105 protein-coding genes and 2 pseudogenes (2 of these 107 cut by a window edge) are annotated in these 112,825 nt (G+C 65.9%); 53 read left to right on the top strand and 54 right to left on the bottom strand.

Annotated elements, in window-relative coordinates:
* Together MAAFP003_RS13685 and MAAFP003_RS13680 are read right to left on the bottom strand one after the other, a co-directional pair.
* Nucleotides 1–782, bottom strand: the 5' portion of a protein-coding gene (locus MAAFP003_RS13685) for a PPE family protein (RefSeq protein WP_096287706.1). The gene continues 454 nt to the left of window position 1, outside the view; only the first 782 of its 1,236 coding nucleotides appear in the window; its start codon is at nt 780–782; its stop codon lies off the left edge, out of view.
* Nucleotides 783–1,274: 492 nt separating this feature from the next.
* Nucleotides 1,275–1,469 carry a ferredoxin gene (locus MAAFP003_RS13680; protein ID WP_096287704.1) on the bottom strand — a complete coding sequence of 65 codons (195 nt, stop codon included), beginning with the start codon at nt 1,467–1,469 and terminating at the stop codon, nt 1,275–1,277.
* Nucleotides 1,470–1,734: 265 nt separating this feature from the next.
* On the opposite strand from MAAFP003_RS13680, the gene MAAFP003_RS13675 reads away from it, so the two are divergent.
* The gene (locus MAAFP003_RS13675) at nt 1,735–2,910 is read left to right on the top strand and encodes a cytochrome P450 (RefSeq protein ID WP_096287702.1); all 1,176 of its coding nucleotides are present in this window, start codon (nt 1,735–1,737) and stop codon (nt 2,908–2,910) included.
* A gap of 42 nt (nt 2,911–2,952) precedes the next feature.
* On the opposite strand, the gene eccCa is transcribed toward MAAFP003_RS13675, so the two are convergent.
* Both eccCa and eccB read right to left on the bottom strand, forming a co-directional pair.
* Nucleotides 2,953–7,125 (bottom strand): type VII secretion protein EccCa, encoded by a 4,173-nt coding sequence (eccCa, locus tag MAAFP003_RS13670; protein WP_096287700.1) that lies wholly within the window; start codon nt 7,123–7,125, stop codon nt 2,953–2,955.
* Nucleotides 7,122–8,642 (bottom strand): type VII secretion protein EccB, encoded by a 1,521-nt coding sequence (gene eccB, locus MAAFP003_RS13665; RefSeq protein WP_096287698.1) that lies wholly within the window; start codon nt 8,640–8,642, stop codon nt 7,122–7,124. Before eccB ends, eccCa begins: the two co-directional genes overlap by 4 nt.
* A 353-nt stretch (nt 8,643–8,995) precedes the next feature.
* Between eccB and malQ the strand changes: the two genes are divergently transcribed.
* From malQ to MAAFP003_RS29615, 3 genes are read left to right on the top strand one after another with little or no spacing between them, the layout of a single operon-like run.
* The gene (gene malQ, locus MAAFP003_RS13660) at nt 8,996–11,137 is read left to right on the top strand and encodes a 4-alpha-glucanotransferase (protein WP_096291138.1); all 2,142 of its coding nucleotides are present in this window, start codon (nt 8,996–8,998) and stop codon (nt 11,135–11,137) included.
* A gap of 26 nt (nt 11,138–11,163) precedes the next feature.
* Entirely contained in the window at nt 11,164–11,634 is a 471-nt protein-coding gene (locus tag MAAFP003_RS13655) for a nuclear transport factor 2 family protein (RefSeq protein WP_096287696.1), read from the top strand.
* On the top strand, nt 11,631–11,975 hold the full coding sequence (locus tag MAAFP003_RS29615) for a LapA family protein (RefSeq protein ID WP_243394029.1): 345 nt from the start codon (nt 11,631–11,633) through the stop codon (nt 11,973–11,975). Before MAAFP003_RS13655 ends, MAAFP003_RS29615 begins: the two co-directional genes overlap by 4 nt.
* Before the next feature lie 9 nt (nt 11,976–11,984).
* Here the strand turns inward: MAAFP003_RS29615 and MAAFP003_RS13645 are convergent, their stop codons facing one another.
* Entirely contained in the window at nt 11,985–12,413 is a 429-nt protein-coding gene (locus MAAFP003_RS13645) for a type II toxin-antitoxin system Rv0910 family toxin (RefSeq protein WP_096287694.1), read from the bottom strand.
* A 125-nt stretch (nt 12,414–12,538) separates the two neighbouring features.
* On the bottom strand, nt 12,539–13,096 hold the full coding sequence (locus tag MAAFP003_RS13640; RefSeq protein WP_090602139.1) for a hypothetical protein: 558 nt from the start codon (nt 13,094–13,096) through the stop codon (nt 12,539–12,541).
* 178 nt (nt 13,097–13,274) lie between these two features.
* On the opposite strand from MAAFP003_RS13640, the gene MAAFP003_RS13635 reads away from it, so the two are divergent.
* Nucleotides 13,275–15,071: a DUF4407 domain-containing protein gene (locus tag MAAFP003_RS13635; protein ID WP_096287692.1), complete on the top strand. Its 1,797-nt coding sequence runs from the start codon at nt 13,275–13,277 to the stop codon at nt 15,069–15,071.
* Nucleotides 15,072–15,078: 7 nt separating this feature from the next.
* Here the strand turns inward: MAAFP003_RS13635 and MAAFP003_RS13630 are convergent, their stop codons facing one another.
* Nucleotides 15,079–16,293: a cytochrome P450 gene (locus MAAFP003_RS13630; protein WP_207768531.1), complete on the bottom strand. Its 1,215-nt coding sequence runs from the start codon at nt 16,291–16,293 to the stop codon at nt 15,079–15,081.
* A 192-nt stretch (nt 16,294–16,485) separates the two neighbouring features.
* Here MAAFP003_RS13630 and MAAFP003_RS13625 point away from each other — a divergent pair, with 192 nt between their 5' ends.
* A complete protein-coding gene (locus tag MAAFP003_RS13625; RefSeq protein ID WP_096287690.1) occupies nt 16,486–17,034 on the top strand; it encodes a TetR/AcrR family transcriptional regulator in 549 nt (182 codons plus the stop codon).
* Between the two features lie 6 nt (nt 17,035–17,040).
* Here MAAFP003_RS13625 and MAAFP003_RS13620 read toward each other — a convergent pair whose 3' ends face one another.
* Complete coding sequence (locus MAAFP003_RS13620) at nt 17,041–17,856, bottom strand: DAPG hydrolase family protein (RefSeq protein ID WP_096287688.1); 816 nt, start codon at nt 17,854–17,856, stop codon at nt 17,041–17,043.
* Entirely contained in the window at nt 17,856–19,196 is a 1,341-nt protein-coding gene (locus tag MAAFP003_RS13615) for an FAD-binding oxidoreductase (protein WP_096287686.1), read from the bottom strand. The genes MAAFP003_RS13620 and MAAFP003_RS13615 overlap by 1 nt, the downstream gene beginning before the upstream one ends.
* A gap of 66 nt (nt 19,197–19,262) precedes the next feature.
* On the opposite strand from MAAFP003_RS13615, the gene MAAFP003_RS13610 reads away from it, so the two are divergent.
* Nucleotides 19,263–20,009, top strand: coding sequence for an IclR family transcriptional regulator (locus tag MAAFP003_RS13610; RefSeq protein WP_096287684.1), 747 nt, complete (start codon nt 19,263–19,265; stop codon nt 20,007–20,009).
* A 146-nt stretch (nt 20,010–20,155) separates the two neighbouring features.
* Here the strand turns inward: MAAFP003_RS13610 and MAAFP003_RS13605 are convergent, their stop codons facing one another.
* The 3 genes from MAAFP003_RS13605 to MAAFP003_RS13595 form a co-directional block, all read right to left on the bottom strand.
* Nucleotides 20,156–20,452, bottom strand: a complete 297-nt coding sequence (locus MAAFP003_RS13605) for an ANTAR domain-containing protein (RefSeq protein WP_423790896.1) — start codon at nt 20,450–20,452, stop codon at nt 20,156–20,158.
* A gap of 213 nt (nt 20,453–20,665) precedes the next feature.
* Nucleotides 20,666–22,030 (bottom strand): wax ester/triacylglycerol synthase domain-containing protein, encoded by a 1,365-nt coding sequence (locus MAAFP003_RS13600; RefSeq protein WP_096287682.1) that lies wholly within the window; start codon nt 22,028–22,030, stop codon nt 20,666–20,668.
* A 129-nt stretch (nt 22,031–22,159) separates the two neighbouring features.
* Nucleotides 22,160–23,380, bottom strand: a complete 1,221-nt coding sequence (locus tag MAAFP003_RS13595) for a CaiB/BaiF CoA transferase family protein (protein WP_096287680.1) — start codon at nt 23,378–23,380, stop codon at nt 22,160–22,162.
* Between the two features lie 194 nt (nt 23,381–23,574).
* Here MAAFP003_RS13595 and MAAFP003_RS13590 point away from each other — a divergent pair, with 194 nt between their 5' ends.
* From MAAFP003_RS13590 to MAAFP003_RS13555, 8 genes are read left to right on the top strand one after another with little or no spacing between them, the layout of a single operon-like run.
* On the top strand, nt 23,575–24,438 hold the full coding sequence (locus tag MAAFP003_RS13590) for a mycofactocin-coupled SDR family oxidoreductase (protein WP_096287678.1): 864 nt from the start codon (nt 23,575–23,577) through the stop codon (nt 24,436–24,438).
* Between the two features lie 43 nt (nt 24,439–24,481).
* The gene (locus MAAFP003_RS13585) at nt 24,482–25,465 is read left to right on the top strand and encodes a thiamine pyrophosphate-dependent dehydrogenase E1 component subunit alpha (RefSeq protein ID WP_096287676.1); all 984 of its coding nucleotides are present in this window, start codon (nt 24,482–24,484) and stop codon (nt 25,463–25,465) included.
* A 4-nt stretch (nt 25,466–25,469) separates the two neighbouring features.
* Nucleotides 25,470–26,468: an alpha-ketoacid dehydrogenase subunit beta gene (locus tag MAAFP003_RS13580; protein ID WP_096287674.1), complete on the top strand. Its 999-nt coding sequence runs from the start codon at nt 25,470–25,472 to the stop codon at nt 26,466–26,468.
* The gene (locus tag MAAFP003_RS13575) at nt 26,461–26,697 is read left to right on the top strand and encodes a biotin/lipoyl-containing protein (protein ID WP_096291134.1); all 237 of its coding nucleotides are present in this window, start codon (nt 26,461–26,463) and stop codon (nt 26,695–26,697) included. The genes MAAFP003_RS13580 and MAAFP003_RS13575 overlap by 8 nt, the downstream gene beginning before the upstream one ends.
* Nucleotides 26,698–26,713: 16 nt before the next feature.
* Nucleotides 26,714–27,586: an enoyl-CoA hydratase-related protein gene (locus tag MAAFP003_RS13570; protein WP_096287672.1), complete on the top strand. Its 873-nt coding sequence runs from the start codon at nt 26,714–26,716 to the stop codon at nt 27,584–27,586.
* Between the two features lie 8 nt (nt 27,587–27,594).
* Nucleotides 27,595–29,127: an acyl-CoA synthetase gene (locus tag MAAFP003_RS13565; RefSeq protein WP_096287670.1), complete on the top strand. Its 1,533-nt coding sequence runs from the start codon at nt 27,595–27,597 to the stop codon at nt 29,125–29,127.
* 22 nt (nt 29,128–29,149) lie between these two features.
* Entirely contained in the window at nt 29,150–30,511 is a 1,362-nt protein-coding gene (locus tag MAAFP003_RS13560; protein WP_096287668.1) for an aromatic ring-hydroxylating oxygenase subunit alpha, read from the top strand.
* The gene (locus MAAFP003_RS13555) at nt 30,508–32,208 is read left to right on the top strand and encodes an FAD-binding protein (RefSeq protein WP_096287666.1); all 1,701 of its coding nucleotides are present in this window, start codon (nt 30,508–30,510) and stop codon (nt 32,206–32,208) included. Before MAAFP003_RS13560 ends, MAAFP003_RS13555 begins: the two co-directional genes overlap by 4 nt.
* Here MAAFP003_RS13555 and MAAFP003_RS13550 read toward each other — a convergent pair.
* Nucleotides 32,205–33,044, bottom strand: coding sequence for an enoyl-CoA hydratase-related protein (locus tag MAAFP003_RS13550; protein ID WP_096287664.1), 840 nt, complete (start codon nt 33,042–33,044; stop codon nt 32,205–32,207). The genes MAAFP003_RS13555 and MAAFP003_RS13550 overlap by 4 nt on opposite strands.
* A gap of 126 nt (nt 33,045–33,170) precedes the next feature.
* Between MAAFP003_RS13550 and MAAFP003_RS13545 the strand changes: the two genes are divergently transcribed.
* The 4 genes from MAAFP003_RS13545 (at nt 33,171) to MAAFP003_RS13525 (ending at nt 36,765) form a co-directional block, all read left to right on the top strand.
* On the top strand, nt 33,171–34,028 hold the full coding sequence (locus tag MAAFP003_RS13545; protein ID WP_096287662.1) for an SH3-like domain-containing protein: 858 nt from the start codon (nt 33,171–33,173) through the stop codon (nt 34,026–34,028).
* Complete coding sequence (gene scnC, locus MAAFP003_RS13540) at nt 34,025–34,723, top strand: thiocyanate hydrolase subunit gamma (RefSeq protein WP_096287660.1); 699 nt, start codon at nt 34,025–34,027, stop codon at nt 34,721–34,723. The genes MAAFP003_RS13545 and scnC overlap by 4 nt, the downstream gene beginning before the upstream one ends.
* An 89-nt stretch (nt 34,724–34,812) precedes the next feature.
* A complete protein-coding gene (locus MAAFP003_RS13535; protein ID WP_096291133.1) occupies nt 34,813–35,094 on the top strand; it encodes a thiocyanate hydrolase in 282 nt (93 codons plus the stop codon).
* A gap of 300 nt (nt 35,095–35,394) precedes the next feature.
* On the top strand, nt 35,395–36,765 hold the full coding sequence (locus MAAFP003_RS13525) for a DEAD/DEAH box helicase (protein WP_096287658.1): 1,371 nt from the start codon (nt 35,395–35,397) through the stop codon (nt 36,763–36,765).
* 10 nt (nt 36,766–36,775) lie between these two features.
* Here the strand turns inward: MAAFP003_RS13525 and MAAFP003_RS13520 are convergent, their stop codons facing one another.
* Complete coding sequence (locus MAAFP003_RS13520) at nt 36,776–37,321, bottom strand: class I SAM-dependent methyltransferase (protein ID WP_096291132.1); 546 nt, start codon at nt 37,319–37,321, stop codon at nt 36,776–36,778.
* A 200-nt stretch (nt 37,322–37,521) separates the two neighbouring features.
* Between MAAFP003_RS13520 and MAAFP003_RS13515 the strand changes: the two genes are divergently transcribed.
* A complete protein-coding gene (locus MAAFP003_RS13515; RefSeq protein WP_096291131.1) occupies nt 37,522–38,121 on the top strand; it encodes a TetR/AcrR family transcriptional regulator in 600 nt (199 codons plus the stop codon).
* Here the strand turns inward: MAAFP003_RS13515 and MAAFP003_RS13510 are convergent.
* Complete coding sequence (locus tag MAAFP003_RS13510) at nt 38,110–39,918, bottom strand: N-acyl-D-amino-acid deacylase family protein (RefSeq protein ID WP_096287656.1); 1,809 nt, start codon at nt 39,916–39,918, stop codon at nt 38,110–38,112. The two genes, MAAFP003_RS13515 and MAAFP003_RS13510, sit on opposite strands and share 12 nt — an antisense overlap.
* Before the next feature lie 157 nt (nt 39,919–40,075).
* Here MAAFP003_RS13510 and MAAFP003_RS13505 point away from each other — a divergent pair, with 157 nt between their 5' ends.
* From MAAFP003_RS13505 to MAAFP003_RS13495, 3 genes and pseudogenes are all read left to right on the top strand, one after another.
* Complete coding sequence (locus MAAFP003_RS13505; RefSeq protein WP_096287654.1) at nt 40,076–40,744, top strand: TetR/AcrR family transcriptional regulator; 669 nt, start codon at nt 40,076–40,078, stop codon at nt 40,742–40,744.
* A gap of 31 nt (nt 40,745–40,775) precedes the next feature.
* Complete coding sequence (locus tag MAAFP003_RS13500) at nt 40,776–41,246, top strand: hypothetical protein (protein ID WP_096287653.1); 471 nt, start codon at nt 40,776–40,778, stop codon at nt 41,244–41,246.
* Nucleotides 41,247–41,350: 104 nt separating this feature from the next.
* A pseudogene (locus MAAFP003_RS13495) lies at nt 41,351–42,019 on the top strand (cutinase family protein); the annotation flags it as partial.
* 179 nt (nt 42,020–42,198) lie between these two features.
* Here the strand turns inward: MAAFP003_RS13495 and MAAFP003_RS13490 are convergent.
* From MAAFP003_RS13490 to MAAFP003_RS13480, 3 genes are all read right to left on the bottom strand, one after another.
* The gene (locus MAAFP003_RS13490; RefSeq protein ID WP_096287651.1) at nt 42,199–42,576 is read right to left on the bottom strand and encodes a DUF5073 family protein; all 378 of its coding nucleotides are present in this window, start codon (nt 42,574–42,576) and stop codon (nt 42,199–42,201) included.
* Nucleotides 42,576–43,361: a heavy metal-binding domain-containing protein gene (locus MAAFP003_RS13485; protein WP_096287649.1), complete on the bottom strand. Its 786-nt coding sequence runs from the start codon at nt 43,359–43,361 to the stop codon at nt 42,576–42,578. The genes MAAFP003_RS13490 and MAAFP003_RS13485 overlap by 1 nt, the downstream gene beginning before the upstream one ends.
* Before the next feature lie 136 nt (nt 43,362–43,497).
* Nucleotides 43,498–44,892, bottom strand: a complete 1,395-nt coding sequence (locus MAAFP003_RS13480; protein WP_096287647.1) for a WS/DGAT/MGAT family O-acyltransferase — start codon at nt 44,890–44,892, stop codon at nt 43,498–43,500.
* A 324-nt stretch (nt 44,893–45,216) separates the two neighbouring features.
* Between MAAFP003_RS13480 and MAAFP003_RS13475 the strand changes: the two are divergent.
* Nucleotides 45,217–45,510 (top strand): annotated as a pseudogene (locus MAAFP003_RS13475) (ATP-binding cassette domain-containing protein); the annotation flags it as partial.
* Nucleotides 45,511–45,648: 138 nt separating this feature from the next.
* On the opposite strand, the gene MAAFP003_RS13470 reads toward MAAFP003_RS13475, so the two are convergent.
* Entirely contained in the window at nt 45,649–46,539 is an 891-nt protein-coding gene (locus MAAFP003_RS13470) for an SDR family NAD(P)-dependent oxidoreductase (RefSeq protein ID WP_096287645.1), read from the bottom strand.
* A 476-nt stretch (nt 46,540–47,015) separates the two neighbouring features.
* Between MAAFP003_RS13470 and MAAFP003_RS13465 the strand changes: the two genes are divergently transcribed.
* The 12 genes from MAAFP003_RS13465 (at nt 47,016) to MAAFP003_RS13410 (ending at nt 61,413) form a co-directional block, all read left to right on the top strand.
* Nucleotides 47,016–47,825, top strand: coding sequence for a SigB/SigF/SigG family RNA polymerase sigma factor (locus MAAFP003_RS13465; protein WP_096287643.1), 810 nt, complete (start codon nt 47,016–47,018; stop codon nt 47,823–47,825).
* Nucleotides 47,826–47,931: 106 nt separating this feature from the next.
* Nucleotides 47,932–48,555 (top strand): hypothetical protein, encoded by a 624-nt coding sequence (locus tag MAAFP003_RS13460; RefSeq protein ID WP_096287641.1) that lies wholly within the window; start codon nt 47,932–47,934, stop codon nt 48,553–48,555.
* 44 nt (nt 48,556–48,599) lie between these two features.
* Nucleotides 48,600–49,490 carry a DUF4344 domain-containing metallopeptidase gene (locus tag MAAFP003_RS13455; protein ID WP_096287639.1) on the top strand — a complete coding sequence of 297 codons (891 nt, stop codon included), beginning with the start codon at nt 48,600–48,602 and terminating at the stop codon, nt 49,488–49,490.
* 90 nt (nt 49,491–49,580) lie between these two features.
* Nucleotides 49,581–50,258, top strand: a complete 678-nt coding sequence (locus MAAFP003_RS13450; protein ID WP_096287637.1) for a TetR/AcrR family transcriptional regulator — start codon at nt 49,581–49,583, stop codon at nt 50,256–50,258.
* 25 nt (nt 50,259–50,283) lie between these two features.
* On the top strand, nt 50,284–51,513 hold the full coding sequence (locus MAAFP003_RS13445) for a cytochrome P450 (protein ID WP_096287636.1): 1,230 nt from the start codon (nt 50,284–50,286) through the stop codon (nt 51,511–51,513).
* Nucleotides 51,507–52,454 (top strand): SDR family oxidoreductase, encoded by a 948-nt coding sequence (locus tag MAAFP003_RS13440; RefSeq protein WP_096287634.1) that lies wholly within the window; start codon nt 51,507–51,509, stop codon nt 52,452–52,454. The genes MAAFP003_RS13445 and MAAFP003_RS13440 overlap by 7 nt, the downstream gene beginning before the upstream one ends.
* Before the next feature lie 34 nt (nt 52,455–52,488).
* Nucleotides 52,489–56,004: a carboxylic acid reductase gene (gene car, locus MAAFP003_RS13435; protein WP_096287632.1), complete on the top strand. Its 3,516-nt coding sequence runs from the start codon at nt 52,489–52,491 to the stop codon at nt 56,002–56,004.
* 19 nt (nt 56,005–56,023) lie between these two features.
* A complete protein-coding gene (locus tag MAAFP003_RS13430; RefSeq protein WP_165796403.1) occupies nt 56,024–57,196 on the top strand; it encodes an amidohydrolase family protein in 1,173 nt (390 codons plus the stop codon).
* Nucleotides 57,193–58,428, top strand: coding sequence for a M24 family metallopeptidase (locus tag MAAFP003_RS13425; protein WP_096287630.1), 1,236 nt, complete (start codon nt 57,193–57,195; stop codon nt 58,426–58,428). The genes MAAFP003_RS13430 and MAAFP003_RS13425 overlap by 4 nt, the downstream gene beginning before the upstream one ends.
* Entirely contained in the window at nt 58,418–59,530 is a 1,113-nt protein-coding gene (locus tag MAAFP003_RS13420) for a M24 family metallopeptidase (RefSeq protein WP_096287628.1), read from the top strand. The genes MAAFP003_RS13425 and MAAFP003_RS13420 overlap by 11 nt, the downstream gene beginning before the upstream one ends.
* A 270-nt stretch (nt 59,531–59,800) precedes the next feature.
* Nucleotides 59,801–61,162: an HNH endonuclease signature motif containing protein gene (locus MAAFP003_RS13415; RefSeq protein ID WP_243394025.1), complete on the top strand. Its 1,362-nt coding sequence runs from the start codon at nt 59,801–59,803 to the stop codon at nt 61,160–61,162.
* A gap of 56 nt (nt 61,163–61,218) precedes the next feature.
* On the top strand, nt 61,219–61,413 hold the full coding sequence (locus MAAFP003_RS13410) for a hypothetical protein (protein WP_096287626.1): 195 nt from the start codon (nt 61,219–61,221) through the stop codon (nt 61,411–61,413).
* A gap of 27 nt (nt 61,414–61,440) precedes the next feature.
* Here the strand turns inward: MAAFP003_RS13410 and MAAFP003_RS13405 are convergent, their stop codons facing one another.
* The 7 genes from MAAFP003_RS13405 to MAAFP003_RS13375 all read right to left on the bottom strand — a co-directional run bounded on the left by MAAFP003_RS13405 (nt 61,441) and on the right by MAAFP003_RS13375 (nt 69,868).
* Nucleotides 61,441–62,700 carry a hypothetical protein gene (locus MAAFP003_RS13405; RefSeq protein WP_096287624.1) on the bottom strand — a complete coding sequence of 420 codons (1,260 nt, stop codon included), beginning with the start codon at nt 62,698–62,700 and terminating at the stop codon, nt 61,441–61,443.
* Nucleotides 62,701–62,704: 4 nt separating this feature from the next.
* Nucleotides 62,705–63,469: an SDR family NAD(P)-dependent oxidoreductase gene (locus MAAFP003_RS13400; RefSeq protein WP_096287622.1), complete on the bottom strand. Its 765-nt coding sequence runs from the start codon at nt 63,467–63,469 to the stop codon at nt 62,705–62,707.
* On the bottom strand, nt 63,466–65,808 hold the full coding sequence (locus tag MAAFP003_RS13395) for a CaiB/BaiF CoA transferase family protein (RefSeq protein ID WP_096287620.1): 2,343 nt from the start codon (nt 65,806–65,808) through the stop codon (nt 63,466–63,468). Before MAAFP003_RS13395 ends, MAAFP003_RS13400 begins: the two co-directional genes overlap by 4 nt.
* A gap of 19 nt (nt 65,809–65,827) precedes the next feature.
* Nucleotides 65,828–66,796 (bottom strand): enoyl-CoA hydratase/isomerase family protein, encoded by a 969-nt coding sequence (locus tag MAAFP003_RS13390; RefSeq protein ID WP_096287618.1) that lies wholly within the window; start codon nt 66,794–66,796, stop codon nt 65,828–65,830.
* 38 nt (nt 66,797–66,834) lie between these two features.
* Nucleotides 66,835–67,671, bottom strand: a complete 837-nt coding sequence (locus tag MAAFP003_RS13385; protein WP_096287616.1) for a mycofactocin-coupled SDR family oxidoreductase — start codon at nt 67,669–67,671, stop codon at nt 66,835–66,837.
* The gene (locus MAAFP003_RS13380) at nt 67,671–68,873 is read right to left on the bottom strand and encodes a cytochrome P450 (protein WP_096287614.1); all 1,203 of its coding nucleotides are present in this window, start codon (nt 68,871–68,873) and stop codon (nt 67,671–67,673) included. The genes MAAFP003_RS13385 and MAAFP003_RS13380 overlap by 1 nt, the downstream gene beginning before the upstream one ends.
* A gap of 287 nt (nt 68,874–69,160) precedes the next feature.
* On the bottom strand, nt 69,161–69,868 hold the full coding sequence (locus MAAFP003_RS13375) for a TetR/AcrR family transcriptional regulator (protein WP_096291127.1): 708 nt from the start codon (nt 69,866–69,868) through the stop codon (nt 69,161–69,163).
* Nucleotides 69,869–70,048: 180 nt separating this feature from the next.
* Here MAAFP003_RS13375 and MAAFP003_RS13370 point away from each other — a divergent pair, with 180 nt between their 5' ends.
* Both MAAFP003_RS13370 and MAAFP003_RS13365 read left to right on the top strand, forming a co-directional pair.
* Nucleotides 70,049–70,615: a SecDF P1 head subdomain-containing protein gene (locus MAAFP003_RS13370; RefSeq protein WP_096287612.1), complete on the top strand. Its 567-nt coding sequence runs from the start codon at nt 70,049–70,051 to the stop codon at nt 70,613–70,615.
* On the top strand, nt 70,612–71,436 hold the full coding sequence (locus MAAFP003_RS13365) for a sugar phosphate isomerase/epimerase family protein (protein ID WP_096287610.1): 825 nt from the start codon (nt 70,612–70,614) through the stop codon (nt 71,434–71,436). The genes MAAFP003_RS13370 and MAAFP003_RS13365 overlap by 4 nt, the downstream gene beginning before the upstream one ends.
* Nucleotides 71,437–71,439: 3 nt before the next feature.
* On the opposite strand, the gene MAAFP003_RS13360 is transcribed toward MAAFP003_RS13365, so the two are convergent.
* The 3 genes from MAAFP003_RS13360 to MAAFP003_RS13350 are packed head-to-tail and all read right to left on the bottom strand — an operon-like array spanning nt 71,440 to nt 75,302.
* Complete coding sequence (locus MAAFP003_RS13360; protein ID WP_096287608.1) at nt 71,440–72,429, bottom strand: Gfo/Idh/MocA family protein; 990 nt, start codon at nt 72,427–72,429, stop codon at nt 71,440–71,442.
* A gap of 10 nt (nt 72,430–72,439) precedes the next feature.
* Nucleotides 72,440–73,651: an FAD-dependent oxidoreductase gene (locus MAAFP003_RS13355; RefSeq protein WP_096291126.1), complete on the bottom strand. Its 1,212-nt coding sequence runs from the start codon at nt 73,649–73,651 to the stop codon at nt 72,440–72,442.
* A 37-nt stretch (nt 73,652–73,688) separates the two neighbouring features.
* Entirely contained in the window at nt 73,689–75,302 is a 1,614-nt protein-coding gene (locus tag MAAFP003_RS13350; RefSeq protein WP_096291125.1) for an arylsulfatase, read from the bottom strand.
* Between the two features lie 93 nt (nt 75,303–75,395).
* Here MAAFP003_RS13350 and MAAFP003_RS13345 point away from each other — a divergent pair, with 93 nt between their 5' ends.
* Nucleotides 75,396–76,415, top strand: a complete 1,020-nt coding sequence (locus MAAFP003_RS13345; RefSeq protein WP_096287606.1) for a nitronate monooxygenase — start codon at nt 75,396–75,398, stop codon at nt 76,413–76,415.
* Nucleotides 76,416–76,434: 19 nt separating this feature from the next.
* Here the strand turns inward: MAAFP003_RS13345 and MAAFP003_RS13340 are convergent, their stop codons facing one another.
* Nucleotides 76,435–76,659, bottom strand: coding sequence for a hypothetical protein (locus tag MAAFP003_RS13340; protein ID WP_096291124.1), 225 nt, complete (start codon nt 76,657–76,659; stop codon nt 76,435–76,437).
* Nucleotides 76,660–76,830: 171 nt separating this feature from the next.
* Nucleotides 76,831–77,649 (bottom strand): class I SAM-dependent methyltransferase, encoded by an 819-nt coding sequence (locus tag MAAFP003_RS13335; RefSeq protein ID WP_096287604.1) that lies wholly within the window; start codon nt 77,647–77,649, stop codon nt 76,831–76,833.
* A gap of 212 nt (nt 77,650–77,861) precedes the next feature.
* Between MAAFP003_RS13335 and MAAFP003_RS13330 the strand changes: the two genes are divergently transcribed.
* On the top strand, nt 77,862–78,212 hold the full coding sequence (locus MAAFP003_RS13330; protein ID WP_133160859.1) for a hypothetical protein: 351 nt from the start codon (nt 77,862–77,864) through the stop codon (nt 78,210–78,212).
* Between the two features lie 4 nt (nt 78,213–78,216).
* On the opposite strand, the gene MAAFP003_RS13325 is transcribed toward MAAFP003_RS13330, so the two are convergent.
* Genes MAAFP003_RS13325 through MAAFP003_RS28955 form a run of 4 tightly spaced genes read right to left on the bottom strand, consistent with a single transcriptional unit; the run spans nt 78,217 to nt 82,274 of the window.
* Nucleotides 78,217–79,485, bottom strand: a complete 1,269-nt coding sequence (locus tag MAAFP003_RS13325; RefSeq protein ID WP_096287600.1) for an amidohydrolase family protein — start codon at nt 79,483–79,485, stop codon at nt 78,217–78,219.
* A gap of 45 nt (nt 79,486–79,530) precedes the next feature.
* Nucleotides 79,531–80,304: a class II aldolase/adducin family protein gene (locus tag MAAFP003_RS13320; RefSeq protein ID WP_096287598.1), complete on the bottom strand. Its 774-nt coding sequence runs from the start codon at nt 80,302–80,304 to the stop codon at nt 79,531–79,533.
* Nucleotides 80,291–81,913 (bottom strand): class I adenylate-forming enzyme family protein, encoded by a 1,623-nt coding sequence (locus MAAFP003_RS13315; protein WP_096287596.1) that lies wholly within the window; start codon nt 81,911–81,913, stop codon nt 80,291–80,293. The genes MAAFP003_RS13320 and MAAFP003_RS13315 overlap by 14 nt, the downstream gene beginning before the upstream one ends.
* Nucleotides 81,914–81,962: 49 nt before the next feature.
* Nucleotides 81,963–82,274 carry a hypothetical protein gene (locus tag MAAFP003_RS28955; protein WP_133160858.1) on the bottom strand — a complete coding sequence of 104 codons (312 nt, stop codon included), beginning with the start codon at nt 82,272–82,274 and terminating at the stop codon, nt 81,963–81,965.
* A 382-nt stretch (nt 82,275–82,656) separates the two neighbouring features.
* Here MAAFP003_RS28955 and MAAFP003_RS13310 point away from each other — a divergent pair, with 382 nt between their 5' ends.
* Entirely contained in the window at nt 82,657–83,166 is a 510-nt protein-coding gene (locus MAAFP003_RS13310) for a hypothetical protein (RefSeq protein WP_243394021.1), read from the top strand.
* Here the strand turns inward: MAAFP003_RS13310 and MAAFP003_RS13305 are convergent.
* Nucleotides 83,163–83,903 (bottom strand): SDR family oxidoreductase, encoded by a 741-nt coding sequence (locus MAAFP003_RS13305; protein ID WP_096291122.1) that lies wholly within the window; start codon nt 83,901–83,903, stop codon nt 83,163–83,165. The genes MAAFP003_RS13310 and MAAFP003_RS13305 overlap by 4 nt on opposite strands.
* A gap of 97 nt (nt 83,904–84,000) precedes the next feature.
* Here MAAFP003_RS13305 and MAAFP003_RS13300 point away from each other — a divergent pair, with 97 nt between their 5' ends.
* Nucleotides 84,001–84,846, top strand: coding sequence for a DMT family transporter (locus MAAFP003_RS13300; protein WP_096287594.1), 846 nt, complete (start codon nt 84,001–84,003; stop codon nt 84,844–84,846).
* 1 nt (nt 84,847) lies between these two features.
* Here the strand turns inward: MAAFP003_RS13300 and fadD1 are convergent, their stop codons facing one another.
* From fadD1 to MAAFP003_RS13255, 9 genes are read right to left on the bottom strand one after another with little or no spacing between them, the layout of a single operon-like run.
* A complete protein-coding gene (gene fadD1 / locus MAAFP003_RS13295) occupies nt 84,848–86,452 on the bottom strand; it encodes a fatty-acid--CoA ligase FadD1 (RefSeq protein ID WP_096287592.1) in 1,605 nt (534 codons plus the stop codon).
* A 4-nt stretch (nt 86,453–86,456) separates the two neighbouring features.
* Entirely contained in the window at nt 86,457–88,064 is a 1,608-nt protein-coding gene (locus MAAFP003_RS13290; RefSeq protein WP_096287590.1) for a flavin-containing monooxygenase, read from the bottom strand.
* Nucleotides 88,061–89,017 carry an alpha/beta hydrolase gene (locus MAAFP003_RS13285; RefSeq protein WP_096287588.1) on the bottom strand — a complete coding sequence of 319 codons (957 nt, stop codon included), beginning with the start codon at nt 89,015–89,017 and terminating at the stop codon, nt 88,061–88,063. The genes MAAFP003_RS13290 and MAAFP003_RS13285 overlap by 4 nt, the downstream gene beginning before the upstream one ends.
* Nucleotides 89,018–89,037: 20 nt before the next feature.
* Nucleotides 89,038–89,448 (bottom strand): Zn-ribbon domain-containing OB-fold protein, encoded by a 411-nt coding sequence (locus tag MAAFP003_RS13280; RefSeq protein WP_096287586.1) that lies wholly within the window; start codon nt 89,446–89,448, stop codon nt 89,038–89,040.
* A 4-nt stretch (nt 89,449–89,452) separates the two neighbouring features.
* Nucleotides 89,453–90,655: a thiolase family protein gene (locus tag MAAFP003_RS13275; protein ID WP_096287584.1), complete on the bottom strand. Its 1,203-nt coding sequence runs from the start codon at nt 90,653–90,655 to the stop codon at nt 89,453–89,455.
* Entirely contained in the window at nt 90,652–91,092 is a 441-nt protein-coding gene (locus tag MAAFP003_RS13270; protein ID WP_096287582.1) for a hotdog family protein, read from the bottom strand. Before MAAFP003_RS13270 ends, MAAFP003_RS13275 begins: the two co-directional genes overlap by 4 nt.
* 7 nt (nt 91,093–91,099) lie before the next feature.
* Nucleotides 91,100–91,600, bottom strand: coding sequence for a MaoC family dehydratase (locus tag MAAFP003_RS13265; RefSeq protein ID WP_096287580.1), 501 nt, complete (start codon nt 91,598–91,600; stop codon nt 91,100–91,102).
* Nucleotides 91,593–92,714: an acyl-CoA dehydrogenase family protein gene (locus MAAFP003_RS13260; protein ID WP_096287578.1), complete on the bottom strand. Its 1,122-nt coding sequence runs from the start codon at nt 92,712–92,714 to the stop codon at nt 91,593–91,595. Before MAAFP003_RS13260 ends, MAAFP003_RS13265 begins: the two co-directional genes overlap by 8 nt.
* Nucleotides 92,715–92,717: 3 nt before the next feature.
* Entirely contained in the window at nt 92,718–93,896 is a 1,179-nt protein-coding gene (locus tag MAAFP003_RS13255; RefSeq protein WP_096287576.1) for an acyl-CoA dehydrogenase family protein, read from the bottom strand.
* Between the two features lie 312 nt (nt 93,897–94,208).
* Here MAAFP003_RS13255 and MAAFP003_RS29160 point away from each other — a divergent pair, with 312 nt between their 5' ends.
* Nucleotides 94,209–94,373 (top strand): hypothetical protein, encoded by a 165-nt coding sequence (locus MAAFP003_RS29160; RefSeq protein ID WP_165796402.1) that lies wholly within the window; start codon nt 94,209–94,211, stop codon nt 94,371–94,373.
* A gap of 31 nt (nt 94,374–94,404) precedes the next feature.
* On the opposite strand, the gene MAAFP003_RS13250 is transcribed toward MAAFP003_RS29160, so the two are convergent.
* Nucleotides 94,405–97,113, bottom strand: a complete 2,709-nt coding sequence (locus MAAFP003_RS13250; protein ID WP_165796401.1) for an FHA domain-containing protein — start codon at nt 97,111–97,113, stop codon at nt 94,405–94,407.
* A gap of 130 nt (nt 97,114–97,243) precedes the next feature.
* Here MAAFP003_RS13250 and MAAFP003_RS13245 point away from each other — a divergent pair, with 130 nt between their 5' ends.
* Nucleotides 97,244–97,432, top strand: coding sequence for a hypothetical protein (locus MAAFP003_RS13245; RefSeq protein WP_096287574.1), 189 nt, complete (start codon nt 97,244–97,246; stop codon nt 97,430–97,432).
* A 34-nt stretch (nt 97,433–97,466) separates the two neighbouring features.
* Here MAAFP003_RS13245 and MAAFP003_RS13240 read toward each other — a convergent pair whose 3' ends face one another.
* Nucleotides 97,467–98,477, bottom strand: a complete 1,011-nt coding sequence (locus MAAFP003_RS13240; RefSeq protein ID WP_096287572.1) for an alpha/beta hydrolase — start codon at nt 98,475–98,477, stop codon at nt 97,467–97,469.
* 186 nt (nt 98,478–98,663) lie between these two features.
* Between MAAFP003_RS13240 and MAAFP003_RS13235 the strand changes: the two genes are divergently transcribed.
* The gene (locus MAAFP003_RS13235; RefSeq protein ID WP_096291120.1) at nt 98,664–99,509 is read left to right on the top strand and encodes an SDR family NAD(P)-dependent oxidoreductase; all 846 of its coding nucleotides are present in this window, start codon (nt 98,664–98,666) and stop codon (nt 99,507–99,509) included.
* 4 nt (nt 99,510–99,513) lie between these two features.
* Here the strand turns inward: MAAFP003_RS13235 and MAAFP003_RS13230 are convergent, their stop codons facing one another.
* From MAAFP003_RS13230 to MAAFP003_RS13220, 3 genes are all read right to left on the bottom strand, one after another.
* Complete coding sequence (locus MAAFP003_RS13230) at nt 99,514–100,020, bottom strand: isoprenylcysteine carboxyl methyltransferase family protein (protein WP_096287570.1); 507 nt, start codon at nt 100,018–100,020, stop codon at nt 99,514–99,516.
* A 109-nt stretch (nt 100,021–100,129) separates the two neighbouring features.
* Nucleotides 100,130–102,388 (bottom strand): molybdopterin-dependent oxidoreductase, encoded by a 2,259-nt coding sequence (locus MAAFP003_RS13225; protein ID WP_096287568.1) that lies wholly within the window; start codon nt 102,386–102,388, stop codon nt 100,130–100,132.
* 50 nt (nt 102,389–102,438) lie between these two features.
* Nucleotides 102,439–102,864 (bottom strand): PPOX class F420-dependent oxidoreductase, encoded by a 426-nt coding sequence (locus MAAFP003_RS13220; protein ID WP_096287566.1) that lies wholly within the window; start codon nt 102,862–102,864, stop codon nt 102,439–102,441.
* A 184-nt stretch (nt 102,865–103,048) separates the two neighbouring features.
* On the opposite strand from MAAFP003_RS13220, the gene MAAFP003_RS13215 reads away from it, so the two are divergent.
* The 3 genes from MAAFP003_RS13215 (at nt 103,049) to MAAFP003_RS13205 (ending at nt 104,789) form a co-directional block, all read left to right on the top strand.
* Nucleotides 103,049–103,231 (top strand): hypothetical protein, encoded by a 183-nt coding sequence (locus tag MAAFP003_RS13215; RefSeq protein ID WP_096287564.1) that lies wholly within the window; start codon nt 103,049–103,051, stop codon nt 103,229–103,231.
* Between the two features lie 54 nt (nt 103,232–103,285).
* A complete protein-coding gene (locus MAAFP003_RS13210) occupies nt 103,286–103,726 on the top strand; it encodes a nuclear transport factor 2 family protein (RefSeq protein ID WP_096287562.1) in 441 nt (146 codons plus the stop codon).
* 202 nt (nt 103,727–103,928) lie between these two features.
* Nucleotides 103,929–104,789 carry an alpha/beta fold hydrolase gene (locus MAAFP003_RS13205; RefSeq protein ID WP_096291119.1) on the top strand — a complete coding sequence of 287 codons (861 nt, stop codon included), beginning with the start codon at nt 103,929–103,931 and terminating at the stop codon, nt 104,787–104,789.
* Here MAAFP003_RS13205 and MAAFP003_RS13200 read toward each other — a convergent pair.
* The 3 genes from MAAFP003_RS13200 to MAAFP003_RS13190 are packed head-to-tail and all read right to left on the bottom strand — an operon-like array spanning nt 104,786 to nt 106,927.
* A complete protein-coding gene (locus tag MAAFP003_RS13200; RefSeq protein WP_096287560.1) occupies nt 104,786–105,271 on the bottom strand; it encodes a nuclear transport factor 2 family protein in 486 nt (161 codons plus the stop codon). The two genes, MAAFP003_RS13205 and MAAFP003_RS13200, sit on opposite strands and share 4 nt — an antisense overlap.
* Nucleotides 105,272–105,281: 10 nt before the next feature.
* The gene (locus tag MAAFP003_RS13195) at nt 105,282–106,127 is read right to left on the bottom strand and encodes a mycofactocin-coupled SDR family oxidoreductase (RefSeq protein WP_096287558.1); all 846 of its coding nucleotides are present in this window, start codon (nt 106,125–106,127) and stop codon (nt 105,282–105,284) included.
* On the bottom strand, nt 106,124–106,927 hold the full coding sequence (locus tag MAAFP003_RS13190; RefSeq protein ID WP_096287556.1) for a mycofactocin-coupled SDR family oxidoreductase: 804 nt from the start codon (nt 106,925–106,927) through the stop codon (nt 106,124–106,126). Before MAAFP003_RS13190 ends, MAAFP003_RS13195 begins: the two co-directional genes overlap by 4 nt.
* 250 nt (nt 106,928–107,177) lie before the next feature.
* On the opposite strand from MAAFP003_RS13190, the gene MAAFP003_RS13185 reads away from it, so the two are divergent.
* From MAAFP003_RS13185 to MAAFP003_RS13165, 5 genes are all read left to right on the top strand, one after another.
* A complete protein-coding gene (locus tag MAAFP003_RS13185; RefSeq protein WP_096287552.1) occupies nt 107,178–108,359 on the top strand; it encodes an acyl-CoA dehydrogenase family protein in 1,182 nt (393 codons plus the stop codon).
* A gap of 32 nt (nt 108,360–108,391) precedes the next feature.
* Complete coding sequence (bphC, locus tag MAAFP003_RS13180; protein ID WP_096287550.1) at nt 108,392–109,300, top strand: biphenyl-2,3-diol 1,2-dioxygenase; 909 nt, start codon at nt 108,392–108,394, stop codon at nt 109,298–109,300.
* The gene (locus MAAFP003_RS13175; protein WP_096287548.1) at nt 109,297–110,763 is read left to right on the top strand and encodes an FAD-dependent oxidoreductase; all 1,467 of its coding nucleotides are present in this window, start codon (nt 109,297–109,299) and stop codon (nt 110,761–110,763) included. Before bphC ends, MAAFP003_RS13175 begins: the two co-directional genes overlap by 4 nt.
* 173 nt (nt 110,764–110,936) lie before the next feature.
* Nucleotides 110,937–111,782, top strand: a complete 846-nt coding sequence (locus MAAFP003_RS13170; RefSeq protein ID WP_096287546.1) for an IclR family transcriptional regulator — start codon at nt 110,937–110,939, stop codon at nt 111,780–111,782.
* Nucleotides 111,779–112,609 (top strand): SDR family NAD(P)-dependent oxidoreductase, encoded by an 831-nt coding sequence (locus tag MAAFP003_RS13165; RefSeq protein ID WP_096287544.1) that lies wholly within the window; start codon nt 111,779–111,781, stop codon nt 112,607–112,609. Before MAAFP003_RS13170 ends, MAAFP003_RS13165 begins: the two co-directional genes overlap by 4 nt.
* On the opposite strand, the gene MAAFP003_RS13160 is transcribed toward MAAFP003_RS13165, so the two are convergent.
* Nucleotides 112,524–112,825, bottom strand: the 3' portion of a protein-coding gene (locus MAAFP003_RS13160) for a ferredoxin (RefSeq protein ID WP_096287542.1). It continues 46 nt past the right edge of the window; only the last 302 of its 348 coding nucleotides appear in the window; its start codon lies off the right edge, out of view; the stop codon is at nt 112,524–112,526. The two genes, MAAFP003_RS13165 and MAAFP003_RS13160, sit on opposite strands and share 86 nt — an antisense overlap.

Genomic DNA, 112,825 nt, shown 5'->3' with positions numbered 1-112,825 from the left:
CCTGGGGTCCAGCCATTGGGATTGTCCGGCGTCGGGATCGTGAACCACCCCTGCCACCAGGGCGGATCCTGCGCGGCGGCGAGCTGCTGGGGCGCCGCGGCCGGGGCGTTTACCGAGGCTTGCTGCAGCATCTGCGGCACCGTGCTGTTGGAGGCCATTTGCGTGCCGGCGTTGGTCACGGTCTGACCCGACTGGCTCGCCGGCTCGGAAGCGGCCTTTGCCACTGCTTGCGCCTGGTTGTTCGTCCCGTCCGGGGTGGTGGTCTGCGGCGACGACGTGATCGGAGGCACCTCCGCCTCGATCGCCGATGCGGCCGCGTAGCTGTACATGGTGACGGCGTCCTGCGCCCACATCTCCATGTACTGGGCCTCGGTGACCGCGATCGCCGGGGTGTTCTGGCCGAAGAAGTTGGTCGCGATCAGGGTCGCCAACAACACGCGGTTGGCCGCGATCACCGGCGGTGGCACCGTCGCCATGAACGCCGCCTCGAACGCGGCGGCCGCCCCCCGGGCTTGCATCGCGGTCTGCTCCGTATCGGCCGCCATCGAGCTGAGCCAGGTCATATACGGCAGGACCGCGGCGAGCATCCGCTGCGACACGGGCCCCATCCACGGTCCGCTGGTCAGCTCGGAAATCACCGAGTTGTATCCGCTGGCCGCTATGGCCAGCTCGGCCGACAGCGCGTCCCAGCCTGCGGCAGCGGCCATCATTGGCCCCGATCCCGGGCCCACATACATGCGACCGGAATTGATTTCGGGCGGTAACGCTCCGAAGTCCAACACCGTGTCCTCCTCAATTGGCCGGGATTGCGGTGGCAATCTCGGCTATCGCGTAAGAACCTGTACTAACCATTAGCGGCTGCCTCGGCACCTGCTATCCCCGGACCGCCGACCCGTTGAAAGCCAGACGTGTCCGCGGGTTGGCAAACCCGTTGAGCCGGCAATCCGGTAGGTTTAGGTGCATCCGCCCGCCATCGCCGACACGGTGTTCTACCACCATGTTTCCCGGACAGTTGGTCAGCAGCGTCATGCCCATCCTGCCTCGATTACCCCCCACTACCAGCAACCAAGCGACAGCTCGCTTGGGCTGAACTGCCGCTCGTGAAAGACACTAATGGCTTATACCCTGGCCACCGACTTGCGATGCCAACTATTCACACCAGGCCAACCATTGTTCACTCCCGGCCAACTGGCGTTCATTTGCGGCGGTTGGCTGTTCACCCGGGGTTCGCCTGCCTGTTTAGGACCGGACGCCGCCGGCGCCGTTGGTCCTCGTCACTCCTCGTCGAGGATGAGCGCCATCTCCGGGCAGGAGGCCACCCCGTCGCGGGTCAGCTCCGCTTCCTCGGGTGGCACCTCGTGTTCTTCGAGGATCGAATAGCCCGACTCGTCGATGGGGAACAGATCGGGATCGACGGCGTAGCACTGGGCGTGGCCCACGCATTTCGACTTCTCGAGACGAACCCTCACCAGGTCCCCTCTCCCGCCGCGTCCACGGATCGCGCCAGATCGGATTTGACGAATCGATAGGTAAATCGACCGCTTTCGAATTCTAGAAGATGCTGACACGCTCGAGGTCGGCCAGTTCCGCGGCCCACCAGCCGGATTGGAGCATGTGCGACACACGTGCGATATTGATGTGCCGCCGAAAACGGCGACGGCGTCGTTCCAGGCGCGGCCTGGCCGAGCCGGGCACCAGGAACGAAATAGCTGACAACAAGCGGAGATAGAGCGCATGAGCATCTCTGGCGATTACGAGCCAGGCGACTTCTACCTACCGCGGCTCGAATACGCCAAATTGCCCATGGCCCTCGACCGTGGTGTCGGATGGAAGGTGCTCCGGGACGCGGGCCCGGTCGTCTTCATGAACGGCTTCTACTACATAACCCGGCGCGACGACGTACTGGCCGCGCTGCGAAATCCCAAGGTCTTCTCGTCGCGGCTCGCGCTGCAGCCTCCCGGCTACCCGTTGCCGGTGGTGCCGTTGGCATTCGACCCGCCCGAGCACACCCGATACCGCAAAATCCTGCAGCCGTACTTCAGCCCGCACGCCCTGAGCAAGTCACGGCCGGTGCTCGAGCGGCACGCCGCCGAGATGATCGCGGAGTTCGCCGGCCGCGGCAACTGCGAGGTGATGGCGGATTTCGCGAACCTGTATCCGTTCCAAGTGTTCCTTGACCTCTATGGTCTCCCGCTGGAAGACCGCGACCTGCTGATCGGCTGGAAAGACGCCCTGATCGCGGACAACCCCTACCTGAGCCAGGAGGACCTCAACAAGGGCCACCTGCTGCTGAACTATCTGACCGACGTGATCGCCCAACGCCGGCAGAACCCGGGCACCGACATGCTGTCCCAGGTCATGACGGGCGACGGCGACTTCACCGATCTCGAACTGCTGGGAATGAGCCATCTGTTGATCCTGGCCGGCTTGGACACGGTGACTGCGGCGATCGGATACGCCATCTACGAACTGGCGCGCAGACCGCAGCTACGCGACATGCTTCGCGACAACCCAAGGCAGACAAGGGTTTTCATTGAAGAGATCGTCAGGCTCGAGCCGTCGGCGCCGGTCGCTCCCCGAGTCACCACGGAGTTCGTCGAAATCGGCGGCATGACGCTTCCCCCCGGCACTTCGGTGCGGTTGTGCATGGCGGCGATCAATCGCGATGGCACCGACTCGGTTTCGACCGACGACATCGTGATGGACGGAAAGGTGCACCGGCACTGGGGATTCGGCGGTGGACCGCACCGCTGCCTGGGCTCTCATCTGGCGCGCATCGAGCTGACCGTGATCGTCGCCGAGTGGCTCAAACAGATCCCCGACTTCGACGTGCCCCCGGACTACACGCCCGAAATCAGGTTTCCGTCAAAGACATTCGCGCTCAAAGCATTGCCGCTGAGTTGGGACTGACCGCGGTCGACCCGCGGCAATCCCAACTCAGCGGCTGCTGCCCTACTTGTTGACCTCGGTTGCCGCCACCTGGACGAACACACCGGTGTCCTCGGCCATCAGCAGGCCTCGACCACGGGGCAGCGGGCCGCCCTTCATCTTGCCGCGGATGAAGCCTTCGTCCGGGTCGGCGTCCATCACCAACAGCGGCGTGTTCGCCTGGTGCAGAGCCCGCAGAATCGGGTCGCTGCCCGCCGACGACCAACCACCGAACGTCCGGGTGACCAGGACATGCAGGCCGACGTCGGCGGCCCGGGTCACCCACGGAGCGATCTGGTGCAGCGGCGAATCGAAGCCCGGCGGCAGCTGCTGGACGTCGTCGACGATCAGGAAGATCTCCGGACCGCTCCACCACGACCGCGACAACAACTCCTGGGCGGATAGCCCCGGCGGAGGCTGGCGAGCGGCCAGGACCGCGGCCAGCTCGCCCACCAGCGCCTGCACACCGTCGAGGTTGTAGGCGAACTTCTCCACATACTCGGTGCCCAGGACCGTCAGCAGCTGACGACGCGGGTCGACCAGCCAGACCTGCGCCGAGGGCTTGCCCTCCGGGGGCGTCGGTGCGGTGCTCGAGCCCGGGGCATACAGCCGGCCGATCTCGGACATGATCGTGGCCAGCGTCGTGGTACGCCCACATTCGCGTCGGCCCGTCACCATCAAGTGCGCGTTCTCGTTGAAGTTCAGGTAGACCGGCGCCAGGTCCAATTCGGAGATGGCCCAAGCGATTCCGCCGACGCCAACACCCTGGCGGTGGTCGCGGGCAGCCAGCTCCCGCACCTGCTCCACGCCGAACCGCGCCGGCAGACGGCGCACCGGCGGCGCCTGGCCGCTCGCGAGCCTGCTGACGGCCGCGACGACGCTGTCGGACTCGAAGATCTTGTCGGGGGTGTTGGCCAGCGCGGGCCGGGCCACCAACGTGTGCAGGCCCGCTTGCGGGTCGCTGTCGAGTCGGACGTAGTTGACGGCGACCATGCCGCGCCCGGGCTTGACCGGGACGTCCTTGGCGAAGCGGGACCGCACCAGCTTGGCGTCTTCGACCGCGGCCAGGCGCAGCTCGACGCGGGACCCGAACCCGCTACGCACCGGCGGCCGCAGCTCGGATTCGCGATCGGCGGTGACCACAACGTGCACGCCGAACGAGGGGCCCTGGTTGATGATCTGGTTCACCTGCTCGATCAGGACCTCGTTCTCCTCGGCCAGCGCCCGGTAGTTGTCGATCACCAGGTAGACGTCGCCGAAGCCGTCGTTGGGCACCGGCCCGGCCTCGCCACCGAACTTGCGGCGCCGGAACACGTCCATCGACGCGATCCCGTACTCGAGGAAGCTGCGCTTGCGTTCGCGCACCAGGGCCAACAGTTCGGCCACCGTCCGGCGCACACCGTAAGGGTCGGTCGGGCCGGCCACCTCACCCACGTGCGGCAGGCGCGCGACCGTGGTCAGCGCGGTACTGCTGTAGGCCAGGCAGTAGAACTGGATCTGCTCGGGGGTGTGGGTCAGCGCGGCCGAGCAGATCAGCGTCTGCAGGGCCGTGGTCTTGCCCGCACCACCGGCGCCCAGGATCAGCACGTTGGCGCCCGGCCCGGAGGTGTCCACCGTCCACGGCGGCTGGTCGTGCTTGAACGGCCGGTCGATGATCCCGATCGGGAACACCAGGTCCTTCGACGAGCCGTAGTCCTGGTCCCAGGGGTGGCCGAGGAACCGGTTGACCAATTCGTCGATCGCGACGGGCTGGGTCAGCGGCGGCTGCCACAACCGGTAAGGCTCGAAGTCGATCTTGCGGAGCTGGTTGATGATCTCCGTGCCGACCTTCGGCGTCCTGATGCCTTCGTTGTCGTCGTCTTCGCTCTCGGCGCCGTCGACCTCGAGCACCTCGCCGTTGCCCAGAATCGGCGACGGCTCGATGTCCGGCCCGGCCTCGGTGACCTCGAGCGGGGTGAACGAGTTGGTAAACAGCTGCGGGCGAATGTAATCGATACTGTGCACCAGCACCGGCGCGTCGTCGCCGTCGATGGTGATCCCGCGGGAGTAGTAGTCACGCCACAGGAACTCCGCCTGGAACCGGACGATGTCCTCGAGGCTGCGACGGAAGTAACCCAGACCGGCTTGCGCGGGCAGGTTTACGGCGTTGGGCACACCAGCGGCCTGCGCCGCACCGGCGGTACGCGCTTTCAGCACCAACCGGTAACCCATGTTCTCCATGAGCTTTTCGGCGCGGCTCTCGATCGTCTGCGAAGCCATCATCAGGTGGATCCAGTAGGCGCGTCCCTGCCGGCCGATCGAGTCGAGGACGTCGACCGCGGTCGGCATGATGCGGAACCACTCGTAGAACTCGTCGATAACCACCACGAGCATCGGCAGCGGCGGCATGTCCTGACCGCGGGCGCGCATCCTGGACCGCACCGAGTTGTATTCCTTGGCGTCGTCGACCCCGGCGTTGTCGCACACCGCCTTGCGGCGGGCGATCTCACCCCACAGCGCGTCGAGGAAGCGCTCCATCAGCGCCTGGTCTTCCTCGAGGTCGGTGATGATCCGCGAAACATGCGGCACCCCGGCGAACGGCTTAACCGCCGATCCACCCTTGAGGTCGGCCAAGACGAACTGCAGCTCCTCGGGCGGGTGGGCGAGCATCAGCGACTCGATCACGGTGCGCACCAGTGTCGACTTACCGGAACCCGTCGTTCCGGACATGACGCCGTGGGGGCCGTCGCCGCCTTCGTCCAGTGATTTCATGTCCAGGAACAGCAGCTCGCCGTTGTCGGAGCGGTTACCGAACGGCACCCGCAACCGCGAGCGGCCCATCGTGTCGGTGCGGGCACCCCACAACGCGTCGAAGTCGATGTCACCGGGATCGTCAACCCCGTAGTAGGCGAGGATGTCCCGCGCGCCGATGTGCGCTACCCGTTGGCCGATCTCCTCGTAGGCCTCCGCGAGGCGCCAGTGCGCCAGCTTCTGACTGAACTCCTCAGCCTCAGCGGAGCTGATCTGGTCGGTCAGGGCGAAGAACCACGGCTTGTCGTCGATCACCATCCAGGTGTCGCGGTCCCGGGGCAGCGCCTCGATCACGCCCTTGTCGTCGAACCGCAGCGTCCGCTCCGGAACCGACGTCCACATCGAAGAACCGGTCAGGTCGAAGAAGGTGACGCCGTCGACACCTTCGGCGCTGATCACGTATTCCCATTGCGGGTCAACGACATCGGCGATGATCACCGTGTGCGGCGTCGGCGTCTGGGCCGACGAGCTGGCGTGGCGAGGCGTGAACGATCCACGGCCGGCGAACAATTCGGCTTGCTCGGCGGCGAACTCGCGCACCGAGCTGTAGACCATCCGGGCGTTACCCGCCGCGTCCTGGCGCCGCGAATCGCCGAAGTGCGGCAGCCACTTGACCCAATCCCATTCGTCCAGGTCCGAACTGACCACGACCATTTGCACGTGGTCGGGGCCATGGGAGAACGCCAGCTGACAGACGATCGCACGCATCAATCCCAATACCTGCGGGCGCTCACCGATCAGCGCGTACCACGGTTCCACGAGCAGCGAAACCATCTTGGGCAGGTTGTATACGACGCTTTGATAGCGACCGAATTCCTGAAGTGCCTTACCGGTAACGGGCTCCAGCTCGATATCGGTCGGCATGTTCTGGGGCTCACCCCAGGTCACCTCGGGGCGCGTCATACCCACGCCGACGCGGACCACACCGAAGTTGAGGTCCTTGCCGTCAGGCTTGCGCTCCCACATCCGCGGGGATCCCACCGCCGCCGACAGCGTGTCGGGAGCCGGGTGGAACCAGCGGTAGTTGGCGTCCATGCTGTCGGCCGACTCGTGCGCGGTCTCACGCAGCATGTCCAGCATCAGCATGAACTGGGCGCGCATCGAGTCGAGCTTCGGGCGGCTCATCTGCTGCTGGCCGCCGAACCGGCCGCCGAACATCATCATCGCCACACCGCCGATCATGAAGATCGGGAAAATCGCGCCGGCGCCACCGAATACGCGAGAGCCGCTGCTGAACACCATGGCGACCATGCCGATCATCAGGCCGATCACCAGAACGCCGACCACAACCAACCACACCGGCTTGCCCTCGGGCGGCGGAATGCTCAGCGGTGTCGGCAGGACGATGTTTTCCGGCTTGATGACCGGAGGCTTCTCCGGCGTCGGCCGGGCGAATCCACGCTTCACTTCGGTACCACCAACTCTGCAGGGGACATATCCATCGGGAGGGTGTCGTGCTCCACCAGCGCATCAGCCCGCGACAGCGTCGGGCCCTGCGGAAGGAGCCGGAGCGCGACCCACGGCGCCAGGCTCGGGTTGGTTTGCAAACCCAACGCCTCGCGCACTTCGCGGGTGTCGTCGACACCGAATCGGGCGCCGGCATCCGTCACCCACCATAGCGATTCGGTGGTTTTAGCACCCGGATCGTTGCCGGTCACGGCGACGAAGTTGGCGAAGTTAGGACCGAAGTAGACCTGGTCGGCGGTGCGGCCGGTGGTGTCCGACTTCACCAGCGAGACAATCTTTTTCGTCTCGGACTGCGACACCGGGATGGTGGGTCCGGAGATGACCTGGATGCGGGCCCGGTTCTCTCCGCTGGTCTTCTCCCACCACCAGCAGGTCGCCGGGTTCTCCCGCAAATCCGTGACATTCAGCGGGTTGTCCGGGTACGACGACAGGTCAAGCTTGTTGACCACCGGCATCTTGGCCAACGCCGCCGGCTCCACGGTCACCGGCTTGCTGTTGTTGGCACCGCCGGCGTTCTGCATGATCTGCGCGACCAACGGCGGCAGCGTCTGCACACCTTCGGGCAAGACCAGCGAATACTGTTGGGGCCCACTGATTTGCGGCGTGACGAGGATCGTTCCCACCGGGCCGGGGGCGTTGGGGAAGGTCGCCGCACTGCCCGCGTTCTGCACCTCGGGCACCGTCAACTCGGGGCCCACCGGCAACGCGTCGAACAAGGCGCGGCTCATCGGCTTTGCCATGCTGATCTGTTCCGGGGTCAAGCCGAGCGGCAACAGCACGGAGCGGTTGGCCGCGTCGATCCGCGATCGGCGTCCTTCCCGGATTACCCAGGTGTCGCCGTTGTAGCTCAGCACCACGGCGTCCGAGCCGTTCAATACGTGGCGGCGGTTACTGAGATCGGGCGTGCCGTCGATCACCGTCACGGTCACACCCGAGGGCGCACCGACGCCGGTCGAACCGGCGACGGTGTCGCAGATCAGCCACGACGACAGGGACGGGGTCTTGGGGCCGAAGGTCGACGGCGCACCGGGGATGCCCACCATCGGGCCACGCGGGACGTTGGCGATCTGGCTGGAGCGCACGAGGTGCGGGTTGTCGGGGCGTCCGGTGATCAACCTGGCCGAGGCCAGGTTCAGTGCCGGGTACAGCTTGTCGCCGACCCGGACGTAAAGCGCACCGGAGTCGCGGTCGGCGATGATCGGCGAATCCCCCACCTGACCGGCCGGGCTGATGAAGGAGTACAACAGCGCGCCCAGGCAGATCACCACCGCTGCGGAGACCGACGCCACGATGGCCAAGGTCTGGCGCCGTCCCGGCTCGACCTCCATCCGGACCCGCCAGCGGGTCAGTGCCATCGAGGTGCGCCGAGCAAGGAACTGATAGCCGGTCACCTGGGTGCGCGTCGATAGCCCGAGGCCGTACCCCGAGCCGCGCTGCCCGCGACTCTCTTCCGCCACTAATTCACCATCCGGTCTGTTAGAACGCCTGGACAACGTCCAGCACGCGAATCACATCGATAACCGTAAGCCACCCGCAATGACCTCGCCATGTAGCGCAATGTGGCGTTCACTTCAAAGCCTCGTCACGTCCATCAATCCGGCCGGCGTCAATCGGCATCGCCAACTCGCTCAGCGCCGGCAAACGCCGCTGAGCTGGCAGTTTCCCTGTTCCCCACTGGATCCCCCGGCCGGACTGCTCGTCTCTCCATTGGGATCGTAGCCGCGGACGGCCAACCCGTCCTGTCGAGCAAGCGCTGTCATTCGCCCGGCTCGCATCGTGCCGGGCGGCGTTTGGCAGCAAGATGAGCGGCATGACTGAGCTGGCACCTTCGTTGGTCGAACTGGCCGGGAGATTCGGCATTTCCACGTGGTACGAGGACTGGGCGGGCCGCCAGGCTCAGATATCGGAGCACACGCTGATCGCCGTGCTCGCGGCTCTCGGCGTCGAGGCCGGCACCGAGCAGGATCGCAACGCGGCCCTGGCCAACCAGCTGCGCACCTATTGGTCGCGTCAACTGCCGGCGACCATCGTCGCCCGCACCGGCGCCCCGACGCGGTTCTGGGTGCACGTGACCCATGGCGATCCCGCCGAAGTCTTGTTGCGGCTCGAGGACGGGACCGTGCACGGCGGCGTGCAGCAGGTCGACAACTTCACGCCGCCGTTCAATCTGGACGGGCGATGGGTCGGCGAAGCGAGCTTTGTGCTGCCGACGGATCTGCCACTGGGCTACCACCGTTTGCATCTGCGATCCAGAGGTATCGAAACCAGCGCCGCGCTGATCGTGACGCCCGACTGGCTCGGCCTACCGGAGCAACTCGGCGCGCGTCGGGCCTGGGGCCTGGCCGCCCAGCTCTACAGCGTGCGGTCCGAACAGTCGTGGGGCGTCGGCGACCTCACCGACCTGACCGACCTGGCCGTCTGGTCGGCGTCGCGGCACGGGGCCGACTACCTGTTGGTCAACCCGCTGCACGCGGCCACCCCGACGATCCCGATGGAGCCTTCTCCGTATCTTCCGACGTCACGCCGCTTCTTCAACCCGCTTTATATTCGCGTCGAGTCCATCCCCGAATTCGCCGACCTGGCCAAGCGTGGCCGGTTGCGTCGGCTTCGCGACGAGGTCCAACAGCACGCCGCCCGGCTCGATTCCATTGACCGTGACAAGGCATGGAAGGCCAAGCGGGAGGCGCTGAAGCTGATTTACCGGATACCGCGGTCCGCGGGACGGGAGCTGGCCTATGCCGCCTTCTGCGAGCGTGAAGGCGGCGCGCTCAACGACTTCGCCGTCTGGTGCGCGCTGGCCGAAAAATACGGCGGCGACTGGCATTGCTGGCCGGAATTCCTGCAGCATCCGACCGCGATCGGCGTCGCCCGGTTCGCCGAAAAACATGCGGAGGCGGTCGATTTCCACCGCTGGCTGCAATGGCAGATCGACGAACAACTCGCCGCGGCACAGTCGCAGGCGGTGCGGGCCGGCATGTCGTTGGGCATCATGCACGACCTGGCGGTCGGCGTGCACCCGAACGGGGCCGACGCCTGGGCTCTGCAAGATGTGCTGGCGCTGGGGGTGACAGCGGGCGCGCCGCCCGACGAATTCAATCAGCTCGGCCAGGATTGGTCGCAGCCGCCATGGCGCCCCGACCGACTGGAAGAGCAGGAGTACCGGCCGTTCCGCGCGCTGATCCAGGCGGTGTTGCGGCATGCCGGCGGTGTCCGGATCGACCACATCATCGGGTTGTTCCGGCTGTGGTGGATCCCCGAGGGCGCACCGCCGAATGAAGGCACCTATGTGCGCTACGACCACGAGGCGATGGTCGGCATCGTCGCATTGGAGGCGCACCGCGCCGGTGCCCTGGTGGTCGGCGAGGACCTCGGCACCGTCGAGCCGTGGGTCCGCGACTACCTCTTACTCCGGGGACTGCTGGGCACCTCGATTCTCTGGTTCGAGCTGGACCGCGACGGGACCGGCGGTCCGCTGCCGGCCGAACGCTGGCGCGAGTACTGCCTGTCGTCGGTCACCACCCACGATCTGCCGCCGACCGCCGGTTACCTGGTCGGCGACCATGTCCGGCTGCGCGAGTCGCTGGGATTGCTGACCCGACCCGTGGCCGAGGAATTGGAGTCCGATCGCGCGGAGTTGGCGGCCTGGATGGCCGAGCTGCGCCGGGTGGGGCTGCTCGGCGAGCACGATGACGAGCCCGAGCAGATCGTGCTGGCCCTCTACCGCTACCTGGGCCGGACGCCGTCTCGGTTGTTGGGCGTGGCGCTGACCGACGCGGTCGGTGATCGCCGCACCCAGAATCAGCCCGGTACCACCGATGAGTACCCAAACTGGCGGGTTCCGCTGACGGGCCCCGACGGTAAGCCGGTGATGCTCGAGGACGTATTCACCAGTCGCCGGGTCGCTACGCTGGTCGATGCGGTGCGCACCGCGCTGGCACCGCCGACCATCTGACCGCGCGCCTGTTAGCTTCGGGTGCCATGACGCTCTCCGCGAACGATCGATCCGCACTCAGCGATGTGGTACACCGCTATGCGGCCGGGGTTGACGATCGTCAATTCGATTCCGTGGCAGCACTTTTCGCGATAGACGCCGAGCTGATGGTGCCTGGGCCGCCGGCCACGTTGACGCCGCTTCATGCGCATCGGGGCCGGCCGGCCATTAGGCAGGCCGTTGCCGCGGTGGCCGCGGTGGCCCGTACCGAACACGCGATCGTCGGCGAGGTGTACGACGACGGGCCGCGTCCTGGCACTGCGCGCGGCCGGATCGCGTGCGTCGCCCATCATTGGACTCGGCGCGGCGATGAGGTATTCGACGCGGCTTGGCATTTGCGCTACGACGACGAGTACGAGTCGACGGACTCGGGGTGGCGGATCACGCGCCGACTGCTGACCGTCAATGCGATCGAGACGCGGCCGGTGCGTCGATTGCTGTCGTGGGATCCGGAATGAACGCGCTCACCGGCGGTCCGGGCGCCGAAGCCGTTTGGCCACGCGGGGTTTCGGGTAGCCGCGTCTGCATGGACCACAACAGCCACAGCTCGATTGACGAGGTTCGCTCTGGACCGCCGCAGCAATCCGTGCGGACGCCGGGCATGCTCGTTGTCGGGGCCGCGGTAATCGCACTGGTGGTATCCGTCACCGGATTTGCGTTGGGCGAGATCGGCATTGGTCTCTCGGCGGCCATTGCCGGACTGATGGCATTGGGCGTCGGGCTGGATTGGCTTGCCATGGACGGCAGGCGAATCCGCCAGGCGGAACGGGAATGGCTCGGAAGCCACCCCGCGCGGTGACGCCCGCGGCTACTGCAGCGCGGCCAGGTTTTCTACCGACGTGCGCACATCGGTGCGCAGCACGCGCGCCACAACCTTGCCGACCGGCCCGCTGAGCACCCCGCCGCCGATGTCGGCGTTCAAGTGAAAGACGGACCCCGGTTGAGTGTCGGTGACGTCCATCGCCACGGTGATCCGAATCCCACCCCGACCGCGGCCTTGCAGCTCAATCGATTTGGGTTCGTCGTAGCGGGTCACCGTCCAGTGCACGACGTTGCGGAATCCTTTGACCTTGATGCACGACGAGACTTTGGTGCCCTGCTCGATCGTCGACGGCATTTCACCGCGCCAGCCACCGAAGATGGTCATCCATTCCTCGAATCGACCCAGATCGGACGCCAGTTTCCAAGCGGCACTGGGGTCCAGATCCGACGTCGTCGAAACATCTACTTGCGCCAAAGTTTGTCGCTCCTCTTGAACCGTCCCGAGCGTTCAGTCGAGGTTCTACATACCCGCGCCGAGGGAACCGCAAAACGCGCGTTGCGTCACCGTCTCGGCCGGCCGGCAATTTGCCGGCGCATGCACTACGGCCAGGCCTCGTTCAACTTCTCTTCGACGTCGATGACCTGCGCGGCCTGCGAGTGGGGCGCATCGATCTCGTCGGCGACGTATTGGGCGATGAATCGGCGAATCTCACCGTCCACACCGGCCAGGATGCGCAGTATCTCGCCGCGGAACGACTTCGACGACACATTGACGGTGATATCGGAGGGTCGCGGCTTCGCGACGTCGACGATCAGGATCAGCGGCTCGGCCGCGCGTGCGGTCGCGCGCAACGCGATGTCACCGGAGACCTGAAAACGCTGCTTGTCGAGCCGCAGATCCAGCAGCAGATCAATCGAGAGCGGAATGTGAACGACGAAGGTGATGCTGTCCCCCAAGCGTCGCGTGACCCGCGGGTCTTGGATCTTGACGTTGGCGCTGACCTTGGCAATCCCGCCGGGTCCCTGGGCAATCGGCTCCATCGCGAATTCGTTGCCGGCGATGTCGGCGAATGCGGCGGCGACACGCTCGGGCGTGACGGCGACCTCGAAGAATCTGCGTCCGAATTCTTCGTAGGTGACGTAGTCGTGGTTTTGCATAGGCTTATACCGTCTCACGGCATTTGCCGGAAACTTCGCAGATCTGTCCGCGTCGCAGGAATTTCACCCTTCTCCGCCCCCACGGGATCGCGTTGTGAACAACGCCACACGTCGGCGCTTCGATTCGGTGTGTCGGCCGACGGCCTGGGACGCTTGACGACGGAGGTGTTGGAGTCTGATGGGCGCCCACGAATCAATTGAGCCGCGCTCAGCCGTCTCCCGGGTCGAGGGGGTACTCGCCTGGCTTGGTGGCGGTCACTGGCGCGAGTTGAGTGAACGCCACGAGCGGTCCACCCACGCCGTCGCCGGCGCAGTGGTGCTGCTCGGAGCTGCGCTGGCCTGGCTGGTCGCGGCCTTGGCGGTCAAGGCGTCGGCACGCTGGCCGCTGATTGCTGTCGTCGCGCTGACCCCGATGTTCGGCCTGCTGGTCGGGGCTGTGACGCGCGGCATCGCCAGCGGCCCGCACCGAGGCTGGCCCGGCATCGCCGGCCGGGTGGTCGTTGCGGTGACGGTCGGCGTTGTCGTCGGCGAACTCGCCGCGCTCGTGGTGTTTTCCCGTTCGATCGACCACCATCTCGAGGACCGGGCGCTGCGTAGCGCCGACTCGGCGCCGGCTGTCGCGCAGGCGTCGGCAGCGCTGCAACGCGCCCGTGCGGCGCGCAACGGGCTCGACGACGCGGTCACCCAGGCCCGCAACGGCCAGGACAACGCCCTGGTCGTCGCGCGCTGCGAATACCACCCGAGTCCGGCGTGCCCACAGACCCACATCACCGGCGATCCCGGTGCCGGGCCCGAAACCCGAACGGCCAACCAGATTCTCGCCGATGCGCAGCGTGAGCTGGACAACGCGTTGGCGGCCCGCGAGACCCAGGCGCCCGCATTGGACGCGACGATTTCCCGCGAGGAGCAGGCCGTCAACGACGCCCGCGACCGGGTGCTTGCCGATGCCGGCCCGGGCGGCGTTGGCGTGCGCTGGATCGCGATGAACGAGCTCACCTTCGCGAGCGCCGGGGCGATGGTGTTGCGCTTGGCGACCATCGCGTTTTTCGTGTTGGTCTATTTGCTTCCCCTGATTCTGCGGGTGTGGCGCGCCGAGACCACTCACGATCGCCGCGTGACCGCCCGGGCGGAGCGTGAGCGCGCCGAACTCGACGCGGATACCGCGATCGCGATCAAGCGCGCCGAAGTCCGCCGCGAAGCCGAAATCCTATGGGCCGAGCATCAACTCACTCAGGCTCGGCTGGCCATCGAAGCACAGACCGAGATCGACCGGGAGCAGCAGCGCCGTCGAGTCACCGAAGCCATCGAGGGCCCGCGCCCCGCGCCGCCGGTGCGGACCTTCGAACCGGTGCAGGAAGACATTTACCTGCCGATCGCCGCCGAGGCGGAAGCCGCCAGTCGCGCTACCGCCGAATTGCCCGCCGGCACAGCGGATTCCCATGTCGATCTGACGCCGGCGGTGAAAAATCTGCCGGCGGAGGTCGAACCGGCCGGCGCGGTTGAAGTGCCGGACGAGCCCACCACTTCGGCCATCCCGTCGATCCCCAGGGCCGCGGCGCGCTGGATTCGTCCGCTGGTGCCGCCCTTCGTCGCGCGGGCGATCGACACCACCACGGCACCGCTGCGCACCGCGCGCCACGTGTTCGAAGAGGTCGAGGAGATCACGTTCGCGCTCAGGCGCACTCGCAAAGTCACGTTCGACGCCGAAAGCTCTGGCCCAGGCGAGCCGCGCTCGTCGACGGCCGATACGCAACGTCCCGAGCGGATCGCCTCCGCGCGCGAGCACCACGAGACTGACGACCACCCGGCCCCGCGCGTGAATCAGCACCGTGCACCGGGACTGCGCGTCAAGGGCGCCGACGGGCTACCGCTGGCGCCCGCGGACAGCGATCGCACTCCGGAGTTGTCGCAGCGTGAGGGCCCGCGCCAGCTTCGCCCGCCCGAAGGGCCACGCCAACTTCCGCCCGGGAAATAGCCGCGAATCAGCCGACGGCCAGCTCGAGGCGTTCGAGACGACGCACGAGAAGACTGGGCAGCCACTGTCCAACGTCGGCTTGTGCGATCGTCGAGGTCCGATCCAGCAGCAGGCGCAATACGATCGTGGCTTCCAGGCGTGCCAGCGCGGCCCCGACGCAGAAGTGTGCGCCTTTGCCAAAACTGATGTGCCCCTTGGTTTCGGCGCGATCCAGCAGGAACTCCCCGGGCCTGTCGAAGTGGGCCGGGTCGCGGTTGGCCGCACCCCACAGCAGCAACAGGTGCGCGTCTGCGGGCAGCTCGACACCGGCCAGCACGGTGTCGTTTCGCACATGTCGGTAGTGGCCCCGAAACGGCGGCTCGTAGCGCAGTGTCTCCTCGATGAATGCCGGGAGCAGCGCCGGGTTTTCGCGCACCTGTTGCTGGATGTCGGGGCGGTTCGCCAGAATCCAGGCCGCGCTGCCCAGCAGCGACGCGGTCGACTCTCCCCCGGCGGCGAACAAGATCACCATCATCACCTGGGCGGCGAAGGTTTCGAGCTCGCCCGAGGCACAGGCAACGGCAAGCTCGCCCAGCAGGTTGTCCTGGGGATCCGCTGCGGCGAGATCGAACTGCTGGCTGATATAGCCGCCGAGTTCCAAGACCGCGATCCCCGCGGCGGCCAGTTGTTCCTCGCTGACCAGACCTTCCACTGTCTGGGTGGCCGCGTAGCCCCACTTCATCAGCTGCGCGGCATCGGTCGTGGGGACCCCGATCAGCTCTGCCACCACCATCATCGGCAGGCGGTTGGCGACGGCGTCCATCCATTCGATGCGCCCGTCGCGACAGCCCTCGTTCCATAACCGGTCCGCGGTATCGGTCGCGAATTGCTCGATTGCGCGAACTCGCCGGGCCGCCAACTGGCGCACCAGCAGCTTGCGGTGCACGGCGTGGGCGGGATCGTCCGCGGTGGCCAGCACGTGGGTCGCGCCGCCGAGCGGCTCCATCTCGAACGCCTTGATGCCGCCGTCGGGGGTGTAGGTCAACGTCGCGGTCAGGTTCGCCGAAAAGTCCTCGGGCCGGCTGATGGCGTCTTCAACGGCATCCCAGCTGCACACGGCGTAGAACTCGGAATCACCGATCCGGTGCACCGGCCCCGCGCTGCGCATGCGCTCGTACAGCGGGTAGGGATCCTGCAGAGATTCGGCACCGAGGAACGTGTCGGCCTGGGCTATGACTGTCACAGATTCAGCCTGCGAACACCGATATCACCACGTCAACGGTCATGCGAAAAGTTGAAAGCCGCCACGCGGCGCTCCCCGATCGGGCTGTCTCAGCGGTGAACCCGAACCTGCGACTATGGTGAGATAAAGGACTCCATTCGTCTCAGCATGAGATGAAAACGTTTTAAGTTCTCGCGACGAAGGTGGTAATCGATGGCGCGAGACGACTGGCTGGTCGGGGGCGACCGCCGCAAGATCGCGACCGAGCGCATCTATGCCGCCGCCACCGAGATGATCATGCGCGAGGGGCCGGACGGCTTTGACATCGACGCGCTGGCCAAGCGTGTCCATTGTTCGCGGGCCACCATCTACCGTTACGCCGGCGGCAAGGCCGAAATCCGCGATGCGGCCATCACCCGCGCCGCGTCGCGCATCGTCGAGACCGTGCGGCAGACCGTCGAGTCCATGAGTGGTCCGGAGCGGGTCGTCACCGCCATTACCGTGGCGCTCAAGCTGATCCGCGCCGATCCGCTGTATCAGCTGATGATCAGTCCGCTGCGAGCCGGCGATATGGCCTGGCTTACCGGATCACCGCTATTGGCCGGGTTCGCCACCGAGCTGACCGGCCTCACCCACGGCGATGCGCAGGGCGCCCAATGGGTAGTCCGCGTGGTGCTGTCGTTGATGTACTGGCCGGTCGGCGACGACGAGGCCGAGCGCCAGCTGGTCGAGCGTTTCGTCGCGCCCGCCTACGCCGGCTGAACGCGGTTACTCGTCGCCGAACGCCCCATGGAGCTCGGGCAGGAATCCGGCCAGGTGGTTCATCTCCTGCGCGCAATGCACGAGCAGATTCCGGGCGTTGGCTTCCGGGTTGCCCAGTATACGAGATGCGATGGGGCGCAGAGCCATTGAGGCAACCCCGGGAGCGTTGCGCACCGCGATATGCGGTCCGCCCATCCAGAACCGGGACCGCATTTCGGATCCGGTCGGCGTGGACCGGACGTGATGGATGAACCATCCGACATCCACCGGAGCGTCACTGGCGCCCAGCCGGGCGCAGATCGCCACCGCATCCTCGCTGTCGGGCGGACAGTCCATCTCCGCGGGAGCAACGAATTGGATTGCGCCATTGAGCATCGTCGAGCCGATGTACTCGCTGATCAACGACCAGCGGCCGATGTAGCGCTGGGCGCCTCGACGGGCGTCCGCATCGTCCGAGCCGTCCTTCCAGGCCGCGGACAGGTGCGCCCGTGGATGCCACAGCTTGTACCGGCGGGTGTCACTGCCATGCCAGCCGAACCACCAGGACCACATCGCCGGCGTGACACCGGGCATATCGGTGCGTACCGACACCTGATAGCTGCCGTCGTCCAGGACGCCGTAGCCGTTCTCGGTCTGCTGGTAGCCCTCCTCGGCGACGCCCGCGGCGTCTTCGAACGCCGGCATTGCCATCCCCCCTTGCGGACCGTGTTCCAGCGCCTCGACGACATGTGTTGGCAGCGAGGCCATTTCGGGATTGAAGAATTTACCGAACGGTGTGTTCGCGTCCTCGTTGCGGTAGCCGAGGTAAAGATCGCCGGCCATCAGAGTCGTCCCATCCACGCATTGAACAGACCATCCGGGTCGTAGGCCGCTCGTATCTTGTCGAGGCGGGCCATCGCTTCGTCACTGGCGAATCGGGCCGGACGCTGGCCGAGGTTCTCGTCGGCAAGCTGAATGCCCGTGGCCAGATGCGACATCGCGGCCATGTTGGAGCGCGCCCAGTCGCCGTACTTCGCGTCGTCGGACTCGTTCTTCCAAGCCCCGTACAGGGCGAGGTAAACCTCGTCTTCGATGCTGTAGGCCATGTCGGGGCGGGCCGGCGACGGCCCCCAGTTCAGCCACAGGAAGTGCGACGGGTGGTCGGGAATCGTGTCGATGATGTTGTGAATGCCCGGCAGCAGATCCTCGGCGGAGGCCGACGTCCACATGTTGTCGGCGGCGTAGCGGTGGTCGGACAGGTAGTTGCTCATCACGGCGGTGTACCAGGTGGGCATGTCGGTGGCCAGGTAAGGAATTGCGACCAGCGCCTTATCCACAACCGGCACCGTACCGAAGATGGCCAGGGCCTCCTGGGCTTGTTTCTCGGTGTCGGCGAATGCCGGCGACGCGAAGGTGATGGCCGGCGTTTCGATGTTCATGTTGGGGACGCTTCTGCTTGCCACGATTTGCATTTCGACGCGGCGGTCCACCTCGGCGCTGACGTTGCGCGCCCACGTGTATATCTCGTCGGCGAGCTCGATGGGATAGACGTAGACGCTGGTGCCGCAGGCGCCGGGGCGTGGGTACAGCTTCAGGTAGAAGGAGGTGACCACGCCGAAGAAGCCCGGGCCGGCGCCGCGCGCGGCCCAGTACAGATCGGCGTGATTGTCTGCGTCGCAATGGATTTGCTCGCCCTCGGCAGTGATCACATCCAGGCCGATGACGTTCTCACACGCCAGGCCCCAGACCCGGCTGTTCCAGCCGTATCCGCCCTGCAGTAGGTAACCGCCGACGCACACACCCTTGCAGTGTCCGGCGGGAAAGAACAGATTCTGCGCTTCCAGCTCGGCCATCAGGATGCTGCCGCCCTTGCCGGGGCCGACCACGGCGACGCCCTTTTCGGCATCGATACTCGCGTGATTGATCCGGTTGACGTCGACCAGCACGGCGCCGTCGCGCAAGTGATTGGCCGCCCAGCTGTGGCCGCCCGAGCGGATGTTCACCTTGAGGCCGTTGGCCTTGGCATAGCGCAGGGCGCTGACGATGTCGTCGGTGTCGACCGCCGCAACGATCAGCTCCGGGTAGCGCGCGGGGACTCGTTGGTTCCATACCGTGCCGCGGCGAGCATCTTCGTATCCGGCGTCGCTGCGAAAAAAGTGCCGCCCTGCGGGTAGCGAACTCATCTGGAGCTCCTTAGATCCATATTGCGGGTCTTGGTAGTCCGCACTGCGGAACACTATAGTGGAAGTGTGGCACCCACGGAACCCGCTTCGCCCACGAATCGCGACGAAGGCATCCAGGTGCTGCGCCGGGCCGCCGCGGCGTTGGACGAGATCGCCGCCGAGCCGGGACGGCTGCGGCTGGTCGACCTCGGTGAGCGGCTCGGACTGGCCAAATCGACGGCGCGGCGCCTTCTGGTCGGTCTGGTGGAAGTCGGGTTGGCCGGGGTGGATTCACAAGGCCACTTCTCGCTGGGCGAGCGATTGCTGGGGTTCGGCAGCGCCGCGGGACCGCACGTCTCGGCGATCTTCCGGCCGACCATCGAACGGGTAGCGCGGGCGACCGACGGTGAAACCGTCGATTTGTCCTTGTTGCGTGGCCAGCGGATGTGGTTCGTCGACCAGATCGAATCCTCACACCGGCTCCGCGCGGTCTCTGCCGTCGGTGTCCGATTCCCGCTGGAAGTGACCGCCAATGGCAAGGCGGCGCTCGCGGCGCTGGACGACACCGAGGCGGAGGCGATGATCTCCAGGTTCAGTGCCGGCGTGGCCGAGCGGCTTCGCCGCGAGCTCACCGAGATCCGGCGTAGCGGGATCGCATTCGACCGGGGCGAGCACACCCCGGGAATTTCGGCGGCCTCCATCGCGCGACGGACGTTGGGCGACAACGTCGTCGCCATCTCGGTGCCGGCTCCCACCGAGCGCTTCCTGGAAAAGGAGCAGCGCATCATCGCAGCATTGCGCACCGCGGCCGACTCACCGGCCTGGAGTCGTTGACGAGGCGTGAAGGGGCGGTGAAGACTCGCCGACGGACCGCCGCTAGTGCCCGATCGTCGGCGTCAGTCCCGTGAATTCTTGACGTGGGTTGGCACGGCCGTGGTACCCCCCAGGGACCCCGGCCGCGCCAAGATCGTGATCACGTCTCAGCAGCTCAGTGCAGCTGCTCCGCTGAACAGTTGACCCCACTCGTGGCGCGCAGCCGACTGCGCCTCGATGAAGCTCGATGTCTTTTCGCCCTCGCCGGCCAGGTGCACGAGCGCCCATGCCATCGCGAATACCGGAACCTTGTGACGCAGTGCCGCAGTGTGCAATTCGTCGAACGCCGTCTCCGAACGGCACCGGCGAAGGCCGATGATGATCCCCCGCGCGGTGTCGAGAATGCGGCCGGAGTTCGGTCCGCACGAGGAAGGTGCGGGAACCCAGTTCGCCATGCTCTTCATACCTCCTGTCGCCCTTAACGAAAATCCGCTACTCGGCATAGCGAACAAGAATCCGTGCCAGAACGCATGACTCGCGATCGGGATTCTCAAAGGCGCACTGTGCCATGATTTGTCGAATGGCACCGTTATGCCATACCGCCGCCGATACTGATATGTGGTCGTGATCGTGTCGGTATGCGCCGGTAGTCACGTCGGCGGCATCTCAGTTCCGAATTAGGTTGCGAGCGAGGTCAACTCGTCAAACCCCGCGACGATGGCGTCGTAGAAGACATCATAGTCGGGTATCGCGACGGTATCGACGTTGATGCCGATCGCGCAGGTGTCGACGTAGGTCAGCAACGTAACATTGACCGACGCTCCGATCGTCGGACCGAATGCGTATTGGGCGCGTACCGCCGCCCCGCCCAGGTAGACCCGCACCGGCACTCCCGGCACGTCGCTGGCCACGAAGTCGACGTGACGCAGTACCGAACCGATGTACCAGCGCGGCATCAGGTTCAGCGCGCCGGCGATCAACTGCGTATAGGGCAGCGATCTCTCATCGCGCACCGCGCCGGTGCGCTGGTGTATCGCCTTGATTCGTGCGGCCGGGTCGGCCTCGCTCACCGGCACGTCAAAGCGCATCAGCGTGATCCGGTTTCCTCCCATCTCGTCGGCGGCTGTGCGCAGACTGATCGGCATGGAAAGGTGCAGATCGCCGATCTCGACCCCGTGTTTCTCGTGGTATTGCCGCAACCCACCGGCTACGCCGGCGACGAACGCGTCGTTCAGCGCGCCCCCGCATCGGTGCGCTGCTTCCCGAAGGAGCGACTTCGGCACCTCATGGACACCGAGTCGCCGGATCAGGCCACGCTCGGTGATCAGCGGTGACCCGGTCCGGGCTATCGGCCGCACCGTCCGGTAGACCGATGCCGTGGTCGCCGCCGCGGATCGGACCGTCGAGATTGGCCGCCGAACACTGTCGATCAGCAACCGTGGAGCCGTCTTGACGACACCGATCAACGCCTTGCCCATCAGGTCGGCGTCGTATCGCCAGGAGTCGCGGTAGTCCCCCAGCAACGACGGGTCGTATCCCTGCGGCTCGGGCGGCAGGGACTCGTGCGGATAGATCTCTTCGGACAGGTTGAACAGGTTCATCGCGATCTGGACGCCCCCGACTCCATCGGTGAGCGCATGGTGGAACTTGCAGATCATCGCCGCGCCACCGTCTTTGAGGCCATCGATCAGCGTTACCTCCCAGAGCGCCCGCGCCCGGTCGAAGTCCTGCATCTCGGCCAATCGGGCCACCTCGAGTACGTCCTCGATCCCACCGGCCCCCGGGCAGGAGGTTCGGCGAATGTGGTAGCCGAGGTCGAAGTCCCGCACGTACTCCCACCGCGGTGGGGCCGGCGGTGGTGACGCCACCACCCGCTGCCGAAACATCGGTAGTTTCCTGCTGATCAGGTCGAGTCGGTCACGCACCTCATCCCAGTCCGGGGATCGGTCCAGCAACACGATGCTGACCACAGTTGACCGCAGCCGTGGATCGGCTTCCATTGCCCACGTGAAGGCATCGCTGTTGCGCATGAAGGTGGCCATGATGTACCTCGGGCACAAACCTACGACTCGTAGCCGCCGTCGTCATCAGTTTGTTGGCAGACAATGACTTTGGTCCCTCGGATAGGAGCCGTTTGTCAACTGTCGGGCCGGTGGCGTGGTCCGCCGGTATCAGAGGATCGAGTTGAGATCCTTCGCTTTTGCGATGTCGTCCCACTCGACGCCGAGCTCGAGCAGAATCTCCTCGGTGTGCTGACCATGTTCTGGAGCCCGCGCCGGAAGTGGGGGCGTTTCGTTGAATTGGACCGGCGCAGCGACGATTCGATATTCCTCGCCGTAATCGTCGACGTTTGTCACCACGTAACCGTTGGGTTCCACTTGCGGGTCGTTGAGTGTCTCCCTCGGTGTGGCAAGTGCGCCCCACACGCCCGGTTCGCTTGCGAGCACCTGCTGCCAGTGCGCGAGGTCCTGGCCGGCGAAAGTCTTCGCGACGATCTCGGTCGCCGCGGCCGCGTTCGCGATCAGATTGCTCGACGGCACGAAGCGCTCGTCGGTGGCCAACTCCGCAAGTCCGATGCGCTCACAGAAGCCGGCCCAGAATTTGTCGGGTTGCAGGAAGACCAGCTGGATCCATCTGCCGTCCTTGGTCTGGTAGCGGTTCACCAGCGGATTGATGGCCAATCCCGGTGGGGCCCCGGGAATTCCGTCGATATCAAAGAAATCGGCGGCACAGATTGACGGCGCGATGGACCACATCGCCTGGGCCAGGAGGGAGGAGTCGACGATTGTCGGCTCGCCGGTGCGTTCCCGGTGGAACAGCGCCGCGCACACGCCACCGGCCAGCGTGGCCCCGCCTTGCAGGTCCCCGAAGCCGGGGCCCTGAACCGCCGGCGTATCGATCCCGAACGGGGTCAGGGTATAGGCGACCCCGCCGCGCGCCAGGTAGGTGGCCGCATCGAAGCCGCCGCGATCGCGGTCCGGGCCGCGGACCCCGAGGCCGGTGCCCCGCGCGATGATGATCTTCGGGTTGAACGCGCGAATGTCGTCGACCGTAAGCCGCGCGCGCTCCAGTGCGCCGGGCAGCCAATTCGTCAGGAATACATCCGCAGTGGCCAACAGACGGCCGAACAATTCGCGGCCCGTCTCGGATTTGATGTCGATGCCGATGCTGCGCTTGCCGCGGTTGCCCAACTCGAGGATGAAGTCGGCATCCGGGCGGGCCGCTTGGCGGGTGAAGCCGCCGACGACCAGCGCGCGGCCGGGATCGCCGAACGCCACGCCCTCGACCTTGATGACGTCCGCGCCCCAGTCGGCCAGCGCCGCTCCGGCCGAGGGGACATATGTCCAGGACGCCAACTCGACGACTCGCACCCCTTGCAGAACGCCTGACATCGCCAACCCCCTCGTCTCCGTCTGTTCTTGCTATTTTAGATATTCTAGTTACTCTAAGGGATATTGATAGCCCGGCCACTGCCACGTGCAGGTTTACGTGGAGAAGATGCGATGGAGCCGATCGTTGGTAACGAGCCGCCACGCGGGCCCCAACTCGGGTCGTTGGAAGTAGCCACCGGGACAAAGGATCAGCGATGGGCAGGGTAACGGGCAAGGTCGCCGTGATCAGCGGCGCCGCGCGGGGTCAGGGACGATCGCATGCGCGGATGCTGGCCGCCGAAGGTGCCGACATCATCGCGGTCGATCTGTGCGAGGACATCGACACGAACGAGTACCCGTTGGCCCGGCCGGAGGATCTGGACGAGACAGCACGGCTGGTCGAAAAGGAGGGACAGCGCGCGTTCACCGCGATCGCCGACGTCCGCGACCGGGTGGCCTTGTCCGCTGCGATCGATGAGGGTGTCGCCGAACTCGGGCACCTCGACATCGTGGTCGCCAACGCGGGTATCTGCCCGCTCACCGCGGGTCTGCCCCCGAAGGCGTTCGCCGACGCCGTGGACGTGGATCTGGTCGGCGTGCTCAATCTCGTACACGCGAGCCTCAAACACTTACAGGCCGGCGCGTCGATCATCGTGATCGGTTCCAACGCGGCATTCATGTCGTCGATGAACACCACCGGCATCGACGGCGGTCCCGGCGGTGCTGGCTATGCTTTCGCGAAACTGGCTGCGGCGCACTATGTTAACGACTTCGCACGGGCGCTGGCACCGTTCTCCATCCGGATGAACGCGGTACATCCGACCAACGTCAACACCGACATGTTGCACAGCCCGCCGATGTATCGCGCCTTTCGGCCCGACTTGAAAGAGCCGACGCGCGAGGACGCCGAACCGATTTTCCCGTTCGTCCAGGCGATGCCTATCCCCTATGTCGAACCCGAGGACATCAGCGAGGCGGTGCTGTTCCTCGCCTCCGACGCCGCGCGCTATATCACCGGACAGCAGTTGCGCGTCGACGGCGGCGGCTTCCTCAAGGTCAAGCCATGGTCGGGCGCATGACGGTGCTCGCACCAATCAGACTGCACCACAACGGAACAACGCGATGACCGCTACCGAATCCCGCGACGTCAACCGCCTCTACGCCTTGATGGTGCTGATGAAGGCGGCCGACGACCGGCTGTCCAAGGGCATCGGCACCGGCGAGTTCATGTGCGTGTACTGGCCGTCGCGTGGCCAGGAGGCGATCGCCGCCGCGATGGGTATCGCGCTGCGGCCCGACGACCAGCTGGTGACCACCTACCGCGGGCTGCACGATCTGATCGGCAAAGGTGTCCCGCTCGAGGAGATCTACGGCGAGATGATGGGACGCACGGTCGGTGCCGGTCGCGGCAAGGGCGGAACCATGCACATCGCCAAACCCGAGGTGGGAGTGATGCTTTCGACCGGTATCGTCGGTGCGGGACCGCCGGTGGCCGTGGGGCTGGCGATGGCCGCCAAACGCAAGGGGCTCGATCGCGTCACCGTGGTCAGCTTTGGCGACGGCGCCACCAATACGGGGTCCTTTCACGAGGCAGCCAACATGGCCGCGCTCTGGGATCTGCCGATGGTGTTCGTCTGCCAGAACAACCAGTACGCCGAAATGACGCCGACGCACGACACGATGAAGCTCGAGCGGGTCGCCGACCGGGCCGCCGGATACGGAATGCCGGGCGTTCGGGTCGACGGCAACGACCCGCTCGCGGTGCGCGCCGCGCTGGACGAGGCACTGCGGCGGGCGCGCGGCGGCGAGGGCCCCACCTTCATCGAGTGCGTGACATTCCGCTTCCGGGGCCACTATTTCGGCGATCGAATGCCCTACATCCCGAAGGAACAACTGGAAGCGGCGATGGCCGCCGATCCGGTGCCGCGCTTCCGGAGGCATCTCGCCGACGCCGGCATCGCCGACGAGCAGGAGCTCGCGCGCATTGACAACGAAGCGCTGGCCGCAGTGGAAGCCGCCCTGCAGACGGTGATGAGTGCGGAGTCCCCCACGGCCGACGAACTCGACCGCGACGTGTACGCAACTGCGATCAAGTTCCCGGTGTAAAGACATGGATGAAAAAGAGATGACGATGCGCGAGGCGCTGAACCTCGCGCTGGATCAGGCGCTGCAGGCCGACGACCGAGTGTTCCTGCTGGGTGAGGACATTGCGGATCCCGGTGCGTCCGGACCGACGGCGGGGTTGTCGACGAAATACGGGAACGACCGGGTGTTGGACACGCCGATCTCGGAGGCCGCGATCGTCGGTGCGGCGATCGGCGCCGCGATCGACGGACTGTTGCCGGTGGCCGAAATCATGATCATGGACTTCATCGGCATCGCCGCCGACCAGCTGATCAACAACGCCGCCAAGCTGCGGTTCATGACCGCCGGCCGCACCACGGCGCCGATCACCATTCGCACCCAGGTCTATGCGGGGCTGGCCACCGGCGCCACGCATTCGCAGAGTCTGGAGGCGTGGTTCATGCACATCCCGGGGATGAAGGTGATCGTGCCGTCCACCCCGCGAGACGGTAAAGGCCTGCTGGCCTCGGCGATCTTCGACCCCGACCCGTGCCTGTTCGTCGAGACGATCCGGCTGCAGGGCAAAAAGGGGCCGGTTCCCGTTGATCCCGGGTTCTCGATTCCCCTGGGCCAGGCCGACATCAAGCGGCCGGGCACCGATGTGAGTCTGATCGGCTACGGCCGCAGTGTGCACGAGTGCCTCGCGGCAGCGACTACCCTCGCCGACCACGACGTCAGCGCCGAGGTCGTCGACCTGCGCACCCTGGTGCCGCTCGACGTCGACACCATCGTCGAGTCCGTGCGGCGTACCCGCAGGGCCGTAATCGTCCACGACGCAGTGCAATTCGCCGGCCCCGGGGCAGAGATCGCCGCGATCCTGCAATCGGAGTTGTTCGGCGAGCTCGCCGCACCCGTGGAGCGGGTAGGCGCGCGGTTCGTGCCCAACCCGGCCGCCGCCGCGCTCGAGGCGCAGGTGTACCCGTCGGCGACCGGAATCGTCGAAGCGGCCCAGCGCACGGTTGCGAAGGCGAATGCGCATGGCTGACTTCGTTATTCGCATCCCCCGGGTATCGGTTGCGGTGTCCGAAGCCGAACTCACCGGGCTGCTGGTCGGCGCCGGCGAGCACGTCGAGGCGGGCACACCGATCTACGTGATCGCCACCGAGAAGGTGGAGCAGGAAATCGAAGCGGGAGCATCCGGCACCGTCCAGTGGACGGGCCAGGTCGGGACCATCTACGACATCGGCGCCGAAATCGGCGTCATCTCGTCATAACGGAAGGGCAAAGCATATGGACCTCAACGAGACTCGCGAACGCATCATCTACCAGAAGAATGGACCGATCGCGAAGATCATCCTCAACTGGCCAGAGAAGGCCAATGCGCAGGACCAGAAGCTGGCCGAAGAGGTCGACGCCGCACTACTGGACGCCGACCGCGACTACGACATCAAGGTCCTGGTGCTCAAGGCCAACGGCAAGGGTTTCTGCTCCGGGCATGCGATCGGCAACAATGCCGTCGACTACCCGTCGTTCGTGGAGAACGCGATGGTGACGGGCCACCCGTGGAAGGCGCAGTCGGATCTGTTCGTCAAGCCGACCCTGAACCTGTGGGAGTTCTCCAAGCCCACCATCGCGCAGGTCCACGGCTACTGCGTGGGCGGCGGGACGCACATGGGCCTGACCACCGACATCGTCATCGCCTCCGACGACGCCTACTTCTCTTACCCGCCGCTGCAGGGGTTCGGCATGCCGTCGGGTGAATGTTCGATCGAGCCTTGGGTGTTCATGAACTGGCGCCGTGCGGCCTACTACCTGTTCACCGCTGAGGTGATCGACGCGCGCAAGGCGCTGGAGGTCGGCCTGGTCAACGAAGTGGTCAAGCGCGAGGATCTCGACGATCGGGTGGACGCGATCGCCCGCCACATCGCCCAGGCGCCGCTGACGACGTTGATGCTCACCAAGGCCAATCTGAAGCGGGCCTGGGAGCTGATGGGCATGCGGGTGCACTGGCAGAGCTCCAACGATCTCGTCGCACTCGCCTCGATCAGCAAGGACGTACAGCAGCTGATCCAGACCGTCTTCAAGGACAAGGTGCTGCCGTCCGAACACGCGCGGCGTCAGGCCGCGGCCGCCGCACAGACCGACGGCGCCGCGGCGACGTAGGCCCGCTGGTGAACATCGCCGACCACGCGATCGCGCACGCACAGTCGCCGGCTTTGATTGCCGACGGCGGCGTGATCTCGTTCGGCGAGCTCTACGAGCGCAGCCGACGGGTCGCCGCGGCGCTACACGATGCGGGGTTGCGGCGCGGCGACGGTGTGGCCCTGGTGTTGCCGAATCGACCGGAGTTCTTCGAAATCACCTGGGGGTGCCAGCTTTCCGGGCTCTACTACACCGCCGTCAACACCCATTTCACGCCCGACGAGGTTGCCTACGTGATCGGCGACTCGGATGCCAAGGCGGTGTTCGTCGACGCGTCGATGCCCGAAATCGCGTCCCACGTAGGCGATGTCAACCCAACGGTCGGCGTCCACATCGGCGTCGGCGGCGAGCTGCCCGGTTGGACCCGATACGAGGACGCGCTGGCGGCGGCGGGTGCCGGCCCACCGTTGTCGGACGGATCCGAGATGCTCTACTCGTCGGGAACCACGGGCCGGCCCAAGGCGGTCCGCCGGCCGCTGCCGGTTGACGGCAACGGCTCCTGGGCGCAGTCGGTGCTCGAGCTGGCACTGATCCACAAGTACGGCATGGACCAATCGAGTGTGTACCTGTCCCCGGCGCCGCTGTATCACGCCGCCGGCGTGAACTACACGATGGCGGCCAGCCGGGTGGGTGCGGCGTCGATCATCATGAAAAAGTTCGACCCCGAGGCGGTCTTGCGACTGATCGAGACACACCGGGTGACGCACGCCCAGTTCGTTCCGACGATGTTCGTCCGGATGCTCAAACTGCCCGAGGCGGTGCGGCGCGGCTACGACGTCTCCAGCCTGCGCTGCGTCATCCATGCCGCCTCCCCCTGCCCGGTGGACGTCAAGCACCAGATGATGGATTGGCTTGGGCCGATCATTCACGAATACTACGGCGGCACAGAAGGATTCGCGGGTACCGTGATCGGCCCCGAGGAGTGGCTTGCCCATCCCGGCTCGGTCGGGATCCCGATGGCCCCGGGGCATGTGGTCGGCGACGACGGTCAAGAGCTTCCCATCGGCCAGGCTGGAGAGCTTTACTTCGAAGGTGGACCCGAATTCGAGTACTTCAAGGATCCCGTCAAGACCGTGTCGGTGTACAACGACCGCGGCTGGCGCTCCTTGGGGGACATGGGATACGTCGACGAGGACGGGTACATGTACTTGACCGATCGGTCGACGTTCACGATTGTCTCCGGCGGGGTGAACATCTACCCGCAGGAGGCGGAGAACCTTCTGGTGATGCATCCCAAGCTGGTTGATGCCGCAGTCTTCGGCGTTCCCAACGACGAGTTCGGCGAAGAGGTCAAGGCCGTCGTGCAGCCCGTTGCCGACGTGGACGCCGGGCCTGACCTGGAGGCAGAGCTGATCGCGTATTGCCGGGCCCACCTGGCCGGCTACAAGTGCCCGCGCACAGTCGAATTCGACCCGGAATTGCCTCGCGATCCGAACGGAAAGCTCTACAAAAGGCGCATTCGCGAGCGTTACTGGCAGGGGCGGGCATCACGAATCGTGTGACGCTGACACAAGGGATGACGAGATGGCTGTAGAAGCAGGTTCGAGACGCGCGAACTGGACGGCGTTACCGGTGCCATGGGCGGTGGCGGCCGTCGATCGAATTCCCAAGCAGCGCTACTACGACGCGGATTTCTACGCGCTGGAGGCCGAGATGTTGTGGCCCCGAGTGTGGCAGATGGCCTGCCGGCTCGAGGAGATACCCAAGCCCGGCGACTACGTCGAGTACGAGATTCTCGACGAGTCGATCATCGTGGTCCGGGTCGACGGCGAGACGGTGCGGGCTTATCACAACGCCTGCCGCCATCGCGGGGTAAAGCTGGTGGAAGGCAACGGGAATCGGCGTACCTTCGTGTGTCCGTTTCACGGCTGGTGCTGGGGCTTAGACGGCCGCAACACCTTCGTACTGCGGCCCGAGGCGTTCGCCGCGAACAACATGCGCCGAGATGACCTCGCACTCGTGCCGGTCCGCTGTGAGCTCTGGGGTGGTTGCGCGTGGATCAACCTCGACAACGGTGCGCCGGCGTTGCGGGAGTGCATCGAACCGTTCGCGTCGATCTATGACGCATGGCAGGTGGAAACGCTGCGCACCGAGTGGTGGCAATCCTGCCGACTTCCGGTGAACTGGAAATTGGCGACGGCGGCATTCATGGAGGGTTACCACGTTCCGCAGACGCACCCGCAACTGCTGCCGTCGAGCATGCCCACCACCACCGCGAAGCCCGGCCTGGCACAGACCAACCTGTATTTCATGCGGACGCTCGGCGAAGGCATGGCGGGCATGACGCATGAGAACGACGTCCGGATCGCCGAGGGCTTGCAGAACATCGACCTGCCGGTTGATCCCGCCGAGGCCATGGTCACCTGGCGCAGGACACTCAACGACGCCATCGTCGGCTGGCATCGGGCGCGGGGCTGCGATATGCCCGATCTCAACGAGTTGGAGCGGCGCGGCATCACCGAGGCAATCAATTTCGCTTTCCCCCACTACTTTTTGCTGCCGCAATACAGCAGCGCCTCGTCGTACCGGATCAGGCCGTTGGGGCCCGAGGAGACCCTGTTCGAGATCTGGTCGCTGACGCGGATCCCGCCGGACCAGGTCACCGGCAAGCCCACCCCACCGGAACCCATGGCACCCGACGACCCGCGCTGGCCGCCGATTCCCGCCCAGGACTTCTCCAACTTGCCGCGCCAGCAAAAAGGATTGCATTCCAAGGGCTTTGAGTTCATGCGGCTGTCCGACCAGATCGAAGGGTTGATCTCGAACTTCGAGCGGGTAATCGACGGGTTCCTCGCCGGCCTACCCCACGACGCGCTGGTTCCCGCGATCCAGAAGACCAACACCACGATCGACGTCCCAATCGCCGATCTCGGGTTCAGCTCATGACCACGCAGTGGGACCGCTCGGTGGACCTGCTGATCGCGGGCAGCGGCGGGGGCGGCATGGTGGCGGGCCTGGCGGCGCTGGACAGCGGACTGGAACCCCTGATCGTCGAAAAGCAGGCTCTGGTTGGCGGATCGACCGGGCTTTCCGGCGGGATTGTCTGGCTGCCCAACAATCCGTTGATGCGTGCCGACGGCATCGCCGATTCGCACGAAGACGGCCTGGCCTATCTGGCCGACGTGGTCGGCGATATCGGTCCGGCTTCCTCGCCGGCGCGCCGGGAGATGTTCCTGACCGCGGGCTACGAGATGATCAATTTTCTCAGCCGCAAAGGCGTTCGGTTGATCCGCTGTGCCGGCTGGAGCGACTACTACCCGAATCACAAGGGCGGCAACGAGTCCGGCCGCGCCGTCGAGGGAATCCCGTTCGACGCCGCCGAACTCGGCAGCTGGTACGACAAGGTTCAGCCGCCGCTGGCCAAGAGTTACGGGTACGTGGTACTCACCAACGAGCTTCGTTCGGTTCAGTACTTCAACCGTGCGCCCCGCGCATTCGCGGTCGCCACCAAGGTGTTCCTGCGCACCGCCGCGGCGCGTGCAAGGCGCGCACAGATCCTCACCAACGGCGCCTCGCTGATCGCGCAGATGCTCAAGGTGCTGATCGACCTGGGCGGTAATCAACCGCCACTGTGGACGGGCACCGCGATGGAAGACCTGATCGTCGAGGACGGCCGGGTCGTCGGCGCTCGCGTCAACCGGGACGGCGTCGCGCTGAACATCGAGGCGCGCAAGGGAGTTCTGCTGGCCGCCGGCGGCTTCGGCCACAACAAGGAGATGCGCCGCCGGTACAGCGGCGACCAACCCAATGAAGGCCAGTGGTCGATCGCCAACGCCGGTGACACCGGCGAAGTGCTGGAAACGGCAATGCGGCTCGGCGCCAAGACCGATCTGCTGGACGAAGCATGGTGGCTTCCTTCGGTTTTCATCGCAAACGGAGGAGCAGTCGCCGCATCTCTGGGCTCGGGACGGCAGCGTCCCGGCGCCATCTACGTCGATTCGACCGGCCGTCGGTTCTGCAACGAATCGAACTCCTACGTCGAAGTGGGCAAGGCGATGTACGCCAACAAGGCGGTCCCCTGCTGGATGATCTTCGACGACGGATACGTGCGTCGTTATGTCACCAGCTCCAATCCGCTGAAACGCAACCAGCACCTGCCGCCCGAGCTGATCGAGAAAGGCGCCGTCAAACGCGGCGCCACGATCGCCGACCTGGCCCGCCAGATCGACCTGCCGGCCGATGAGTTGTCGCGCACCATCGAACGGTTCAACCGTTTCTCCGCCAAGGGATTGGATCCCGACTTCGGACGTGGGCAGTCCGCCTACAACGACTGTCTCGGTGATCCGGGATATCGACCGAACGCCGCGATCGGGCCGCTCGACCGTGCGCCGTTTTACGCGACGCGTGTTCTGCCATCCGATGTCGGAACATGTGGCGGTGTGATCACCAACGAGCACGCCCAAGTGCTGGATCAGCAGGACCAGGTGATCGACGGCCTGTACGCGACGGGCAACACCACCGCGACGGTAATGGGCCGCACGTATCCGGGTGCGGGCGCGAGCATTGCCAGCTCGATGGTGTTCGGTTACGTCGCGGCACGGCATGCGGCCGGGCGCAAAATCGCCGGCGAGCAAAGCCGCTAGGAATTCTTGTCGTCGCGGTCGACGAAATCGCGTGGCTTCATGCCTGATTGCATCAGTTCGGCTCGGCGTGCCTGGACGTCGGTCGCGGCGCCGACCATGTTGGTCAGGATGTGGCTGACCTGAAGGTGCACCCGCATGCCCATCAGTTCCCATGCGCGCTTGACGTTGTTCTTCACCGCCATCAGTGTGGTCAAAGGGATTTGGGCGATTTTGCGCGCCATCTCCTCGACCGTGTCCTCGAGGTCGTCGCGCGGCACCACCCTGTTCAGCAGCCCCCACTCGAGAGCCTGCTGGGCGGACAGCGTCGGCGCCAGCAACAGCCAGTCCATGGTGCGATGCCAGTTCATCAGCAACCACGGCTCAATCATGGTGTGGCCGCCGGGTTCTCCGAGGCTTTGGGCAAGCGGCATCTGGAAATACGCGTCATCGGACGCCACGCAGAAGTCGGTCAGCAGCCCGAGGTAGATTCCGCCGCCCATGCAATAGCCGTGAATCTGCGAGATCGTCGGCTTCGGGAATTCCCACAAATACAGCGTGGGCCACAGAAATAGATCGGCGGTCCCTTTGTACAGGTCCTCGAAGGTGTTTCCGAAATCGGGATAGGGGTTTTCGTCCGGCCCCCAGCGGGCGACGTGGCCGCCGCAGAACCCCTTGCCGTTGGCTTTGAGGATGACGACCTTGATCTCGCTGTCGCGGTCCGCCTCGTGCAGGCAATTGTCGACTTCGGTGACGAGCACGGCATCCTTGGTATTGGCCTTGTCGACCCGATTCAGAATGATCCGCGCGATCGGCGGCTCGCGTTCGTAGATGATCGCTTCGAGGACGCGACGCTCCATCGGTTCGACATTACCCTGCGCGCAATTGGTTTTGCGGTTGCGTGATCTTGACGAGTGGAGTGAGCTGTATTGGGTGCGCACCGGGCTGTGCACAGGCCTAGATCGCGACGCATGAATGGAGCCGATATGGCGACTCCTTATGACCGCGCGGAGCGCCTGGATCTAGTCGCCAGGCTCAAGTCCTCTTACCCGGAACTCCCCGACGCACCCACCCCCGATCTGATCGATCACGATCGTTTCGCCGCGTACGTCAAGACACCGCACGACGTCGGCGGCGAGCCGGATGCCCCGATCGAATACGAGAACAAGCAGTACGAGATCTGGGAAGAGAACACCTACATCATGTGCGAGGTTCTCGGCTGGCGCGGTATCTGGTTGTCGGAGGAGCGGCGGCGGATGGGCAATGTCGACCTGGGCCGCGCGATCTATCTTGGTCTCCCTTATTACGTGCGCTGGCTGCTCGCCGTCGTGCGCGTGCTGGTCGAGAAACACCACATCGGGCTCAGCGAATTAGCCGAGCGCATGATCGAGGTGAAGGCCCGATACGAAGGGGGTCTGCAGGGCAAGGCATTGGAGGCCAAGCCCAAATTCGAGGGCGATCCCGCCAAGGTCGAACGCAACGAACACCACCTTCGCGCCGTCGGCACTGGCGACCCGCAGATATTCGCCGGTCAGGCCGGCGAGCCGAAGTTTCGGGTCGGAGACCGGATCGTGGTGAAGGAGCTGCCCATTCTGCTCTATACCCGAACCCAGGAGTATGTGCGGGGCGCGACGGGTGAAATCGCCGCCGTCACCTATGAAAGCCCCGCCGCCGAAGACGAGACCTGGGCCGGCCCCGATCAAAAACCCGAGTGGTTCTACATCGTTCGGTTCAACCTCGCCGAACTTTGGCATGCCTACACCGGTCCCAGCAACGACACCCTGCAAACCGAGATCCCCGAGCGATGGCTCGAAGCGGCCGGATCCGAGAGGGCATCGGCATGACCGATCACGATCACGATCGCACCGCCGCGCCGATGGTGGACGAGATCACCGACTTCGAGGTCCTTGAGATCGCCCTTCGCGAATTGTGTATCGAGAAAGGGATTTTCACCGCGGCCGAACACCGGCTGATGACCGAGTACGCCGAACAGATCGGTCCCACGCCCGCCGCGCGCCTGGTGGCTAGGGCGTGGCTTCAGCCAGCGTTCAAAGACTTGGTCGTTGCCGACCCGCTCGCAGCCAGCAAGGAAGTCGGCGTCGACTGGCTGCAACCGACGGGGTTCGGAACGCCCAGCGATTTCACGGCGTTTCACGTTCTTGTAGACACGCCCGTGCTGCACCACGTGATCGTGTGCACGCTGTGTTCGTGTTATCCCCGTCCGATCCTGGGCAATTCGCCCGAGTGGTACCGCACACCCAACTTCCGGCGGCGCATCGTGCGCTGGCCGCGCCAGGTACTCGCGGAGTTCGGGCTCTATCTTTCCGAGGACGTCGAGATCCGGGTGGAGGATTCCAATCAGAAACATCGTTTCATGGTGATGCCCGTACGCCCCGAAGGAACCGACGGCTGGACCGAGGACCAGCTGGTCGAGATCCTTACTCGCGATTGTCTGATCGGCGTCGCGCTGCCCAAGGCGGGGGTGACGACGAACGCGATCACCGCGACACGGCCCGCCACCCATCCGGTCAGCGACTGATCACCGCGGGTGGCCAGGTGAACAGTTCCGACCCGTCCACGATCGCGCCGTTGGCGAAAATTGTTGAACGCAACCAGATATGGGCCCGAATGGCCGCGAAGTACGGCGTCGAAAATCCGGTGCCGCCCTGGAAGACCAGCCTGGACGGCATCTGCGACGCACTTGACCAAAGTGCTTGTGGCTCAGAGGTACTCAACTTCGTCGAACGCCGCAACGAAGAGGACGCGCTGTCGGCGACGATCTACGCCGACCTGCCCTACCCGGAAAACCGGCTGGTCGCCCTGGCGCACTCGCTGGTGGCCCGCGGCGTCATCGGTGAAGTCGAGCTGGCCGAGCGACTGGCGGCAGTCCGGGCCCGGCTGGAAGCCTGACCACACGTGCAGCGACGAACATCACAACCCTCCAGCGTCGTCTTTTTCGTCGCGTGCGCTAGGCTGTGAACAACGTTGGTCTCATCTACCTCGAATACCGACGACGTCGTGGAACGCTTCCTCATCCTCCGGTGCCAGCTCAAAGTCTGAGCCCAACACCGCATCCAGATGACGTGCATCCGCACTAGCTTGTCTCGCGGCGATCGATTTTGCCGACCGGCAATCTCGCCACCATAGTGCTGATGGCCGCACGATGTACTCGTCGCCGGCTCGGCACCGATGCCTGAAAGGCACCGAAAAGTGACTACCGACAAAACATTTGCCGATCTCGGCGTGCCACGACCGATCGTCGGCGCACTCGCCAAGCGCGGCATCGAACATCCATTTCCGATTCAGGTCGAAACCCTTCCGGACACGCTGGCCGGCAGGGACGTGCTGGGCCGCGGGAAGACCGGCAGCGGCAAGACCCTTGCCTTCTCGATCCCGTTGGTCAGCCGACTCTCCGACGGAAACCGGCGCCCCTCGCGGCCATCGGGTTTGGTGCTCGCGCCGACCCGTGAGCTGGCGAGCCAGATCACCGCGACGCTGGAACCGCTGGCAACCGCATGCGGTCTGCGCGTCACGACGATCTTCGGCGGCGTTTCGCAATCTCGTCAGGTGAGCGCGCTGAGGGCCGGCGCCGACATCGTGGTGGCCTGCCCGGGCCGGCTCGAGGATCTGATGAAGCAACGGCTGATCAGCCTCGAGGCGGTCGAGATCACTGTGATCGACGAAGCCGATCACATGGCCGATCTCGGCTTCCTGCCCGGCGTCACCCGAATTCTGGCCGCGACGCCCAACGGCGGCCAGCGGATGCTGTTTTCGGCGACCCTGGACAACGGCGTGGACAAGCTCGTCAAGCGGTTCCTCCGCGATGAGGTGTCACACGCCGTCGACAGTGCCGACTCGCCGGTATCCGCGATGACCCATCACGTGTTCCACGTCGCCAACGCCGAAGCCAAGAAGGAAGTCGTGCACCGGCTCGCGTCCGGCACCGGGCGCCGGATTCTGTTCATGCGCACCAAGCATCAGGCCCGCAAGCTCGCCAAGCAGCTCACCGAATCGGGAGTTCCGTCAGTCGACCTGCACGGCAACCTGTCTCAGCCCGCCCGCGAGCGCAACCTGGCGATGTTCGCCTCCGGTGGCGCCCGGGTGCTGGTAGCAACCGATATCGCCGCCCGCGGCGTGCACGTCGACGAGGTCGAACTCGTCGTGCACATCGACCCGCCCGCCGAGCACAAGTCCTATCTGCACAGGTCCGGGCGCACGGCACGGGCCGGCAGCGCCGGTGACGTCGTCACCGTGGTGTTGCCCGAGCAGCGACATGACACGCAGACATTGATGCGCAAGGCCGGTATCAAAGTCGCCCCTCAGCAGGTGACCGCGACATCGGAGGCGGTGCAAGCGCTCGTCGGCGAGGTCGCGCCCTACCAGGCGCCGGCGCCCGCCGCTGCGCCATCGCGCCCGCCCCGGCAGCACCGACCGAACGAGGGCGGCCACCGCCGCCGTCAGGGTGGCACTCGATCCGCGAAAGCCAATACCGCGCGCACCGACTCGGGGGCGCCGCACCGCACCGCGACACCGACCCGGCGGGTCGAACATCGCCGGCGATCCAGCCGCGCGCAGGGGTGATTCGCGGGGCTCAAGCCCGGGCCAGCAGCCAGGCTAGGCCCTGGCTCTCGCCTGCGGCGATGACGCCCAGTGCGCCGAAGGCCGACGCTAGCTCGCCCGGAGCCGCGCGAAACGGTCCCGGTTCGGCCCCGACTTCGCTGAGCGCCGCCGTGGCCAGCAGGCCGCCCGGCGCCAGGCGATCGATGAGCGCCTGGTCGAGGCGCCGGTCGCGGAATCTGTGGCAGACGATGACGTCGACGGGTGGGCCGTCCGGCAGCCCGTCGTCGAGGTCCACAACATCGAAACGGCAGCGTGCGTCAACTCCGCTGTGCCGGGCCAGTTCCCGGGCTTGGCCAATGCCGACCGCGGAGACGTCGAACCCGACGACCTGCAGGCCCCGCTGCGCCAGCCAGACGCTGGCGAGCCCCCGGCCGCAGGCGACGTCGAGCGCCCGCCCGGTTGTCGGGAAAATATCCGCATAGGTGGCGAAGGCAGCAGGAGGCCCGACCGCCGCGCCGGACGCCGGTTCCTTACTCGTGTACCGCTCGTCCCAACGGCGCTGGTCCTCCCGGGTCACAGCCGTCACCTTACGACTCCTACGGCACGCGAACCGCAGAGTCGAAAGTTCTGGACAACTGTCTGCGTTTGACGCTACGGGTCGGCGCTCGCGTATCCACCGATCGAGGCGAAACAGACGCCGTCGACGCAGTACCGGGACGTTTAACCGTCCTGGGACGCGGTGGTGGGCCGGGGGTGGCCGTTTTCTACAGTGGACGGGTGTCTAGAGAAGTGGCGCCTGCCGCCCGGTCGGCGGACGGTGCCGCAGGTGCGCGCCGCTCGGATCGCCGGCCAGGACAGACGATCCGCAAGGTCCTCGACGCCGGCCTGGCCGAACTGCGCGAATCGTCGTACGCCAACCTGACGATGCGGGCCGTCGCGGCGCGGGCCGGGGTGTCGCCGGCCAGCGCCTACACCTACTTCCCGTCGAAAAGCGCTCTGGTGGCGGCCGTCTATCTGCGCTTTCTGCGTGCGCTGCCGCTGCATACCGACGTCAACAACACCACCAAGACCAGGGTGAGCGCGACACTGCGGGACATGGCGGTGGCCGTGGCCGACGAGCCCGAGCTGAGTGCCGCCTGCGGAACGGCCTTGATGGCCGACGATCCGGCCGTTGCGCCGCTGCGCGAACAGATCGGCGAAGAAGTGTCCAAGCGGATCGCCGCCGCGCTGGGCCCGGGCTGGCCGCGCGCCGTGAAAACCACCCTCCAGATGACGTTCGCCGGCGCGCTGATGACGGCGCGATTCGTCAGCTACGAGGAGATCGCCGGGCAACTCGACGAGGCGGTCAACCTCATCCTGGGAGCCTCAGTTGCCTGATGAGCCTGCCGCACAAGTGGATTGACTGTTCAGGCCCACCGGTGTCAGCGTCCGGGCCGGCTCGCCGGCCCGCAGGAACTGGCCGAACCGCTGCTTGCCCAGCACCGGCGAGGCCTGTCCCGCGTTGAACACGGATTGCCCGGACACGAACACGTGCGTGACGGTGTCGTCGTTGCGGTTCACCATGCGCGACAGCCCGCCGTAGGACTCGACCGGTTGCTCGGCATACGCATCCAGCGATTCGTCGAGCTTGTCCGGGTCGATCACCACGATGTCCGCCCGGTCGCCTTCACGCAAGGTGCCCGCGTCGATCCCGTACCAGGCTCCGAGCTCGCCGGTGAGCCGGTGCACTGCCCGCTCGACCGACAGGAACGGTGTGCCGCGCTTCGCGGCGTCGTTCACCTGGCGCAACAGCCGCAGGCCGGAGTTGTAGAACGCCATGTTGCGCAGGTGCGCGCCCGCGTCCGAGAACCCCATCTGGACGCATGCGCTTTGCGCCAGCTTCCTGAGCAATTCGGGCCGGTGGTTGGAAATCGTGGTACGCCAGCGCAGCGCCTCGCCGTGCTCGAGCACCAGATCGAGGAACGCGTCGACCGGGTGCAGGCCGCCGCGATCCAGCCCAACCTGCCCGAAAGACTTGCCCACCACCGATTCGTTGGGGCACGCCACGATGTCGGCGTCGAAGAAGTCACGGTGCCACACGCGCGGTCCGTATTTCTGGTCGTAGTCCTTGCGGAACTGGCGCCGGTAGTCCTCGTCGCGGATCAGCTCGTTGCGGGCAAGCTCGTCCTGCAGATGCAGCGCGGCGGCGCCGGAGCCGAATTCTTCGAAGATCACCAGCGAAATCCCGTCGGCATACACTTCGAACGGCACCGGCAGATGTTGCCACCGAAAGTCACCGCCGAGTCGATTAACGACCCGCGCCGCGGCTTCCATCAGGTAGATGACCGGTGGCAAGGCCTTCACGTCGGCGGCCGACAGCAGACTGGTTTTGAGGCGACGGCGGCCCACCCCGAGCGAGGTCGCCAGCTGGGAGAAGATCGACAGCGGATTCTTGATGTCGGGACCGGACTGCAGGATCTTGTTGCGCCGCCGCAGAATAGCGTTGAGCCGACGCAGTTCGCGTGGCGTGGCGTAGGTCGACGGCAGGGTGCGCGACCTGCACACCTCACCGTCGAGCTTGTCGAAGAGCAATTGCTGAGAGGACATCCCGACGAAACCCTCGTCGAGCGCCTCGGTCAGCATCGACTCCATCCGCGCCAGTTCGCCCGCCGACGGCCGGATGTCCTTGCGGGTCGCCCGGTCGAGCCCCATCGTCGCGGCCCGCATATCGGAATGGCCGATGAACGCGGCCACGTTGGGGCCCAGGTTCAGCTCCTCGAGGGCGGCTACATACTCCTTCGGGCTGCGCCACGACCGGGCCTTGTCGAGCTGCTCGATGACGTAGCGGCGCGGAATCGCCTCGACGCGGCCGAAGATGTCGCCCGCGTCGACGTTGTCCAGGTACACCGTGGACAGCGAGCAGGAGCCCAGCAGCACGGTGGTGACACCGTGTCTCAGTGACTCGGAAAGCGCTGGTTCACAGAGTGTTTCGATGTCGTAGTGGGTATGGATGTCGATGATCCCGGGGATCACCCACTGTCCCGTTGCGTCGATGACATCGGCGCCGGTCGTGTCCAGCGCCTCGCCGGTGATGGTGGCGACGCGGCCGTCGCGCACCCCGATGTTGCGAACAGCCGACGGCGCGCCGGTTCCGTCGAACCAGCGTCCATTCATGATCACGGTGTCGTACTGCATGTTTCAGGCCTCCCGATTAGGAGTGAGCATACACACCGCCGATAGTGTCTTGTCATTGGTTGGCGGGTCGGCTGAGCGCGTCAGCAACGATCGTCTAGCTGCGACGATATGATCTAGCGGTGATGAGCACCGACAACATGTTTGCCGCTCGCTAGCTATGCGCAGTCACGGTTGGGCCGGGAACACGCCCGCCTCCGATGAGGAAGCGATCGAGCGAATCCTGGACGCGGCGGACAAGATCATCGACGAGCGCGGCTCGGCGATGCGGATCGCCGATGTCGCCCGAGCTCTGGGTGTGACCCGGCAAACCGTGTACCGGTACTTCCCCGGGACTCAGGCATTGCTGGTGGCGAGCGCGATGCGATCGGCAGACGGCTTCCTCGATCATCTGGCGGCTCACCTCAAAGGCATCACCGATCCCGTCCTGGCGGTGACAGAGAGTTTTGCGTTCTGCGTCGAGCAGCTGGCTTCCGACAATCAGCTGGAGTTGGTGCTGAACCGGCGCCACCGCGGAGGTCAGGCGATTTCCATCGTGTCGGATACCGCGCTGGCCTTCGGGCGATCGATGCTGCACCGCTTCGATATCGATTGGGAGCAGCACGGTTTCGACGACGCGGGCCTGGACGAGTTGAACGAGTTCACCCTTCGGCTGCTGCACTCGTTCCTCGCAGACCCCGGCCGGCCCGCCCGCAGCGGCGCGGATCTTCGGCGCTACCTGGTCCGCTGGATCGGACCGGCGATCGCCTACCCGCAAATCGCCCAGGCGATGGACCCGCTGCGGACTCCTGAGCCGCGCGCGCGGCGGCGGCCATCGGCGGCGTCCTGATCCGGGATCAGCCACTCAAAGAGGAGTGACCATGGTCGGACTTGGACAGCTCGCGTTGGACAGCGCACCGGCTTTCGGCGGTGTCTTACTGGCGCTGGCGGCCGTGCAATTCCGGGGTCCCGACTATCGGCAATTGATCCAGCAGGACATGGATCTGCTGGATCGCCTGCCACCCGAGGCCAGCGAGAGACGCGATGCGCTGCGCCGCTCGATCGATGCCAGGGTTGACGACTTGGTCGACGCAGCGAACCGGAGCCGTGCATTGCGCCGGGCCGCGATGTCGTACCAGGGCAACTGGCGCGATGTGGTGGTGATGTTGTGCGCGGTGCTCTTCACAATCGTCTGGTGGGGCGTCGACCACAGCCGGGGCAACTGGTTGCCGATGTTCATCCTGCTGATCCTGCTGTGCGTGGTGGCGGCCGGCTACGCGTTTCGTGGCGTGCTGCGTGCGGGCAGCGCTTTTCTGCACCGGCATAAAGGTGATCAGGACACACCAAAGTAACTGCGCGACAACGACTTCACTAGTGCCCGGCCCGGCGCGGGCGACTTACCGGCAGATACGAAAATGAGCAGGCGCTGGCGGCGAAAATGTGACAAAATCAACGCGTGAAGGCGTACGCCCTCCCCGTTTTGCTTTGTGCCGCTACAACGTCCACGTGGGCGGCGCTGCTGACTGCCCCCACTCCCGCTGTGTCCGCCGAACCGTGCCCCGATGTCGAGGTCGTGTTCGCCCGAGGAACCGACGAGGCGCCCGGACTGGGCGATGTCGGGGAGAATTTCGTCGATGCGCTGCGCGCGCGACTTGGCTCGAAGTCGCTTGCCGTGTATCCGGTCGACTACCCCGCGACCATGAGCTTCCCTAGAGCCGTCGACGGCATAAGCGACGCGGGCGCTCACATCGAACAGACGGCGGCGGCGTGTCCTAAGACCCAAATGGTGCTCGGCGGATACTCGCAGGGCGCGGCCGTAATGGGGTTCGTCACTGCTAACCAGGTGCCGGAAGGTGCCCGCATCGGGCAGGACCTGCAGCCCATGCCGGCCGAAGTCGCCAACCACGTTGCCGCCGTAGCGCTGTTCGGAAAGCCGGCGAGCCAGTTCATGAGCATGATCAACCAGCCGGCGGTGACAATCGGCCCGCTGTACGCGCCCAAAGCCATTGAGATGTGTGTCCCGAACGATCCCATCTGCGCGGGCTCGGGTGACTTCTCGGCGCATAGGCAGTACCAGCAGATCGGGATGATCGACCAGGCAGCCGATTTCAGCGCGAACCGCATTGCCGCGGCTACTCCCCCGACTCCGTCACCGGCGCCGGGATCGACACCGGGGCCGGGACACCCGCCGACGGCGACACCGGCACCGGTGCATTCGACTGCACCGTCGACCTCGCAGTCGCCGACGCCCGCGGCATCGCATCACCCCGGCCCGCCCCCGGGGCCTGCATCGGAGTTATCGACTCAGTAGCGGGGTGCGGCCTCGAGAACCTCAACGGCCGCGTCGACGTTGGGAATGATGGTCGGACCGTAGTGGCCCACCAGCTGCCCCAGCGCGCGGGCGATATGCGGGCCGACGATGCCGGCAGCCAGGATTTCTTCGGCCAACACAATGCCGTTGACGACGTGACCGGCGCTCAGTCGACCATCGGCAGTGACTTCGTAGCGCCATTCGCCGATCTGCACTCGCTCCGGTGCGGACCGGAAAAGGCCGCGCCGCGCCGGCGTCAGAATGACGCCGGGAACGCCGCAAAACACCCTGATCACTTGTCCGACTCCGCCGGGGCCGGCCAAGGCTGATCCGATCGCGCGGCTGGCGCGCTCAGGGTCGTAACTCGTCATCAATCACTCATCGGCAGCACGAACGAGGGTGTGATGGTCTGCGGCTCACTGGTGCGCCGAACCGCGGTGCCGGCCACGTAGAACTCGACGGTGTGATGCCCCCAGGCGTAGTTCGAGATGGCGAAATGCACTCCCACGACGCCGTTTGCGCCGTCGCGCTCGGCCTCGCTCTGCATGCGCGACATGGCCAGCTCCCGGGCCTGATAGCTGCCCTGCGTCCACTGCGGCATCTCGGCGTTGCGCCCGACCTGGCTGAGCGTCCGCAGAAAGCCTTGTACGGCGATGTGAAACACGCAGTTGCCCATCACGAATGCGACCGGTGCGAACCCGGAGCGCAGCAGGGTGGTCAGATCCTGGCCGGACAGGTGGCTGCTGAAGGCCTGCCCGTTGGGCCTGCGAAACGCTCCCGGCTTGGCGGCATATCGCACGGCGGTTCCGACCGCGATGAATTCGAGGTGTTCGCCTTCGCCCTGATGACGCCAATCGAGCCGCACACCCACCACGCCATCGGCGCCCAGCGCATCGGCCTCGGCCTGCATGCGCGACATCGCGTTCCAGCGCGCCCGGTAGGTCGCGTCGGTCAGCACAGGCAACTCCGACTGCTGGCGGATGCCGGTGAACTGATAGCCGACGTGATAGACGGAAACCCCCATCACGAGCTCCATCGGCTCGAATCCGGCGCCGTGCAGCAGTGCGAATTCGTTGATCGAAAGATCGGAAGTCCATAACTTGCCCGCATGCGACAGACGTTCGCTGGCGACGGGGTCGAGCTGGTTCGGTTCCATTGTCAAAGACCCTCCTGCGGTTCGCAGCCAGCGTAGCCCGGCGACGGCGAGCGCTGGCACGGCGCGAATAACGAGCCGGGCAATCCAGCGCCGCCTCGGCTACCGGGACTCGGCAACCGACGGAGTGCTCGCGGCCTCACGCATCCGGCGAGTAGCTGTCGTCGGCCTGGCACTCCAGCAGCTCTTTGAGCGCATCGGGAAATGCGTCGGCCATGCCCCACAGGTCGGGCAACAGATCGGGGCAGCCGATCAGGCCGATGCCGAGTTCTCCGTTGAGCGACATCACGGTGATGTTGAGTCCGGCGTCGCCGATGATCGGCCCGAGCGGGTACATCGTGGCGACGCGGCACCCCAGGAAATACAGCTGGTCCCGCGGCCCCGGCACGTTTGACAGGACCAGGTTGAATGCACTGCGGTTGATCGGAATGCGCGGCAGCAGGCGCATCGCCGCACCGAACATCGTCGGGCCGCCAAACTGTGTCCAGTCGTGCAGCAGGGTTGGACCGAGTGCCGCGGTGTGCTCTTTGGCGGCCTTGTTTCCGGCGGCGATCGCGCGGATACGTTCGGCCGGATCGCTGATCTGGCTTTCCACCCGGCAGAACATCCACGTGGTCTGGTTGCGCCCGGGACGATCGGACTTGCCGTGCACCGACACCGGCACGGTGGCCACCAGCGGGTTCTCGGGCAGCTCACCGCGCTCGAGCAGGAAACGCCGCAACACCCCGGCGCACAACGCCACAACGACGTCGTTGACGGTTACCCCGAAGCGGTCCTTGACTCGTTTGACGTCGCGCATGTCCAGCTGGGTGTAGGCGATGTTGCGGTAACGCGTGACGGAGCCGTTGAGCGGGGACGACGGGGCCGAGAACGGCGCAGCCATCGTGCGGCCCTCGCGCGCCCGCAGCACGGTCTGCGCCACCGTCAGCATGGTCGCGGGCACCACGGTCGCCAACCGCAATGGCCGGCGGGCAAAACCGAGCAGTCCGCTCACCGCGATCTGCAGGGCGTTACCGCCGCCCGCACCGGTGGCCGCCCTCGGGGCCGGCGCATCGGGCTCCGCGCTGCACAGGTGGCCCAGCAAGTTGGCGCCCGCGACCCCGTCGACGAGTGCGTGATGAACCTTCAGCATCACCACGACCGCGTCACTGTTCGCCCCGCCCTGCAGCACCCACATCTCCCACAGCGGTCGGTCCCGGTCCAGCGGCAGCCCCGCGATATACCCGCAGATCTCGGCCAGCTCTCGGCGCCCACCGGGTGCCGGCACACCGACGTGCTGCAAATGGTGCTCCAGCTGGAAATCGTCGTCGTCCACCCACACCGGGTGATCGAAATTCAGCTGGTTGTCGGCGAGTTTCATCCGGAATTCCGGCACCGCCGCGATGCTCTTCGCGAGCGCGGCGCGGAAACCGCCGTAGGTGTAGCCCCCCGGCATTGTCGACGTGTCCAACTCCAACACGCAGCACACATTCAATGGCTGGGTCGGCGTCTCCAAGTAGAGAAAAAACGCGTCCAGCCCGCTCAGTCGTTCCATAGCCGCCTGCTCGACTAGTGACCTCAGAAAACCCCCCGAACCTCTAGGAGTTTAGGTAGCTGACCAGCGGTCAGCTACCTCTCACCCAGGCGCACTCGGTTAAATTTTGACGACATACCGCCGCGGTATTCAACGCGGCAACCGGCGACGTGTCCGCGGGCCTCGCCGCTGGATGAACTCATCACGATCGGGTCTCGTTAACCGGCTCCCGGCGCCTTGGGCGCCGTGGGGTTAGCGGCAGACACGCGCGCTGTTTAGGTGCGGCGGCGCAGGAGGATCATGTTCAGACGAGTCGATACCTGCGATGCACCCAAGCACAAGCTGCTGACCATCGAATTGCGAGATGTGGTGCGCGAATACCGGATTGGCGGACAAACCGTTCGCGCACTCGACGAGATCAGGCTGCGGTAGGAGGGCGGCCAATTCGTCTCGATGGTCGGGCCGTCCGGTGCCGGCAAGAGTACGTTGCTGCATCTGCTCGGCGCGCTGGACTCCCCCGATTCCGGCTCGATCGAATTCGACGGCGACGAGATCGGGCGTCTCAATGACCAACAGCAGTCGCAGTTTCGCCATCGTCGCGTCGGCTTCATCTTCCAGTTCTTCAATCTCTTACCGACCTCTAACCGACGTTGTCGGCATGGACCGCGCCTTCGAGGACGGCAGCCAGCTGACACGGCTGCCGGCGCCCGGGCGACCACGCTGTTGTTTGCGCCTGCTGGTCCTGCGTGCCCGACACGTAAGTGCGCGCGAATCGGTTCAGGGGAATGGGCCGCGCACACCAATCATCTTGTGCAAGTCCTCAATCCCCCACGGCGCGGCGTCATGGTGGTCGCGATAGCCGAGCAGGGACGGGGTTGGGCGCTCAAACCGCCCGACGAATCCGCCTGCGGCAACAAGGATCTGACCCGTCACGTCGCGCGACAGGTCGCTGGCGAGATACGCGTAGAGCGGTGCCACAAACGCGGGCGGGGCACTATCCAGCGAGGCGTGCATCGTCACGTCGTCGAGCAATCCGCGGCGGTGCAAATCCGCGATGTGCTTTTCATAGTCGTCTCCGGTGGAAAGCCGCGTCCGCGCGCCGGGGCACACCACGTTGGCCCGCACGCCTTTGGCTTTGAGTTCAGCGGCAATGGCCACCGTCAAGCCGTTGACGGCGCCCTTGCCCGCTGGGTAGCCGGTGCCCCCGTAGTCGCCGAGAAAGGCCACCGAGCTGGTGTTGACGATCGTCCCGTGCCCCTGCTCGACCATCGCGCGAGCCGCGACCCGACAGGTGTGGAAGACCGTGCCGATATGGGCGCTCAACAATCGATTGAAGTCGTCGGCCGAGATGTCCAGGATCGAGGAGCCGGGCGGCTCGGCAATACCGGCGCAGTTGATCAGGATGTCGAACCGTCCGAACGTGTCACGGCAAGTGTCCACCAGCGCAGTGGCGACGGCCTCGTCGTCGGCGGGTCCGATCATCGCGGTCGCTCGACCGCCCTTCGCTGTGACCGCCGTGACGGTTTCGGTCACGGCATCGGCATCGCGGCCGTTGACCACGACTGCGGCGCCCAAGTCGGCAAGCAGTTCGACGACCGCGCGGCCAATCCCGCGGCTTCCGCCGGACACCACCGCACCGCGTCCGGCCAGCAGATCCCGGTTCTTCATGGGCACCGCCTCCAACCAGCGTGTTCCCGACAATGCCCCGAGGTGCCGCGGGTGGCGCAGGACACCGACATTTGCCGAACAGTACGCGTGCGGTGTTGACCTCCGTCGACGGTGCCGGTTCGGGCCAGACGAGGTTGCTCAGCAGCCGGTACCGGCGGATGGTCGCCGATCCGGGCTCAGGGGGCGTAGGATCGGGAATTGAGTCCGCTCTGGACACGTCGCCGTTTAGCTAAAAGCGGTCAGCAAGCCGCACGGCTGCTGGGCTCTGGCTCCGGCGATCGACATCTTCCGGGCCCTTACCTCGGTGCCCCGTGCGCTGCGAACAACCGATCCGTGTCCACCGGACGGTTGCAGCGGGGTGTCGGCATATGCCGCGAATCCTCACTGCACGCGACTTCGTAAGGAAGTACCGCAATGCACATCCGTTTATGCACGGCTGTTTCCACACGTGTGGTTGCGAGGGGTGGGTTGAGCAGATGACCGAAGTCCTTGCTGCACCCAGGCCCACCCGGCCGGCTACCACTCGCAACGACGATTCCTACGACGACGTCATCGACATGTTTCTGGTGTTGAGCACCCTGCCAGCCGAGTCGCATGAGTACCACCGTCAGCGCGAGTGCATCGTGAGCAGGTGTCTTCCGCTGGCTGACCATGTCGCTCGTCACTTCGGACGACGCGGTGAGAGTCTCGACGACCTGACCCAAGTCGCGCGGCTGGGCCTGATGAACGCCATCAACCGGTTCGACCCCGACAAGGGGCCCAGTTTCATCGGCTTCGCGATTCCCACCATGATGGGCGAGGTTCGGCGCCACTTCCGCGACTACAGCTGGGGAATGCGGGTGCCGCGCCGGCTGCGTGAGCTTCATGTCCAAATCAGCAGAGCGACAGCAGATTTGGTCCAGAGGCTAGGTCGCGCACCGACGGCCCGCGAGCTGTCGGAAGAGCTCGGGGTCTCGCACGACGAGATCGTCGAATGCCTTGTTGCCGGTGATGCCTACCAGCTGGAGTCCCTGGACGCACCGGTCGGCGCCGACGCATCCGGGCGGAGTCGTCTGGTCGCCGACGCGGTCGGTGCAGTCGACCCCCAGATCGACCACATCACCAACCGCGAAGCGGTCCGCTCGCTGATCGCCGCGCTCCCCGAGCGTGAACAAGACGTGCTGCACATGCGGTTCTTCGAATCGATGACGCAGAGCCAGATCGCGAAGCGAATCGGGGTGTCACAGATGCAGGTGTCGCGCATTCTGGCGAATACCTTGGCATCCCTGCGCGACCAGCTGGAATAGCCCGCGACATCGGTGTCCAGCCGATCTGACGAAACGCGCACTGTACTGTGCCTTTGGGGTGAAATCGACCCCGCTGCCAGATCGAGCCTAAAAGGAGCACGATGCGATGAGGCTTTCACGACCCGTAGTCGCGGGGATCGTTGCGGCGACAACGCTGGCGTTGACCGTGGCCGGTTGCGGCGGCAGTCAGAAGCCTTCGCCGACGACATCGGGATCGGCTACCTCGTCGACCAGCAAGAGCAGCGCCGCGCCGACCTCCTCGGCGCCCGCGGCGCCGGCCGCCGATTACACCGGATGGTTGATCCAGGTGACCGATATCGACGCGCCGGTGCCGTTCACGGGCACGCCGCCGACGAACAACCCGAACGGCCAGCCCGGCGCCGCGACGACCTTCAACACCCAAGACAACAGCCACACCATCAAAGTCACCATCCAGGTGCTGCCGGACCCAGGTGCGGCAACCAGCGCACTGAACGCCGCGAAATCGGCACAGGGTGGCGCGATCAAGCATCCGACCACGGACGCGGTCAAGATCGGCACCGACGGAACCGTGGTGTCGGGTAATTCGCCCGACAACTCCAAGGGCATCGCGGTCTTGCTGTTCACCGAGGGCAAGGCCTTTGTGACGCTGGAATTCGACGGTCCGCCTGACACGCTGCCGCCACCGGACTTCATCAACGACATCGGCCAAAAGCAGGATGCGGCGGTGAAGAAGGGGCTCGGCGGCTAGCCAAGGCTGCCGGCTACCCGACGGCGCCACCCGCAGCGGTGCACATGGCAACGATCAGAGCGGTAACGACATCGATCGCTGCGGCGTGTGCAGCGCTGCTCTGCACGGTCGGGTGTGGCGGATCCAAAAGCCAACAGGCCGAATCCAATTCGCCCGCTGCGCAGACACCGACCGAGTCCCCGCAACCGAAGCAACCGGGTGAGCCGACGCCTCCCGGGGCAGGGACGGTGAAGATCCGCTACGAAGACGCCACGACACCGCAGGCACAGCGTGGCCGCCAGCTCATGCAGGACGCAAAGGTGCTGGAGGACCTCGCGCGACACATCCAGGACACCTTGGTGCTGCCGTCCGACTTGGGCGTGGTCGGTAAGCAATGCGATGCGGACAACGATTTCTACCTTCCCGACGCCAACGAGATACAGCTCTGCTACGAGGCCAGGGAGCACGCCGAAAAGCTGGCCGCGGGCAGCTCAATTCCCGATCCGGTAACCCCCGCGATCGACGAGACGATCTCTGCCGCTTACCACGAGCTCGGGCACGCCACCCTCGCGATCTATCAGCTCGCGTTCACCGGGCGCGAGGAGGACGTGGCCGATCAACTCTCCGCGTTCATGCTTCTCAACCCCGGCGCGGACGGAAAACCTTATCCGGACGGGGTGCGTATCGCCACCAACACCGCCACCGAATGGAAATTGAGCGCAAAGGAAGCCGGCGACGCCAACGAGCTTCCGTTCTGGGATGGGCATTCCATGGACATCACCCGCATGTACAACTGGGAGTGCTGGATTTACGGCTCCGATCCGCAGGCCAACGCCGGCATCGTCTCCTCCGGAGACCTGCCGGAGAGTCGAGCCGGCAACTGCGAGGAGGAGTTTCAGAACATGCAGCGCGGCTGGCAGTCGCTGCTGGGGCCGCATCTCAGGAAGCCCAGCTAGCACCCGCTCGCGCACGGGATCCCGACGGACAACATGGCTTGCCGCCTGTGACACGCTTTAAATAAATTGCTTGATTTAATCCGCCGCGCGGTGTTCACTGAGGCGGTGAAAGCCGAGCGGACGGCGCGTTCTGACCGGTCGATAAGTACGCGCGAGGCGATCTTGTCGGCCGCCGAATGGTTGTTGGCCGAGCGCGGAATGTATGCCGTGTCCAATCGGCAGATCAGCGAAGCGGCCGGGCAGGGCAACAACGCCGCGGCGTGCTATCACTTCGGGACCCGGACCGAACTGTTGCGCGCGATCGAAAGCAAGCACCGCGAGCCGATCGAACATCTCCGCGCCCAGATGCTGGACGACATAGGCGATTCCACCGAGCTGCGCGACTGGGTGAGCACTCTGGTGCGGCCACTCACCGACCATTTGGCGGCGCTGGGCACCCCGAGCTGGTATGCGCGGTTCGCCGCTCAGGCGATGGCCGACCCGACCTATCACCATGTCGTCACCAAGGACGCCTTGATGTCGCCGAGGTTGGTGCAGACCATCGACGGCATCAACCGGTGCCTGCCCGACCTGCCCAAGCGAGTGCGATCCGAGCGGATCGTCATGGTCCGAAATCTGCTGATGCACACCTGCGCCGAGCACGAAGGCGCGTTGGCCGAGCACGGGCCGCGATCGCGTTCCAGTTGGCCGGTCGCCGGTGAGGGATTGATCGACGCGATCGTCGGGTTGTGGCGCGCGCCGGTTCATGTGAGTGCAGCGGGCGCCTGACGAACCACCGGATACAAGGAGCACGATGACCGACGTCTCAACTGATCCAGCCACCGACATCCCGGACTTCCCGATGACGCGGGCCGCGAGCTGCCCCTTCGCCCCTCCCCCGGAATCGTTGGCGCTCAACGCAACTAAGCAGCTCAGCCGGGTGCGGATCTGGGACGGCAGCACACCGTGGTTGATCCATGGCTACGACGCGATCCGCTCGCTGTTCACCGATTCGCGCACCAGCGTCGACGACCGGCTGCCGGGCTATCCGCACTGGAACGAGGGAATGCTGGCGACGGTGCACAAACGCCCGCGCTCGGTGTTCACCTCCGACGCCGAGGAGCACACGCGCTATCGCCGGATGCTGTCAAAACCCTTTACCTTCAAGCGAGTCGAAGGGTTGCGTCCCGCGGTACAGAAGATCGCCGACGAGCGCATCGACGCGTTGTTGGCCGGCCCCAACCCCGGCGACATCGTGAGCACGCTGGCGCTGCCCGTCCCGACGCTGGTCATCAGCGAGATGTTGGGCGTGCCATACGAGGACGCCGATTTCTTCCAGGAACAGGCTCAACGCGGAACCGGGCGCTACGCGACCGAAGAGGACACGGCCCAGGGCGCTGCGTCGTTGGCGAAATACCTCGCCAAGCTGATCCGGGTCAAGATGGAAAGCCCGTCGGAGGATCTGGTGTCCGATCTGGCGGAACGGGTCAACGCCGACGAGATCAGCGTGCGCGAAGCCACTCAACTGGCGGTCGGCGTTCTGATCGCGGGCCACGAGACCACCGCGAACATGATCAGTCTGAGTATCGCGGCCCTGCTCGAGCATCCCGATCAGCGGCAGTTCCTGGTCCAAACCGACGATCCGAAGGCGATCGCCAACGCGGTCGAGGAGCTGATGCGGTATCTGAGCATCATCCAAACGGGTCAACGCCGCATCGCCATCGAGGACATCGACGTCGGTGGTGAGACGATCCGCGCGGGCGAAGGCATCATTCTCGATGTCGCACCGGCGAATTGGGACGACCGTCAGTTCCCCGATGCCGACCGGCTGGACCTGACCCGCGACCAGGGTGCGCACGTCGGATTCGGTTATGGCCGTCATCAGTGCGTGGGGCAGCAGTTGGCCCGCATGGAATTACAGATCACGCTGCCCACGCTGCTGCGCCGGGTACCGACCCTGCGGCTGGCCGTTCCGGTCGAGGAGCTGCCGTTCAAGCACGACACGTTGGCCTACGGCGTCTACGAGCTTCCCGTGAGATGGTGAAGCCGGACCTGACGCTGGCCCTGCCGGATCTCGCCGGCAAGCGTGCGGTCGTCACCGGGGCCAACAGCGGTCTGGGATTCGGACTCGCGAAGCGGTTGGCGGCCGCGGACGCCGACGTCGTGATGGCCATTCGCAACAATGCCAAGGGCGAGACCGCGATCGCGCAGATACGCCGTGACGTCCCCGCCGCGAAGCTCAGCATCAGGCAGCTGGACCTGGCATCACTGGAAAGTGTTGCGGCACTGGGAGAAGAGCTGACGGCCGAGGGCCGGCCGATCGACATCTTGATCAACAACGCCGGCGTCATGACCCCGCCGGCGCTGCAGCACACCGGCGACGGTTTCGAGCTGCAATTCGGCGCCAACCACCTGGGCCACTTCGCCCTCACCGCGCACTTGCTGCCGCTGCTGCGCGCCGCGACGTCGTCGCGCGTCGTGACGGTCAGCAGCATCGCCGCCACCCAACCGAAATTGTCCTTCGAGGACCCCAACGCCCGGCACGGCTACAAACCGATGGTCTCCTACGGCATCGCCAAGCTGGCGCAGCTGATGTTCGCGGTAGAACTGAACCGGCGCAGCGGCCGAAGTGGCTGGGGCGTCATGTCCAATGCCGCACACCCGGGACTGAGCAAGACCAATCTGCTCAGCGGCGCCTCGTACGGACGGGACAAACCGACCGTGCAGGCGCGACTCACCCGATTAACCTGGCGCTTACTGCCTTTCATGTGGTTAGACATCGACGAGGGCATCAAGCCGACCCTGTACGCGGCGGTCTCGCCGGATGCCGAAGGCGGCCGTTATTACGGACCGCGCGGCTTCTACGAAACCGCCGGGGGCGGAGTCACATTCGCCGCCGTCCCACGGCTCGCACGCAGTGAAATCGAGATGCAGCGCCTGTGGCGGCTCTCCGAAGAACTCACCGGCGTCAGCTATCCGGACTGACTGGGATGGTTTCAACACATGGAAGTGGTGAAATATGGCGTTCGTCGGCCGCTCTGACGTAAAGGATCCGGGCGCCCAGCAGGACCAGTGGGAACGGTTGGCACGCCGGCGTGAGCGACTCTATGCCGAGGACGCCCAATTCAGTGCCACCCGCCCCGACGAGCACATCGCGGCCGCGGCACGCGCACCGGGGCTGCGGATCGGCGAGGTCATGGCGACCGTGTTGCAGGGTTACGCCGACCGGCCGGCGTTGGGACAGCGGGTACGCGAAGTCACCACCGATCCCGCGACCGGGCGCTCGACAGTGAACTTCCTGCCGCGCTTCGAGACTGTCAGCTACGCGGAACTGTGGGCGCGTGTCCAAGCGGTGGCCGGGGATTGGCATCATCACGGTCGGCATCCGCTGCGGACGGGCGATTTCGTGTGCGTGCTCGGTTTCGCCAGTATCGACTACACCGCCATCGAATGCGCCTGCATCCACCTCGGTGCGGTGGTGGTGCCGTTACAGACCAGCGCACCGGCCGCGCAACATGCGCCGATCCTCGACGAGACCCAACCGCGAATCTTCGCCGTCGGGATCGACAACCTCGAGATCGCCGTGGAAGCAGTCTTAGCGGCAAGCCGGACCGGCACCGCACCGCAGCGGCTGATCGTGTTCGACTACGAACCCCGCGACGACGATCAGCGTGCCAGCTACGAGGCGGCGCGGGACCGGCTGGCCGCGACGGGCACCGGGCTGACCATCGAAACACTCGATAATGTTGTCGCGCAGGGTCAATCGTTGCCTGCCCCGCCACTGCACGTGGCAGCGGCCGACGAGGACCCGCTGGCATGGGTTTTCTACACCTCCGGGAGTACCGGCACACCCAAGGGCGCGATGTTCACCGAGAGTCTGTGTATCGGCACCTGGCTCGCGCAGTCGGATCAACCGGTCATCACGTTGAGCTACATGCCGATGAGTCACCTGATCGGGTACGGCTACGTGATCTTGACCTTGGCCAACGGCGGCACCAGCTATTTCGCGGCCAGGAGCGATCTGTCGACGCTGTTCGACGATTTGGCGCTGGTACGTCCGACGTCGATGAGTTTGGTGCCGCGGGTTTGCGAGATGTTCTACCACCACTATCAGCGCGAGCTGGACCGGCGCAGCCTGACCGGGGAGGCCTCCGACGAGGCCGCCGACGAACTGACCACCGCTATCCGCGAGCAGATTCTGGGCGGCCGCGTGCTGGCGGTGGGCTGTGGATCGGCGGCGCTGTCTCCGGAAATCAAGGAGTTCATGGAAGTCGTGCTCGACCAGCACCTGCTGATCGGCTATTCGTCCACGGAGATCGCCGGAAGGATGATCGTGGCCGACGAACATGTGCTGCGACCGCCGGTAATCGACTACAAGCTGCTCGACGTGCCCGAGCTCGGCTACTTCAGTACCGACAAGCCATATCCCCGTGGGGAATTGGCAGTCAAGTCGGCTCGCTTCATGGCCGGCTACTACAACCGTCCCGACCTGACGGCCACGATGTTCGACGCGGACGGCTATTACAAGACCGGCGACATCATGGCCGAAGTCGGGCCGGACCGATTGCGCTACGTCGACCGCCGCAACAACGTCATCAAGTTGGCGCAGGGTGAATTCGTCGCTGTTTCGCGGTTGGAGGCGCTGTACTCGACCAGCTCGTTGATTCACCAGATCTACATCTATGGCAACAGCGAGCGTTCCTTCCTGCTTGCCGTGATCGTGCCGATCGACACCGGTGTCGGCACCTCGCTGATCGCCGACTCGCTGCGCCAGATCGCGCGGGACAACGGGCTCAACGGCTACGAGATCCCCCGCGATTTCCTAATCGAGACCGAGCCGTTCAGCTTAACCAATGGCCTGTTGTCCGGTGTCGGCAAGTTCTTGCGACCCAGGCTCAAAGAGCGCTATGGCGAACGCCTGGAGCAGCTCTATGCGGCTATGGCCGATGACCAACTGGGGCAGCTGCGCGCATTGCGCACCGGCGGTGCCGACCAGCCGGTGCTGGCGACCGTAAGCAAGGCCGTCCAGGCCACCCTCGGGGTGCCGGCGGCCGATGTCTCGCCGGAGGCCAGGTTCATCGATCTCGGCGGCGATTCGCTGTCCGCGTTGACGTTTTCGACGCTGCTGGCCGACATCTACGGTGTTGAGGTTCCGGTGGGCGTGGTGATCGACCCGACCGGTGATCTGCTTCGTATCACCGATCACATTGAACGGCAACGTAATTCCGACGTGCCGCGGCCCACCTTCGGCTCCGTGCACGACACCGCCGGCCGCGAGGTCTCGGCCTGCGACCTGCGCCTGGACAAGTTCATCGACGACGACATCCTGAAGAACGCCATGTTGTTGCCCGCCCCCACCAGTGAGATCCGCACCGTGCTGCTCACCGGCTCGACGGGCTTCCTGGGGCGGTTCCTCGGGCTGGAATGGTTGCAACGACTGGCGGATTCGGGCGGCACGCTGGTGTGCCTGACCCGCGGCGCCGACGCCGCACATGCGCGCCGGCGCATCGAGGCCGCTTTGGATTCCGATCCCAAGCTGCTCGACCGCTTCCGGAGCCTGGCTGAGGGCCATCTGGAAGTCGTGGCCGGCGACATCGGCGAAGCCGGCTTCGGTATCGACGACGCGACCTGGCGGCGCATGAGCGAGACGGTCGACCTGATCGTGCACCCGGCCGCTCACGTCAACCACGTCCTGCCCTATCGGCAATTGTTCGGCCCCAATGTCGTCGGTACCGCCGAGGTGATCCGATTGGCGATCACCACCAAACTCAAACCGGTCCACTACATCTCCACCTTGGGCGTCAGTGCCGTGGCCCATCAGCTGGTGGATGAAGACACCGACATCCGCCGCTCGGTCCCCGAGTGTGTGGCCGATGACAGCTACGCCAATGGGTACGGGATCAGCAAGTGGGCCGGCGAGGTGTTGATGCGCGAGGCCCACGACCTGTGCGGGCTGCCGGTGGCGGTATTCCGGCCGGGCATGATCCTGGCCGACAGCCGCTATGCGGGACAACTCAACGTGCCCGACATCTTCACCCGGCTGTTGTTCAGCCTGGTGACCACCGGTGTCGCGCCGAGGTCGTTCTACCGGACCGGCGCCGCCAGGCCGCACTACGAGGGCTTGCCGGTCGACTTCCTCGCCGAGTCGATCGCCGCGATCGGACCGCGGCACGGCAGCGGTTTCGCCACGTACAACACCACCAACCCGTATGACGACGGCATCTCGATGGACACGTTCGTCGACTGGATCATCGCCGCGGGTTATCCGGTCGAAAGGATCGACGACTACTCGAGTTGGCTCACACGCTTCGAGACCGCGATGGGGGCTCTGCCCGAGCGCCAGCGCGCCCAGTCGGTGCTGACCGTGCTGGACGTCTACCGTGAACCCATGCTCGCTATCGCCGGTTCACCGGTACCCGGCGCGCAATTTCAGTCCGCGGTCGCACACTCGGGCCGCGCGATCCCGCACGTCACGCAGCAGCTGATCGAGAAGTACCTCGCCGACCTGGAACAGATCGGCATCCTCAGCAGGTGATCGCAACGAAGGGACGATGATGTCCAGCGCAACCCACACCCTCTACCCCGAAGGCATGATCGGCGCGCCCAAGCACCGGCACGGCCGGGCCGCGGAATTTCGCACCGGCCTGCCGGCCGGCACCGAGGTGTTCTCCGCCGACAACCACATCTCGGTGGCCGACGACATCTTCTACGAACAGTTTCCCGACGATCTGAAGGACCAGGCGCCGCGGATCTGGTACGAGGATGGCGCGTATCTGCTTGGCCGGCCCGGACAGTCCATGGTGGTGGGCGATTTCAGCGCGGTGCTGATGCAATACGACGACCTCGCCGGCGCGGCCACCAACAACGTCGAAGCCAGGATTCGCGAGCTCGCCGAGGACGGCGTCGATAAGGAACTGGCCTTCCCCAACGCGGTGCTGGCGCTGTTCCACCACCCGAACCACGAGATCCGCGAGCGCATCTTCCGCGTCTACAACGAACACATCGCCGGGGTCCAGGAGCGCTCTGATGGCCATTGCTACGGGGTCGGGCTGATCAATTGGTGGGATCCGCGCGGGGCCCGTCGGACGTTGACAGAACTGAAATCGTTGGGGCTGAAGACATTTCTGATGCCGATCAGCCCGGGCAACGACGAAAACGGGCAGCCCATCGACTACTCCAGCACAGCGATGAGTGGGGTCTGGGACGAGATCGAAGAAGCCGGCCTGCCCCTCACGCACCACATCGGCGAGAGTCAGCCGAAGTTTCCCAGCGAGGTCAACAGCGTTGCGGTGGCCATGATGGTCAACATCGACTCGTTCCGGGAGATGTTCTCCAAGTACATCTTCGGCGGCATCCTGGACCGGCACCGACGCCTGCGCATCGGCTGGTTCGAGGGCGGAATAGCCTGGGTACCAACCGCTCTACAGGACGCCGAGCACGTGCTGGCCTCCTATCAGCACATGCTGCGGCACCAGCCTGAGCACGGCATCCGCTATTACTGGGACACACACATGTGCGCCTCGTTCATGGTCGACGGACTTGGTCTGCGACAGATCGACGAGATCGGCATCGACAAGGTGATGTGGTCGTCCGACTATCCGCACAACGAAAGCACTTTCGGCTATTCTGAGCGCTCGCTGGCCGCTGTGGTCGACGCCGTAGGACCCGAGGACGCCGTGCGTGTCGTCGGCGGCAACATCAAGACATTCCTGGGGATTCCGGCATGACGAACACACTGTCTGCCCGACGCTCGGTCCTCGACGCCCCGGCTGAGCCGGACTGGGCCCGCATGCGCACCGAGGTCGGTGCCCGACTGCGCTCCGCGATGGCCGAGCACGGGGTCGACGCGCTGATCCTGCTGATGAACGGCTACGTCGGTTACGCGACGGGAGCCAGCTGGCCGCTGCTGGACGCCGGCCTCTCGCATGTGGAGCGCCCGGTCGCGGTCGTGCTCGCCGACGACGAGCATCCGCACCTGTTCATGCCGTTGCGCAGCGGATCATCGGCGGAGGCGCCGGTGCCCGACGACCATCTGCACGGTCCCGCCTACCTCGAATTCGACCACGGTGTAAAGGAATTCGTACGGCAGCTGGCTGGTTTGATCCCGCCGGGAGCGCATATCGCCGTCGACGAGCTCACCGGAGCAATGCGGCGAGCGGCGGCTGAACTCTTTCCGGCGGGACCGCCGGCAGATGCCGCGATCGTGATCGGCACCGCGCAACTGGTGAAGACCCGCGACGAGCTGTCCTGTCTGCGCAGGGCGGCCCGCATCACCGAAGATGCCATTGTCGACGTGCAGAAGGCCCTGAAGCCGGGCGTGCGGCAGATCGATCTCTCGGCCACCTTCGTGCGCCGCGCATTCGAGCTCGGGGCCACCACCAACATGCTCGAGGCGATCTGGCAGGTGATGCCGAGTTCACGGGAAGCCGGTGTCTGGACCACGCATGGCGATCTGGCGCTGCCGCTACTGCCGACCGACCGCGAACTGGCCGCCGGCGATGTGTTGTGGACCGATATCAGCATCACCTACCACGGCTACTGTTCAGACTTCGGCCGTACGTGGGTGGTCGGTCAGGAACCGACCCGTGCGCAGCAGGATCAATTCCGGCAATGGCGGGCCGTCCTTGACGCGGTGCTCGCGGTGACCAAAGCCGGTGCGACGTCGGGTGATTTGGCACGCGCGGCGATCGCGGCCAACGGGGGCCGCAAACCGTGGCTGCCGCATTTCTATCTGGGCCACGGCATCGGCACCTACCCGGCCGAAGCGCCGATGATCGGAACTGATCTCGGCGAGGAATTCGACGACAACTTCGTCTTTCCGCCGGGCATGGTTCTGGTTCTCGAACCGGTCATGTGGGAAGACGGAACGGGAGGCTATCGCAGTGAGGAGATCGTGGTGATCACCGAGGACGGCTACGCGCCGATTACCGACTACCCCTATACGCCCTATGGCGACTGAGGTTCTGCCCGACAGCCGGGCGCTGCGCATCGGCAGGCGGGATCGGGCCCTGGCCGAGATGGACAAACACGGCCTCGACATCCTGGTGCTGGGCCGGCAGGCCAACATCCGCTATGTGACTGGCGCGCCCCAGCTTTGGATCGCCGGGACGCGGCCGTTCGGCCCCATGTGCGTATTGGTGCGCTCCACCGGAGACATCTACCTCAACAGCACCGACGATGAGGGCGTACCCGAGGAGATCGACCACGATCACCTGTACGGGCTGGCCTGGAACCCGATGACGCTCATCGACGTGCTCAAGAAGGTCGACGGGGCCGATGCCGCGCGGCGGGTCGGAACTGACGCGATCACACCGACTTTCGCCGCGTTGCTGCCCGACGCGTTCCCGAACGCGGAACTCGTCGATGCCGAGCCCGCCATGCGCGCGGCGCGGCGCATCAAGACAGCCGACGAGATCGCGACGATGGATAGCGCACTGCGGATCGCCGAGCACGGACTCGCCACTGCCGTAAGCCAACTGGCGCCGGGTGTGTCGGAACAGACGCTGGCCGGGGTGATGATGGAGGCGATGGCCGCGGGCGGGGTCTCCACGCCGGCTACCCAGGACGCGGCATGGGTGACCTCGCGGGAACGGCCGTGGCATCGCGGCCAGGCTTCGGCGCAGCCGGGTGATCTTGTCGCGTTCGCCGCCGGCGCCCTGGCCAACGGCTATGTCGCCGAGGTAGGCCGCACCTGGCAGGTGGGCGATTTTGATGCTCGTGCGCTTTTCGAACGGTCGAATACGTTGTACGACAATATGCTTGCCGCCTGTCGCCCGGGTGTGTCCATCCGCGAGCTGCTGGCCGCCTACGAGGCGGCCGGTGAGCCGATACCGCCGATGCCGATCGCACATGGATTGGGTCTGGGTTTCGATCCCCCAGTGGTATCCGAGACGCTGGTGGCCGCCGGGGAAGACGACCAACTCGAGGCCGGCATGGTGCTGGCGATCACTGGTTATGTGTGGCAGCAAGGCGTTGGGGCGGTGTTTCGCCGCGACACCGTTCACATCACCGAGGTCGGTGTCGACGTGCTGACGCACAGTCCGTCGTGGCTTGAGAGTTAGGCGTGCGGTTTCGTAATCTGTGGCATCTACGTCGGCGACGTGCTGGCGGCTGCGCACGCGCGGACTGACGGTCCATGCTTGGAATCCCTTGTCCCACTGTGCTTTTTTCCCTGGCGAAAGCCGTGCCGTGTGTGGCATCTACGTCGGCGACGTGCTGGCGGCTGCGCACGCGTGGACTGACGGTCCGTGCTTGGAATCCCTTGTGCCACTACTGTTTCAGTGGTAACAAATTACCAATTTTTGTCGGTGGGTCTTCATAGCATTTGAGTTGTGAGTATCGATCGGGAGGCCTTGTCGGCGGCTTTCGACACCATCGACGGCGCTTTGGACGAATTGATGACACAAGACTGCGATGCGTTACTCACCCGTGAGCAATTAGCGTTGTTGTTGCGGTGCGAAAAGATTCGTCGTCGGCTGCCGGCGGTTGAGCACCCATTGATCAATGGCCTGGCCCGCCAGGCCACGCCGCAGGAGATCGGCGGCAAACTGTCGCATGCGATTGCCGAAGCGACGTTGATCAGCCGCGCCGAGGCGGCCCGGCGCATCCGCGAGGCCGCCGATCTGGGGCCGCGCTGCGGAATAACCGGTGAACTGATTTCGCCGGTCTTGGCGGCGACGGCCGCTGAGCAGCGCCAGGGCACGCTGGGGCCGGGGCAGGTGGCCGCGATCCGAAAGTTCTATCACCAGCTGCCCGGCTGGATTGATGCCGGCACCCGCGAGCAGGCCGAAGCCAAACTAGCCTTCGAGGGCACCCACTTCCGGCCCGAACAAATCGCGGACCTGGCCGCCATCATGGCGGACTGCCTCAACCCCGATGGGATTTACTCCGACGATGACCGATCACGTCGTCGTGGATTGAGGCTCGGTAATCAGGGTTGCGACGGTATGTCGGAGTTTCACGGATGGTTGACTCCCGAGGCACGCGCGACGCTGGAAGCGGTCTGGGCCAAGCTGGGCGCTCCGGGTATGTGTAATCCCGACGATGAAAGCCCATGTGTGGACGGAAGTCCCAGCGAGCAGTCCATCGAGCGCGATTCGCGCAATGCCGCGCAACGCCAACACGACGCGCTGAACGCGGCGCTGAGAGGTTTGCTCGCCTCGGGGGAGCTAGGACAGCACAACGGGCTGCCTACCTCGATTATCGTCACTACGACACTGGCCGAGCTGGAGGTCGCCGCCGGGCGCGGCCTCACCGGCGGTGGCACCATCCTCCCGATGAGCGACGTGATCCGGTTGGCGCGTCATGCGCGTCATTACTTGGCAATCTTCGATAAGGGCAAAGCCTTAGCGTTGTATAGCACCAAACGACTGGCGTCGCCGGCGCAACGAATTATCCTGTACGCCAAGGATCGCGGGTGCTCGGCGCCGGGCTGCACCGTCCCCGGCTATTACTGCGAAGTGCATCACGTCACCGATTGGGTGACGTGCCACACCACCGACGTCGACGACTTGACCTTCGCCTGCGGCCCCCAACACCGCCTACTGCAACCCGGCGGCTGGACCACCCGCAAGAACTCCCGGGGTGAGACCGAATGGATTCCGCCGCCGCACCTCGATCATGGCCAGCCACGCGTCAATACGTTCCATCACCCCGAGAAGCTGCTGATCGACCGCGATGACGATGCGCCTTAGCGCCCGTGAGCAACAGGTGACAACCGGCTGCCGCGTGATCACCATAAACTTCGCGCGTGAAGAAGGCACGGCCCCTCTACAGCCCACAGTTTTACACAGGGCTGGCCGCGCTCTTCCTCGCGCTGTTAGTCCTGAATGCCTGCACCCACGGCACGATGCTGGGCCTGATTAGTACCGGAGGCCTTACAGTGCTGATGACCTACATCGCCTACCGAGCCTGGTCCCGGAAGCGCCGCGCGACCGATCCGTAGTGCCCCTCAGATCGATGCTGCTGGCCATTAATCGAGCATCTCCCCCACCCGATACCGCTCCCAGGCGCTTAGCAGGTTGCACAGCATCTGCAATGGCGCACGCACGCTTTCGTCCTCTCGGATCCGCGGATCCTTCCGGCTGCCGGGCGCATCGTCTCCGAATCGCTTGCGTATCAGGACCGGAACGTCCAACAACCACGCAATTCCCATCGACGCCGCATAGAGCAGGGTGTACCGACGAAGCCGTTCGGGGTCCAGGTCGGGACCGCCGCAACGCGCGACCTCGGTCACGAACAACCGCAACAGTTCATCGAGATGGCGGTTCCACAGCTCGGTCTCCGCTGCGGACAACGCACCCCAGATCGCCATGCCCAGGTTCATTTGGCTGACGCATCCCCAGTCCATCAGACCGCAGCGCAGCGTGCCGCCGGTGTCGCGCCAAAACCACGCATTGTCGATGTTGGCATTCCAATGGCACAGCGCAACATAGTCGGCATCATCGGCCAACTGAGCGGTGACCGCCTGTTCGAGAAGGGCGACCCGGGGCACGTCGTGGCGCAGCCGTGCCAGGAATTCCGGCGTGCGGACATTCGCGGGCAGTAGCCCGGGATGAGTGTCGGCGAATTCGCCCAGCTGGTCCAGCCGCCGTTCCAGCTTGTCGATGGACAGCGGCGCTCGCTCACCCACCGTCGCGGCCTGCACATCAAGTGGAAACTGCGCGGCGGGTAGTCGACCGGACCGGTGCGTTCCGGCCAGCCGGCCCAGCGCTGTGAGCAGCGCTCGGTAATGTTCCAAGGGTTCGGGCATCTCGTAGTCGAGGCACTTATGATACTGGCGCTCGATTCCGTTGTGGCCAAATCGGATTCGCTCGGTGATCAGTATTCCGGTTCCACTGTCGCGGTGATAGTCCCCGAAGAGTGCGCTGGGCACCGCGATCGGAAAGCCCGCTGTTCGCGAGAGCGAGGCGAATCGCACCTCCGGCTCCATCTGCGTCTTGCCGCGATCGCGGATCGGATTGTCGAAATCACGCGAGAATTTCACGAAGAGATCGGTGTGCAAACCGGTTGCCTCGTCGGCATATTCGATCGACAGCATGACCTTGCGGCCCGTGCTGCCCCCGCCGATCTCGGTGCAAGCCGTGACATCGACGACCGCATTGCCGTCATCGAGCACACCGGAAGCCCGGAACGCGTCGGTGAGAAACCGGGCTCCGCATTCGCGCAACGCCGCGGGGTCGGCAGGAAACGTCAGCCCGGACTGGTCACCGACGACCCACCGCGAATCCACCCGATTACCAGGTCTGTTCGGCGGCACGGACCAGCATCTGGTTGACCGCCACCCGGCGGTCGCGGGTCACCATGAACAGCACCGCGTCGGCGATGTCCTCCGGCCGCATCCTGACCATGCCGGCGGTTTGGCGTTCGAACGCCTCCCGTGAGTCCTCGGCCAGATGGCTGAAGATCTCGGTATCGACCGTACCGGGACCGACGACGCCGACCCGGACGCGCTTGCCGAGTACCTCTTGGCGCAGCCCCTCGCTGAAGGCGTTGACGCCGAACTTGGTCAACGAATAGACCGCGGTATTGGGGCGGGCCACCCAGCCCGCCGTCGAACTGATGGTGACCAGATCGGCCACGCCGCGCCGCGAATCGGTGGCCGCCTCGATCAGATGTGGCAGTGCCACCTTGGTGGCGTAAAGGACGCCCTGTACGTTGACCGACACCATCTGGTCCCAGTCCTGCAACGGCGCCTCGGTTGCTGGTGCCGACTGCATCAAACCGGCATTGTTCACCAGGATGTCCAGCCGTCCCAACTCGGCGACGGTTTGCCGCACGGCCGCGGCCACTTGTTCGGCATCGGTGACGTCGGCCGGCACGACCAGCGCTGTACCGCCGGACGATTCGATTTCGGCTTTCAGCTCGGCCAGCCGGTCGGCGCGGCGCGCGAGCAGCGCCACTGCGGCGCCCTCGGCAGCCAGCGCTTTAGCGGTCGCTTCACCGATGCCGCTGCTGGCACCGGTAACCAGTGCCGCGGTCTGTGCCAGTGTTCCAGTCATAACCCGCCCAACGTCGGTGCCCCAGCCAGTATTTCGTGGAGAACGTAGTCGGTGTCCTGGCCCAGGTCGGGCGCGCCTCGCTCGATGCGCGCCGGCTCGCGCGCCATCCGCCATGCCGGTCCTACGATCGGGCGCTGGCCTTCGCGGTGATCGGAGACGAAGCGATACAACTCGCGATCCCAGAGCTGCTGATCGCCGATCACGTCGATCGCGGTGGCGCTCTTGGTGGCCGGCACTCCCGCGGCCCGCAGTCGGTGCGCGAGGTCGTCGGCATCGAGGTCGCGGGTCAGCTCCGCAATGTCACCATCGAGCGCCTCGACGTGTCCGCGCCGGCCGTCCGATGTGGCGTAGCGCGGATCGTCGGCCAGGGCGCGGGCATCGAGCACGTCGCACAGCCGGCGCCAATCGTCGTCGCCTGTGACGGCCACGCTGACCCAGGCGCCATCCGCGCAGGGATAACACCCATGCGGACACATATCGGGGTGATAATTACCATCCGGTCCGAGGCGGCGTCCGGTGAGGCTTTGTTCGAGCAGGCAGTCCCCGATCATCGAGGAGAGGGTTTCGACCGCCGAGATGTCGACGAATTGCCCTGTGCCACTGAGCTCGCGGTGCAGCAGGGCAACGACAGCGGCGTAGGCGGCCGCCGCGCCGACCGTGGAATCTCCGTACCGCATACTCGTTCCGAGCGGGGGCCCACCGGGGTAGCCGACCAGCGGTGCGAGTCCGGCCAGGGCGGCGAAACATGGCGCGTAGCCGGTCTGGTGACCGAGGGGCCCGTCGTTGCCCCACATTTTGATCGACACCGAGATGATGTCCGGTTTGATCTCGGTGAGCTCCGGATAGCCAAGGCCTTGGCGCTCCATCGCGCCCGGGCGCAGGTTGTTGATCACGATGTCACTGCGCGCGATCAGTCCACGCAGTCGCGCCATGCCTTCGGCCGATTTGATATCGAGGTCCACGCTGAGGATCTCGGGGTTGATGCTCAGGAAGAACGGTGCGTGGTTGATGTCGGTGCCGCCGTAGGCGCGCATCTCCTCGGGCAGGGCCGCCGTTTCCACCTTGATGACCTCGGCGCCCAACATCGCCAGCAGCTTGCCGGCGTAGGGGCCCGCCCATACCTTGGTGAGCTCGACGACTCGCACCCCCTCCAATGGCCCACCCCGCGGGGTCTTCGGCGGCTTCAGCTGAGGTACTCGCACCGTGGGTGGTGTGCGCGTCCTATCCAGGCCGCTCAAGATCGCGGCCGTGTGCTGACCGAGAGTCGGTGCGGCAGCGGTGAGTTCAGCCGGCGATGCGCTCAGCAGGTAGGGCACCGTGGGGTAGGCGGCGTCGCCCAGCACGGGATGGCTGACGTTGCGAAAGAAGCCGCGGTGCCGGTACTGCGGCGACTCGTGCAGATCGGCGGCGTCATTGACCGGAACGAGTGGCACACCCATGCGCTGAGCTTCGTCGGCCGCCGTCTCCTTGGGCAGATCGCGGACCCACTCCGCGAAGCCCTGCTGGAATGCCTTGACCTTTTCCGTGGTGACCGAGAACTCGAGCCAGTCGTCGTCGAATTCGTCGAGCCAGTCAGGTTGTCCCATCAGCTTTTTGACACCGAGCCAGTGCGCGCCGCTGGTCATGTACAAGTAGACGAAGCCATCGGCGCAGGCAAAGAACGACGCCGGGCCCTGCTGGTCGTAGTCGTCGCGGGTGCCGAGGGCGGGGACTTCGCCGGTGATCAGGCGGCCCAGAATGCAATCGGCGCGTGAGACCAGCACGGCATGTTGGGAGATGTCGATGGCCTCACCCCGGCCGTGGTGTAGCCGCCCGAACAGCGTTGCGGCCACGCAGAGTGCCGCCTCGAGGCCGGCTTCGTAGTCGGCCATGAAGCGGCCCGGTCCCCGCAGCGGCGGCTTACTGGGGTCCGGATGGCTGGGAGTGTGATATCCCCACCCACTGGCATGGAATACGTTGATGCTCTTCGCATTTGCATGCTCGGGCGCGGCGTTCCGGCCGAACGGCGTGATCGAGCAGAAAATGACATTCGGGTGCCGGGAAGCCACCGTGGTCGCGCCGTCGTCGATCACCGCGTCGGCGCCGGCCATCAATGCGTGCAGCCGCGGGTCGCGAGCATCAAGCTCGACGGAGTTCTTGTTCGTGTTGAGGTATGCGAACAGCGCACTGCCATCGGGCCCGTCGCCCAGGATGGGAGAAAACGCCCGGGTAGAACTGCCACACCCGGGCGCCTCGACCTTGATCACCTCGGCGCCGAAGTCGGCCAGCAGTTTTCCGCAGTACTCCCCTGCGACCGACCCCGCCAGCTCGACGACCCTGAAACCCGTCAGCGCCGACATGCGAGCTCTCCCAAAGCGGTCAGGGCTTCGCGCGGCCCGAACGGCTGAGGCGCCACTCCGGGGGGAAGTTCATGTCGTTGTCCTTGACCACGTTGTTGAGGCCCTTTTCGAAGGTGCCACCGGTGAGGTCGACTTCTTCCGCGTCGTTCTTGATCATCGGCAACATGCCCTCGACCATGCCGGTCAGCAGGCTGCCGAAGTATTCGCCCTTGTGTTGCTTGTAGAGCTCGAGGAACGTCTTCTGCACCGCGACCGTGTCGGTTGGACGCGACCGCGAACATGCCATTGCGTACTTGAGCGTCTCGGCTTCCAGCTTCTCGCGCGGCACCACGCTGTTGACGAAGCCGCATTCGTACATTTCCTTCGCGCTGAAAGGCCTTCCGGTGAAGAGCATCTCGGAGAACTTGCGTAGTCCCATCGTCTCGGCCCACCACCACAGCCGGGGCCCCCAGCCCACATACCGGAACGCCGGATGGCCGAACAGGGCATCGTCGGATGAGATCACCAGGTCTGCGTCACCGGCCTGGTAGAAGTGCCAGCCGTAGCAGTAGCCCTTGGCCTCGATAATGCTGATCTTCCGAAGCTCCTGCAGCGGCCGGTTACCGGCGCGGGCCTTGGCGTAGAAGTCGGTCACAGTAGACAGGTAACGGTACGACCCACCCGGCGGGTACTTGACGTCGTCATCGTTGATCGCGAGCTCGTGGTGCAGCGGTAGGCCGGGATTCTCCAGCATCGGCCGCTGCTCGGGCAGGTCGCCACCACTACCGAAATCCTGTCCCTCACCTCGGATTACGACGACCTTGACGTCGTCGTCGACATTGCACTTGTGGATCAGGTCGGCGTAGTTCTGCCGCATGCCCAGGCTGGTGGCATTCTGTGCGTCCGGCCGGTCAAAGGTGATGTAGGCGATCCGGTTCTTCTTGTCCTTCTCGAACTTGATGTACTGCTCGGCTTCTTTCTTCAGCTTTTCGTAGTCGAATTCCGGCATGAGATTTCTCCACTTCGTCGTGCTTAATTGAATAGTGCTTACTTGAGTAATGCGCCCGCGTCAACGGGCAGCGAAACGCCTGTGACATAACGTGATTCGTCAGAAGCGAGAAACAGGACGGCGTTGCTGATGTCGCGGGCCTCCACCCAGGGCACCGGCATCGTGTGCATCATCTGCGAGAACGGTGCGAAGTCGTCCGGTCCCGGGTTCTCCAGGTCAGGCCGAAACAGCTTGTAGGTCACCTCGTTCATCGTCATCGGCGTGTTGACCTGGCTGGGATGTACCGAGTTGACCCGGATGTTGTGCTGGCCCAACTCGACGGCGAAGGCTCGCATCAGACCGATGACGCCGTGCTTGGCGGCGATGTAATGGCCGGTGTGGGCCAACGCCTTGTGGGATCCGACCGAACCGGTCAGCACGATCGAACCGCCGCGCTCGCCGGCCAGGATATGCGGCACACCGACTTTCACAGTGTGCCACACGCCGGACAAGTTGACGTCGATCATGTCGCGCCAGATCTCCTCGCGGATCTTGTGCAACTTGTTGCCGAAGGTCCCGATACCCGCATTGGCGACGACGATGTCGAGCCGGCCGAGTTGTTCGACGCCGCTGTCCACTGCGGCCTTGAGGCCGTCGTAGTCGCGGACATCGACCTGAGTGGTTACGATGCGCCGGTCGAGGTTCTTGACCAGATCTGCGGTTTCGGCGAGATCCTCAGGGGTCGAATGCGGGTAGGCCAGGTTGTCGATCGGCCCGCAGACGTCGACCGCGATGATGTCGGCGCCCTCTTCTGCCAGGCGCACCGCATGGCTACGGCCCTGCCCGCGGGCTGCGCCGCTTATGAAGGCAACTTTGCCCTCGACGCGACCGGCCATCAGGGCACCAGTGTCGGCAGGGTTTCCCAGCCCCGCACCGACGACGTCGGGCTGAGGGTGGCGTTGGCCATGTCGGGCTCCCACTCCGGGAAGCGCTTGAGGATTTCCTCCAGGGCGACCCGACCTTCCAGTCGCGCCAGTGCCGAGCCCAGGCAGAAGTGGGCACCGACGCTGAACGTGAGGTGGGGCCGGGGGGCGCGATGGATGTTGAATTCTCCTGCATCGGGGCCGAACTGGCGCTCGTCGCGGCAGGCGGCACCGATCAGCATCAGCATCACGCTGCCTTCCGGCACCGTCCGGTCGTAGAGGCTGACGTCGCGGGTCACATACCGCGCCATGTGCGGCGCCGGCGGCTCGAAGCGAAGCAACTCCTCGATCGCCTGCGGGATCAGCGCGGGATTTTCGACGAGTTCGCGGCGCTGGTCTGGATGCTCCGCGAGAACCTTTCCGGCCCAACCGATCAGACGGGTTGTGGTCTCGTTGCCCGCTCCGGCCACCACGTTGAGATAAACGAGAATCTCCTCGCGGCGCAGCCGCCGCGTGGTCCCGGTCTCGTCGACGAACTCGACATTGAGCAGCTCGGTCATGATGTCGTCGGACGGGTTCTCGGCACGCCAGTCGATGTAGGCCTCGAACTGCTCGCCCACCGACAAGCCATGCTCGGCGGCACTCATCGGCTTGCCCGGCTCGGTGCGTAGCTGCGCGTTTCCGCGATCGCGGATGTACTCCTGATCCTCTTCGGGAATCCCGAGCAGGGCACTGATGACCTTCATCGGCATGATCGCGCCCAGGTCGGTGACGAAATCGAATCTGCCCGAACCCACCAACGGCTCCAGCGATTGCGCGCAGAAGTCGCGGATCATCGGCTCTAGCGCGGCGATCTTGCGCGGCGTGAACATCCGCGACAGCAACTTGCGGTGCACGTCGTGAATCGGCGGGTCTTCGAAGATCAGCATCCCCGATGGAATCTCGAGGTTGGCCTTGATCAGCTCCATGATGACGCCCCGCGCAGAGCTGTAGGTGCCGTGATCGATGATGCCCTTGTTGACATCGGCGAATCGGCTCAGCGCGTAAAAGTCATATTCGGAGTTGTAGTACAGCGGCGCCTCGTCACGCAAGCGCTTAAACATCGGATATGGGTCGGCAATCAGCTCGACATCATATGGATCAAAGCTGACATGGCTCTCGGTGCTCGCTGTCACGAAATCCCTCCTAGCGCTTCCGATTACAGGGAGCGACATGCCCGAGACATCGCTGTAGCCGGCCGTGGGTCAGCGCCGGATCCGGGTCGGGCAATTTGTACACTCCGCTTAAATGCGTTTGTTTCGACAAACGCACGGGCTCGGCTGATAGCGGGATCACCGACGGCCCGTGAACGCCGGTTCACTCTATTCTCGTAGAGAACCATATAGCGGATGCTGTGGCAAGACCCAAAACGCCCGGGACCCGGCGCGTGGTGCTTTTGCCGGCGGTCAGCCGGAGGTGGCGGTCAGCTGGAGGCGGCGGCCCGGCGGCCGCGACCCGGTTGCACATCGGCGGCCTCGGTGAGGGCGCCCCGGTGCGGACTCTTCAGGATTCCGGTCGCGATGGCCGTCAGGATCGCGTCGAGCTGCTCGGGGGTGTCGACAATTCGGTCGCCGTGCGCGGCGCGCATCAGCAGTCCGTTGATGAACGTCAACGTGACGTTGCTCAGATCCTCGACCACCGCCGATTCCAGTTCGGCCCCATGGGGCATCAGCTGCACGAGGATCTCGCGGTGCAGCTTGGTGAACGCGTCGGTGGCCCGCTGCAGGATCGCGGCCATCGCGGGATCCCGGGCCGCTTGCATTGTCAGCTCGTAGCGGGCCTTGGTCCACGACAGCTGCGGCTCGGTGCCGGCCTGAATCACCACCTGCGACAACAACGAGGGCGTGGGATTGTCTCCCGTGCTACCGGCGCTGTCCGCGATCGACTGCAGCCGCTCCAGATCGAGCTCGGCCAGCCGTTCGGCTACCGCGCGCAGCAGTGCGGACCGGGTCCGGAAGTAGAAGGAGGTGGTGCCGTCGGGAACGGCGGCCTTGCGGTCGACCTTGAGATGGCTCAGGCCCTTGGCCCCGTCGGCGGCCAACAACTCGATCGCCGCATCGCACAGATCGCGGCGGCGCTCCGCGGGGTTGGGCTTTCGTCTTGTTGCCGCCGCAGACGGGTATCGAGCCATGAACACAGGCTTTCGTGGCAAGGATCTAAAGTGAACATTCGCTGACGTGCAGCACGACCATACTCTATGTTCGTAGTGTCCGTAAAGCGCACGCCGCCAGCGCAACGGTGTCATCACGATTCACGCGAATTGTGCCGCAGTGGGCGACAACGGGCGCTCGACCTACTTTGCTTGAGTTCGATGCCTGCTACGACGACCGTTCGGCTGACCAGTGCCATTCTGGTCGGCGCGCTCGCGTGCGGCTGCCATTCGGCCCAGCATGCGGCGACACTCACCACGTCGACCAGTACCGCCGTGTCGGTGCCCCCGCCCGTTCCACGGATTGCGCCGTTGCCGGTCCGGCCGGTCGAGAAATCGCAGCCGACCTCGCCCGAAAAGTGTCCCGCGACCAATCCGGCGGCCCCGGCACCGCCGGACAGCGTCCTGGTCACCTGCGACCTCGCCCGGACCACGCGGTATACGTTGGGACCGGAAACGATGCGACTCGGGCTGACTCACGTGGACGCACCCAAACCACTGACAGCGGACTTCTTCCAAGTGATTCTGACGATGGACCCGGCGTCGGAGACGGCATGGGCGGCATTCACGGCGGCGCATCTGCACGCCCACATCGCCTTCATCCGCGATGATCTGGTCCTGGAGGCGCCGATGATCGAGGATCAGGTCAGCTCCGGGCAGATCGCGCTGACGACCCAAACGGCCGCGGCTGCCGCCCAATTGGCGCAATTGGCGGGCCGTCCGCCATGACCGAACTGGCTATCGGCTTTCTCAATGGATTCGGCCTTCCGCCAATAGAGTTCGTCGATCTGGCCGCGGATCTCGGCTGCCGCTACATCTCCGCGGTGGTGCGGGGCGCGCCCTTGGTGCCGCTGGGCTATCCGCCCTTTTCCCTCAAAGACGACCCGGCGCTGCGACGCGGCGTGCTCGCGAGGATGCGCCAACGTGGCGTGGCCGCCTCGCTGGGCGATGGCTTCCTGGTGCTGCCAGACACCGAAACCCGTTTGTTCAGTGCAGATCTCGATGTATTGGCCGAACTGGGTGTGCCGCGAATCAACGTCGTCAGTCTGGATCCCGATCTCGACCGCACCTTCGACCAGTTCGCGGCTCTGACCGAGCTCGCCGCCGAGCGCAGCATCCAGACCGTCGTCGAGCCGGTTCCCGGGCTGACCGTGGGTGATCTGCCCACCGCGCTGGCCGCACGAGAATACGTCGGCCGACCGGACTTTCGATTGCTGATCGACACGATGCATCTGGTGCGCTCCGGGTCGGGCGCCGCAGATCTGGCGGCCGTCGACCCCGAATACATCGGTTACGCCCAACTCAACGACACGACCCTGCAGCCGCGCCTGGCCAACTACATGGAGGAAGCCATGTTCGAGCGCATGGTCCCCGGCGAAGGCGAACTCCCGCTCATCGACCTCCTGTCCGTGCTTGCGTCCGATATCGTGCTCGAGATCGAAGTGCCCAGACGGTCGTTGGCGTTGGCCGGGGTCAGCCCGATCGACCGGGTCCGCCCATGCGTCGAGGCAGCACACCGGTTGCTGGCCGAAATCGGCCGCCAGCCTTGAGTTTCAGCTCGGTTCCCGAAGCGGCAGACCCGCCGCGCGATAGATATTGTCGATGACGGTCATGTTCTCGATCGCGTCCTGCGCGGTGGTTTTCACGGGCTCGCCGCGAAGCACCGCCGCGGCGAACGCATCGAGCTGGTAGGCGTAGGAGGCGCGGCGCGGAAAGCTCTCCACCCGGTTGTCGTCCGCGGTTCGAACCGAGAGCCGATGGAACATCTGCGGCATTGCGGGATTGAGCAGTTGGAGCTGGCCGCGTTCGCCGATCACTTTGGCGCTGATATCGAAAAGCCGCCGCGACCACATCGAGCACCGGACCCGGCCGGTGTGTCCGCCGGCGAACCGCAGCTCTGCCGTCATCGCCCGGTCGATCTGAGGATTATGCAGCTTCGCTTGCGCCGAAACGACTTCCGGGGTCGAACCGCCGAACGTGCGAACCATGTGAACCGGATAACAGCCGGCATCCATCGTCGCACCGCCGGCCAGGGCGTAGTTGTACCGAATGTCGGAGAACCGCGGCAGCGGGAAACAGAGCGTGGCTTCGACGTGCGTGAGCTTGCCCAGTTCTCCCGAAGCGATGATCTCCTCGGCGCGCAGAGTCTGCGGATGATAGCGATAGTGGAAGGCTTCCATCACGACGCGATCCGACTGCGTGGCCAACCCGGCGATCTCGCGGGCCTCGGCGGCGTTGGCGGTGAACGGTTTTTCACACAGCACGTGTTTACCGGCGGCCAGTGCGGCTCGGGTCCACTTGCCGTGCAACCCGTTTGGCAGCGGATTGTAGATCGCATCGAGATCCGGATCGGCGATCAGCGACGAGTAGTCATCGTGCACCCGGGCGATGCCGTGCTTGGCGGCAAACGCGCGAGCGCGCGCGCCGTCGCGTGCGGCCACCGCGGCGACCACGACCTCAGGGTTGTCCTTGGCGGGATTGATCAGCGCCATCGGCGCGATCCGGGCAGCACCCAAGATGCCGATCCGCAGGTGTTCAGCCATGGGCCCGACGCTACCGCCGGGCGAAGGCCGGGGCGCGCTCGGGCCTGACCCCGACACCGATGAAATAGGCGGGGATGAAGGACAGCCACGGCAGTCGCTGCAGCACGCCCAGGACGGCCGCCGGCGGGGTCGGGTCCGCGCCACGCAACAGCGGCCCGAGTCCGCGCTGCAGGAACCGTTGCACGCCTTGGGTGACGGCGGTGGGAAACAGCCGGCGACGGCGCACGGCCGCCAGGTCCCGATCGGTGACCCGGTGCCGGCGCAGCGGCTCGGCCAAGATGGTTGCGGCCGCCACGGCATCCTGGACCGCCAGGTTGATGCCGACACCGCCAAGCGGTGACATCGCGTGTGCGGCGTCGCCGATGCACAGCAGTCCATCGGTGTGCCAGCGGAGCAGGCGATCGACCCGGACATCGAGGTGCTTGATCTCGTCCATCGACGTCAGCGTCGCGACCGCCGCGGTCGATTCCGGCAACAGCGCGCCGACGTCGTCGCGAAACGCCTCGATGCCTTTCGCCCGCAGCTGCGCGTCCGTGCCCTTGGCCCCGATGTACGCGATCTGGCTGTAGCCCTCCCGCGGAATCACCCCGAGGACCTTGCCCGGGCCCACCCGCGGCAAAAACGAGAACTCCTGATGGCCGTCGCACGGCAACTTGAACCACCACACGTCGAAGTTCACCGGGTACTCGCGGCTCTGCAGGCCGGCCGCACGGCGCGCCATCGACCACCGGCCGTCGCACGCTACGGTCAACTCCGCCTTCAACTCGCCGGGCCCGTCCGGGCCTTCGTAGCGCACGCCGGTGACCGTGGCACCCTCTCGCAGCAGGTCGGTCGCCTCCGTATTCATCCGCAGCGTGAAGGTCGGTTCCTCCAGCGCGACATCGGCGAGCAGGTTGAGCAGATCCCACTGCGGCACCATCGCGACAAAGGGGTGGGGTTGGCGCAGCCGACTGAAGTCGACGTACGTCACCGATCGCCCGTCCGATTCGAACTTCGCGGTGTGCACCTCGCTGTGCGGAATGGCGGCGAAGCGTTCCCACAGACCCAATTCGTCCAGCAGGCGCAACGTGGTCGGGTGCACCGTGTCCCCGCGAAAGTCGCGGAGAAAGTCACCGTGCTTTTCCAGCAGCGTGACCTCCACGCCGGCCCGGGCCAGCAGCAGCCCGAGCACCATTCCGGCCGGCCCACCGCCGATCACCGCGCAGGTCGTCGTTTCAGTCATCGGCTCCCCCGAGATCCGTTGCTGCACAACGTGGTTGTCAGCCAAGCAATTGCGGGTCGACGTCGTACACCGAAATCGGCTCCGTGAGCACCCCGTTTTCCTCGACATAGCGATCCCACAACGCCAGCAGCCCGGCGAGTTTGTCGGGATGGGTGGCCGCGAGGTCATGGATCTCACCCCGGTCGCAGGAAAGGTCATAGAGCTGCCAGGCGCCCGGCCCGTATGGCGGGGGCAGATAGAGGGCTTTCCAGTCGCCTTGACGAATCGCGCGGCGGCCGAACAACTCCCAGCCGGTGCCGGTCTCACCCGGGTGGACCGCCTCGGCGTCGCACGACAGGTACGGCACCAGCGAGCGGCCGAGCATCGCCTCGACGTCGCGGCCGCGGTAGGAGGTGCCGGGATGTTCGACACCGGCCAGTTCCAGCACGGTGGGCGTGATGTCCATGACGGTCGCGAATGCGGTTCCGATCGCGTCCTGGCGCGCGAAACCCGGCCAGGTGACGAAACCCACCACCCGGATACCGCCCTCAGTGGTGAAGGCCTTGTGCAACCGCGACGGCGCCGTGGCCGCCTGGGCCCAGCGGGGTCCGTACCAGATGAATGACGTCGGCCGGCCCAGGTTCTCCAGGCTGTTATCGCAGTTCTTTTCGATCTGCGCAACGATCTGCGGTCCGCGCAGGGGCATCGCCTCGACGATCGCGCCCTCGGCCCCGTTGTCGGACATGAACATCACGACGGTGTTGTCCAGCTCGCCGGTCTCGGCCAGGTAGTCGATCACCCGGCCGATGTTCCAGTCCATTCGGTCCACCATGCCGGCGTAGACCTCCATCGCGCGGGCCGAAATCGCGCGCTCCTCGTCCGTCATGTCGGCCCACTCCGGGGCGCCGTCGGCGACGACCGGGTGCGGCTCGACGTCGGGCGCACACAGACCGAGGCGCTTGAGCGCCGCCAACCGCTCCTCGCGCAACGCATCCGGGCCCGCGTCGTAACGGCCGCGGTATTTGGCAACGGACTCGTCGGGGGCCTGCAGCGGCCAGTGCGGCGCCTGAAACGGGAGGTACGCGAAGAACGGCCGGTCGTCATCGGACCCGCGGTCGCGGAAGTAGCCGAGCAAGGTGTCGGTGTAGGAGTCCGACGAATAGAAGTCTTCGCCCACCGTGACGAACTGGTCGTCCTCGGTGTAAAGCGTTGGCACCGGCGAGAATCCGCGGCCGGCCGCGCCGCCGTAGTGACTGGCACCCGCCGGTAGTAGCGCAAACGAACGCTCGAAACCCCGCGCCCACGGCGATCTTTCAATCGTGTGGCCCAGATGCCATTTGCCCGACATCAGGGTGAAATATCCGGCGTCGCGCAACAGTTCCGGCAGCGCGACGACACGGTCGTTGAGATAACCCTCGTAGCCGGGCGCGCCCTGAAATCCGGGGATCGCGACTTCCAGCATCGTGCCGATACCGGCGACGTGGTGGTCGGTTCCGGTCATCAGCATCGCGCGGGTCGGCGAGCAGGCCGGCGCCGAATGGAAATCGGTGAGCCTGATGCCCGCGTGCGCGAGACGGTCGAGGTTGGGCGTTTCGATTTCGCTGCCGAACGCACCGATGTCGGAAAACCCGAGGTCGTCTGCCAGGATCACCAAAAAGTTAGGCCGCTTCACGGTGAAGCATCCTGTCAGGTCCGGCACCCGAATGGAACGTTCAAGCACTGACTAGGCTCGATTCGGGAAACACTGAACCCGGAGGGGCGCCCCATGTTGGCACAGTTCGAGATGTCGATTCCTCTGGTTGCCGCCCCGATGTCGGGCGGCCCGACCACGCCGGCGATGGTGTCGGCGGCCACCGGGGCAGGCGGACTGGGCATGCTCGCAGCGGGCTATAAGACGGTGCAGGCCGTCGAAGCCGAGCTCAAGAGCGTGCGTGCCGAAGGAATCCCGTTCGGCATCAACCTGTTTGCACCCAATCCGGTGCCGGTCGACTCGGACCGCTACCGGGCCTACGCAGCGATCATCCAGCAGGAGGCCGAGCAGTTCGGCCTCGCTCTGCCTGCCGACCCCATCGAGGACACCGATCGGTTCGACGAGAAGATCGCGCTGCTGCTCGACGAGCCGGTGCCGATGGTGTCGTTCACGTTCGGCATCCCGCCGGGCAGCGTGATCGCCGCGCTGCAGCGGGCCAAGACCGTGGTGGTCCAGACGGTGACGACGGCGCAGGAGGCGCTGCAAGCCCGCGACGCCGGCGTGGACATGCTGGCCGTACAGGCTGCCGTCGCCGGCGGGCATTCCGGCACCCTGACACCTCTGCGACCGGTGCAGCCGGTCCCGATCGTCGACCTGGTCAAACAGGTCACCGCGACGGTGCCGCTGCCGGTGCTGGCCGCCGGTGGGCTGGCAACACCCGAAGCGGTGGCCGACGTGATCCGGGCCGGGGCCGCCGCGGCCGTCGTCGGCACCGTTCTGCTGCGCGCCGCCGAAAGCGGTGCGTCGGCAACCCACCAGGCGGCCCTGACCGATCCCGCTCGGACCGAAACGGTGCTGACCCATGCCTTCACCGGACGCCCCGCCCGCGGACTGCGCAACACGTTCATCGACAACCATGAGGACCAAGCACCGTTCGGCTACCCCGCAATCCACCACCTGACCAGTCCGCTGCGCAAAGCCGCCGCGGCGGCGGGCAAGCCCGACTACGTCCACCTGTGGGCGGGCACGGGGTACCGGCACGCCACCGCCGAACCCACCGCGGACATTCTGCGGCGGCTCGCCACCGATCTGTGACGGCCGGCGGCGGCCGGACTCAGTTGCTCAGGTAGAGGTACCAAAGGCCATCGGAATGCTGGACACACGAAAAGTGTGTCCAGGTGCCGGGATGGACGACCTCGACATGCGGGCCGTCCGCCATGCACCCAGCCTCTGTCGCATAGTTGCCTTCAACGAGGATCTCATCGGCGTTGCTGACACCCACCCCGATGGTCATCGTTGCCGAAAATGCCAAGATACCTGCAGCGATCAATTTCTTCACAGAATGCCTCCTGCTCGCGCCCACCCCCTGGATCCCGAAGCCAGAGTTTGCTGAGCACCGACGTTACCGACTGGAAATCGTCCACGCAATCCCGAGGTGGTGCGGACTTGGCAGTTGTGCAGCAAAGAACTCGTATTAGCTCTGGCGGGTTGCTCGCCACGCTTATGCGCCCTAGAAGGTAAACCGGTTCAGCGTGTCATAGGGGCCGAACGGCGAGGCATTGACGAATCGGTATATCCACCGCACGACGGTGCTGTCGATCTTCTCGTAGCCGGCCTGTGCCGGTGTCTGTTCGACCAATCGCAACCGTGGATCCCAGGTTTCGATGTCGCGCGCGTTGCCGATCCCCCACTTGATGATGCCCCGGGTGAGCACCTTCGAGAGCAACGGCGCCAGCGCCGAGAGGGTGTCGAATTGCAGCTCCCCAGAAGCGAATCGGTCCAGCACGCGTGCGAACAGGGCGCGGACGTCACTCTCGTCCACGTACATCAGCAGGCCCTCGGCGACGACGAGTGTCGGGTGGCCGCTGGGGATCTGATCGAGCCAACTCAACTCGGTGACCGACGAGCCGATCATCTGGTAGCGCTCGGTTTCGTCGTAGAGCTGCTGGCGAAGCCCGATGACGCTCGGCTGGTCGAGGTCGAACCACAGCACGGCCGGCGGGACCTCGAGGCGCAAGGACCGGCCGTCGAGTCCACAGCCCAGGTGCAAGACGACCGCGTCGGGGTGGTGCGAAAGGAAATCGGCACACCACACGTCGAGCTGCTTGGCGCGCAGCGCGACCAGGTACTGATTGGACGCCGGCAACGAGTTCCGGTGTATGCGTTTGAAGTCGTAGTCGATCCGATCGACGGCCTCCGCCGCGGCATGGTCGCCCAGAATCGGATGCCGAGAACGACTTTCGTGAGCACGCAGATACAGCGTCACGAGGTTGGTCCACTCCACCGAGCCCCAGCGGACCGAACTGAAATCAATCTTGCCCGTCGTCACAGTCCCCTCCTGGTTAGCGGCCTACCGATAGCGAAGCGCATCCGGGCCGTGATGGCCACCCCCGAAGCACCGGAGGGGGCAAACAAACTGGTCACGGTGCCGCAGTTGCCTGGAATCCACGGTTGCCCATCCGATCGACCCGGTGCTCCGAAGAACTGTCGAGCAACGGTTGTGGCGCGGTGACACCGCCAGGCCGGGAAAAGGGGCCTTCGATGCGACAGGTGACGTTCAAAATGGTTGCCGCTGGCGACGGTTCACCACCGACCTCAACCGGATACTGCTACTACCTGGTGGCCCACGCGGTCGCGACGGTCCTGCTGCTGCTGACCCTGGTTGCCGCGGTCTGGCAATTCATGGACTGGGTCGTCACGCCGTCGTGCCTGGAAACCAGTTCAGCGTCGTCGTCAGCGGTGGCGGTGGCCGCGGGGACCACCGCACAGCTGACGGACAAGCCGGTAGCCACCGCCGCCTCGGTCTGGATCCGCACCGCGGCACGGACCGAAGCCGCGGCCGGTTTCAAGGCCGACACCGGGGACTGCCCCTGCCCGAAGAGCGGCAAGTGAGCCGTCAGAACGCTTCGGGATCCTGCTGGACGGCTGTCGGCACCGGATGCTGGTACAAGCGCGACGCGTTCTCCCAGGTGAACTTGCGAATCGCGTCCGGGGGCAGATCACTGATCTCCTCGTGGATCGTCTGTTGCGTGTGCGGCCAGGTGGAGTCGCAGTGCGGGTAATCGGCTTCGAGCATGATGTTGTCCACACCGATTCGGTCGCGCTGTACGAACGAGGACTTGTCCTCCACCGCACAGAACCAGAAGTTGCGGGTGAAAACCTCTGCGGGAGTAAGCTTCTCCCCCAGCGACTGCCACGTGCCATACATCGCGTGGTAGCTGAGCATGTGATCGAGGCGATCGAGCAGGCCTGCCACCCAGCCGATTCCGCCTTCGGACAGGCAGATCTTGAGATCCGGGAACCTGCTCGGCAATCCGGAGTACAGCCAGTCCACGGCCGCCGAGATGGCGTAGGCGAAGAACAGCACACCCTGTACGTCCGGCGGAGCGTCCTCGGTGGTCGACGGCGAGGAACCCGACGATCCGATATGCAGATTCACCACGGTTTCGGTCTCGGCGCATGCGGCCATGATTGGATCCCAGTGTCCCGAATGGATACTCGGCAACCCGAGCATGGCGGGGTTCTCACTGAACGTCACCGCGTGAAAGCCGCGCGCGGCGTTCTCGCGGATCATCGTGGCGCCCAGCTCGGGGTCCAGCAGCCAGGGCAGCTGGCAGGGAATGATCCGCTCGGGATACGACCCGGCCCACACCTCGAAGTGCCAGTCGTTCCAGGCCCGCACCGCGGCCAGCGCCAGATCGCGATCCTTGGTCACCTGCTGCAACCGCTGGCCGGCAAAGCCGGGCAGGAATGACGGAAAATTCAGCGACGCGTAGATGCCGTTGAGGTCCATGTCCTTGACGCGCTCATGGATATCCCATGCGCCCCTGCGCATTTCGTCGAATCGAACCGGCTCGAAACCGTACTCGGCCACCGGGCGCCCGACCACGGCGTTGAACCCGACGTTGGGCAGTTCCTGATTGTCGTAAACCCAGGTTTGTCCGCCGCTGGCGGTGTCGACGACCCGCGGCGCACGGTCGGCGAATTTTCGGGGCAGCCGGCCGGTGAAGGTGTCCGGGGGTTCCACGATGTGGTCGTCGACCGAGATCACCGTGTAGCGGCGTGGTGAACGCGGCGGATCCGGCAGAAACGTGACCGACCGCTCGTCGCCGGTCTTGGCGGTCGTGAAACTCAGATCAGAGGCTAGCTCGTCAATTGATTTCATGGCGCAATCTCCTTCCGCGTCGGCCGGCGGTGATATTTGCCGAGCTCAGCTGAGTACATCGGGATCCGCTTTGATCGTCATCCGCGCCGCGCCAGCCCAATACACGTCAGCGGCGCGCTCGATCAGGGACCGCTGCATGCCCGCCATGTCGGACCAGTTCATCGCGACCGGCTCCTTGCCGGTGAGCATGACGTCGTAGGCCAGCTTGCAGACCCGCTCGATCGACGCCGCCCGGTATACCGCCTCGGGCAGGTTCCGGCCCGTCGCTATGACGCCGTGGTTGGCCAGAATCGTGAGGTTGGCACGGCCGATGCGCGCCGCGAGGTCGGCTGCCCGGTCGGGGCTGTCGATCTCACCGTCGTATTCGCCGACCAGGCACAGGTCGTCCAGGAACAACGCGCCGGTCTGGTGCACCAGCTCGGGCAGCCTGCCCAACGCCGCGAGCACGCAGACGTAGTACGGGTGATTGTGAATGACCACCCGGGCGTCCTCGCGCACCCGGTGCAGCTCGGTATGAATGTGGATGGCCGGGGTGACGTCCCACCGACCGCTGACCACTCGAGCTTCGCTGTCTACCAAGCAGATATCGGACGCGGTGAGTTCCTGCCACCACAGTCCCCACGGATTGACCAACATGTCGGATTGCCCGTCTAGCTGCCAGGTGATGTGTCCGGCCATGTTCTCGGCGAACCCGATGCCGGCCAGATGCCGGAAGGCAACGGCGAGCGCCTGCTCGTTGGACAACTCGACACCGATCGGGGGCACCACCGACGGCGCCCACACCTGCAGGCCACCTCGTCGTGGACTAGGCGTGTTCATGTTCGGCCTCCATCCTTGCTCGAATATCCTGGCGGAGTTCGCCTTTGGCGATCTTCCCGCCGGACGACCGGGGTATTGCGTCGACGACGACGAGGTGTTCGGGCAGCAATTCCTTGGATACCCCCAGCGCCAGCAGGTGGTCGACGAGTGCGGGCAGGTCGAGGGTCGCGGCGTCGGCGAGTTCGGCGTAGAGACAGACCCTTTCGCCGAAGACCGGATCCGGCATCGCCACCGCCGCGGCCAGCGCAATCGCGGGGTGAGTCATCACGGCGTCCTCGACCTGTGATGCGCTGATGTTCTTGCCGGCCCGCAGGACGAAGTCGGACGTCCGGCCGGTGATGGTCAGATAGCCCTCAGCGTCGAGCTCGCAGATATCGCCCATCAGCATCCAGCCGTCGCGAGTGAACAGCTTGTCGTGGTCGGTACCCCCGAGATAACCGAGGCTGGTCGCGGGGCCTCGGCACGCCGGCTGACCCCGTCCCGTCGCGGTGACGTCTTGATCCCCGTCGAAGAGCCGAACCGCCATTTCGGGAACGATCCGTCCGCCGGTGCGCAGGCGACGATCCAGCGGATCGTCCACGGTTGTCGCACTGAGCAGACCTGTTTCGTTCGAGCCGTAGAACTGCAGGATCTTCGCGCCGGTGAGCTCTTCGAATTCGACCGCCGGCCGGTACGGAATCGCCTCACCGCCGGTGAAAACGACACGCAGCGAGCTCAGGTCGTACTCCCTGGACGCGCGGTCAGCCATCAGCATCGTCAATTGCGAACTCACACAACATAATACGGATACTTTGTGCCGGGCTATCGCCTCACACGCAGCGCGCGCCGAAAAGCGCTGCAGAATCACCGCGGTGGCACCGAGGTAGATCGGGGTGGTGTGGCTGGTCCATATTCCGAAGCCGAACGGCATCGGGATGACCGGCAGGAACACGTCGTCGGACGTCAACTGCCCGTTGGCGACGGCCTTCTGGTGAAAGTAATGCCACCGATTCTGTGTATGCACGACGCACTTGGGCAGGCCGGTGGTCCCCGACGTGGAGTTGATCAGGAAGACATCGTCGGGGCCGAGTTGAGATTCGGCGGCGACCGCCTTCGGGCGCGCTCCACTGTTCAGGCGCGGCGCTCCGGCCTCCTCCGCCAGGATCATTAGCGATACCGATGATTCTGCGGTGGCCCGGGCCGCGTCATCGCCGTGCTTGGGGTCACTGATCAGGATCTTCGGTGCCGCGTTGCGCAGCAGTGCGCCGACCTCCCGGGTACCGGCGCGCGCACCGATGCCGACGACGACGCCACCACAACGCTCGATCGCGACGAACAGCACGTGTATCGCGCCGGAGTCCCCGTGCCACACCGCAATTCGGTCACCGCGCGCAACGCCGGTACCGGCCAGCTGACCCGCCAAATGATCTGCCGCAGAATTGAATTCGCGCCATGTCAACGACGTGCCGGGTTCGTCGGAATAGGCGAAGCGCTCTGGTGATCGTTCGGCGTTGCGCCGCACCGCGTCCGACAGTGTCGAATCGGACCACCATCCGGCCGCGCGGAACCGGGCCGGGTCGTCGTCGGTGAATGCCGGCGAGCCCTCGGTATTCAGCTCACCGGCGCTCATGACCAAATGATAGGAAACCTATGCGGGCTGTGGATGGCGGGTTGGCCGGCTAGGGATTGCGCGGCAGTGGAAGCGGATCTCCCGGACCATGCACAAGACGCGGCGGGCGCTTCGGGGGCGGCGGCCGGTCGGGATTGATGGGCCCACAATTGAGGCCGCTGATGCAGCCGCCACCGCCACCGGCGGGTTTGACCCGCAGGGCGCCCCCACCATCTCCGGCAGGCGCGGGAACCACGCTGGACGACGGAACGGCAGAGGTGGCGGGCGACTCGTCAGCCGAACCAATACCGCCGAACGCCACCGCAAGTACTGCCGCACCGCCGCATAATGCGGCTACCGCCTTGCCCTTGTGATTTCCCACGACGACCATTGTAGGCGCGGGTGCCCTGTTACTGCGGAAGACGCGGAGGGTTGGTTACCGGTGGAGGCCGGTTCGGGTTGATGCGCCCACAGTTCAGGCCGACGATGCAGCTGGCGCCGCCGCCTTCGGGTTGGATCCTCAGGCCCATCGGTTGCGACGCGTCACTCGCCCAGCAGCAGGGCCCGGGTGTTGGGGTGGGGTCCGCGCTGACGGACGGCGCTGTCGTCACGCCGACACCGCCAAGCCCCATCGAGAGCACGGCCGCGCCGCATGCCGCGGCTAGCGTCCTACCCGTGCGTCTAAGCACGTGTCGAATTCTAGTTTTTCCGCGGCGCAATGTGTAGAGCCGTAATGCGCCCACGTCGCGCCTATCATTGCCGGGGTGTGGTCGGCGCTGCGAGGCAGACAGCTGGGCCCGGGCCTGCTGTGCGGCGCGGCCGCCGGTGCGGCGGGCACCACCACACTGAATGTCATCACCTACCTCGACATCGCGGTGCGAGGCCGTCCGACGAGTAGCACCCCCGAGCGGACCGTCGAAGCCATGGCGAGGTTGTTGGGCCTCACCGTTCCCGGCAGCGGCGACGTGCTCGCCAACCGAATCGCGGGGCTCGCAGCGCTCACCGGGTATGCCGCGGGGATCGGCATGGGCGTCATTCTGGGGCTGGCGTATGCGTTGGGCTGGCGGCCCGGACTACTGGTCGCCACCCTCGTCGCGTCGGCCATCGCTCTGGTCGGCACGAACGGACCGATGACCGTTCTCGGGGTTACCAATCCGCTCACCTGGAGTGCGGCCGACTGGATCAGCGACCTGGTTCCACATCTGGGCTATGGCGTGGTCACGGCCCTGGTGTTGCACTACCTCGCGCCACTCTGCCGGCCCGCGGGCCGCTAGCCCTGGACCGTGGGCCGGATGGTGATGTCCCCGACCTCCACTTCGTCGGGCTGCTCGACGGCGAACGCGATGGCGCGTGCGACCGCGTCCGGTGGAATACCGACGTCGCTCATCGTGCGCCGGATCTGCTCGCGCAACGCGACGTCGTCGATCGACGTGTCGAGTTCAGTGTCAACGAAGCCCGGCGATATCGATGTCGTACGGACCATGCCGTCGGTCGACTCTTGGCGCAGACCCTCCATCACCGTGCGCACCGCGTTCTTGGTCGCCGCGTACACCGCCATGGTCGGCACGATCTTCAGCCCGGCCGTCGAGACTGTCGTCACGAAGTGCCCGCGGCCCTGCCGGCGAAACATCGGGAGTGCCGCGGCGAACCCGTGCAGCACCCCGCGAAGGTTGACGTCGATCATCGCCGCCCAGCCGTCGACGTCCAGTTCGGAGATCGGCCCGATCTTGCTGATGCCGGCGTTGCTCACCAACACGTCGAGGCGACCGAACCGGTCGACGGCGGTACCGACGAGCCGCTCGAGATCCTCCCGACGGGCGACGTCGACCCGGCAGCTGACGGCCTGTCCCCCGTGATCGCCTATCTCGCCTGCGATCTCGTCAAGACGTTCGACGCGACGCGCACCCAGGACCACGCGTGCGCCGCGGCCGGCTAGCAGGCGCGCGGTCGCCTCGCCGATCCCGCTACTCGCCCCGGTGACGGCCACGACCTTGCCCTCAATGCCTGTCATCGCCATCCCCTCGCGCCGCTGAATGCCCCACTGCGCCATTGTCGCCCTGCGCCTGCGCGGCCCTGCCCGAGAACCCTCGCTCGGCTACTGTCGGTCAATGCTGATCGGGTTCCTCCTCGCTCTGGGCTGTTCGGTGTGTTACGGCACCGCCTCGGTACTGCAGGCTGTCGCCGCGCGGTCGGTGGAATCCGGCGGCAAATCCGGTGTCGACGCGAAGCTGCTGCTGCGTGCCCTGCGGCAGTGGCGCTACATCGCGGGCATCGGCCTGGACGGCGTCGGCTTCCTGTTGCAGGTCGCGGCGCTTCGCCTGGTGCCGATTTACGTCGTCGCCGCAGCGCTGGCCGCCTCGATCGCGGTCACCGGCATCGTGTCGGTGTGGGTGCTCTCGGCACGGCTGTCCAAGGCCGAGTGGACCGCCGTGGGTGTGGTGTGTGTGAGCCTCTTCGCGCTCGCTTGTGCCGCCGGTCCGGGCCACTTCCGGCATGGCCCAGCCGGACTCGGCTGGGCGTTGATCGTCGTCGTCGCCGCCATCTTCCTGGTCGGCACCGTCGCCGGCCGGTTGCCCGACCGCGAACGTGCACTCGTCCTGGGCCTCGGCGCCGGAAGCGGATTCGGCGTCGTCGAAATCGGAGTGCGCCTGGTCGACGAGATCGACCCGACCAAGGCCGCGTTCTACACCAACCCGGCGCTGTACGCCGCGGCCGCAGGCGGCGCCGCGGGGTTCCTGTTGTTCACCTCCGCCCTACAACGCGGATCGGTCACCACCACGGTGGCCGCGATGGTCGTCGGTGAAACCATCGCGCCCGCACTGGTCGGCGTGCTGTGGCTGGGTGATACCGCGCGGCCCGGTTGGGGGTGGGTGGTCATCCTGGGATTCGTTGTGGCCGTGGGCGGCACGCTGGTCCTGGCCCGATTCGGCGAGGCGCCCAGCTCCGCGGAGTGAGCTAGGACGGTGCAACTTCTGAAACCTGTTGTGGCGCAATCGCAAATGTTGTGCCGCGCGGTTCCCGGGTCAGCAGCACTCCACCCTCGGCGTCGATGCCGGCGGCGATCAGTTCGCGCTTGAGGATCTTGTTGGTGGCGGTCGCCGGGAGGTCGTCGTTGATGCGGACGTAGCGTGGCCAGGCCTTCGGGGAGAGATCGCTCTGGCCGGCCAGGAACTCCTCGAGATCGGTTGGCCGCAAATCCATCCCGCGCCGAAGCACCAGCGCCGCCATCACCTGGTCGCCGACCCGCTCGTCCGGTACCGCATAGACCGCGACCTGGCTGACCTGCGGCAGTCGTTCCAGGATCCGCTCGATCGGCGCCGCCGCGAGGTTCTCGCCGTCCACCCGCATCCAGTCGGCGGTACGGCCGGCGAGGTAGATGAAGCCGTCGGCATCGCGATAGGCCAAGTCGCCCGCCCAGTACATGCCGTGTCGCATCCGCTCGGCGGTGGCGTCCGGATCGTTGTAGTAGCCGGCGAACGGCCCCGCTCCTGTGGTGTTAACCAGCTCGCCGACGGCGTCGTCGAAGTTGATCAGCGCGCCGTGTTCGTCGAACTGGGCGACGGCGCACTCCGTCAAAGTTGCGGGGTTGTAGATGCTGACGCCGGGATACGGCTTGCCGATCGAGCCGGGCGGGGTGCCGTCCTCGCGCACCACGATCACCGCGAACTCGCTGGATCCGAAGCTGTCCACCACCCGGCAACCGAAACGCCTTGCGAATTCCGTGATATCGCGATCGGTTGCCTCGTTGCCGAACGCCATCCGCAGTGTCGTTTCGGCGTCGTCGGGAAGCTCGGGAGTGGAAAGGATCAGAGCAAGCGGCTTGCCGACGTAATTCAGGTAGGTCACGCCGTAGCGACGGACGTCCTCGATGAACCGCGACGGCGAGAACTTGGCCGGGACCATCAGCGCCCCGCTGCCGATGGCGACGGCCCAGCCGGCGGCGACGCCGTTGGAGTGGAACAGCGGCATCGCCAGATAGCAGACATCGGCCGCGGTGACGTGGTACTGAAAGACCAGGCTGGCGCCACACATGATCGCCATGCCGTGTGCGAACCGCACGGCCTTGGGGTTGCCGCTGGTTCCGGAGGTGAAGATCATCATGAACGTGTCGGCGGCGGTGACCTCGCGGTGGGCGGTCAAGGGTGGTGCCGCGGCCACCGCGTCGGCGTAGCGCACCGACCCCACATCCAGAACCTGAATTCCCTTGAGATCCAGGCCTTCCAACAAGGGCAGGTGCTCGTCGTCGATCAGCAGAAGCTGGCAGTCGGAGCGCTGGATATCGGAAAGCAGCGCAGCCCCGCGGCGGGTGGTGTTGAGCCCGCACAAGACGTAGCCGCCCAACGCGGCGGCGGCCATCGCGCGCAACATCGCCGGCGAATTACCCAGTGCGGCACCGACATGCAACGGGCGATCCGGGTCGGCGAGGGTAATCACCGCCGCCGCCTCGGCCTCGGCCTCGGCAAGGTGCTCGCGCCACGTCCACGTCGCGTCGCCGTGCGCGATCGCAGGGGTGTCGTCATGCCTGCGCAGCCGCAACAGCTGCTGAACCGTCTCCGGCACGGTCTCACTTCCCCTTTGATCTCGTCGTCAACACCAACCCGGCGTAATTGTGTTGGGCCACATCGTCGCAGTGGCGCCGGTAGGTACCGAATCCGCCGATGTACGGCATGAAGGTGCGCTTCTTGCCTTCGATGTTGGAGCCCAGGTACCACGACGACGCGGCCTTGGGAAACAGCGTCCGCTCGGCGGCCTCGGCCACCTGGTCGGTCCACGCCCGGGCCGCGTCCAGGCGCGGCTCGATCTCGCTGACCCCCTGTTGCCGCGCGGCGCGAATCAGGTCGATGACCCAGTCGACCTGAACCTCGGCGTGCAGCACCATGTTCGCCAGCACCGACGGACTCCCCGGCCCGCTGATCGTGAACAGATTCGGCAGCCCGGGCACCATCAGGCCGAGAAAGGTCAACGGTCCGTCATGCCAGATGTCCCGCAGTCGCTCGCCCCCGGGTCCGGACGGGTTGATTCGAGTCAACGCCCCCGTCATGGCGTCGAAGCCGGTGGCGAAGATCAGCACATCGAGCGGATAGATCGCCGCGCTGGTGCGCGCCCCATGCGGCGTGATCTCGCGGATGGGCTCGCGGCGCAGGTTCACCAGCTGCACGTTGTCGCGATTGAAAATGGCGTAGTACCCGCTGTCCGTACAGATCCGTTTGGTTCCGATCGGATGGTCGAGCGGGATGAGATCGGTTGCGACGACGGGATCGGTGACGATGTCGCGGATCCGCTCCTCGGCGAAGCGCCGGGCGACGTCGTTGGCGGCCGGGTCACTGGTCTGGTCGGGGAAGGTCTTGGCGAACAGAACGCCACCTTCGCGCCAGCGCTTCCACAACGCCTCGGCTTGTTCCCCGGGTTCGGTATCGACGGCGTTCTTGGGGTAGGTGCCGTGCGGTGTGCCGGCCGATGCATACGCCGAGGCCCGCCGGCGCTCGGGATACTGCTCCTGGATCTCTCGTTGTTCCTCGATTGACCACGGCCGGTTCGACATCGGAATGGTGTAGTTCGCCGATCGCTGAAACACGACGAGGTGGCGGGCTTGGTCGGCGATGATCGGCGCCACCTGGATTCCGGATGATCCCGTGCCGATCAGGCCGACCCGCTTGTCGCGCAGATCGGGATCCTCGCGCGGCCACGCGGCCGTGAAATACACCTCGCCCGAAAAGTCGTCAACTCCAGCGATATTGGGCCGATTCACCGCCGATAGACAGCCGGTTGCGCACAACAGAAATTGTGCCGCATAGGTATGTCCGGTGGCGGTCTGGACGTGCCAACGATCTCGATCGAAGGCGGCTCCGACCACGTCGACACCGAATCGATAATGGCGACGCAGCTCGAAGCGGTCGGCGACGTGCCGCAGGTAGGCCAGGATCTCGGGCTGCGCGGCGAAGCGCTCGCTCCACTGCCAGCTTCTCTGCAGGTCGTCGTCGAAAGAGTAGGAATAGTCCACACTTTCGACGTCGCATCGCGCTCCGGGATAGCGATTCCAGTACCAGGTGCCCCCCACGTCGGGGGCCGCTTCGACGCCGATCACCGACAGGCCCGACGTCGCCAGCCGGTGCACGGCATAGAGCCCGGCGAACCCGGCGCCGATCACGATGACGTCGCTCACCTCGGTCATATCGAGCCGCCTCGGTGTGCCGGGTGCAAGAGCCGGCGCAGATCGGCGAAGACCAGGTCCTGCGCCGAGGTCGCGGGCCCGAAGGATGGGATGGTCATGAAGCCGTGGAACAGTCCGGGAAAGTCGCGGTGCACGATCGGTACTCCCGCATCGCGCAGCCGGCGAGCGTAGTCGCACCCCTCGCTGTGCAGGGGATCCAGCCCCGCGGTGACGATCACCGCGGGTGCCAGGCCCGCATGCGAGTCCGCGCGTGCCGGGGCCACCAGGTCGGGCGGGTCCACGACCCCTTCGGCACCGACGTATTGATGCCAGTACCACTGCATCGCCGCCCGGGTGTTGAAGTATCCCGTGGCATAGCGGTGGTAACTGTCGGTGTCGAAGCTCGGATCGATCACCGGGTAGATCAGCACCTGCGCGGCAGGTGGCGTGACTCGCTGGTCACGGCACAGGATCGCGGTGACCGCGGCGAGATTCCCGCCGGCGCTGTCACCGGCGACGGCAGTGCGCGCGGGATCGATGCCGAGTTCGGCGGCGTGCTCGATCACCCAGCAGAATCCCGCAAAGGCGTCGTGCACCGCCGCGGGCGCGCGATGCTCGGGAGCCAGACGGTAGTCGACGGACACCACAACGGCCTGACTGCCGCGGGCCAGGGCCCGGCAGAACCCATCGTGGGATTCGATGTCGCAGAAGACGAATCCGCCCCCGTGATAGAACACGATCCCGGCACGGTCCGCGGCGGGCACGCCGCGCGGGCAGTAGATGCGTACGCCGATGGCACCCCCGGGGCCGGGTATTGCGCGGTCGGTGGTGCTCTCGACGTCATCGATGTTGTCGACCGGCATCCGGCGGGCGGCCACCGCGGCGCGTGCCTTCGCACCGGTCATGGTCTCGACGCACGGGAACCCCGCGTTCAACTGGTCGAGCATCACCTGCACGACGTCGTCCATCTGCACCTGGCACCTCACCGTTGAGGTCACGCGGGCCGATATCGCAACAGGGTGATACCGGCCTCGGGCAGATCGTAGAACACCGGCTCCACCCGCATACCGATCCGGATGTCGCTGGGGTCGATGTCGATCAATTCGGTGCTGATCCGCGGCCCGGCATCCCATTGCACCACGGCGAGCAATTGCGGCACGGCATCCGCCCAGGGCGGGGCGGTGGGTCTGCGGGCAACCGTGAAGGTGTACAGCGTTCCCGCACCATCGATTTCACGCCACTCCAGATCATCGGCCAGAGTTCCGGGGGCGAGCGTGCGCGGATAGAACACGTAGCGGTGCAGCGAGGGCGAGTACTGGACCACGATTCGATGCTGGGCCAAGCCATCCCAGAAGGGCTTCGACACCGGGGTGGGCTCGGGAATTGGACGGGGTTCGGTACTCAAGGCCTCAGTCCCCCCGCATGATCAGCGCGACCTGCTCGCTCATGATGCCGCCGTTGCCGGTCACGAACGCGGTGTGACAGTCCGGCACCTGCGCCTGCCCGGCTCGTCCCATGACCTGGCGCGCCCCGTCGACGACGTGATGCATGCCGCCGGCCATGCCGGCCTGACCGAACGACAGCTGACCGCCGGCGGTGTTGAGCGGAAAGTCTCCGCGGTAGGTCAAGTCGCGCCCGGCGACCCAGGATATGCCCTCGCCCTTGGCGCAGAAGCCGGCATCCTCCAGGCTCATCAGCACCGTAATCGTGTAGCAGTCGTAGATCGAGGCGATGTCGACATCGGAGGGGTCCAGCCCGCACATCGCAAATGCCTTACCGGCGGCCCGCGCGATCGGGGTGTGCAGCAAGTCCTCGGCGTAGGTCGGCGTCTTGAATGCGATGTGCTCGCCAAACCCCTTGATCCACACCGGGCGGTGCCGGCCGCGGCGGGCGATGTCGGCATTGGCAAGCAGCACGCCCACTCCCCCGTGCACGCGCATCACCGTTTCAAGCAGGTGGATCGGATCGGCGATCATCGGGCTGGCGAGGACGTCGTCGACGGTGATCGGGGTGCCGTGGAAAACCGCGCCGGGATGCGCACAGGCGTTGGTGCGCTGGTCTACCGCGATCTTGGCGACCGCGGCGGGGTCATAGCCGAATTCCGCGGCGTAGCGCTGCGCGATCTGCGCGTAGGGTGCGTTCTGGCCCAGGTTGCCGTACGGGATTTCGAACTCGGCCTGCGGCGACCCATAGTTATTCGACGATGCCCCAAACCAATTCGGCGCCGGTACCGGGCGTTTTTCGGATTGGGGCACCGATGCGGACCCGGGCACCACGGCCAGCACGGCGTCGCAGATGCCCAATTCGATCGCGGCGGCGGCCCGCCAGACCATCCCGGCGGACGTCGCCCCGCCCAGATCGACACGTTCGCCGAAATCCAGGGCCAGGCCCAGGTATTCGCACAGCGTCGCCGGGGCGAACATCGTCGATTCCGCCACGCCGTGGGTCAGCAGACCGTTGATATGCACCGGATCGACGCCGGCATCCTCGACCGCCATCTTCGCCAGCAGCGCGTACTGGTCGAGGGTGAACAGCGGCGGTCCCGCCGGACGACGCAGCGCCGGCAACTCCGCGATGCCGACGATCGCCGCCTCGCCCCGCAGTCCGGTCACGACGGCGTTCCGCGCAACGGCAGTTCGACCGTCGCGGTTCCGGGCATCAGGACCGTGTCGTCGCGGCGGCCGCTGATTTCGAGATCCACCAGCCCGGCGCCGTCCGTCAGGCGCTTGCCGGTGACCACCGCGCCGAACGTCAGCGACTGGCCGGGCAACGCGGTGGCGCGGTTTTGCACCGAGAAGCAGACCAGACGACCGCGCCCGCCGATCCAGTCGCCGAGCGCGCGGGCCAGCAGTGCCGCCTGAAGCGGACCGTGCACCAGCACGTCGTCGTAGCCCTCCACGTCCCGGGCCCACTGTTTGTCGTAGTGGATGCGGTGGCCGTTGTAGGTGGCGGCGCTGAAGAAGAACAGCTGAGTCTCGTCGGGGGTGACGGTCAGCGTGGGAATCGGCTCGCCGACGCCGATGTCGTCGTAATACACCTGTCCAGTCATCACGGTCCTAGGGTCGGGCGATCATCGACGTCGAGGCCTCGGCGACCAGCTCGCGGTGCTGGTTGTGGTACACCGTGTGCCAGGTGACCAGAACGAATTTGCCGGAGCGACCTTGCTTTTCGACGATCGACTCGATAGTGCGCACCATTTCGACCTCGTCGCGGTGATAGGCCGGCAGATGAAAGGTGAAGCTCTCGCCACCGGCCATCCGTTTGGGAGCACGCGGAAACGCCAGACTCCCCGAAACCGCACCGGAGGAGCCGTCGGGCCGCAACGAATCGAGCCGCGCCACGCCGAGCACCGCGTACTGCAGATACAGCGGCGGACAGAAGACGTCGCGAAAGCCGTTGGCGCGGGCATAGTCCGGATCGAAGTACAGCGGATTGTGGTCACCGACCGCGGCCGCCCAGCGCTGCCAATCGCGTCGATTCACTTCGCCGGTCGCGGTCGCGGCGACGGTACCCACGCGCGACGCCGACTCGGCGTCGATCAGGGTGTCCTCACTCACCGATTTCCTCCAACGTTTCCTCCAGCCAGGCCGCGGCGACTTCTGCCCCGCCGCCGAGAGTTGAACCGAGCCTTGCTCGTTCGGTCCACAAGTGCAGATCGGTTTCGGTCACATACCCGATTCCGCCGTGCAGTTGATGCGCGTCCAGCGTGACCAGCCGGGCCGCCGTCGCGGCATGCATGCGCGCAATCGCGGTTTGACGGGTCGCCAGCTGTCCTCGCGCGATCCAGAAGACGGCGGAATATGCGGCCAATCGCGCGGCGGCCACGGCGATGTGCATATTGGCGATCAGATGCTGCGCCGCCTGGAAGGAGGCGATCGGACGGCCGAACTGATGGCGCAGCTTGGTGTACTCGACGGTGCGGTCCAGCACCGCATGACCGACCCCGACCAGGTCAAGTGATCCCAACGACACCGCCGCATTGGCCAAGCGGCGCAACGCGGTTCGATCCGGCGCATTGTGATCGAGCAGCTCTTCGGCGCTGACCGCCACATCGTCGAACCGGACCGCGAACGCCCGGTACCCACCCGTCATGGCCAGTGGATGCACGTTCACCCCGGCCGCGTGGGCGTCCACGGCGAACACCAGTGTGCGTTCGCCTGCCGAGGCTGACACCACGATCAGGTCGGCGACGTCGGCGTCGGCGACATAGTCGGCTGTCCCGTTCAGCCGCCATCCGGATGCGTCTGAATGCGCCTGCAGCACCGGCGAAACATCCGCGGCGTCACGGACATTCCACAAGGCCGTGGCGCCCCGGGCGGTCCCGTCCGCCAGTCGCCGCAGCCACGCGGTCTTGGCCTCCGGCGAGCCGAGTTGGTCGATCACGAGCGCCGCCGCGATGGTGCTGTGCACGGCTGTCGGGCACAGCCCGCGTCCGGCCTCGGTATAGAACACGGCGAGGTCGTCGAGCGAGCCACCCGACCCGCCGTACTCCTCGGCGACGGCGAGCCCGAACACACCGGCGTCCGCCAATGCCTTCCACAGCGCCGGGATACTTCGATCGGCACCGGGTTCGGCGAGCGCGCGCACCAGACTCACCGGGCACTCCGCGGCCAGCAGCGCGCGCACCGACGCGGCGAACTCGCGCTGTTCAGCGGTGGGGATCGCTTTCACGCCTCACCGCCCATAGGAAGGCATTCCATGGCCACGCTGGGCGATCACATCACGGAGCACCTCGTTGGTGCCGCCACCGAAGCGCATCAGTGGAGCGACCCGGTAGAGCCGCTCGAATTTGCCTGCCAGCGGCGCGCTTTCGCTGCGGTGGGCCAGCAATCCGTCCGGGCCCAGGAGATCGAGCGCCAGATTGGCGATGCGCTGCCGCAATTCACTGGTGAAGATCTTCTCGACGCTGACCTCCACGGTGGGGATCACGCCGCTGTCCAGGATCGAGGATGCCTCGTAACCCATCAACGTCGCCACCTCGACGTCGGCCTCGGCCTGCGCCAGCCGGCGCCGCAGGCCTGCATCGTCGGCGGGCACCGAGCCGTCGCGTCGCGGGCTGCGGGCCAGGTCGCGTAACTCGTCCACCGCGCGACGCAGATCGCCCGCGTTGGTCAGCGCACCGCGCTCCAGATCGAGCGCGCCGGTGATGTAGGTCCAGCCACGGTTGATTTCGCCGATCAGATTCGTGACGGGGACCCGCACGTCGTCGAAGTGGATTTCATTGGTTCGGTAACCCGACCATGCGTAGAGCGGGCGGATCGAAATCCCCGGGCTGTCGATCGGCACGATGATGACCGAAATCCCGCGATGGCGCACACCGGTCGGATCGGTGCGCACACAGAGCCACTCGTGGGTGGCGCGCTGCGCGCCGCTGTTCCAGATCTTGCTGCCGTTGATCACCCAATGCTCGCCATCGCGCGTCGCTCGGGTCCGCAGGCTCGCCAGGTCCGTGCCGGCCTCAGCCTCGGAATAGCCTACCGCGCAGATCATTTCGCCTTTGGCGATCTGCGGAAGCCATTCGGTCTTGTTCTGCTCGGTGCCGTGCCGCATGATCATCGGGGCGACCGAGGTGACCGTGAGGTCGGGCCCGGGCACGCCCGCGTATTCGAATTCGCTCATCAGCAGGTGTTGATGCACCGCGCCGAGCCCGAGCCCGCCGTACTCACGCGGCCAGTTCAGTCCGAACCAACCCTTCGCACCGATCTTGCGGCGAAAGCGGGCCACCTCGCCATTGGGGAATTCGAGGTCGTGCTCGCTCAGTTCGGCACGTAATTCCGGGGTGACGTTCTCGGAAAGGAATTCGCGAACCTCGGTCAGCCACGCGTATTGCCCGGCGTCGAGTTCGAAATCCATTCCGGCCCCTTTCGTATGGCCGCGTCAGCGTAACGCGGGCGCGAGATTTCGCCCGCCATTTCGCACAGACGTTACGCCCGGCCGCGTACGGGCTCGACGGCCCCGGGGAGACTGCGTCCTTCATCGACGGGGCTCGCCGCCGTGTTCCGAACGAGACATCCGTTGCCGCCCAACCTGTGATCGCCCGTTCACCGGGACGGTCGTTCTGTAAATACGCTGTCAAACTCCCGTTAAAACCCGTCGGCCGCAGCGCAGAAACGGGACCGGGCTGGGATGATCTTGAAATTGGCGGATCGACGATCGGGAGCAGTCATGCCGACTATTGAGACGCGCCTCCGCCAGGAGCTGCGCGACTATGCCGTTGAATTGCGTCGGCTGGCGTACACCCTGCCCCAGGGAATAGGCGAGCACGATCTCCTTCGGCTGTCGGACCGGATGCACGCCGCGTCCGAGCAGACAGTCCGCAGGGGCGCCTAGCCGGTCACCGGCATCGCCGGCCCCGCGTGGGTCAGCGCCCGCCCTTGAGGCGAATCTTCCAGCGCACGAAGCCCAGGTAGAAAATGCTGATCGCGATCAGCATGCCGAAGTTGAACCACCACGTGCCGGCATTGTGATGCCAGAGCGCGTCCTTCGGGACCTGCGGTCCGGGTTCCAACTTGGTCAGATCGACAGTGGACGCCGATGCCGCGAAACCCCATCGCGCCGGGGTTACCCACGACATCTGGTCGAGCCCGATCCGGCCGGTGACCGGGATCATGCCCCCGGAGAACACCAGCTGCGACATGACCGCAACCACCAGCAGCGGCATGATCTGATCGTTGGACTTCGCCAGGGACGACAACATCAGCCCCAGCATCGCCGAGGCGACGGTGGTCGCCGCGACATCGACGAAAAGCTCCAGCGGCGCCTTGCCCAGCGCGGCAGCACCCTGCGTCGGTCCGCCCTTGCCCAGCAGCGTGATGATGGTGACGATGGCCGACTGCACGACCGCGAACACCGTGTAGACGCAGACCTTGGCCAGCAAATAGGCGCTGGTGGAGAGGCCGACCGCCTGTTCTCGCAGGAAGATGGCGCGCTCACCGATGAGATCTCGGATCGTCAATGCGGTCCCCATGAACACCGAACCGACATTCAGCAGCACCAGGATCTGTCCCGGCTCGGTTGGCGCGTTGCCCACCGGGTTCGGGATGCCGAAGCCGACGTCGCCCGGCACCGACATCGACAGCGAACCCATGATGAACGGCAGCAGCGCCAAGAAGAGGAAGTAACCCCGATCGGAGACGATCAGCCGGATCTGGCGGCGCGCGATCGTGGAGAACTGCCGCAGCAGACTCGTATGCGACGGATCGCCGATCTCGGCCGGCTTCTCCGGCGGCGGTGGTGGCGGCGGCGGCCCGGTTCGGGCGAGGTATTTAGCCTTGGCCGCGTCGGGGTCACCGGCGACTGAACTGAAGATGTCGGCCCAGTTCGTCGTCCCCATGGCCGGACCGATTTGCGCGGGCGGACCGCAGAACGCGGTCTTGCCGCCGGGAGCCAGCAGCAGTACCTGGTCGCAGACGTCCAGGTAGGTCAGCGAGTGGGTGACCACCAGCACCACACGACCGGCGTCGGCCAACTGCCGCAGCATCGTCATGACCTGCCGGTCCAGCGCCGGGTCCAGACCCGACGTCGGCTCGTCGAGGATCAGCAGCGACGGCCCGGTCAGCAGCTCCAGCGCCACCGAAGCGCGCTTGCGCTGACCACCGGACAGTTTGTCCACTCGAGTGTGCAGGTGCTGGGTCATCTCCAGCTCCTCGAGCACACGGGCCACCACCTGCTCACGATCGGCCTTGGTGGTGTCGGGCGGCAGCCGGAGCTCGGCCGCGTAGCCCAGTGCTTGCTGGACGGTCAGTTGGCCGTGGACCACGTCGTCCTGGGGCACCATCCCGATCCTGCTGCGTAGTGAGGCGTATTCGGCGTGAACGTTGTGGCCCTCGAACGCGACCGTGCCGTTGGTGGGGTGGGTGTAGCCGGCCACCAGCCGGGCGAAGGTCGACTTGCCCGCGCCGGACGGACCGATCACCGCGGTCAGCGTTCCGGGACTGGCGCCCAACGAGATGTCGTCGAGCAGTGTCTTGTTGTTTTCGATCGTCCAGGTGACCCCGCGCACGTCCAGACCGCCGAGGCGGGTCTGCGCCGCGGTGTCGGCGTCCCGGCGGGCCAGCGCGCCGCCGGCGAACACCAGGTCGATGTTGCCGATCGTGACGACGTCGCCGTCCTTCAGCACCGCGGAGTCGACACGCTGACCATTGACGAAGGTGCCGTTGATGCTGCGGTTGTCATGGATCTCGGTGCCGGTCGGCGTCGGGATCAACGTCGCGTGGTGGCGCGAGGCCAGGACCTCGGGAATGACGATGTCGTTGTCATTGGCCCGGCCGATCTTGATCGCGCCGGGCGCGTCCACGCCCACCTTGCCCGGCCGCAGAATCTTCATCATCGACGTCGCCAGGTTCGAGCCGTCGCCGCCACCGACTCGGCTGGTCAGTGCGGTCGGCGGGTCGAGGGGCGCGGCCGGCGGAGACTGGGCCGGCTGTGGCCGGTAGATGTGCGGCGACGACATCGGTCCGCTGGCCGGGCCCGCCGGTTGGGTGCCGGTCGGGTGATGCTGCTGCAGAGGTCCGCTGGGTTGCGCGCCGGTCGGATACGTCGGAAGGGGCCCCGATGGCGGGCCGGATTGCGGGGGCGGGGTCGGATACGTCGGCATCGGCCGGGACGGGCTCGCCGGCGGGTGCGGCGGCAAACCCTGCGACATCGAGCCGGTCGGTGGACGTCCTTGGGCCAGCCGCGGATCCGCCGGCCCGGTAAGCGGGTTGACGATGGGGATCGACGTCGTCAGTGGCGGCGTCCCCGCCACACCCTGATGCCGTCCGACCTCGAAGGTCACCGTCGGCCCATCCGGGTTGCCGATGTTGACCCGCTGACCGTCCTGAATGTCGACGGCCGGGACCCGGCGATTGTTGACGTACAAACCATTGAGGCTGCCGTTGTCGATGGCGATCCACCGGCCCTGATCGAAGCGCAGCACCAGATGTATCCGGGAAATCAACGGATGCGCAACGCGGACGTCCGCCCGCAAATCACGCCCGATGACCACATCGTTGCCGGGTGCAAAGGTCCGCTCGGATCCCTCGTACCGCACGGTCAGCACAGGTGGGGCTGCTCGGCTCACGAGCCCCACTGTATCGGCGTCGGGGCCAAATCGGGGACTGGTCGCCGATACGCGTTGCCGCCGGCGTGCGGTTTGCACCCCTGGCGCGGCGCAAATTCAGCATGGTTTGGGTGATGGCGGCTCGGGTAACCCGACGCGCATGCACGATAACGGCGAGTTCCCCGACGACGTGCCCATCGCCGACGCCGTTGAGCAACAACGCACCACCGGCGAGTCTTCGTCGAACCCAGCCCGGCCCGACGACGCCGAGGTGCCCTTGGAGGCAACGGATTCCGATTGGCGCGAGCAGCAGCAGACGATCGACTCGGATTTCGACGAAACCGATTAGGCCCGCAGCCCCGCTGATTTCGGGGCGAACCGCACTATCCCGCGGCGGCGGTGACTTGTCCGCTCCCGCGACGCCAAGATCCGGACGTGACTTCCTTGACGAAATCCCCGAGATAACGGATGGCCCGCCTACCCTCGGGCAGAACATCGGCCGCCAGCGGAAAGTCGTGGATCTGGCCGTGCCAGACATGCAGATCGCAGCGAATTCCGTTGGCTTCCAACCGTTCTGCCATGAGCTCGGCGTCGGCAAGCAACAGTTCGTCGGCACCCGCATGTATGGCCACCGGCGGCAGTGCCGACAAATCGGCGTCGACGGGTGAGACGACATGACCCGAAGAGCTGCCCGGACCGTCCGGAAGCTGAACTTCGCCCAGATAGCGCGAGAAGATCGACAACGCACCGGCGGTGAACATCGAGCATCTGCGTGCGTTGCGGTGCTTGAGTTTTCGGTCCGGATTCGCATCGGTGAACGGCGATACGGTGGCGACCCCAGCCGGCGTCGCGAGCTGAGTGCGGATCGCGGCCAGTGTCGTCATGAATGCGAGATATCCGCCCGCCGAGTCGCCGGCAACGACCACCCGGTCGGCTTCGTAGCCGTTCCGCTGCAGCCAACGCAGGCCGCAGAGTCCGTCGTCGATCGCGTCGGCGATCTGGTGCGACGGAAGTTTTCGGTATCCGACGATCAGCACGCCGGCATCGGCCGCCTCCGACAAACGAGTCACCAGCGCGCGGTGGGTGTTGACCCCACACGTGAGGAAGGCGCCGCCGTGCAGGTAGAGGATGGCCCGCGTCGGGGATACGCCGGGGGCGCGCACCCATTCGGCGTTGCACTGTTCCAGGCGCACCGGCTGCACCGTCGCCGCGGAGCGGAAATGAGGTATCAAGCCCACCAGACCGTCGACGTACCCCAACGGCCATTGCGGACCCGGCTGCAGCGCCCACGCTCGGACCACATTCTTCACGATCAATCGACTTGCCATTGAGACGGCGATCGATTGCGGACTGCGACGATGGTGAACGTGCCGCGTAACCGGTTTGGTAACCATTTATTGACCAACTCCTAAGGGATCGCAGAGTACCCGCGATGAAGGGCGATAACCGCAGCTAGACCGTCGTGAATTGCTACGTTCGTCACCGTTTGCGGGTGCTGAATTCGGGTATTGGGCAGGCAAAGTTGTGCGCCGGTTCTGGCCTCGATGCCGACGATTTCGCGAGTGCTCGAAGATATGAGCATGGAACAGGCAACTGACGCCGGTGTGCTGCTGACCGACCGGGTGGCGGTGGTGACCGGCGGCGGTGGCGGCATCGGCGCGGCCACGGCGCAGCTGTTCGCCCGACACGGTGCCCAGGTCGTGATCGCCGATATCGACGCCGCACTCGCCGAGCAGACCGCCGATGCGATCTCGGCGTCGGGCGGGGTGGCTGTGCCGGTCGTCGCCGACGTACGCGACGCGGATCAGGTTGCCGCCCTGGCACGATCGGTGCTCGATCGGTTCGGCCGGATCGATGTGTTGGTCAACAATGTCGGGCATTGGCTGCGCCACCCCGGCAATTTCGTCGACACCGATCCGCAACTGTGGGACGAGCTCTACCGGATCAACCTGCACCACGTCTTCCTGGTCACCCACGCTTTCCTGCCGGCGATGGTGTGTCAACGCCGCGGCTCGATCGTCAACGTCTCCTCGGTGGAAGGGCTGCGCGGCTACCCCGAGGACCCGGTCTACGCCGCGTTCAAGGCGGCCGTCATTCATTTCACCCGCAGCCTCGCGGTTCAGGTGGGCCGTGACGGCGTGCGCGTCAACGCGATCGGCCCCGATGTCACCGAATCGCTCCAGGTGCCCTACTCGCAGTGGCTGTCCGCCGAGGAGCAGGCGCAGTGGCCGCAGTGGGTTCCGGCCGGACGGATGGGGTTGCCTGCGGACCAGGCCAGGGTGATCTTGTTTCTGGCCTCGGATCTGTCGGACTTCGTCACGGGCCACACCATTCCCACCGACGGGGGCACCGGCGCGGCGGGCGGATGGTTCCGTTCGTCGCGGCGGCCCGACCGGGAGTGGACGAACCGGCCCATCGCGCCCTGATCGCTCAGACGTAGGTCAACGCCGCGTTTTCCAGGCGGATGCGCACGTTGAGCAGCGCCGCGTTGGCAATGCTGAACACGATCGCCGTCAGCCAGGCCGAATGGATCAGCGGCAGCGCGACGACCTCCGCGACGACGGCGATGTAGTCGGGGTGCCGCACCCATCGATACGGGCCACGCCGGACCAGCGGCGCACCCGGAATCACGATCAACCGCGGATTCCAGTGCCTGCCCAGGGCCATCGCACTACGCCAGCGGACGATGCAGCTGAGCGCGACGACGGTCAGCATCGGCCAGCCCAGCCAGGGCACGAAAGGGCGTCCGAGCGCCCACACCTCCACCACACATGACACCAGCAGCAACACATGCAGGCTGACCATCGCCGGGTAGTGATCGAGCCCGAATTCCTTGCCCCCGTGGGCGATTGACCATTGCGCATTCCGGTGTGCGACGACCAGCCCGATCAGGCGTTCAACGCCGATCAGCGCGATGAACAGCAGGTAGTAATACATGGCGTCTCCCCCCTTCCCCGCGACGTTCTGCTATAGCAACGTGGATCCGCATTCGAGGGTTCAGCAAACAGCGCGAGCGTCGACCAGCTGCTCTGGCGCAGGCTGGTCGTCAGCCGGTCGGGGCGGCCTCGAAGCGGGCTTGATCCTCGAGGACGGTCACCGGTATCCCGTTGAGGGCGCCGTTACCGGATGGCTCGTCGACAAATGTCGGCAGGGAGAGCGCGTTGGTATTGGCGCCCGGTGAGCTGTTCGCGACGGACATGCGCGTGCCCGGCTTGCCATGTCCCCAGCCGTGTGGCATCGACACGACACCGGGTTTGATCGCATCGGTGATCTCGACGGGCACTTTGATCTCGCCGGCCTCCGATTTCACCGTGACGACGTCGTTGTCGGACACGCCGCAGCGCGCGGCGTCGTCGGGGTGGATCAGCAGCGTGCACCGGTCCTTGCCCTTCATCAGCGCGGGCACGTTGTGCAGCCAGGTGTTGTTCGAGCGCAGGTGCCGGCGGCTGACCAGGACCAACTGCTCGGCCGGCCGCTGCATCCGCGCTTGGAGCCGGGGCAGGTCGTCGAGCAGGTACTGCGGAGCCAGCCGGATCTTCTTATCCGGGGTGCCCAAAATGTCGGGGAGCTGCGGCACCATCGGCCCGAAGTCGATGCCGTTCGGATTGGCCTTGAGCAGGTCCAACGTCAGCCCGCCCGGGTTCTTGCCGTATTGGTCCCCGAACGGACCGGTGCGCAGCGTGAGGTCCAGTATGCGTTCGGGCCCGCCTTTCAAACCGGCTGCGTCGTACAGCGTGCGTAGCTCGGCGCCGTCGACTCCGCGGGTGAAGGCAAGGTAATCGAAGAAGCCGTCGTCGATCGCGGCGACGTCGACGTCCTCGGCCGGTGTTCCGGTACACAGGCCGGTCAGCCGGATCAGGATCTCCCATTCGTGCGGGCGATCACCGGGATCGAACACCGGCGCCGAGTAATTCGCGATGCTGTGGATTGCGAACAACAGGATCAGGTCGTCGTGGTGGGGCTGCTCGAGCGGTGACAGCCCGGGCAGGATCACATCGGCGTGGCGGGTCGTCTCGTTGACCCCGAGGTCGATGGAGATCATCGCTTCCAGCATCGGCAGCACTTCGTCGAGCTTGTCGCCGCCGGGCGGGGGCAACACCGGGGTGCCCGCGACGGTGATCAGCGCCTTGAGTTGCCCCTCGCCCGGTGTGGCGATTTCCTCGGTCATGCAGGACACCGGGGCCTGCCCGAGCACTTCCTTGGCGCCGCGCACCCGGGTGTGCCAGCGGCCGAATTCCGGGAGACCGCCCTCCAGGCCGGGCAGCGGTTGCGTGGTGATCGACCAGGCCGCCGGCTTGGGGAACATCGCTCCGCCGGGAGTGTCGAAATGGCCGGTCAAGATGTTGATCACATCGACCATCCAGCTGGCCAAACTGCCAAACTCTTGGTTGCACAGGCCAATTCGGCCATACACCACTGATTTCCCGGCACCGGCGAGTTCGCGCGCCAACCGCCGGATGGTGTCGACGTCGATGCCGGTGACATCGCTGACCCGCTCGGGCGGCCAGGCCGCGGCGACGTCACGCATCGTCTCTAACCCATCTAGGCAGCCATCGACGTGCGGGCCGGGATTCACCAGGTCCTCGGCGAACAGCGTGTGCGCGACCGCCAGCAGCAGGGCCGCGTCGGTGCCGGGCACGATCGGCAGCCACTCGTCGGCCTGCGCGGCGGTCTGCGTGCGCACCGGGTCGATCACGATCACTTTGCCGCGTTTGCGGATTCCGTCGATCAGGCCCATCACGTCCGGTGCGGCCAGCAGTGAACCCTGCGACGCGGCGGGGTTGGCGCCCATGATGACCAGCAGGTCGGTGCGCTCGATGTCGGGCACGGGAAAATTCCACCAGAGGCCGTACATCAGGTGTGACGACAGATTCTTCGGCCATTGATCGACCGTCCCCGGTGAATAGGTGACCGGCATCCCGGACATGCCCATCAGCACGCCGGCGTAGCGGGCCAGCGAAAACGAATGTGCCAGCGGGTTGCCGGTGTAGGCGGTGACCGCACCGATCCCGTACTTCTCGATCACCGGCGTCAGCAGCTCGGTACAGCGCCGAAACGCCGCATCCCAGCTGACTTCCCGGAACTCGCCGTCGACTTTGATCAGTGGGTTACGGACGCGGTCCGGGTCGTGATGTACCGCGCCCAGCGAAACGCCCTTCGGGCAGAGATGGCCACGGCTCCACACGTCGTCACGGTTGCCGCGAATGCCCGTCACTACGCCCGCTTCGACCTGAATCTCCAAGCCGCACATGGCTTCACACAGCGGACAGGTCCGAATATGTTTGCCGTCAGCTCCCGGTTTCATCCACTTACTGTATTGCGATACTCCGGGTAGCGGAAGTGGCAAAGCTCAGCTCAGGACACCCAGGGTCCCATGCCGCCGACCTTCTCGATGCGGATGCGGTTGAGGTACCCCGGCGGAGCGTCGTCCGGAGGGAACTGCACGTCCGGACTCCCCAGCTGCGCATCGAGTTCCCTCAGCAGCTCCGGGGCGCCGCCCTCGACAATCCGCGCCGTCCCGGCGATCGACAGGTATGGCCGGGGCCGGATGCCCTGGTCGTCTATCGCCACGATCGTCACCGCGACCCGCGGGTCCTTGCGAATGTTGCGCAGCTTCTTGTAGTCGGCCAGGTGGGCGCTGACGAGTTCGTCGCCGTCCGGCGTGGACTGCAACGCGACCCAGACCAGGCTGACCTGGGGGCTGCCATCGGGATTGACGGTGACCAGGGTGGCGTCGACACCCTTGCCGATGAGGTTTCGTGCGGCGTCGTTGAGTTCCATGCGTTGTTCTACGGCTTCCCGAAACGATTCATTCCCGCTCAGGACGGCGGAGTTTGTAACCCGCGGCGCTATTCCTTGAGAGACATTTGAATCTGACAAGTTGCCTATACATCGCCGAGGCATCAGCCCTAGCGTCATGTAGGACCGAACGACCTGCCCAGGAGCTAGGAGCCGGAGGCGCGGCATGACCGATCAGCAGCCCCCGATGAACATCGAGTACCTCCGACGTGAAGTGCTCGCCCGGATAGACGCACACCCACTCGACGACTGGTCCCCCGCCTTATTGCAGGCCATGATAGCCGTTTTCGACTTGAACGGCGTCATGCCCAAGCCGCTGCACCGCTTCCAGCCTCGCATCGTCCAGTAGGCCGCCTGACTAAGGTGCTGTGAAGTACCTGCGGTCGGGTGAGGAGTCACGGCGATGGAGATGTGGGAGCTGGTGGCCCGCGAGCAGATCCGTGACACGCTCGCCCGATACAACTGGTCGGGTGACGCGGGCCGGCTCGACGGGCTTTCCGAGACCTTCTGCGTCGACGGCGTTCTCGAGATTCGGGGTGCTGAACCTCTGCGTGGCCGATCCGCGATCGTCGCGTTCCTCGGTGGTGTCACCGGCAAGCTCGCCGTCGAGGCGGACGTCAAGCCGGTCGTTCGGCACAACGTCGCCAACATCTCATTCACCTCGTTGACTCCCGACGAGGCTCGAGTGTCCTGCTACTTCACCGTCGTCACCCACCTCGGACTCGACCATTTCGGCCGCTATCGCGATGTCTTGGTGCCCGACGGTGGCACCTGGCTGATCAAGCACCGCACGGTGTCGACCGATTGGGCAGCCGCCGATTCCGCCATGGCCAGGCCGTCCTGAGGCCTTGGCGCACAGCTACTTTCGTCGTGCACGCTCGGTATTGAGTGTGCGTCCGGGACCGAAAGTCGGCGATATTGTCGCCCTGAGCGCGCACTCCAAACCGTGAACGCACACTCGAGGCCGTGAGCGAGACGCTCGCCGCGCCTACCGCTGAGCGGAACACCGCTCACGCACCACGCGGGGACATGGCAGGGTGGCATGCGTGTCCAATACCTCCGTCGAGCATGACCTGCGTGAAATCACCACCCCGAAGGGCGGTTTGCGCTACTACGACTGCGGCCCGGATTCCGGTCCCGCGCTGCTGTTCCTGCACGGCTCCGGCCCCGGGGTCACCGGCTGGCGCAACTTCCGCGGAATTCTGCCCACGTTCGCCGAGCACTTTCGCTGCCTGATCCTGGAATTCCCCGGCTTCGGGGTCACCGACGACCTGGGTGGTCACCCGATGGTCACGGCCTTCGGCGCGGTGGCGCCGTTCCTGGACGCGCTCGGAGTCGAGAAGGCGCACATCGTCGGCAACTCGATGGGTGGCGGCGTCGGCATCAACTTCGCCATCGGTAACCCGGACCGCGTCGACCGGCTGGTGACCATCGGCGGCATCGGCACCAACATTTTCAGTCCCAGCCCGAGCGAGGGCATCCGGCTGCTGCAGGAGTTCGTCGAGGACCCCACCCGGCAGCGGCTGGTCGACTGGCTGAAGTCGATGGTGTACGACCAGGCGCTGGTGACCGACGAACTCATCGAGGAGCGTTGGCAACTGGCCACCGATCCCGTCACGCTGGACGCCGCGCGCCGGATGTACGGCAAGGCGGCGTTCGCCGCGATGAACTCCGCGATGGCTGCCTCGGACCGGCCCTTCCCGTGGGCGACGATGCACAAGCTGGCCGCGCCCACGCTGCTGACCTGGGGCCGCGACGATCGGGTGAGTCCGCCCGACATGGCGCTGATCCCGATGCGCACCATTCCCAACGCGGAGCTGCACATCTTCCCGAACTCCGGGCACTGGGCCATGATCGAAGCCAAGGCGGCCTTCGAAAGTACGGTCCTGGCCTTCCTGTCTCGTTAGGGCGCTCCCGCAAGTCCTTTCAGCAGCAACGCGTGCGCGTCGGGATTGCCGTCGAGCACCCGGCTGGTGCGGGTGGTGATCTGCCACTGCTCGTCGACGCGGCGCAGCACGAAATGGTGTGCGGTGGCGCGCCATACCCGGTAGGAACCCTTCTCAGCGCCGTCGCGGACCAGCACCAGGGACTCGCAGACCGCCACCGCGTCGTCGCCGTCGACCGTGACGACACACGGCCCCAGGAAATGCGAGCAGCCGTTGGCCACCAACTTCTGGTGGGCCTCCGAGCTGATCATCGCGTGCACATCGGCACGGCCTTCCATCCGCCAGCCGTCGACGTCGTACACGCCGTCGGTCGCCCACAGCCGCGCGCTGGCATCCGGATCGCCGGCGTCCACCGCGGGACCGTAGGACGCGATCAACTGTCTGATGTCGCGGTCGTCCTCCAGCCGTCGCAGCCGGGTCAGCAAATCCGCCACGTCGGTCATCGTCGTCTCCTCATCGCTGGGTGGCGCCCGCGTCGACGGGCAGGACGATCGCGGTGATGTAGCGCGCCTCGTCGGAAGCCAGAAACAGCGCGGCGTTGGCGACATCGACCGGATCGATCCACGGCACCGCAAGCATATTCATCGCCGTCGCGGCCTCGGCGAATTCCACCCGGCTCCGCGGCCGGTCCAAGTCTGGCCGAAACGCGCTGCGGACGGCGTCGTTCTGGATCATCGGTGTGTCGACGTTGGTCGGGTTGATGCAGTTGACCCGAACATTATGTGGCGCAAGCTCATTGGCCAGACTACGCATCAGGCCGACCACACCGTGCTTGGCTGCGGTGTAATGGGCCACACCGAGCAAGCCGCGCAGCCCGGCGATCGAACTCGTCAGGACCATCGAGCCGGCGCCGCGCGCGATCAGGTGCGGCGCGGCAGCCCGGCACGTGTGCCAGACTCCGGTGAGGTTGACGTCGAGCATGGTGCGCCAGGCGTTTTCGTCCAGGTCCACCGCCATGCCGCGGGAAGTGATTCCGGCCGTCGCGCAGACCACGTCCAAGCCGCCGAAGCGCCGGACACCGCGGTCGGTAGCGGCCCGCATCCCGGCGAGGTCGCGCACGTCGACGATTTCGGAATGCACCTGCCCGCCTGTTTCCGCGACCAGGGCCGCCGTCGTCTCGAGGTCTTGTGGCGTGCTGGGCGGGATCACCACGGTGTCGACGGGCCCGCACACATCCAATGCCACGATGTCGGCGCCCTCCTGCGCGAAGCGCACGGCCTGGGCGCGGCCGATCCCCCGTGCCGCGCCGGTGATCAGCGCGACTTTCCCGTTGAGACGCCCTTCGGCCGTCACGGTCATGTCGTCTTCTGGGTCAGGCCGGCGTCGACGACAAGCTGGGTGCCGGTGATGTAGCGGCCCTGATCCGATGCCAGGAACACCACGGCGTTGGCGATGTCGACAGGCTCCACCCACGGGACCGGCAACAGATTGCGCGCCTGCAGCACCTCGGCCGCGTCGGCCGCCGTCGGGTTGGCCAGATCGGGCCGCAGCTTGCGGTACATCGCCTCGTTGAGCACCATCGGCGTCGCGACCGGCCCCGGGTGCACCGTGTTGACCCGGATGCCGCGCGGTCCCAGCTCGTTGGCCAGCGTGCGCGCCAACCCGACGACCGCGTGCTTGCTGGCCGTGTAGTGCGCGGTGTTCGCCGTCCCGCGAAGACCGTTGGTAGAGCTGATCAGAACGACGGATCCACCGTCGGCGCCGATGTGCGGCACGCCGGCTCTGACGGTGTGCCAGGCCCCGGAGAGATTGATGTCCAGCGTCCGCTGCCAGACCTGTGGGTCGAGTTCCCAGGACGGGGCGCCCGGGAGGTGAACACCGGCGTTGGCGATGATGACGTCCAGGCGGCCCAGCGTGGCGACACCGCTGTCGATCGCCGAGGTCACGTCCGCGAGGTCGCTCACGTCCGCGACACCCGTGACGCACCGACGGCCCCGGCTTTCGACTTCGGTTGCGATACTGGCCAATTCGTCGGCATGCAGGGCAACGTCGAGGGCGATCACGTCGGCACCCTCGTCGGCGAAGCGCTGACAGTGCACCCGACCGGTGCCTTTGCCGGCGCCGGTGACCACGACGACCTTGTCGAGTAAGCCGGTCATCGCTGCACCCACACCGAGGGTCCCTGCGCGCGCGGCTTGTGCAGGGCATAGAGGCCGGCGAACCCGGCACCCACCACGATCACATCGACGGCATCACTCATAGGTACGCACGGTATTGGCCGGTCGGCCGCCGCGCGCCGGGCTTCCCGGTCATCGGACACGTATTTGCGTCCGCTCATCGGGATTTCCTTTGGGACGGGCGAGGACTGCGGTAGACCATTACTTAGCCCACACACGTAAGGACACAGATATGAGCGACCGGGTACTGGACCGGGTAGTGGCCATGGCGGACCAATTGCGCGATCAGGCCGCCGAAGCCGAACAAATCGGCCGGCTTACCGACGACACCGTCAAGCTGATGAAGAGTGCCGGCCTGATCCGGCTGCTGCAGACCAAGCAATACCAAGGCTTCGAGGCCCATCCCCGCGAGTTCGCCGAGACGGCGATGGCCACGGCGGCGCTGGACCCGGCGGCGGGGTGGATCGTCGGTGTCGTGGGCGTGCATCCCTACCAGTTGGCCTACGCGGACCCGAAGGTCGCCGCCGAGATCTGGGCTGATGACGTCGACACCTGGGTGGCGTCTCCGTACGCGCCGCAGGGCGTGGCCAAGCCGGTCGACGGCGGCTACCTGTTCAACGGGCGGTGGCAGTTCAGCTCCGGCACCGACCACTGCGACTGGATCATCCTGGGCGCCATGCTCGGTGACGAGAATGGCGTCCCGTTGATGCCGCCGCAGATGCTGCACATGATCCTGCCGCGCAAGGACTACGAGATCGTCGAGGACTCGTGGAATGTGGTGGGGCTGCGGGGCACCGGTTCCAAGGACGTGATTGTCTCCGACGCGTTCGTGCCGGCCTACCGGACCATGGACGCCACCAAGGTGATGGACGGCACCGCCCAGCGCGAGGCCGGGATGACCGAGCCGTTGTATCTGATGCCGTGGTCGACGATGTTCCCGCTGGGCATCTCCGCGGCGACGATCGGCATCGCCGAGGGGGCACTGGCCGCGCACCTGGACTATCAGCGCGAGCGCGTCGGCGCCACCGGAACCGCGATCAAGGACGACCCGTATGTCATGCACGCGATCGGCGAGGCGGCCGCCGACATCAACGCCGCGCGCCAGGAACTGCTGGCCAACGCCGACCGCATCTACGACATGGTCGCCGCCGGTAAGGAGGTGTCGTTCGCCGATCGCGCGGCTGGGCGTCGCACGCAGGTGCGCGCGGTGTGGCGCGCGGTGTCGGCGGTCGACGAGATCTTCGCCCGCTCGGGCGGTAACGCGGCACGGATGGACAAGCCGCTGCAGCGGTACTGGCGTGACGTCCACGTCGGCCAGATGCATGCCATCCACGTACCCGGCACGGTGTATCACGCGTCGGCGCTTAGCTCACTGGGCGTCGATCCGCAGGGTCCGCTGCGGGCGATGATTTAACCGGATCGAGAATCCTAAAGAAGGCAAGTGACATGACCGACCTGAAAAGCCTTGGTTACATTACGATCTCGACAAATGACATCGACCGTTGGCGGCAATTCGCCTTCGGGGTGCTGGGTTTCGCGGAGGGCAAGGGTCCGGACCCGTCGGCGCTGTATCTGCGCATGGATGAGCGCGCCGCCCGGTTGATCGTGGTGCCGGGTGAGACCGATCGGGTGCTCACCATCGGCTGGGAGGTCCGCGACCACCCGGCGCTACAGCGGGTCAAAGCGGCCCTCGATGGCGCCGGGGTGCCGTTCAAACAGTTGTCGGTCGAGGAGGCCGAGGCCCGCCGGGTCGAAGAGGTGATCACCTTCGACGACCCGGCCGGCACCGCACTCGAGGTGTTCCACGGCGCGGTGCTCGATCACAGCCCGGTCGTCACCCCGTTCGGCGCGAGGTTCGTGACCGGCGATCAGGGCCTGGGCCATGTCGTGGTACCGGCCATGGATCCGGGCGGTGTGTTCGACTTCTACACCGAGGTGCTGGGATTCCGGTCGCGCGGCGCGTTCCGGGTGCCGTTGCCGAAAGAGTATGGCCCCGTGCGGGTTCGCTTCCTCGGCATCAACGAACGACACCACAGCCTGGCGATCTGTCCGGCAGCTCACCAGCGTGACCCGCGCCTGGTGCACATCATGGTCGAGGTCGACACCCTCGACGCGGTGGGCCAGGCGCTGGACCGGGTCAGCGCCGAGGGCTTCCAGTTGTCCTCGACGCTGGGGCGGCACACCAACGACAAAATGATCTCCTTCTACGTCCGGGCGCCCGGCGACTGGGACATCGAATTCGGCACCGAAGGCATGCGGGTCGACGAAAACCATTACACCGCAGAAGAAATCACCGCCGACACCTACTGGGGCCACCAATGGGTCGGCGAAATGCCAGCGGCGATGCGGTTATGACACCTGACACCGACGTCACGCCGATCCCGGCGTCGTCGATCACCGCGTGGGATCACGAGGCCGACGTCGTCATCGCCGGTTACGGCGTCGCGGGTGCCGCGGCCGCGGTCGAAGCATCGCGCTCCGGCGCCGACGTCCTGGTGCTGGAGCGCACCGGTTCCTGGGGCGGAGCGGCGGCGATGGCCGGCGGTTTCATCTACCTCGGCGGCGGGACACCGCTGCAAAAGGCTTGCGGCTTTTCCGATTCCGTCGAAAACATGGCTGCGTTCCTCAACGTGGCGATGGGACCGGGCGCCGACGAGAACCGGATCGCCGATTACTGCGCCGGCAGCGTCGCCCATTTCGAATGGCTGGTCGGGTGTGGCGTGCCGTTCAAGGCGGAGTTCTTCTCCGAGCCCGGCTGGGAGCCGATGGGCGATCAGGGCCTGATGTACAGCGGCGGCGAAAACTCCTACCCGTTCAACACCATCGCCTCCCCCGCCCCGCGCGGCCACATCCCGCAGATGCAGAACAAGAAGCAGGGCGAAGCCAGCGCGGGCTACATGCTGATGAAGCCGCTCGTCGAAACCGCGACGGCGTCGGGTGCTCGCGCGCTTTACGACGTGCGGGTGCGGTGTTTGATCGTCGAGTCCGACGGCAGGGTGGCCGGTATCCGGGCCCGCCAGTACGGCACCGAAATGACGATCCGGGCACGCACCGGCGTCGTGCTCGCAACGGGCAGCTTCGCCTACAACGACGCGATGGTGGCCCGCTACGCGCCGCGGATCGCCGGGCGTCCCGCCGCGTCGATCGAGCAGCACGACGGCCAGGCGATCCGGATGGCGCAGGCCCTCGGCGCCGACCTGGCCCACATGGATGCCACCGAGGTCGCGATCTTCATCGACCCCCAGCAGCTGGTGCGCGGGATCCTGGTCAACGGCCGCGGTCAGCGCTATGTCGCCGAGGACACCTACCCGGGCCGCGTCGGGCAGCTCACGCTCTATCACCAGGACAACATCGCCTACCTGATCATCGACAACGATGCCCAGGAAGAGGCGATGGCGTCGTGGTCGCCGAAATTCATGCTCCGCCAACCGACGTGGGTGGCAGACACAGTGGCGGAGCTGGAGCGCGACATCGGCCTGGCACCCGGATCGCTGCAGGCGACCGTCGCCGCCTACAACGAGGGTGCCGCGCGCGGCGAGGATCCGTTGCTGCACAAGAAGCCGGAGTGGATTAAGCCGATCGGCAGCCCGGTCGGCGCGATCGACCTGCGCGAGAACACCGGAGGCTTCACGCTGGGCGGGCTGGCCACCACGCTGGACGCCGAGGTGCTACACGTCAGCGGCGAGCCGATCCCGGGGCTGTTCGCCGCGGGCCGTTCCACCGCCGGGCTGGCCGCCTGGGGTTATGCCAGCGGTGTCTCTCTCGGTGATGGCAGTTTCTATGGCCGCCGCGCCGGGCGATCGGCCGCCAAGGGCTGAGTTTCTCTGATCTTTCGCGAGCGTACGCACACGGCGAAAATTCGGTCCGTGATTCGCGGTGTGCATACGCTCGCGGTTTCGTGTCTTGTGTGACAGCGCCCACACACGTGTGGTAGACATATCTTCCTAATAGGAATATAGCAGTCAGATAGACCGCAGCCCATGGAGGACCCATGACCGGGACGCCGAAGACCCTCGACGCCACTGCCCCCACGGCCGTGATCGACCGCATTTCGCTCGTCCTCGACGCATTCGACGGGCCGGGACGACTGACGCTGGCCCAGATCGTGCGGCGCACCGGGCTGCCGCGTTCCTCGGCGCACCGGATGCTCGAACGCCTGGTGCAGCTGCGTTGGTTGCGCCGCAGCGGTCGCGACTACGAGCTCGGCATGCGCCTGGTGGAACTCGGCTCGCTGGCCGTGCACCAGGACCGGCTGGTGCGCGCGGCCGGCCCGCTGCTCGGCGAATTGCACCGCGCCACCGGACTGGTCGCACACCTGGCGGTGCTGGACGGGCCGGACGTGGTGTACCTCGACAAGGTCGGCGACCGCATGGCCGACGCGATCCCCACCCGGGTCGGCGGCCGGCAGCCCGCACATTGCACGGCCGTCGGAAAGGCGATCCTGGCCTACCACGACGAGGAGGCCCAGGTCGATCTTCAGGTCCGCAAGACCAAGTACTCGGTCTCCACCGGTTCGCAGCTGGCCGCCGAATTGGCCAGGGTGCGCGCGCACGGCGTGGCGTTCGAGCGCGAGGAATCGTTGCTCGGATTCGGTTGTGTCGCAGCGCCTATCGGTGAGGCCGGTGAGGCTGTTGCGGCGGTGTCGGTCTGCGGCCCGATGAGCCGGATGATGTTCGATCAGCGACTGACGGCGCCGGGGCGCATGACGGCGATGGGCATCTGGCGCAATGCCGAGGACGGTCCGCTTGGGCGCCCAAGGGTGACACCCGCCCTGCAGCCGCGGCGCCCGCTGCTCCCCCAGCGTCGCGGTCCCGCACCCGCGTTGCAGTACGCGTGAATCCGTTCGCGGGCGGCGTCGCGGTCATCACCGGAGCCGGCTCGGGCATCGGTGCGGGCCTGGCCCGCCACGCGGTCACGCTGGGAATGACGGTGGTGCTGGCCGACATCGATGCCGACGCCATCGCGGTCCTGCGCGAACAGCTCTGCGCCACAGGTGGATCCGCGGTCGGCGTGGTGTGCGACGTGCGTGACCCGGACGTCATGCAGCAGCTTGCCGAGCGCACCTACCGCGATATCGGGGCCGTCCGGCTGCTAGTCAACAACGCCGGCGTGGGACAGTTCGGCTATCTGTGGGACACACCGGTGGCCAACTGGCGGCGGGTCGTCGACATCAACATCAGCGGCGTATTCCACGGTGTGCGAGCCTTTCTGCCCATGATGATGGCCACCGACGAGCCCGCCTGGGTGTGGAACCTGTCCTCGGTCGGCGCCGTAGTGGCAATTGCGTTGCAGGCGCCCTACATCGTGAGCAAGCACGCGGTGCTGGCGTTGACCGAATGCCTGTATCTGGATGTGGAGTCGGCCGGGCACGGTCACCACATTCACGTACAAGCGGTGCTGCCGGGTGCGGTGAAATCCAACATCTTCGAGTCGGCCGGCGGTGTCGACTCGCACGGGGACGGTGACGTTGCCGAGGCGCAGCGCGCGGCGATGCTCGACGTCAAAGCCGCTGCGATGGATGCGGAAACGGCCGCGGCGGCGATCTTCGAGCAGGCCGCCGAAGGCCGCTTCTACCTGCTCACCGAACCGGAGTATGTCGGGGCGGCGATGGCGGGACGAGCCAATGTGCTTGCGGCGCAGAGCCCTCCGTCTCGTCGACGATAGCCAGCTCCCCCTGGCGCACCGCATCCAGGATCGACTCGCGCAGCGCCGAACACACCAGGAACACCCCGCGATTGGCGTGCGCCGACACCGCTTCGGCCCGCTGCGCGCAGCGCCGGGTCGCATCGGCGTCCCACTGCACGCTGGTCTGATTCCAGGTGCTCTTGCGGACCAGCACCTGCGCGCCGCAGTTACCGCATGCCACGGGCAGCATCGGCA

It is taken from the genome of Mycobacterium ahvazicum (genome assembly GCF_900176255.2).
Classification (GTDB): Bacteria; Actinomycetota; Actinomycetes; order Mycobacteriales; family Mycobacteriaceae; genus Mycobacterium; species Mycobacterium ahvazicum.
The sequence above is the reverse complement of the archived record's forward strand: the minus strand, read 5'-3'. Positions and strand labels throughout refer to the sequence as shown.

What these genes read in the sequence shown, in the direction of transcription:
- MAAFP003_RS13190 (WP_096287556.1), bottom strand. Translation starts at nt 106,927, where the DNA reads ATGACCGGCTTACTCGACAAGGTCGTCGTGGTCACCGGCGCCGGCAAA.
- MAAFP003_RS13425 (WP_096287630.1), top strand. Translation starts at nt 57,193, where the DNA reads ATGACGAACACACTGTCTGCCCGACGCTCGGTCCTCGACGCCCCGGCT.
- MAAFP003_RS13300 (WP_096287594.1), top strand. Translation starts at nt 84,001, where the DNA reads ATGCTGATCGGGTTCCTCCTCGCTCTGGGCTGTTCGGTGTGTTACGGC.
- MAAFP003_RS13505 (WP_096287654.1), top strand. Translation starts at nt 40,076, where the DNA reads ATGCGCAGTCACGGTTGGGCCGGGAACACGCCCGCCTCCGATGAGGAA.
- MAAFP003_RS13640 (WP_090602139.1), bottom strand. Translation starts at nt 13,096, where the DNA reads ATGCAAAACCACGACTACGTCACCTACGAAGAATTCGGACGCAGATTC.
- MAAFP003_RS13360 (WP_096287608.1), bottom strand. Translation starts at nt 72,429, where the DNA reads ATGGCTGAACACCTGCGGATCGGCATCTTGGGTGCTGCCCGGATCGCG.
- MAAFP003_RS13470 (WP_096287645.1), bottom strand. Translation starts at nt 46,539, where the DNA reads ATGAAGAACCGGGATCTGCTGGCCGGACGCGGTGCGGTGGTGTCCGGC.
- MAAFP003_RS13385 (WP_096287616.1), bottom strand. Translation starts at nt 67,671, where the DNA reads ATGGCCGGTCGCGTCGAGGGCAAAGTTGCCTTCATAAGCGGCGCAGCC.
- MAAFP003_RS13400 (WP_096287622.1), bottom strand. Translation starts at nt 63,469, where the DNA reads ATGACTGGAACACTGGCACAGACCGCGGCACTGGTTACCGGTGCCAGC.
- MAAFP003_RS13235 (WP_096291120.1), top strand. Translation starts at nt 98,664, where the DNA reads ATGGAACAGGCAACTGACGCCGGTGTGCTGCTGACCGACCGGGTGGCG.
- MAAFP003_RS13465 (WP_096287643.1), top strand. Translation starts at nt 47,016, where the DNA reads ATGACCGAAGTCCTTGCTGCACCCAGGCCCACCCGGCCGGCTACCACT.
- MAAFP003_RS13255 (WP_096287576.1), bottom strand. Translation starts at nt 93,896, where the DNA reads ATGGATTTCGAACTCGACGCCGGGCAATACGCGTGGCTGACCGAGGTT.
- MAAFP003_RS13320 (WP_096287598.1), bottom strand. Translation starts at nt 80,304, where the DNA reads ATGAACACGCCTAGTCCACGACGAGGTGGCCTGCAGGTGTGGGCGCCG.
- MAAFP003_RS13270 (WP_096287582.1), bottom strand. Translation starts at nt 91,092, where the DNA reads ATGACTGGACAGGTGTATTACGACGACATCGGCGTCGGCGAGCCGATT.
- MAAFP003_RS13510 (WP_096287656.1), bottom strand. Translation starts at nt 39,918, where the DNA reads ATGCAGTACGACACCGTGATCATGAATGGACGCTGGTTCGACGGAACC.
- MAAFP003_RS13575 (WP_096291134.1), top strand. Translation starts at nt 26,461, where the DNA reads ATGGCTGACTTCGTTATTCGCATCCCCCGGGTATCGGTTGCGGTGTCC.
- MAAFP003_RS13500 (WP_096287653.1), top strand. Translation starts at nt 40,776, where the DNA reads ATGGTCGGACTTGGACAGCTCGCGTTGGACAGCGCACCGGCTTTCGGC.
- MAAFP003_RS13550 (WP_096287664.1), bottom strand. Translation starts at nt 33,044, where the DNA reads ATGGAGCGTCGCGTCCTCGAAGCGATCATCTACGAACGCGAGCCGCCG.
- MAAFP003_RS13440 (WP_096287634.1), top strand. Translation starts at nt 51,507, where the DNA reads ATGGTGAAGCCGGACCTGACGCTGGCCCTGCCGGATCTCGCCGGCAAG.
- MAAFP003_RS13605 (WP_423790896.1), bottom strand. Translation starts at nt 20,452, where the DNA reads ATGAAGAGCATGGCGAACTGGGTTCCCGCACCTTCCTCGTGCGGACCG.
- MAAFP003_RS13535 (WP_096291133.1), top strand. Translation starts at nt 34,813, where the DNA reads ATGGCCGCGAAGTACGGCGTCGAAAATCCGGTGCCGCCCTGGAAGACC.
- MAAFP003_RS13560 (WP_096287668.1), top strand. Translation starts at nt 29,150, where the DNA reads ATGGCTGTAGAAGCAGGTTCGAGACGCGCGAACTGGACGGCGTTACCG.
- MAAFP003_RS13245 (WP_096287574.1), top strand. Translation starts at nt 97,244, where the DNA reads ATGCACGATAACGGCGAGTTCCCCGACGACGTGCCCATCGCCGACGCC.
- MAAFP003_RS13625 (WP_096287690.1), top strand. Translation starts at nt 16,486, where the DNA reads ATGGCGCGAGACGACTGGCTGGTCGGGGGCGACCGCCGCAAGATCGCG.
- MAAFP003_RS13325 (WP_096287600.1), bottom strand. Translation starts at nt 79,485, where the DNA reads ATGAAATCAATTGACGAGCTAGCCTCTGATCTGAGTTTCACGACCGCC.
- MAAFP003_RS13600 (WP_096287682.1), bottom strand. Translation starts at nt 22,030, where the DNA reads ATGGCCACCTTCATGCGCAACAGCGATGCCTTCACGTGGGCAATGGAA.
- MAAFP003_RS13370 (WP_096287612.1), top strand. Translation starts at nt 70,049, where the DNA reads ATGCCTGCTACGACGACCGTTCGGCTGACCAGTGCCATTCTGGTCGGC.
- MAAFP003_RS13305 (WP_096291122.1), bottom strand. Translation starts at nt 83,903, where the DNA reads ATGACAGGCATTGAGGGCAAGGTCGTGGCCGTCACCGGGGCGAGTAGC.
- MAAFP003_RS13200 (WP_096287560.1), bottom strand. Translation starts at nt 105,271, where the DNA reads ATGACCGACGTGGCGGATTTGCTGACCCGGCTGCGACGGCTGGAGGAC.
- MAAFP003_RS29160 (WP_165796402.1), top strand. Translation starts at nt 94,209, where the DNA reads ATGCCGACTATTGAGACGCGCCTCCGCCAGGAGCTGCGCGACTATGCC.
- MAAFP003_RS13290 (WP_096287590.1), bottom strand. Translation starts at nt 88,064, where the DNA reads ATGACCGAGGTGAGCGACGTCATCGTGATCGGCGCCGGGTTCGCCGGG.
- MAAFP003_RS13220 (WP_096287566.1), bottom strand. Translation starts at nt 102,864, where the DNA reads ATGGAACTCAACGACGCCGCACGAAACCTCATCGGCAAGGGTGTCGAC.
- MAAFP003_RS13210 (WP_096287562.1), top strand. Translation starts at nt 103,286, where the DNA reads ATGGAGATGTGGGAGCTGGTGGCCCGCGAGCAGATCCGTGACACGCTC.
- MAAFP003_RS13615 (WP_096287686.1), bottom strand. Translation starts at nt 19,196, where the DNA reads ATGAGTTCGCTACCCGCAGGGCGGCACTTTTTTCGCAGCGACGCCGGA.
- MAAFP003_RS13355 (WP_096291126.1), bottom strand. Translation starts at nt 73,651, where the DNA reads ATGACTGAAACGACGACCTGCGCGGTGATCGGCGGTGGGCCGGCCGGA.
- MAAFP003_RS13595 (WP_096287680.1), bottom strand. Translation starts at nt 23,380, where the DNA reads ATGTCAGGCGTTCTGCAAGGGGTGCGAGTCGTCGAGTTGGCGTCCTGG.
- MAAFP003_RS13185 (WP_096287552.1), top strand. Translation starts at nt 107,178, where the DNA reads ATGAGCGACCGGGTACTGGACCGGGTAGTGGCCATGGCGGACCAATTG.
- MAAFP003_RS13395 (WP_096287620.1), bottom strand. Translation starts at nt 65,808, where the DNA reads ATGTCGGCGCTGACGGGTTTCAGGGTCGTCGAGCTGGCGGGGTCGGTC.
- MAAFP003_RS13620 (WP_096287688.1), bottom strand. Translation starts at nt 17,856, where the DNA reads ATGGCCGGCGATCTTTACCTCGGCTACCGCAACGAGGACGCGAACACA.
- MAAFP003_RS13480 (WP_096287647.1), bottom strand. Translation starts at nt 44,892, where the DNA reads ATGGAACGACTGAGCGGGCTGGACGCGTTTTTTCTCTACTTGGAGACG.
- car (WP_096287632.1), top strand. Translation starts at nt 52,489, where the DNA reads ATGGCGTTCGTCGGCCGCTCTGACGTAAAGGATCCGGGCGCCCAGCAG.
- MAAFP003_RS13175 (WP_096287548.1), top strand. Translation starts at nt 109,297, where the DNA reads ATGACACCTGACACCGACGTCACGCCGATCCCGGCGTCGTCGATCACC.
- MAAFP003_RS13390 (WP_096287618.1), bottom strand. Translation starts at nt 66,796, where the DNA reads ATGCCGGAATTCGACTACGAAAAGCTGAAGAAAGAAGCCGAGCAGTAC.
- MAAFP003_RS13455 (WP_096287639.1), top strand. Translation starts at nt 48,600, where the DNA reads ATGGCAACGATCAGAGCGGTAACGACATCGATCGCTGCGGCGTGTGCA.
- MAAFP003_RS13655 (WP_096287696.1), top strand. Translation starts at nt 11,164, where the DNA reads ATGACGCTCTCCGCGAACGATCGATCCGCACTCAGCGATGTGGTACAC.
- MAAFP003_RS13215 (WP_096287564.1), top strand. Translation starts at nt 103,049, where the DNA reads ATGACCGATCAGCAGCCCCCGATGAACATCGAGTACCTCCGACGTGAA.
- MAAFP003_RS13635 (WP_096287692.1), top strand. Translation starts at nt 13,275, where the DNA reads ATGGGCGCCCACGAATCAATTGAGCCGCGCTCAGCCGTCTCCCGGGTC.
- MAAFP003_RS13345 (WP_096287606.1), top strand. Translation starts at nt 75,396, where the DNA reads ATGTTGGCACAGTTCGAGATGTCGATTCCTCTGGTTGCCGCCCCGATG.
- MAAFP003_RS13315 (WP_096287596.1), bottom strand. Translation starts at nt 81,913, where the DNA reads ATGAGCGCCGGTGAGCTGAATACCGAGGGCTCGCCGGCATTCACCGAC.
- MAAFP003_RS13230 (WP_096287570.1), bottom strand. Translation starts at nt 100,020, where the DNA reads ATGTATTACTACCTGCTGTTCATCGCGCTGATCGGCGTTGAACGCCTG.
- MAAFP003_RS13420 (WP_096287628.1), top strand. Translation starts at nt 58,418, where the DNA reads ATGGCGACTGAGGTTCTGCCCGACAGCCGGGCGCTGCGCATCGGCAGG.
- MAAFP003_RS13460 (WP_096287641.1), top strand. Translation starts at nt 47,932, where the DNA reads ATGAGGCTTTCACGACCCGTAGTCGCGGGGATCGTTGCGGCGACAACG.
- MAAFP003_RS13195 (WP_096287558.1), bottom strand. Translation starts at nt 106,127, where the DNA reads ATGACCGTGACGGCCGAAGGGCGTCTCAACGGGAAAGTCGCGCTGATC.
- MAAFP003_RS13585 (WP_096287676.1), top strand. Translation starts at nt 24,482, where the DNA reads ATGACCGCTACCGAATCCCGCGACGTCAACCGCCTCTACGCCTTGATG.
- MAAFP003_RS13490 (WP_096287651.1), bottom strand. Translation starts at nt 42,576, where the DNA reads ATGACGAGTTACGACCCTGAGCGCGCCAGCCGCGCGATCGGATCAGCC.
- MAAFP003_RS13675 (WP_096287702.1), top strand. Translation starts at nt 1,735, where the DNA reads ATGAGCATCTCTGGCGATTACGAGCCAGGCGACTTCTACCTACCGCGG.
- MAAFP003_RS13590 (WP_096287678.1), top strand. Translation starts at nt 23,575, where the DNA reads ATGGGCAGGGTAACGGGCAAGGTCGCCGTGATCAGCGGCGCCGCGCGG.
- MAAFP003_RS13445 (WP_096287636.1), top strand. Translation starts at nt 50,284, where the DNA reads ATGACCGACGTCTCAACTGATCCAGCCACCGACATCCCGGACTTCCCG.
- MAAFP003_RS13485 (WP_096287649.1), bottom strand. Translation starts at nt 43,361, where the DNA reads ATGGAACCGAACCAGCTCGACCCCGTCGCCAGCGAACGTCTGTCGCAT.
- MAAFP003_RS13225 (WP_096287568.1), bottom strand. Translation starts at nt 102,388, where the DNA reads ATGAAACCGGGAGCTGACGGCAAACATATTCGGACCTGTCCGCTGTGT.
- MAAFP003_RS13330 (WP_133160859.1), top strand. Translation starts at nt 77,862, where the DNA reads ATGCGACAGGTGACGTTCAAAATGGTTGCCGCTGGCGACGGTTCACCA.
- MAAFP003_RS29615 (WP_243394029.1), top strand. Translation starts at nt 11,631, where the DNA reads ATGAACGCGCTCACCGGCGGTCCGGGCGCCGAAGCCGTTTGGCCACGC.
- malQ (WP_096291138.1), top strand. Translation starts at nt 8,996, where the DNA reads ATGACTGAGCTGGCACCTTCGTTGGTCGAACTGGCCGGGAGATTCGGC.
- MAAFP003_RS13430 (WP_165796403.1), top strand. Translation starts at nt 56,024, where the DNA reads ATGTCCAGCGCAACCCACACCCTCTACCCCGAAGGCATGATCGGCGCG.
- MAAFP003_RS13555 (WP_096287666.1), top strand. Translation starts at nt 30,508, where the DNA reads ATGACCACGCAGTGGGACCGCTCGGTGGACCTGCTGATCGCGGGCAGC.
- MAAFP003_RS13170 (WP_096287546.1), top strand. Translation starts at nt 110,937, where the DNA reads ATGACCGGGACGCCGAAGACCCTCGACGCCACTGCCCCCACGGCCGTG.
- MAAFP003_RS13240 (WP_096287572.1), bottom strand. Translation starts at nt 98,477, where the DNA reads ATGGTTACCAAACCGGTTACGCGGCACGTTCACCATCGTCGCAGTCCG.
- MAAFP003_RS13545 (WP_096287662.1), top strand. Translation starts at nt 33,171, where the DNA reads ATGGCGACTCCTTATGACCGCGCGGAGCGCCTGGATCTAGTCGCCAGG.
- bphC (WP_096287550.1), top strand. Translation starts at nt 108,392, where the DNA reads ATGACCGACCTGAAAAGCCTTGGTTACATTACGATCTCGACAAATGAC.
- MAAFP003_RS13570 (WP_096287672.1), top strand. Translation starts at nt 26,714, where the DNA reads ATGGACCTCAACGAGACTCGCGAACGCATCATCTACCAGAAGAATGGA.
- MAAFP003_RS13580 (WP_096287674.1), top strand. Translation starts at nt 25,470, where the DNA reads ATGGATGAAAAAGAGATGACGATGCGCGAGGCGCTGAACCTCGCGCTG.
- MAAFP003_RS13375 (WP_096291127.1), bottom strand. Translation starts at nt 69,868, where the DNA reads ATGGCTCGATACCCGTCTGCGGCGGCAACAAGACGAAAGCCCAACCCC.
- MAAFP003_RS13365 (WP_096287610.1), top strand. Translation starts at nt 70,612, where the DNA reads ATGACCGAACTGGCTATCGGCTTTCTCAATGGATTCGGCCTTCCGCCA.
- scnC (WP_096287660.1), top strand. Translation starts at nt 34,025, where the DNA reads ATGACCGATCACGATCACGATCGCACCGCCGCGCCGATGGTGGACGAG.